The organism is Nonomuraea sp. B208, assembly GCF_057536035.1.
Genome location: NZ_BAAJOU010000027.1, coordinates 564,339 through 677,690 on the forward strand (window position 1 = coordinate 564,339; position 113,352 = coordinate 677,690).

General features: G+C 72.4%; 104 protein-coding genes (1 of these 104 cut by a window edge). 57 read left to right on the forward strand and 47 right to left on the reverse strand.

The window, feature by feature from the left end; all coding sequences use genetic code 11:
- Positions 1–31: 31 nt before the first annotated feature.
- Positions 32–790 carry an ABC transporter permease gene (locus tag AC27IY_RS34295; RefSeq protein ID WP_487180503.1) on the reverse strand — a complete coding sequence of 253 codons (759 nt, stop codon included), beginning with the start codon at positions 788–790 and terminating at the stop codon, positions 32–34.
- Positions 787–1,749, reverse strand: coding sequence for an ATP-binding cassette domain-containing protein (locus AC27IY_RS34300; protein ID WP_487180504.1), 963 nt, complete (start codon positions 1,747–1,749; stop codon positions 787–789). The genes AC27IY_RS34295 and AC27IY_RS34300 overlap by 4 nt, the downstream gene beginning before the upstream one ends.
- Positions 1,750–1,911: 162 nt before the next feature.
- Here AC27IY_RS34300 and AC27IY_RS34305 point away from each other — a divergent pair, with 162 nt between their 5' ends.
- Complete coding sequence (locus tag AC27IY_RS34305) at positions 1,912–2,580, forward strand: GbsR/MarR family transcriptional regulator (protein ID WP_423476204.1); 669 nt, start codon at positions 1,912–1,914, stop codon at positions 2,578–2,580.
- 32 nt (positions 2,581–2,612) lie between these two features.
- Here AC27IY_RS34305 and AC27IY_RS34310 read toward each other — a convergent pair whose 3' ends face one another.
- Positions 2,613–3,641: a sigma-70 family RNA polymerase sigma factor gene (locus tag AC27IY_RS34310; RefSeq protein ID WP_487180506.1), complete on the reverse strand. Its 1,029-nt coding sequence runs from the start codon at positions 3,639–3,641 to the stop codon at positions 2,613–2,615.
- 75 nt (positions 3,642–3,716) lie between these two features.
- Here AC27IY_RS34310 and AC27IY_RS34315 point away from each other — a divergent pair, with 75 nt between their 5' ends.
- The 3 genes from AC27IY_RS34315 to AC27IY_RS34325 all read left to right on the forward strand — a co-directional run bounded on the left by AC27IY_RS34315 (position 3,717) and on the right by AC27IY_RS34325 (position 5,943).
- A complete protein-coding gene (locus AC27IY_RS34315) occupies positions 3,717–4,058 on the forward strand; it encodes a VOC family protein (RefSeq protein ID WP_487180507.1) in 342 nt (113 codons plus the stop codon).
- A gap of 74 nt (positions 4,059–4,132) precedes the next feature.
- Positions 4,133–4,672, forward strand: a complete 540-nt coding sequence (locus AC27IY_RS34320) for an ArsR/SmtB family transcription factor (RefSeq protein ID WP_371248117.1) — start codon at positions 4,133–4,135, stop codon at positions 4,670–4,672.
- The gene (locus AC27IY_RS34325; protein ID WP_487180508.1) at positions 4,669–5,943 is read left to right on the forward strand and encodes an MFS transporter; all 1,275 of its coding nucleotides are present in this window, start codon (positions 4,669–4,671) and stop codon (positions 5,941–5,943) included. The genes AC27IY_RS34320 and AC27IY_RS34325 overlap by 4 nt, the downstream gene beginning before the upstream one ends.
- Here AC27IY_RS34325 and AC27IY_RS34330 read toward each other — a convergent pair.
- Positions 5,898–6,509: a carboxymuconolactone decarboxylase family protein gene (locus AC27IY_RS34330; RefSeq protein WP_487180509.1), complete on the reverse strand. Its 612-nt coding sequence runs from the start codon at positions 6,507–6,509 to the stop codon at positions 5,898–5,900. The genes AC27IY_RS34325 and AC27IY_RS34330 overlap by 46 nt on opposite strands.
- Positions 6,506–7,108, reverse strand: coding sequence for a TetR/AcrR family transcriptional regulator (locus AC27IY_RS34335; protein WP_487180510.1), 603 nt, complete (start codon positions 7,106–7,108; stop codon positions 6,506–6,508). The genes AC27IY_RS34330 and AC27IY_RS34335 overlap by 4 nt, the downstream gene beginning before the upstream one ends.
- An 89-nt stretch (positions 7,109–7,197) precedes the next feature.
- Here AC27IY_RS34335 and AC27IY_RS34340 point away from each other — a divergent pair, with 89 nt between their 5' ends.
- The gene (locus AC27IY_RS34340; protein ID WP_487180511.1) at positions 7,198–7,929 is read left to right on the forward strand and encodes a nucleotidyltransferase domain-containing protein; all 732 of its coding nucleotides are present in this window, start codon (positions 7,198–7,200) and stop codon (positions 7,927–7,929) included.
- 12 nt (positions 7,930–7,941) lie between these two features.
- Here the strand turns inward: AC27IY_RS34340 and AC27IY_RS34345 are convergent, their stop codons facing one another.
- Positions 7,942–8,685, reverse strand: a complete 744-nt coding sequence (locus tag AC27IY_RS34345) for a TetR/AcrR family transcriptional regulator (protein ID WP_487180512.1) — start codon at positions 8,683–8,685, stop codon at positions 7,942–7,944.
- Between the two features lie 89 nt (positions 8,686–8,774).
- On the opposite strand from AC27IY_RS34345, the gene AC27IY_RS34350 reads away from it, so the two are divergent.
- The gene (locus tag AC27IY_RS34350; protein ID WP_487180513.1) at positions 8,775–9,524 is read left to right on the forward strand and encodes an SDR family oxidoreductase; all 750 of its coding nucleotides are present in this window, start codon (positions 8,775–8,777) and stop codon (positions 9,522–9,524) included.
- Between the two features lie 19 nt (positions 9,525–9,543).
- Here AC27IY_RS34350 and AC27IY_RS34355 read toward each other — a convergent pair whose 3' ends face one another.
- Positions 9,544–10,083, reverse strand: coding sequence for a putative immunity protein (locus AC27IY_RS34355; RefSeq protein WP_487180514.1), 540 nt, complete (start codon positions 10,081–10,083; stop codon positions 9,544–9,546).
- A gap of 144 nt (positions 10,084–10,227) precedes the next feature.
- Entirely contained in the window at positions 10,228–10,662 is a 435-nt protein-coding gene (locus AC27IY_RS34360) for a hypothetical protein (RefSeq protein ID WP_487180515.1), read from the reverse strand.
- 150 nt (positions 10,663–10,812) lie between these two features.
- On the opposite strand from AC27IY_RS34360, the gene AC27IY_RS34365 reads away from it, so the two are divergent.
- The 4 genes from AC27IY_RS34365 (at position 10,813) to AC27IY_RS34380 (ending at position 13,685) form a co-directional block, all read left to right on the forward strand.
- Positions 10,813–11,454, forward strand: coding sequence for a DUF998 domain-containing protein (locus AC27IY_RS34365; RefSeq protein WP_364447570.1), 642 nt, complete (start codon positions 10,813–10,815; stop codon positions 11,452–11,454).
- Between the two features lie 44 nt (positions 11,455–11,498).
- Positions 11,499–11,870: a YciI family protein gene (locus tag AC27IY_RS34370; RefSeq protein ID WP_350774344.1), complete on the forward strand. Its 372-nt coding sequence runs from the start codon at positions 11,499–11,501 to the stop codon at positions 11,868–11,870.
- Positions 11,867–13,123: an RNA polymerase sigma factor gene (locus AC27IY_RS34375; RefSeq protein ID WP_487180516.1), complete on the forward strand. Its 1,257-nt coding sequence runs from the start codon at positions 11,867–11,869 to the stop codon at positions 13,121–13,123. Before AC27IY_RS34370 ends, AC27IY_RS34375 begins: the two co-directional genes overlap by 4 nt.
- Positions 13,124–13,256: 133 nt before the next feature.
- A complete protein-coding gene (locus AC27IY_RS34380) occupies positions 13,257–13,685 on the forward strand; it encodes a YkvA family protein (RefSeq protein WP_487180517.1) in 429 nt (142 codons plus the stop codon).
- Positions 13,686–13,694: 9 nt separating this feature from the next.
- On the opposite strand, the gene AC27IY_RS34385 is transcribed toward AC27IY_RS34380, so the two are convergent.
- Positions 13,695–15,512 (reverse strand): sulfatase-like hydrolase/transferase, encoded by a 1,818-nt coding sequence (locus AC27IY_RS34385; RefSeq protein WP_487180518.1) that lies wholly within the window; start codon positions 15,510–15,512, stop codon positions 13,695–13,697.
- 230 nt (positions 15,513–15,742) lie between these two features.
- Between AC27IY_RS34385 and AC27IY_RS34390 the strand changes: the two genes are divergently transcribed.
- The 4 genes from AC27IY_RS34390 to AC27IY_RS34405 are packed head-to-tail and all read left to right on the forward strand — an operon-like array spanning position 15,743 to position 26,374.
- Entirely contained in the window at positions 15,743–16,948 is a 1,206-nt protein-coding gene (locus AC27IY_RS34390; protein WP_487180520.1) for an aminotransferase class I/II-fold pyridoxal phosphate-dependent enzyme, read from the forward strand.
- A gap of 26 nt (positions 16,949–16,974) precedes the next feature.
- A complete protein-coding gene (locus tag AC27IY_RS34395; protein ID WP_487180521.1) occupies positions 16,975–18,078 on the forward strand; it encodes a GNAT family N-acetyltransferase in 1,104 nt (367 codons plus the stop codon).
- A complete protein-coding gene (locus tag AC27IY_RS34400; RefSeq protein WP_487180523.1) occupies positions 18,075–19,040 on the forward strand; it encodes an NAD-dependent epimerase/dehydratase family protein in 966 nt (321 codons plus the stop codon). The genes AC27IY_RS34395 and AC27IY_RS34400 overlap by 4 nt, the downstream gene beginning before the upstream one ends.
- Positions 19,037–26,374, forward strand: a complete 7,338-nt coding sequence (locus tag AC27IY_RS34405) for an SDR family NAD(P)-dependent oxidoreductase (protein ID WP_487180525.1) — start codon at positions 19,037–19,039, stop codon at positions 26,372–26,374. The genes AC27IY_RS34400 and AC27IY_RS34405 overlap by 4 nt, the downstream gene beginning before the upstream one ends.
- On the opposite strand, the gene AC27IY_RS34410 is transcribed toward AC27IY_RS34405, so the two are convergent.
- Entirely contained in the window at positions 26,371–26,892 is a 522-nt protein-coding gene (locus AC27IY_RS34410; protein ID WP_423476187.1) for a winged helix-turn-helix transcriptional regulator, read from the reverse strand. The two genes, AC27IY_RS34405 and AC27IY_RS34410, sit on opposite strands and share 4 nt — an antisense overlap.
- Positions 26,893–26,986: 94 nt before the next feature.
- Here AC27IY_RS34410 and AC27IY_RS34415 point away from each other — a divergent pair, with 94 nt between their 5' ends.
- Positions 26,987–27,562, forward strand: coding sequence for a dihydrofolate reductase family protein (locus AC27IY_RS34415; protein WP_487180526.1), 576 nt, complete (start codon positions 26,987–26,989; stop codon positions 27,560–27,562).
- Positions 27,556–28,365, forward strand: a complete 810-nt coding sequence (locus tag AC27IY_RS34420; protein ID WP_487180528.1) for an MBL fold metallo-hydrolase — start codon at positions 27,556–27,558, stop codon at positions 28,363–28,365. Before AC27IY_RS34415 ends, AC27IY_RS34420 begins: the two co-directional genes overlap by 7 nt.
- Here AC27IY_RS34420 and AC27IY_RS34425 read toward each other — a convergent pair.
- The 7 genes from AC27IY_RS34425 to AC27IY_RS34455 form a co-directional block, all read right to left on the reverse strand.
- Positions 28,341–29,993, reverse strand: a complete 1,653-nt coding sequence (locus tag AC27IY_RS34425) for an amylo-alpha-1,6-glucosidase (protein ID WP_487180529.1) — start codon at positions 29,991–29,993, stop codon at positions 28,341–28,343. The genes AC27IY_RS34420 and AC27IY_RS34425 overlap by 25 nt on opposite strands.
- A 20-nt stretch (positions 29,994–30,013) precedes the next feature.
- On the reverse strand, positions 30,014–31,708 hold the full coding sequence (locus AC27IY_RS34430) for a hypothetical protein (RefSeq protein ID WP_423449286.1): 1,695 nt from the start codon (positions 31,706–31,708) through the stop codon (positions 30,014–30,016).
- A gap of 5 nt (positions 31,709–31,713) precedes the next feature.
- Entirely contained in the window at positions 31,714–33,624 is a 1,911-nt protein-coding gene (locus AC27IY_RS34435) for a glycoside hydrolase family 127 protein (protein ID WP_487180530.1), read from the reverse strand.
- A gap of 19 nt (positions 33,625–33,643) precedes the next feature.
- Positions 33,644–34,450 (reverse strand): carbohydrate ABC transporter permease, encoded by an 807-nt coding sequence (locus AC27IY_RS34440; RefSeq protein WP_364447610.1) that lies wholly within the window; start codon positions 34,448–34,450, stop codon positions 33,644–33,646.
- Positions 34,447–35,385: a carbohydrate ABC transporter permease gene (locus AC27IY_RS34445; protein WP_344207488.1), complete on the reverse strand. Its 939-nt coding sequence runs from the start codon at positions 35,383–35,385 to the stop codon at positions 34,447–34,449. The genes AC27IY_RS34440 and AC27IY_RS34445 overlap by 4 nt, the downstream gene beginning before the upstream one ends.
- Positions 35,386–35,389: 4 nt before the next feature.
- Positions 35,390–36,658 (reverse strand): sugar ABC transporter substrate-binding protein, encoded by a 1,269-nt coding sequence (locus AC27IY_RS34450; protein WP_344207489.1) that lies wholly within the window; start codon positions 36,656–36,658, stop codon positions 35,390–35,392.
- Positions 36,659–36,724: 66 nt separating this feature from the next.
- The gene (locus AC27IY_RS34455) at positions 36,725–37,753 is read right to left on the reverse strand and encodes a LacI family DNA-binding transcriptional regulator (RefSeq protein ID WP_344207490.1); all 1,029 of its coding nucleotides are present in this window, start codon (positions 37,751–37,753) and stop codon (positions 36,725–36,727) included.
- Between the two features lie 353 nt (positions 37,754–38,106).
- On the opposite strand from AC27IY_RS34455, the gene AC27IY_RS34460 reads away from it, so the two are divergent.
- The gene (locus AC27IY_RS34460) at positions 38,107–41,718 is read left to right on the forward strand and encodes a LamG-like jellyroll fold domain-containing protein (protein ID WP_487180531.1); all 3,612 of its coding nucleotides are present in this window, start codon (positions 38,107–38,109) and stop codon (positions 41,716–41,718) included.
- Positions 41,719–41,774: 56 nt separating this feature from the next.
- On the opposite strand, the gene AC27IY_RS34465 is transcribed toward AC27IY_RS34460, so the two are convergent.
- The 4 genes from AC27IY_RS34465 to AC27IY_RS34480 form a co-directional block, all read right to left on the reverse strand.
- A complete protein-coding gene (locus AC27IY_RS34465) occupies positions 41,775–43,184 on the reverse strand; it encodes an alpha/beta hydrolase domain-containing protein (RefSeq protein ID WP_487180533.1) in 1,410 nt (469 codons plus the stop codon).
- Positions 43,185–43,939: 755 nt separating this feature from the next.
- Complete coding sequence (locus AC27IY_RS34470) at positions 43,940–44,974, reverse strand: zinc-dependent alcohol dehydrogenase (RefSeq protein WP_487180534.1); 1,035 nt, start codon at positions 44,972–44,974, stop codon at positions 43,940–43,942.
- The gene (locus tag AC27IY_RS34475; RefSeq protein ID WP_487180535.1) at positions 44,975–45,115 is read right to left on the reverse strand and encodes a hypothetical protein; all 141 of its coding nucleotides are present in this window, start codon (positions 45,113–45,115) and stop codon (positions 44,975–44,977) included.
- Positions 45,116–45,251: 136 nt separating this feature from the next.
- Positions 45,252–46,022, reverse strand: a complete 771-nt coding sequence (locus tag AC27IY_RS34480; RefSeq protein ID WP_487180536.1) for an IclR family transcriptional regulator — start codon at positions 46,020–46,022, stop codon at positions 45,252–45,254.
- Positions 46,023–46,186: 164 nt separating this feature from the next.
- On the opposite strand from AC27IY_RS34480, the gene AC27IY_RS34485 reads away from it, so the two are divergent.
- Positions 46,187–47,896, forward strand: coding sequence for an IlvD/Edd family dehydratase (locus tag AC27IY_RS34485; protein WP_487180537.1), 1,710 nt, complete (start codon positions 46,187–46,189; stop codon positions 47,894–47,896).
- A gap of 9 nt (positions 47,897–47,905) precedes the next feature.
- The gene (locus AC27IY_RS34490; protein WP_371248074.1) at positions 47,906–48,583 is read left to right on the forward strand and encodes an SDR family NAD(P)-dependent oxidoreductase; all 678 of its coding nucleotides are present in this window, start codon (positions 47,906–47,908) and stop codon (positions 48,581–48,583) included.
- Between the two features lie 42 nt (positions 48,584–48,625).
- Here the strand turns inward: AC27IY_RS34490 and AC27IY_RS34495 are convergent, their stop codons facing one another.
- Positions 48,626–49,426: an SGNH/GDSL hydrolase family protein gene (locus AC27IY_RS34495; protein ID WP_435408672.1), complete on the reverse strand. Its 801-nt coding sequence runs from the start codon at positions 49,424–49,426 to the stop codon at positions 48,626–48,628.
- Positions 49,427–49,576: 150 nt separating this feature from the next.
- Between AC27IY_RS34495 and AC27IY_RS34500 the strand changes: the two genes are divergently transcribed.
- The 5 genes from AC27IY_RS34500 to AC27IY_RS34520 all read left to right on the forward strand — a co-directional run bounded on the left by AC27IY_RS34500 (position 49,577) and on the right by AC27IY_RS34520 (position 55,318).
- A complete protein-coding gene (locus tag AC27IY_RS34500; protein ID WP_487180538.1) occupies positions 49,577–50,203 on the forward strand; it encodes a TetR/AcrR family transcriptional regulator in 627 nt (208 codons plus the stop codon).
- A gap of 208 nt (positions 50,204–50,411) precedes the next feature.
- Entirely contained in the window at positions 50,412–51,533 is a 1,122-nt protein-coding gene (locus tag AC27IY_RS34505) for a serine hydrolase domain-containing protein (protein ID WP_487180539.1), read from the forward strand.
- A gap of 42 nt (positions 51,534–51,575) precedes the next feature.
- Positions 51,576–53,006, forward strand: a complete 1,431-nt coding sequence (locus AC27IY_RS34510) for an MFS transporter (RefSeq protein WP_487180540.1) — start codon at positions 51,576–51,578, stop codon at positions 53,004–53,006.
- A gap of 14 nt (positions 53,007–53,020) precedes the next feature.
- Entirely contained in the window at positions 53,021–54,292 is a 1,272-nt protein-coding gene (locus tag AC27IY_RS34515; protein ID WP_487180541.1) for a glycoside hydrolase family 1 protein, read from the forward strand.
- 39 nt (positions 54,293–54,331) lie between these two features.
- Positions 54,332–55,318, forward strand: a complete 987-nt coding sequence (locus AC27IY_RS34520; protein WP_487180542.1) for a LacI family DNA-binding transcriptional regulator — start codon at positions 54,332–54,334, stop codon at positions 55,316–55,318.
- 19 nt (positions 55,319–55,337) lie between these two features.
- Here AC27IY_RS34520 and AC27IY_RS34525 read toward each other — a convergent pair whose 3' ends face one another.
- On the reverse strand, positions 55,338–56,891 hold the full coding sequence (locus AC27IY_RS34525; RefSeq protein ID WP_487180543.1) for an AMP-binding protein: 1,554 nt from the start codon (positions 56,889–56,891) through the stop codon (positions 55,338–55,340).
- A 55-nt stretch (positions 56,892–56,946) separates the two neighbouring features.
- On the opposite strand from AC27IY_RS34525, the gene AC27IY_RS34530 reads away from it, so the two are divergent.
- From AC27IY_RS34530 to AC27IY_RS34560, 7 genes are all read left to right on the forward strand, one after another.
- A complete protein-coding gene (locus tag AC27IY_RS34530) occupies positions 56,947–57,768 on the forward strand; it encodes a helix-turn-helix transcriptional regulator (protein ID WP_487180544.1) in 822 nt (273 codons plus the stop codon).
- A 159-nt stretch (positions 57,769–57,927) separates the two neighbouring features.
- Positions 57,928–59,073, forward strand: coding sequence for a serine hydrolase domain-containing protein (locus tag AC27IY_RS34535; RefSeq protein ID WP_487180545.1), 1,146 nt, complete (start codon positions 57,928–57,930; stop codon positions 59,071–59,073).
- Entirely contained in the window at positions 59,070–61,268 is a 2,199-nt protein-coding gene (locus tag AC27IY_RS34540; RefSeq protein WP_487180546.1) for a glycoside hydrolase family 3 C-terminal domain-containing protein, read from the forward strand. The genes AC27IY_RS34535 and AC27IY_RS34540 overlap by 4 nt, the downstream gene beginning before the upstream one ends.
- Positions 61,265–62,176: an alpha/beta hydrolase gene (locus AC27IY_RS34545; protein ID WP_487180547.1), complete on the forward strand. Its 912-nt coding sequence runs from the start codon at positions 61,265–61,267 to the stop codon at positions 62,174–62,176. Before AC27IY_RS34540 ends, AC27IY_RS34545 begins: the two co-directional genes overlap by 4 nt.
- A complete protein-coding gene (locus AC27IY_RS34550; RefSeq protein WP_487180548.1) occupies positions 62,173–63,321 on the forward strand; it encodes a serine hydrolase domain-containing protein in 1,149 nt (382 codons plus the stop codon). Before AC27IY_RS34545 ends, AC27IY_RS34550 begins: the two co-directional genes overlap by 4 nt.
- The gene (locus AC27IY_RS34555; RefSeq protein ID WP_487180550.1) at positions 63,318–65,552 is read left to right on the forward strand and encodes a family 78 glycoside hydrolase catalytic domain; all 2,235 of its coding nucleotides are present in this window, start codon (positions 63,318–63,320) and stop codon (positions 65,550–65,552) included. Before AC27IY_RS34550 ends, AC27IY_RS34555 begins: the two co-directional genes overlap by 4 nt.
- Before the next feature lie 30 nt (positions 65,553–65,582).
- Complete coding sequence (locus AC27IY_RS34560) at positions 65,583–67,010, forward strand: MFS transporter (RefSeq protein WP_487180551.1); 1,428 nt, start codon at positions 65,583–65,585, stop codon at positions 67,008–67,010.
- 350 nt (positions 67,011–67,360) lie between these two features.
- On the opposite strand, the gene AC27IY_RS34565 is transcribed toward AC27IY_RS34560, so the two are convergent.
- Positions 67,361–68,062 (reverse strand): DUF998 domain-containing protein, encoded by a 702-nt coding sequence (locus AC27IY_RS34565; protein ID WP_487180552.1) that lies wholly within the window; start codon positions 68,060–68,062, stop codon positions 67,361–67,363.
- Between the two features lie 123 nt (positions 68,063–68,185).
- On the opposite strand from AC27IY_RS34565, the gene AC27IY_RS34570 reads away from it, so the two are divergent.
- Positions 68,186–68,791, forward strand: coding sequence for a TetR/AcrR family transcriptional regulator (locus AC27IY_RS34570; protein ID WP_487180553.1), 606 nt, complete (start codon positions 68,186–68,188; stop codon positions 68,789–68,791).
- A gap of 78 nt (positions 68,792–68,869) precedes the next feature.
- Here the strand turns inward: AC27IY_RS34570 and AC27IY_RS34575 are convergent, their stop codons facing one another.
- From AC27IY_RS34575 to AC27IY_RS34585, 3 genes are all read right to left on the reverse strand, one after another.
- Positions 68,870–69,547 carry a DUF998 domain-containing protein gene (locus AC27IY_RS34575; RefSeq protein WP_487180554.1) on the reverse strand — a complete coding sequence of 226 codons (678 nt, stop codon included), beginning with the start codon at positions 69,545–69,547 and terminating at the stop codon, positions 68,870–68,872.
- A gap of 1,057 nt (positions 69,548–70,604) precedes the next feature.
- Positions 70,605–71,372, reverse strand: a complete 768-nt coding sequence (locus AC27IY_RS34580; RefSeq protein ID WP_435408686.1) for a class I SAM-dependent methyltransferase — start codon at positions 71,370–71,372, stop codon at positions 70,605–70,607.
- A gap of 174 nt (positions 71,373–71,546) precedes the next feature.
- On the reverse strand, positions 71,547–72,722 hold the full coding sequence (locus tag AC27IY_RS34585; RefSeq protein ID WP_487180555.1) for a cytochrome P450: 1,176 nt from the start codon (positions 72,720–72,722) through the stop codon (positions 71,547–71,549).
- Positions 72,723–73,282: 560 nt separating this feature from the next.
- Between AC27IY_RS34585 and AC27IY_RS34590 the strand changes: the two genes are divergently transcribed.
- The 4 genes from AC27IY_RS34590 (at position 73,283) to AC27IY_RS34605 (ending at position 76,459) form a co-directional block, all read left to right on the forward strand.
- A complete protein-coding gene (locus AC27IY_RS34590) occupies positions 73,283–73,804 on the forward strand; it encodes an RNA polymerase sigma factor (RefSeq protein WP_344207508.1) in 522 nt (173 codons plus the stop codon).
- Positions 73,801–74,298, forward strand: coding sequence for a hypothetical protein (locus AC27IY_RS34595; RefSeq protein WP_487180556.1), 498 nt, complete (start codon positions 73,801–73,803; stop codon positions 74,296–74,298). Before AC27IY_RS34590 ends, AC27IY_RS34595 begins: the two co-directional genes overlap by 4 nt.
- A gap of 88 nt (positions 74,299–74,386) precedes the next feature.
- Positions 74,387–74,788 carry a four-helix bundle copper-binding protein gene (locus AC27IY_RS34600; protein ID WP_487180557.1) on the forward strand — a complete coding sequence of 134 codons (402 nt, stop codon included), beginning with the start codon at positions 74,387–74,389 and terminating at the stop codon, positions 74,786–74,788.
- A 99-nt stretch (positions 74,789–74,887) separates the two neighbouring features.
- Positions 74,888–76,459, forward strand: coding sequence for a BCCT family transporter (locus AC27IY_RS34605; RefSeq protein WP_487180558.1), 1,572 nt, complete (start codon positions 74,888–74,890; stop codon positions 76,457–76,459).
- Between the two features lie 9 nt (positions 76,460–76,468).
- Here the strand turns inward: AC27IY_RS34605 and AC27IY_RS34610 are convergent, their stop codons facing one another.
- Positions 76,469–77,050, reverse strand: a complete 582-nt coding sequence (locus tag AC27IY_RS34610) for a TetR/AcrR family transcriptional regulator (RefSeq protein WP_423449251.1) — start codon at positions 77,048–77,050, stop codon at positions 76,469–76,471.
- A gap of 37 nt (positions 77,051–77,087) precedes the next feature.
- Between AC27IY_RS34610 and AC27IY_RS34615 the strand changes: the two genes are divergently transcribed.
- The gene (locus tag AC27IY_RS34615) at positions 77,088–77,960 is read left to right on the forward strand and encodes an ABC transporter ATP-binding protein (RefSeq protein WP_487180788.1); all 873 of its coding nucleotides are present in this window, start codon (positions 77,088–77,090) and stop codon (positions 77,958–77,960) included.
- Positions 77,957–79,375: a hypothetical protein gene (locus AC27IY_RS34620; RefSeq protein ID WP_487180559.1), complete on the forward strand. Its 1,419-nt coding sequence runs from the start codon at positions 77,957–77,959 to the stop codon at positions 79,373–79,375. The genes AC27IY_RS34615 and AC27IY_RS34620 overlap by 4 nt, the downstream gene beginning before the upstream one ends.
- Positions 79,376–79,406: 31 nt before the next feature.
- Here the strand turns inward: AC27IY_RS34620 and AC27IY_RS34625 are convergent, their stop codons facing one another.
- The 4 genes from AC27IY_RS34625 to AC27IY_RS34640 all read right to left on the reverse strand — a co-directional run bounded on the left by AC27IY_RS34625 (position 79,407) and on the right by AC27IY_RS34640 (position 81,024).
- The gene (locus AC27IY_RS34625; protein ID WP_487180560.1) at positions 79,407–79,733 is read right to left on the reverse strand and encodes a DUF1048 domain-containing protein; all 327 of its coding nucleotides are present in this window, start codon (positions 79,731–79,733) and stop codon (positions 79,407–79,409) included.
- A 1-nt stretch (position 79,734) separates the two neighbouring features.
- Positions 79,735–80,091 (reverse strand): DUF1048 domain-containing protein, encoded by a 357-nt coding sequence (locus AC27IY_RS34630; RefSeq protein ID WP_423449246.1) that lies wholly within the window; start codon positions 80,089–80,091, stop codon positions 79,735–79,737.
- Positions 80,088–80,414, reverse strand: a complete 327-nt coding sequence (locus tag AC27IY_RS34635; RefSeq protein ID WP_329593557.1) for a PadR family transcriptional regulator — start codon at positions 80,412–80,414, stop codon at positions 80,088–80,090. The genes AC27IY_RS34630 and AC27IY_RS34635 overlap by 4 nt, the downstream gene beginning before the upstream one ends.
- 82 nt (positions 80,415–80,496) lie before the next feature.
- Entirely contained in the window at positions 80,497–81,024 is a 528-nt protein-coding gene (locus AC27IY_RS34640) for a TetR/AcrR family transcriptional regulator (protein WP_344207513.1), read from the reverse strand.
- 78 nt (positions 81,025–81,102) lie between these two features.
- Here AC27IY_RS34640 and AC27IY_RS34645 point away from each other — a divergent pair, with 78 nt between their 5' ends.
- The 3 genes from AC27IY_RS34645 (at position 81,103) to AC27IY_RS34655 (ending at position 83,641) form a co-directional block, all read left to right on the forward strand.
- The gene (locus AC27IY_RS34645) at positions 81,103–81,891 is read left to right on the forward strand and encodes an ABC transporter ATP-binding protein (protein ID WP_449955459.1); all 789 of its coding nucleotides are present in this window, start codon (positions 81,103–81,105) and stop codon (positions 81,889–81,891) included.
- A complete protein-coding gene (locus tag AC27IY_RS34650) occupies positions 81,891–83,222 on the forward strand; it encodes an FtsX-like permease family protein (RefSeq protein WP_487180561.1) in 1,332 nt (443 codons plus the stop codon). The genes AC27IY_RS34645 and AC27IY_RS34650 overlap by 1 nt, the downstream gene beginning before the upstream one ends.
- 98 nt (positions 83,223–83,320) lie before the next feature.
- A complete protein-coding gene (locus AC27IY_RS34655; protein WP_423476160.1) occupies positions 83,321–83,641 on the forward strand; it encodes a hypothetical protein in 321 nt (106 codons plus the stop codon).
- A gap of 58 nt (positions 83,642–83,699) precedes the next feature.
- Here the strand turns inward: AC27IY_RS34655 and AC27IY_RS34660 are convergent, their stop codons facing one another.
- Entirely contained in the window at positions 83,700–85,160 is a 1,461-nt protein-coding gene (locus AC27IY_RS34660; RefSeq protein ID WP_423449242.1) for a sialidase family protein, read from the reverse strand.
- A gap of 297 nt (positions 85,161–85,457) precedes the next feature.
- Between AC27IY_RS34660 and AC27IY_RS34665 the strand changes: the two genes are divergently transcribed.
- A complete protein-coding gene (locus AC27IY_RS34665) occupies positions 85,458–86,189 on the forward strand; it encodes an alpha/beta fold hydrolase (protein ID WP_487180562.1) in 732 nt (243 codons plus the stop codon).
- Positions 86,190–86,250: 61 nt separating this feature from the next.
- On the opposite strand, the gene AC27IY_RS34670 is transcribed toward AC27IY_RS34665, so the two are convergent.
- From AC27IY_RS34670 to AC27IY_RS34685, 4 genes are all read right to left on the reverse strand, one after another.
- Positions 86,251–86,793, reverse strand: coding sequence for a hypothetical protein (locus AC27IY_RS34670; RefSeq protein WP_449955447.1), 543 nt, complete (start codon positions 86,791–86,793; stop codon positions 86,251–86,253).
- Positions 86,790–87,101: a hypothetical protein gene (locus AC27IY_RS34675; RefSeq protein ID WP_487180563.1), complete on the reverse strand. Its 312-nt coding sequence runs from the start codon at positions 87,099–87,101 to the stop codon at positions 86,790–86,792. The genes AC27IY_RS34670 and AC27IY_RS34675 overlap by 4 nt, the downstream gene beginning before the upstream one ends.
- A gap of 364 nt (positions 87,102–87,465) precedes the next feature.
- Positions 87,466–87,822 (reverse strand): hypothetical protein, encoded by a 357-nt coding sequence (locus tag AC27IY_RS34680; RefSeq protein WP_435408704.1) that lies wholly within the window; start codon positions 87,820–87,822, stop codon positions 87,466–87,468.
- Positions 87,823–87,847: 25 nt separating this feature from the next.
- On the reverse strand, positions 87,848–88,393 hold the full coding sequence (locus AC27IY_RS34685) for a TetR/AcrR family transcriptional regulator (protein WP_435408705.1): 546 nt from the start codon (positions 88,391–88,393) through the stop codon (positions 87,848–87,850).
- A 142-nt stretch (positions 88,394–88,535) separates the two neighbouring features.
- Here AC27IY_RS34685 and AC27IY_RS34690 point away from each other — a divergent pair, with 142 nt between their 5' ends.
- Entirely contained in the window at positions 88,536–89,339 is an 804-nt protein-coding gene (locus AC27IY_RS34690; protein WP_487180564.1) for a transcriptional regulator, read from the forward strand.
- Here the strand turns inward: AC27IY_RS34690 and add are convergent.
- Both add and AC27IY_RS34700 read right to left on the reverse strand, forming a co-directional pair.
- Positions 89,297–90,244 carry an adenosine deaminase gene (gene add, locus AC27IY_RS34695; protein ID WP_487180565.1) on the reverse strand — a complete coding sequence of 316 codons (948 nt, stop codon included), beginning with the start codon at positions 90,242–90,244 and terminating at the stop codon, positions 89,297–89,299. The genes AC27IY_RS34690 and add overlap by 43 nt on opposite strands.
- Positions 90,241–91,197, reverse strand: a complete 957-nt coding sequence (locus AC27IY_RS34700) for a nucleoside hydrolase (protein WP_487180566.1) — start codon at positions 91,195–91,197, stop codon at positions 90,241–90,243. Before AC27IY_RS34700 ends, add begins: the two co-directional genes overlap by 4 nt.
- A gap of 76 nt (positions 91,198–91,273) precedes the next feature.
- On the opposite strand from AC27IY_RS34700, the gene AC27IY_RS34705 reads away from it, so the two are divergent.
- On the forward strand, positions 91,274–92,266 hold the full coding sequence (locus tag AC27IY_RS34705; RefSeq protein WP_487180567.1) for a LacI family DNA-binding transcriptional regulator: 993 nt from the start codon (positions 91,274–91,276) through the stop codon (positions 92,264–92,266).
- Here the strand turns inward: AC27IY_RS34705 and AC27IY_RS34710 are convergent.
- Entirely contained in the window at positions 92,244–93,032 is a 789-nt protein-coding gene (locus AC27IY_RS34710; protein WP_487180568.1) for a CPBP family intramembrane glutamic endopeptidase, read from the reverse strand. The two genes, AC27IY_RS34705 and AC27IY_RS34710, sit on opposite strands and share 23 nt — an antisense overlap.
- Before the next feature lie 123 nt (positions 93,033–93,155).
- On the opposite strand from AC27IY_RS34710, the gene AC27IY_RS34715 reads away from it, so the two are divergent.
- Both AC27IY_RS34715 and AC27IY_RS34720 read left to right on the forward strand, forming a co-directional pair.
- Positions 93,156–94,241, forward strand: a complete 1,086-nt coding sequence (locus AC27IY_RS34715) for a sensor histidine kinase (protein ID WP_487180569.1) — start codon at positions 93,156–93,158, stop codon at positions 94,239–94,241.
- A complete protein-coding gene (locus AC27IY_RS34720; protein WP_487180570.1) occupies positions 94,238–94,879 on the forward strand; it encodes a response regulator in 642 nt (213 codons plus the stop codon). Before AC27IY_RS34715 ends, AC27IY_RS34720 begins: the two co-directional genes overlap by 4 nt.
- A gap of 182 nt (positions 94,880–95,061) precedes the next feature.
- Here the strand turns inward: AC27IY_RS34720 and AC27IY_RS34725 are convergent, their stop codons facing one another.
- From AC27IY_RS34725 to AC27IY_RS34745, 5 genes are read right to left on the reverse strand one after another with little or no spacing between them, the layout of a single operon-like run.
- Positions 95,062–95,880 carry a GNAT family N-acetyltransferase gene (locus AC27IY_RS34725; RefSeq protein ID WP_487180571.1) on the reverse strand — a complete coding sequence of 273 codons (819 nt, stop codon included), beginning with the start codon at positions 95,878–95,880 and terminating at the stop codon, positions 95,062–95,064.
- Between the two features lie 56 nt (positions 95,881–95,936).
- On the reverse strand, positions 95,937–96,653 hold the full coding sequence (locus tag AC27IY_RS34730; protein WP_487180572.1) for a TSUP family transporter: 717 nt from the start codon (positions 96,651–96,653) through the stop codon (positions 95,937–95,939).
- Positions 96,650–98,011, reverse strand: coding sequence for an MFS transporter (locus AC27IY_RS34735; protein ID WP_487180789.1), 1,362 nt, complete (start codon positions 98,009–98,011; stop codon positions 96,650–96,652). The genes AC27IY_RS34730 and AC27IY_RS34735 overlap by 4 nt, the downstream gene beginning before the upstream one ends.
- A gap of 5 nt (positions 98,012–98,016) precedes the next feature.
- A complete protein-coding gene (locus AC27IY_RS34740) occupies positions 98,017–98,880 on the reverse strand; it encodes an SDR family NAD(P)-dependent oxidoreductase (protein ID WP_487180573.1) in 864 nt (287 codons plus the stop codon).
- Positions 98,877–100,238: a flavin-containing monooxygenase gene (locus tag AC27IY_RS34745; RefSeq protein ID WP_487180574.1), complete on the reverse strand. Its 1,362-nt coding sequence runs from the start codon at positions 100,236–100,238 to the stop codon at positions 98,877–98,879. The genes AC27IY_RS34740 and AC27IY_RS34745 overlap by 4 nt, the downstream gene beginning before the upstream one ends.
- 183 nt (positions 100,239–100,421) lie before the next feature.
- On the opposite strand from AC27IY_RS34745, the gene AC27IY_RS34750 reads away from it, so the two are divergent.
- Positions 100,422–101,549, forward strand: coding sequence for an RsbRD N-terminal domain-containing protein (locus AC27IY_RS34750; protein WP_449955419.1), 1,128 nt, complete (start codon positions 100,422–100,424; stop codon positions 101,547–101,549).
- Positions 101,550–101,581: 32 nt separating this feature from the next.
- Here the strand turns inward: AC27IY_RS34750 and AC27IY_RS34755 are convergent, their stop codons facing one another.
- A complete protein-coding gene (locus AC27IY_RS34755) occupies positions 101,582–102,493 on the reverse strand; it encodes a dioxygenase family protein (protein WP_423476144.1) in 912 nt (303 codons plus the stop codon).
- A 103-nt stretch (positions 102,494–102,596) separates the two neighbouring features.
- On the opposite strand from AC27IY_RS34755, the gene AC27IY_RS34760 reads away from it, so the two are divergent.
- Positions 102,597–103,127 (forward strand): MarR family winged helix-turn-helix transcriptional regulator, encoded by a 531-nt coding sequence (locus tag AC27IY_RS34760; protein ID WP_371248040.1) that lies wholly within the window; start codon positions 102,597–102,599, stop codon positions 103,125–103,127.
- Here the strand turns inward: AC27IY_RS34760 and AC27IY_RS34765 are convergent.
- The gene (locus AC27IY_RS34765; protein WP_487180575.1) at positions 103,090–104,571 is read right to left on the reverse strand and encodes an aldehyde dehydrogenase family protein; all 1,482 of its coding nucleotides are present in this window, start codon (positions 104,569–104,571) and stop codon (positions 103,090–103,092) included. The two genes, AC27IY_RS34760 and AC27IY_RS34765, sit on opposite strands and share 38 nt — an antisense overlap.
- An 80-nt stretch (positions 104,572–104,651) precedes the next feature.
- On the opposite strand from AC27IY_RS34765, the gene AC27IY_RS34770 reads away from it, so the two are divergent.
- The 9 genes from AC27IY_RS34770 to AC27IY_RS34810 all read left to right on the forward strand — a co-directional run.
- Complete coding sequence (locus AC27IY_RS34770; protein WP_344207543.1) at positions 104,652–105,470, forward strand: IclR family transcriptional regulator; 819 nt, start codon at positions 104,652–104,654, stop codon at positions 105,468–105,470.
- A 219-nt stretch (positions 105,471–105,689) separates the two neighbouring features.
- Positions 105,690–106,994, forward strand: a complete 1,305-nt coding sequence (locus AC27IY_RS34775; RefSeq protein WP_371248038.1) for an ABC transporter substrate-binding protein — start codon at positions 105,690–105,692, stop codon at positions 106,992–106,994.
- Positions 106,991–107,734, forward strand: coding sequence for an ABC transporter ATP-binding protein (locus AC27IY_RS34780; protein WP_371248037.1), 744 nt, complete (start codon positions 106,991–106,993; stop codon positions 107,732–107,734). The genes AC27IY_RS34775 and AC27IY_RS34780 overlap by 4 nt, the downstream gene beginning before the upstream one ends.
- Entirely contained in the window at positions 107,731–108,456 is a 726-nt protein-coding gene (locus AC27IY_RS34785) for an ABC transporter ATP-binding protein (RefSeq protein WP_364447749.1), read from the forward strand. The genes AC27IY_RS34780 and AC27IY_RS34785 overlap by 4 nt, the downstream gene beginning before the upstream one ends.
- Position 108,457: 1 nt before the next feature.
- Positions 108,458–109,324: a branched-chain amino acid ABC transporter permease gene (locus tag AC27IY_RS34790; protein ID WP_091094198.1), complete on the forward strand. Its 867-nt coding sequence runs from the start codon at positions 108,458–108,460 to the stop codon at positions 109,322–109,324.
- Positions 109,321–110,349 (forward strand): branched-chain amino acid ABC transporter permease, encoded by a 1,029-nt coding sequence (locus tag AC27IY_RS34795; protein WP_344207547.1) that lies wholly within the window; start codon positions 109,321–109,323, stop codon positions 110,347–110,349. The genes AC27IY_RS34790 and AC27IY_RS34795 overlap by 4 nt, the downstream gene beginning before the upstream one ends.
- Positions 110,339–111,688, forward strand: a complete 1,350-nt coding sequence (locus AC27IY_RS34800; protein WP_487180790.1) for an amidase — start codon at positions 110,339–110,341, stop codon at positions 111,686–111,688. Before AC27IY_RS34795 ends, AC27IY_RS34800 begins: the two co-directional genes overlap by 11 nt.
- A complete protein-coding gene (locus AC27IY_RS34805) occupies positions 111,685–112,800 on the forward strand; it encodes an NAD(P)-dependent alcohol dehydrogenase (protein WP_487180576.1) in 1,116 nt (371 codons plus the stop codon). Before AC27IY_RS34800 ends, AC27IY_RS34805 begins: the two co-directional genes overlap by 4 nt.
- A gap of 2 nt (positions 112,801–112,802) precedes the next feature.
- Positions 112,803–113,352: the 5' end (the start) of an aldehyde dehydrogenase family protein gene (locus AC27IY_RS34810; protein ID WP_423476137.1), read on the forward strand. It continues 911 nt past the right edge of the window; 550 of the gene's 1,461 nt are visible here — the first part of the coding sequence; its start codon is at positions 112,803–112,805; its stop codon lies beyond the right edge, outside the window.

A 113,352-nucleotide genomic window follows, 5' to 3' on the forward strand; every position in this document is an offset into this window, starting at 1 on the left:
CATGGCACTACTGTTCCGTATCCCGTCGGCCTCACCGGTTGTAGAGCCTGCGGGCCCACAGATATCCGCCCAGCGCGATGACCGCGCTCCACAGGGCCGCCGCCGCGAAGCTGGATCCCGCGGGCTGCCCGGCCAGGAGCGCGCGCAGGGCTTCGATGACCGGTGTGAACGGCTGGTGTTCGGCGAACCAGCGCAGCGGGCCCGGCATTGACTCCGGCGGGACCACGCCGCTGCCCAGGAACGGCAGCAGCATCAGCGGCATCGGCAGGTTGCTGGCCGTGGCCACGTTCTTGGTGACCATGCCCAGCGCGGCTGACAGCCAGGTGATGGCGAAGGTGAACATCGCCAGCAAGGCGATGACCCCGAGCCAGTCCAGCGCGGAGGCGGCGGGGCGGAAGCCGATCAGCAGGGCCGCCAGCGTCACCGCCGTGATCGCGATGAAGTTCTGGACCAGCGCGCCGAGCACGTGCCCGGTGAGGACGGAGACGCGGGCGATGGCCATGGTCTTGAACCTGGCGACGATGCCCTCGGTCATGTCCAGGGCCACCGAGATCGCCGTCCCCTGCGCGGCGCTCGCGATAGTCATGATCATGATGCCGGGGGTGATGTACGCGGCGTAGGCGGCGCGGTCGCCGCCGATCCCGGCGCCCATGATGCCGCCGAGAACGTAGACGAACAGCAGCAGGAGCACGACCGGGACCCCCGCGTAGGTGAGGATCAACGTGGGGTAACGCCACATGTGCCTGATCTGACGGCGCAGCATCGTCGCCGAGTCGGTGATCGCTCTCATCGGGAGGACTCCTCGGTCAGGGCGAGGAAGACGTCGTCCAGGTCGGGCGTGTGCACCGACAACTCGGCGACGTCGATGGCCTGCGCGTCCAGCCACTCCAGGAGTTTCCGCAGCGCCCGGACGCCGGTGTCCGGGATCTGCACCGTGAGGGTCTCGTCGTCGCGCGAGGTGGCTCCCACGTGGGAGGCCGCCCTGAGGTAACCGTCGGCATCGGCGAAGCGCACGACCAGATGCCCTCCGGGGACCAGCCGCTTGAGCTCGCCCGGCGTGCCCTCGGCCACCAGGCGGCCCTGGCTGAGCAGCGCGACGCGGTCGGCGAGTTCGTCGGCTTCCTCCAGGTATTGGGTGGTCAGGAAGATGGTCACGCCGTCCTGCTGGACGAGCTCCCTGACGATCTGCCACATGGTGCGGCGGCTGCGCGGGTCCAGGCCCGTGGTCGGTTCGTCGAGGAAGATGAGTCTGGGCGTGCCGACCATGGTCATGGCGAGGTCGAGGCGGCGGCGCATGCCGCCCGAGTAGGCGGCCGCGGGCTTGCGCGCGGCGTCGGTGAGGTCGAAGCGCTCCAGCAGGTCGCCGACTCGCCTGCGGCCCTCGGCGCGGCCGAGGTGGAGCAGGTCGGCCATGAGCCGCAGGTTCTCCTCGCCGGTGAGGAAGCTGTCGACCGCGGAGAACTGGCCGGTGACGCCGATCGCGGCGCGTACCTTGTCGGGTTCCTCGGCCAGGTCGTGCCCGGCCACCCGGATCTCGCCCGCGTCGGCCTTGATGAGGGTGGACAGGATCTGCACGGTGGTGGTCTTGCCCGCGCCGTTGGGGCCGAGCAGCGAGAAGACGGTGCCCTGGGGGATGGTGAGGTCGATGCCGTCCAGGACGCGGTGGTCGCCGTAGGACTTACGCAGCCCCGTCACCGAGACGCCGAGGGGCGGAGGGACCGGCAGGTCGCGACAGTACGTGTTCGTCACGAATTGAAAGCTACGTTGCTTTCAGAAATTCCGTCAATCTATCACTCCACATAAACGCAGGTCAGACGGGGTAAATTGCTGCGTTGACGGTGGAGCTGAATGCAATGAAACATTGCCTTGTGTGGCGCCGAACGCAATAGTGACGTCATGCCAGAAGGAAGGTTGACCCTGCAGGACCGCCGCCGGATCGCGGCCGGTCTCGCCGAAGGCCGCTCCTACGCCGAGATCGCCAGGCGGCTGGACCGGCCGACCTCGACGATCAGCCGGGAGATCGGCCGCAACGGCGGCCCCGCCGGCTACCGCCCCGAGCGGGCGCACCAGGCGGCGGCGCGGCGGGCGCGGCGCGGCGCCCCCGCACGTTCGCCCGAGGCCGAACCCCGGGACCGCAAGGTCGTCGAGGTGGAAGAGGGAGCCGTCGAGCTGGCGGTCGGGATGGGCCTGCCGAGGATGGTGGCGCGCGTGCTCATCGGCCTGTGGCTGAGCGAGGACGGCAGGCTCACCGCGGCCGAGCTGTCACGCGGGCTGAAGGTCAGCCCCGCCTCGATCTCGATGGCGGTGGGCTACCTGACCCAGCAGGGGCTGATCAGGCGCGAACGTGATCCGCAGCGGCGCCGCGACGTCTACGTGGTCGACAACGACGCCTGGTACCACTCGACGGTGATCGGCGCGCGGCAGACGCTCGCGGCGGCGGAGCTCACGAAGGCGGCGGGGCAGACGCTCGGGCTCGACACCCCCGTGGGACGCCGCCTGGCCAGGGGCGGTGCGTTCCTGGAGCGGATCAGCCTGGACGCTCTGGCATCGGCCGAACGCTGGCGCGACCTCTTGCCGTGATGTCCCCCGGCCGGCGCCGTCGGTTCTCGCGGTCAGGACAGCGAGGCGGGCAGGGCGAAGGACGGGAAGTGGTCGCGACCGAGGAACGAGACGATACGGCAGATGCGCGCGTCGCGGAACGCGAGCACGGTGATCGACCAGGCGGCGTGCGGTCCGGCGACGTCGTCGCCGCCGATGTAGAACGCCACGGCGGGCTGGCCGTTGGCGCTGGTCGGGAGGGTACGCCAGCCCGGGCAGCCGGCCATGGGGACCCGCATGGCGAAGTCGGTGACGGCCGCCAGCCCTTCGTACCAGGTCGGCAGAGGCGGCATGGACCAGGTGACGTCCTCGGTCAGCAGGGGGACGAGGGCGTCGATGTCGCCGCGTTCCAGCGCCGCCGCGAACGCGGCCACGAGGGTCCGGACCTTGGCGTCGCCGACCTTCCGCAGTGCCTGCTGCTGGCTCGGGGAGGGGATCTTCTCCGCCACCAGCCTGCGGGCCCGCGCCAGGGCCGAGTTCACCGACGTGGTCGAGGTGTCCATCATGGTGGCGATCTCGGCGGCGGAGAACCCGAGAACCTCGAACAGCAGCAGCGCGGCCCGCTGGTTGCCCGGCAGGTGCTGCAGGGCGGCGACGAAGGCGAGTTCGACGGACTCCCGCTGCTCGTACCGCGCCTCAGGGACGGCCCGGCCGTCGGCGAGGCCCTGGTCGGGGTAGGGGCCCAGCCAGGCGACGTCGGTCAGCGGGGCGGCGTCCGGCACGGCTCGTTCGCTGGAGGAGCCGAGGTCGGCGGGCAGGGCCCGCCTGGCGCGGCCGTCAGCCAGGTCCAGGCAGGTGCGGGTGGCCACGGTGTAGAGCCACGAACGCAACGAGCTGCGGCCCTCGAACCGCGCGAGCCCGCGCCACGCACGCAGCAGGGCGTCCTGCAGGGCGTCGTCGGCGTCGTGACTTGAGCCCAGCATGCGGTAGCAGTGGGCGTGCAACTCCTGGCGCAGCGGTCCCACGAGCCGGGCGAAGGCGGCGTCGTCCCCTGCGCGAGCCCGGTCCAGGTCAGCCTGGAGCCCAGAAGAAATTTCCCCCATGAGCGACGATTGTGCCCTAAAGCAGCAGTCCTACCAGGTGATGGGCCACACGGGCCCTTGTTGAGGAGGACTGCCATGACGTCGATCGGATGGTTCGACATCTCCACCCCTGACGCTCCGCGAGCGCGGCGTTTCTACCAGGAGCTGTTCGGCTGGACGGTGAACGCCATCGACGAGACCTACGCGCTCGTCGGCGGTGACGGCGACCGCCCGGCGGGCGGCATCGGCCAGGCCGGGCCGGGCAGCCCGTACACCGGGGTCGTGGTCTACTTCGCGGTGGACGACGTCGAGGCCGCGCTGGAGCGTGCGGAGAGCCTCGGCGGCAGCCGCGTCATGGAGCCGGCGCCGACGCCCATGGGGCGGATCGCGGTGTTCGCCGATCTCGACGGCAACCGTGTCGGCCTGGTGAGCCACTGATCGTTTCGGCCGGGGCCACGCCGATTGGCCTCGGCCCCTTGCGCAATGGTCAAGAATCCTTGACCATTGTCCGCGTGCCTACCGATGATCTCCCCGAGACGTTTCACGTCACCACCGACGAGCAGCTACGCGCCGTCTCCAACCTCACGCGCCACCGGATCATGGCCATGCTCCGCTTCGAACCGGCGACGATCACGCAGATCGCCCAGCGGATGGGCCTGGCGAAGGGGAGTTCGAGCTATCACGTACGGCTGCTCGAACGGGCCGGCCTGGTGAAGGTGGTGCGGACCCGGAAGGTGAGAGGCGTCACCGAGCGGTACTACGCGATGGCCGCGCGCTCGATCGAGCTGCCGGATCCGGGGCCGGGGCAGCCGGACGTGCTGCTGCGGAACGCGGTGGCGGACCTGGAGGCGTCGCCGGCGGACGGCGAGCGGCACGTGAAGATGACCCATCTGCGACTCACCGAGGAGCAGTTCGCGGAGCTGGGGGCGCGCCTGGAGGCGCTGGCGGACGAGTACCGGGCGCTGTCCGATCCGTCGCTTCCGGACGTGTCGCTGGTCTTCGCGCTGTTCCGGCCGGCCTCGCGCCGGCAGGCCGGGGAGGACGCCGAATGACGACGAAGCTGCCGACCGGCTTCGGGCGGTTGTGGACCGCGCAGACGGTGTCCTCGCTCGGTGACGGCGTGACGCATGCCGCGCTGCCGCTGCTGGCGGTGACGCTGACCCGGGATCCGATGGCGCTGGCCGTCGTCACGGCCGCGGGGACGCTGCCCTGGCTGCTGTTCGGAGTGCTCGGCGGTGCGCTGGTGGACCGCTGGGACCGCCGCCGCACCATGTGGGTCACGGACGCCGCGCGTGCGGTGCTGCTCGCCGTGCCCGCCGCGGCGGCGGCGCTCGACGTGCTGAGCATCCCGCTGCTGGCGGCCTCCGCGTTCCTGCTGGCCCTCGGCGGGCTGTTCTTCGACACGGCCGCCACGGCGTACCTGCCGGATCTGCTCCGCCGCGACCCCGCGCTCCTGCAGCGCGCCAATGCCCGCCTGCGCGGCGCCCAGACCGCGGCGTCCGGCTTCGCCGGGCCGCCCGCGGGCAGCGCGCTGCTCGCGCTCGGACGTTCGGTGCCGCTGCTCGCCGACGCGGTGTCGTTCGCGCTGTCCGCGCTGCTCGTCCGGTCGCTGCCCGCCGTGCCGCGCCCGGCCGCGGGCGCCCGAGAGTCGCTGCTGCGGCAGGCGCGGGCCGGAGCCGCCTACGTCTTCAAGGACCGGCTGCTGCTCGGGCTCGCGCTCCGCCCGGCGGTCGGGAACGTCGCCTTCCTCGCCGTGGAGACCATTCTGGCCCTGTTCGCGCACGAACGTCTCGGCGTCGGCGCCCTCGGCTTCGGTCTGCTCCTCACCGCCGAGGCCGCCGGCGGCCTGCTCGGCGCGGGCATCGCCGCCTTCCTCGGCCGGCGTCTCGGCACCGGCACCGCGCTGACCTGCACCGCCACGATCGAGGGCCTCGCGATCCTGGGGCTCGCCTCCGCCCCGGACGCGTACGTGGCGGGGCTCGCGCTCGCCGTCTGCGGGGCGGGCATGGGCGCCACGATGGTGCTCGGCCCCTCCCTCCGGCAGGCCATCGTCCCGGCCCACCTGATGGGCCGGGTCGCCTCCACCTCCCGCATGCTCGCCATGTGCGCGGCCCCCTTCGGCGCCTTCCTCGGCGGCTGGCTGGCCACCACCTACGACCTGCGCACCCCGCTCTACGCCGCCGCCGGCCTCCTGCTGGCCATGACCGCCGTCACCGCGACCATGACCAGCAACCGCCGCGTCGAGGCCGCGCTGCGCGCCGCGCGCCCGCCGGCCGGTCAGGACCCCGCCGGAGAGCTCGCTGTGCAGACCGCGTCCGGGTGACGGTCATCGGTCGCCTGCTCCCGGCTCCACGCCTGGTCGGCCCAGGCCGGGTCGAGCGGAGTGGAGGCGATGTGGTTGGTGTAGTTGGACAGGGTCTTCATGCCCACCCCGAGCACGATGTCCAGCACGTGGCGGCGCGTGTGCCCCGCGGCCAGGAACGCCTCGATCTCGGCCTCGGCCACCCATCCGCGCTGCGCCACCACCGCCTGGGTGAGGCGGCGTACCGCCTCCAGCGCCTCGTCGGCCAGCGGCCGGCCGGCGCGCAGGGCCTCGACCACCTCGGCCGGCACCCGGGCGCGCAGCGCGAGCGTGGAGTGCGCGGCCACGCAGTACTCGCAGCCGTTGGCCACGCTGGCCGTGATGAGCACCACCTGCTTGGCCGCCGCCGGCAGCGACGACCTGCCGAACTGCTCGGCCAGCGCGTTGTAGCCGGCCAGCAGCTCCGGCGACTCCGCCATCACCCCGTTCAGCGTGGTCACGAAGCCCATCCGCTTCTTGGCCGCCGCCAGCATGGTGCGCGCCGCCTCGGGGGCGTCGCTCTCGTCGTACGTACGGAACTCGCTCATCGCTTCTCCTCGGGAGTGGTGAAACCATCGAGTACGGCGCGCACGCCCGCCAGCAGCACGGCCGCATCGGCGCCGGCCCGCGAGCGCAGGTTGACCGCGTAGGCCTGCAGGGTGAGCGCTTCGGCGGCCCCCTCCAGGTCCAGGCCGGGCCGGAGCTGGCCGGCGGCGCGGGCCGCCTCCAGCGCGGCGCGCATCGCCGCCCGCAGCGTGTCGTGGTGGCGGTCCAGGATGTTCCGGATCTCCGGCAGGCCGCCGCTCGCCGTCGCGTGCGTGTTGGTGACCAGGCAGCCCCAGCGGGCGTGCTCGCCCGAACAGCGCGCCGCCACCAGCCGCTCGAAGAACGCGGCGATGGCCGGCACGCCGCGCTCGTCGGCGGCCAGGGCGTCGAACACCGGCCGCGACTGCCGCTCCAGGTAGCGGCCCAGCGCGGCGGCCTGCAGCTGTGCTTTGCCGCCGAAGGTCGCGTACAGGCTGGAGCGGCTGAGCCCCGTCGCCTGGACGACGTCGGCGATGCCGGTGGTGTCGGCCCCGCGCTGCCAGAACAGGGCTACCACCTGGTCCAACGTCCGCTCGGGATCGAAGTGTTTGACGTCGGGCATCTGGCCCCTCCTATCTCGGAATGGTCGTTCCAAGATAGGAGGCGAGGGCACTCCTGCGCAACCTCGCCGATTGCGATGAAATGTCCCCCATGAACGCGGAGGACAGCACGGTGCCACCGGCTCCCCGTCTCGCCGACCTCCGGTCCCGCTGGCTCGGCGCCGCGACCGCCGGGCTCCACGACGACCCTGGAGTGGCCGGGGCCGCTCTGGTCGGGTCGCTTGGCGCGGGGCGGGCTGACGACTGGAGCGACCTCGACCTGCTGGTGTTCGTGGACGACACCCGCCTCGACGAATACGCGATGCCCGGCCGGCTGCCCTCCGGGCCGGGAGTGCTGACGGCGGCGTTCGACGCTCGCCACAACGGTCCTCGCGGCACCAGGGCGCTGGGTCTGACCTACCTTGTCGACGGGCTTCCGCTCCAGGTCGACTGGTACATCCATCCGATCTCGCGGGGCGGATGGCCCGCCGACAGCGTGCTCGTCCTCGACCGGCGGGGCTTCGACCAGCTCCCCGCCACTTTCGCCGAGCTGCTCAGCGCCGGCGAACGAGAGCCGCCGACCCCCAAGGAACCCGTCGAGCACCAGCTGGGGCGGCTGGCGATGGTGCCCATCGCGGGCAAACGGATCGCCCGTCGCTCCCCGGACACCGCCCGCATGTTCGCGATCCTGGGGTGCCCCTACGCGCCCGGCGCCTCCTGGCGGCACCACCTCGCCGCGCTGCGCGGACTGCTGGACGGCTTCGCGGCGCTCGGCCGGCCGGACGACGTCGCCGCCGCCGCCGGACACGCCTACCTCGACCTCGTCGAGCAGACCCTCGACTGACGTCGCCCCCGCTCAACGAGGACGGAGCGACGGGATGAGCGCGGCGATGGCGTCGAGGACGCGGTCGAGTCCGTGGCGGAAGCGTTCCTCGGGGGCGAGGTGGGCGATGCGGGAGTCGAGGACCGATCGGTTGAACCGGGGGAAGGCGCCGGATTCGACGACCTGGCGGACGTACGGTCCCATGTAGTCCCGTTTCCAGCGCTCGGGGTCCAGGCCGGTGCGGCGGGCCTCCTCCAGCCAGCCGATCTCGCGGCGGATCGCGCTGTGGACGTAGTCGTTCAGCATGCCGACGAAACCGGTGACGTCGTCGATGTCGAGCCCGGTCCCGTCGAAGGCGCCGAGCGCGAACTCGTGCACGCGCAGCAGGTGGGGACCCAGCGTGGGCCGGCCGGTGAGCAGCGCGATCAGCCAGGGATGGCGCAGGCCGGCGGCGCGGACCTGCCGGGCCAGCAGCGTCAGGTCGCCGCGCCAGTCACCGGACGGGCCGTCGGGGAGCTCGATCTCGCCCATCGCAAGGTCGATCATGAGGTCGAAGAGGTCGTCGCGCCGGGGCACGTAGCGGTAGAGCGACATGGCGCCGGTGCCCAGCTCACCCGCGATCCGCCGCATGGTCGCGGCCTCGACGCCCTCGGCGTCGGCGATCCGGACGGCCGCGCGGGTGATCTGCTCGCGGCTGTAGCCGGGGCGTCGCCCCGGGCCGGAGCGCTCGCGCTCCTCCGGCTGCATCCAGATGCTGGTCGCCGCCTCGTCGATCATGCGCGCCCCCTTCGCCGCTATTTGCGTACATGGTACCTGAATAGCTATGGTCCATTTCTCGTACGCAGTACGCGAATTGGAGCGTGATCATGACGACATTGACCGGTAAGACGGCCCTGGTGACCGGCGCGAGCCGGGGCATCGGCCGCGCGATCGCCGTCCGGCTGGCCCGCGAGGGCGCCCGGGTCGCGGTCCACTACGGCGGCAACCATGCCGCCGCCAAGGACGCCGTCGCCGCCATCGAAGCCTCCGGCGGGCGGGCCTTCGCCGTCCAGGCCGAGCTGGGCGCGCCCGGCGACGCCGAAGCCCTGTGGGCCGCCTTCGACGCGCACGCCGACGGGCTGGACGTCCTGGTCAACAACGCGGGCGTCCTCGGCGGCCAGAGCGAGATCGACGGCGTCACCCGGGAGGGCTTCGAGCGCCTGTTCGCGGTCAACACCACCGCGCCGTTCTTCGTCACCCAGCAGGCCCTGCCGCGGCTGCGCGACGGCGGGCGGATCATCACCGTGGGCACCATGCTGACCCGCGGGGCGGCCATGCCCCGCGCGATCGACTACGCCATGTCCAAGGCCGCGCTCGACGTCATGACCGTCGCCCTGGCCAAGCAGCTCGGGCCGCGCGGCATCACCGTCAACCTCGTGGCCCCAGGCGTCATCGACACCGACATGCACGAAGGACGCCTGGTCGGCGAGGCCCTGGCCTGGCTGTCGTCACAGACGCCCCTCGGCCGGCTGGGCACGCCGCAGGACGTGGCCGACGCCGTCGCCTTCCTGGCCTCCGGCGACAGCCGCTACGTCACCGGGCACCGGCTCGACGTCTCAGGCGGGACGACGATGTAGACCCACGGCCACGAAAACCTCAGCGGAGCGACGCGTCCAGCTGACGGAGCAGCTCTCCGACCCGCCCGCCGCCGGGCGGGGCGAGCGGGTAGCGCCTCAGGACGTCCACCACGACGGGACCGGCGAGGGCTCGCGCCTGCGCGAGGTGATCGGCTCCGACGGAGGGATCGTCTCCGGCGGACAGCTCGAACGCTCGCGCGGCATGGGCGGCCGGTCCGAGGATGTGCTTGACCTGGGTGGCCTTGGCCAGGGGATGCAGGTACCCCGCACTGGCCGCGGCCAGGGCCGCCCGCGCGGCGTCGCACGCCGCGGCGAGTCCCGCGTCGCGCGCCTCCTGGGCCGCGCGCATCGCCCCCCACGCGCTGTCACGGAGCGCCTTGGTCCGCTTGGCTCCGTCCGCGAACGTCCGCGCGGCCTCGATCGCGGCACGGGGGCGCGGATCGTCGGGGCGTTCCCGTTCGAAGATCGTCAAGGCGGGCCGCGCGCACGCCACGGCGTAGGCGGCGACCTGGCGGAGTTCGGACAGGCTGAGTTCGATCGTGGTGGAGACATCTGCCATGACGTCAACCGTAACGTTGAACCCTCGGTTGAAACTTCGGCGCGGCCTCCCCGCGGCTGAGATGGCGGTGCCCTCAAGCGCGGTTGCGGGAGTTCCGCGAGAGCCGGTCCGGCGCTGCTCGCGGAACTCCCGCGGAGCCCGGTGTCAGATCCGGGTCATGGTCGAGGCGTATCCGCCTCCGCCGGGGTAGACCCATGCGCCGGTGACCGTGGCGCCGTCGGCGCTGAACGTGCCCTCGTAGTACGCCGGGCCGCCCTTCGCGCCGCCCCAGATGGTCAGCTTGTCACCGGTCAGCTCGTACACGTAGTCGAGCGTGTCGCCGGCCGAGTCGTAGAAGCGCGACACCACGTCCGCGCCGACCGGCTCGCCGAACGGGCGCAGGTTGCCGATCACCTCCAGACCCGTGATCCGCCGGCCGTCGTGGGTGAGCTCGACGTGCTGGAACAGGAAGAAGCCGCCGGGCATCCACTCGTAGCGCACCGTTCCCTCGGCGCCGCCGGTGACCGCCCAGGTGCCGACCAGGCGGTCCAGGGCCTTCAGCTCGGCGCTCGGCCGGCTGGTGACGGGCGTCGTGTCCATCTCGTCCTCCTTGGTGAGTGCTTGCCGGTACCTCGGAGGCGGACCCCGGCCCTCGACATCGATTGAATGTGACTTAGCTCACACGGGACACCATGTCGAAGTCCCGGTCCCGGTGACGAGGTAGCGGCAGGAACTCTCAAGGAGGACGTCATGGCCACCGCCATCCCCGCTGTCCGCATCACTCCCACCGCGTCCGGCCGCCTGCTGCTCGCCGGGGCCCTCGCCGGGCCGGTCTTCTTCGCCTCGGCCGTCGCTCAGATGCTCACCCGCGAAGGCTTCGACCTCACCCGGCACCCGATCAGCCAGCTCGCCACCGGCGACCTCGGCTGGATCCAGATCGCCACGTTCGTGCTCGCGGGTCTCGGCGGGCTGGCGCTGGCCGCGGGCGTCAGGCGCACCCTCACCGAGGGGATCGGACGCCGGGCGCTGCCGATCCTCGTCGGGATCTTCGGCGCCGGGATGGTCTGCGCGGGGCTGTTCACCATGGATCCGGAGAACGGCTTCCCCGCCGGCACCCCCGACGGGCCGGCCGCCCAGCTGTCCTGGCACGGCGTGGCGCACTCGGTCGCGGCCGCCGTCTCCTTCACCGCGCTGGCCGTCGCCGCCCTCGTGCTGACCGTCCGGTACGCCCGCCGCCGCGCCGTGCTGCCTGCCGTGCTGAGCGGCGCCGCCGGGCTCGTCCTGCTGCTGCCCATGTCGCCCGATCACATGAGCATCCAGATCGCCGTCAACGGCCTGGTCGCCTTCACCTGGACGACCGTCGTCGCACTGTCCCTGCGCCGCTCCGCCTGACCCGGCATACCCTTTCCCTCAGCACTCTCCAGTAGAGGATCATCGTGAAGTACCTGTTGCTCAGCTACACCCCGGCCGCCGCCTGGGACGCGGCGACCGCCGACACCCCCTCCGAGGAGGCACTGGCCGCGTTCGCCGCGTACCAGAAGTTCGAGCAGGAGCTGATCGCCACCGGCGAGTTCGTCAGCAGCGAGGGCCTCGGCCACCCGGTGGTCAGCACCACCGTGCGCAAGGGCCCGGACGGCGTGGTGGCGACCGACGGGCCGTTCGCCGAGCTGAAGGAGGTTCTGGCCAGCTTCGCCGTGATCGACGTGGCCAGCAGGGAACGCGCCGTCGAGATCGTCTCGCGGGTCGTCGAGGTGCTGGGCGAGCCGATCGAGATCCGTCCGATCATGGGCGGCGACTTCGCGGCATGACCGGCCGTCCCGGCGAGGTGGAGCACCTGCTGCGTACGGAGGCGCCGCAGGTGCTCGGCGCGCTCGTGCGTCGCTTCGGTCACTTCGACGTCGCCGAGGACGCGGTGCAGGAGGCGCTGCTGGCCGCGAGCCGGACCTGGGCGGCCGATGGCGTGCCGGACAACCCGCGCAGCTGGCTGATCCGGATCGGCTACCGGCGGATGGTCGATCTGCTCCGGTCCGAGCAGGCCCGGCGCCGCCGCGAGCACGAGGCCGGCGCCGCCGAGCTGGCCATGCGGGAGCCGGCCCGGCAGGCGTACCCGCCGCAGGAGACCGACGACAGCCTCGCCCTGCTGCTGCTCTGCTGCCACCCCGCGCTGAGCGCCACCTCCCAGGTGGCGCTCACGCTGCGGGCGGTCGGCGGCCTGACCACCGCCGAGATCGCGCACGCCTTCGGCACGACCGAGCCCACCATGGGCACGCGGATCAGCCGCGCCAAGCAGCAGCTGGCCCGCGCCGGCGCCCGTTTCACCCCGCCGACCGGCGCCGACCGGGACAGCCGGCTGGCCGCCGTGACGCAGGTGCTCTACCTGATCTTCAACGAGGGCTACACGGCCTCCGCCGGCGACGAGCTCGCCCGCGTCGACCTCACCCGCGAGGCGATCCGGCTGACCCGCATGCTCCGCGACTCCCTGCCGGACGACCCCGAGGTGACCGGTCTGCTCGCGCTGATGCTGCTGACGGAGTCACGGCGCCGCGCCCGTACGGGCGGCGATGACGAGCTGGTGCCGCTGGAGGAGCAGGACCGGACGCAATGGGATCCCGGCCTGATCCGGGAAGGCACCGAGCTGCTCGACAGCGTCTGGAGCCGGCGCGAGGTGGGCCCGTACCAGTTGCAGGCCGCCATCGCGGCCGTGCACGCCGCGGCCCCGACGCCGGACCGGACGGACTGGCCGCAGATCGCCGCGCTGTACGTGTGGCTGGAACGGCTCACCCCGACCGCGCCGGTGCGGCTGAGCCGGGTGGTGGCGGTGGCGCAGGCGTACGGGCCGGGCCGGGGGCTGGCGCTGCTCGACGACCTCAACCGCCGCCACCGGCTGGACCAGGAACCGCTGACCCGGCAACGCGAACGCGCGGTCCGCGCCCACCTGCTCCAGCTGACCGGCGACGCGGCCGGCGCGGCGCGACTGTACCGCGAGGCGGCCGAGCTGACCGGCAACCAGGTCGAACGGCGATACCTGCTCGACCGGGCCCACCGCCTCGGCAGTCCTTAGCCGCCGAGCGCCCCGACACTGACCAGCAGGTCCGGGTTCGCTAACGTCTGTTCAGCTCAAGCAAGGATTTTCGGGGCGGATTTCCAGCTCCCTTGGAGCGATCCGTCCTCGCGGCGCAGGGAAGCGGGCAGACATGACCGGGTCATGGGGATGGGATCTGCTGATCGGGGTCGCGGCCGCGTTGCTGGTCGCCTGGATGGCGCTGATCGGCGTGCTGGCGGTCGTGCGGCCGCGCGGCGGGTTGTTGCGGGAGGCGCTGCGGCTGTTGCCCGATGTGCTGCGGCTGGTGCGCCGGTTGGCGGCCGATCCCGAGCTGCCGCGCGGGGTGCGGGTGCGGCTCGCGTTGTTGCTGGCTTACCTGGCCTTTCCGATCGATCTGGTGCCCGACTTCATCCCGGTGCTCGGTTATGCCGACGATGCCGTCATCGTCATCGCGGTGCTGCGGTCCGTGGTTCGCCGCGCAGGGGTGCAGGCGGTGCGGCGGCACTGGCCGGGCAGCGATGACGGCTTCGCGGCCCTGGCCAGGCTGACCGGTCTCGACAAGCCCACCACCACGACCTGAGGGCCCAGGTCAGTCGAGGCCCAGCCGGCGCAGTGCCGTCGTCGCCGACTGGGCCGCGTGGCGTCGTTCCGGGCCGTGCAGGGGGCGGGGGGAGCGGTCCTCCCAGTCCGATGCGAAGCATCGCTCGGTGACCAGGTCGATCATCAGCTTGCGCTCGCCGTCGATCAGGCCGTAGCAGGAGGTGCTGCGCCTCATGGGGTGGCCGACCCAGAGGGCCAGGCGCTGCGGGCGGTCGTGGTGGAAGAGGGACTCGCCGTGGGACGGCGCGGCGGCGACGCCGATGAGGTCGAGGATGGTCGGCAGTACGTCAAGGTGGGACGACCAGGAGATCTGCGCGGCCGGCAGGGCGGGGTGGGCGACGGCCAGGGGGACGAGGGTCTGTTCGGCGGTCACGGCGGTGGCGTGGAAGTGGTAGCCGAGGTGGCCGAAGGATTCGCCGTGGTCGGCGGTGACGACGATCAGCGGGTCGCGCAGCACGCCTCGGTCCATCAGGGTCTCGTGCAGGCGGCGGAGATTGTCGTCGGCCTCCTCCAGCGCGTCGAGGAACCGGTCGCGCCGGCCGTCGCCCCTGCGGCGGAAGCGGGGGTCGCGGACCCGGTAGGGGACGTGGGTGTCGGTGGTGTGCACGTGCAGGAAGAGCGGCGCCCGGCCGGCGGGCAGGTCGGCGAGGAGGGCGTCGGCGCCTGCCTCGGGGAGTTCTCTGTCGGTGATGTGACCGCCCAGCCGGGAGCGGTCGACGAGGGTCTGGTAGCCGGCGCCGGCGAGGATGTCGCTCAGCCCGTAGTAGCTGGTGCGGGCCGAGGTCAGGTACGCGGTGCGGTAGCCGGCCGCGTTCAGCCGGTGGACCTGCGACTCCCCGTCGGCGCGGTAGCGGCCGTGGGCGAGGAGCACGTGCGCGTTCGTGGTCAGCGGCGAGGGCGCGACGTGGCGGGGCGAGACCACGGCGTGGGCGTACAGGGCGTCCAGGAAGGGGGTGCGGGCGCCGTCCGGCGTGAATCGGGCCAGGTGGTCGCGGCCGACGGACTCCAGGGTGATCAGCAGCACGTCGTGGCCTCGCAGGGCTCCGGCGTACGGCGATCGGCGGGGCGGTCGTGCCTGCCAGGCGGTGACGGCAGGAGAGCGGGTGCGGGGCGGGGCGGGCCAGGGGCGCGGGAGCAGGCAGTCGCCGGCGATCGAGCCGCGCAGCAGCCCGCGCCGGCGCAGCAGGCGGCCGACCGGCAGGAGGGCGAGCACGGTGGCCAGGTGCCACCATTGCGGCGGGGGAGTGGGGGCGGCGGGGGCGAGCGCGGCGGCCAGCGCGCAGCCGAGCCAGCAGCTCGCGCGGGTACGGGCGGACGTCATGGCCAGCCAGGCCACCAGTACGGCCACGACGGCGATCCGGGCCGCTCCCTGCACGTGGAGCGGCAGGTACGGCACCGCGAGCCAGCCGATCGCGAGCAGCGGCAGCAGGGCGAAGCCGGGGTGGTCGCGGTAGAAGGCGATCGTCCAGTTGCGTACCCAGTCCACCTCGGCGGGCTCGCGGAAGGCCCGCGACTGGGCCATGCCGTCGAAGGCGAGCCGGCCGACCTCGACGGTGAACACCCGCCAGATCGCGGCCCCGATCCATACGGTGACCACCACGGCCAGCACGGGGGCGGAGGCCACGGCGCGGCCGGCAGGGCCGCCCGCCAGCTCCGCGAGCGCCGCCCCCGCCGCCAGCGCCGCGGCCCACAGCCCGTCGCCGAGTGCGGGCCGCGCCGTGGCCTGCCCGGCGAATTTCACCGCGCGTGAGGCCGCGAGGATGACGAAGGCGACGGCCGCGTCATGGACAATCGCGAGCGTGCCCATGCGCCTCCGTAAAGGGAATTGGCGTCGACGCGGATAAAGATAGTCAGGCCGGGCCGGGGGCGATGACTTCCGCGATGGTCACACCTGCGTGGCCGTCCGACCTGCTATATGGGGATATTTCGGGAATGTGGCGCGGTGAGTGGGGCGACCTGCCCGCAGGAGCACCGGGAAACTCTTGTCTCACTGGCACGACATGTTCAGCCGAGCCGGTGACCGTCATAGTGCGAGTCATGGCGGACGTCTTCGACAAATGTCGCAGCTGGGAAACCCACCGCATTTTCAAATCCGCCGGGCTCTACCCGTTCGCGCCGCCTGTCGAGACGATGCTCTCACCCGGTGAGGCGCGCATTCACGGACGGCCGGTCATCATGGCGGCGTCCAACGACTACCTGGGGCTCTCCGCCGATCCACGCGTACGGGAGGCGGCCCGCAAGGCGATCGCCGAACACGGCACCTCCTGCTCGGGATCCCGCCTCGCGAACGGCACCTACGCGCTGCACCTCGAACTGGAGGAACGCCTGGCGGCCTTCCTGCACCGCGAGGCCGCGGTCGCCCTGTCCACCGGGTTCCAGACCAACCTCGCGGTGTCGGCACTCCTCGGCGAGGACGACGTCGTCCTGACCGACCAGGACAACCACGCCTCCCTGCGCGACGCCGTACGCCTGGGCGGAGCCGTCGAGCGCGTGTTCCGGCACAACGACACCAAGCATCTGGAGTGGCTCCTGGCCGACACCCCCGCCGGCAGCGGCGTGCTCATCGTCACCGAAGGGGTCTTCTCCATGGCCGGCGACATGTGCGACCTGCCCAGGATCGCCGAGCTGGCCGGGCGGCACGGCGCCCGCCTGATGCTCGACTGCGCGCACGACCTGGGCGTGCTCGGCGCGGACGGCCGCGGCGTACCCGAGCTGCTGGGGCTGGAGAGCAGCGTCGACCTGGTCATGACCACCTTCTCCAAGAGCCTGGCCTCGCTCGGCGGGGCGCTGGCCGGCGAGGCGGATGTCATCGACTACATCCGCCACTGGGCCTCCCCGGCGGTGTTCTCCGCGTCCATGACGCCGGCCTCGGTCGCGGCGGCGCTCAAAGCGCTCGAACTCGTCGAGGCCGAGCCGGAACGCCGCCGGCGCGTGATGGACAACGCGGCCCGGCTGCGCGACGGTCTCCGGGGTCTCGGCTACGAGGTCGGGTCAGCGCCCACGCCCGTGGTGCCGGTGCACGTCGGCGACTTCATGACGTGCCTGCGGCTGTGGCGGGCGCTGTTCGACGCGGGGGTCTTCACCGGCGCGGTGATCCACCCCGCGGTGCAGCACGGCCGGGAGCTGATCCGCATCAGCGCGACCGCGGCGCACACCGACGCGCAGCTCGACCGGATCATCGGGGCCTTCGCCGAGGCCGGCACGGCCGTGGGGGTCATCGGGCCGCAGGGCGCCGGACGGTGACGGCGACGGCGGTGACCGTCGAGCCGGTGAGGCGACGTTCCGACCTGACCGCCTTCATCCGGTTCCCGCACCTGATCCACCGGCCGGAGGACCCGTGGATCCCGCCTCTGGACCGGGAGCGCCGCGCGTTCCTCGATCCCCGGCGCAACCCGTTCTTCGACTACGCCGAGGCCGCGCTCTTCCTGGCCAGGCGCGGCGGGCGGGTGGCCGGCCGCATCGCGGCCATCCGCAATCCCCGGCACAACGAGCTGCACGGCGCGGACGAGGGGTTCTTCGGCATGTTCGAGTGCGTGGACGACCCCGGGGTCGCGCACGCGCTGTTCGAGGCCGCGGCCGGCTGGCTGGCCGAGCGCGGCCTGCGCACCATGCTCGGCCCGGTGAGCCTGTCGACGAACCACGAGTGCGGCCTGCTCGTGGACTCCTTCGACCGGGCTCCGGCGGTGCTCATGCCGTACAACCCCGCCTATTACCCCCGGCTGCTGGAGGCGTGCGGCTGCGTCAAGGCCAAGGACCTGTGGGCGTGGGAGCTCACCTGGGACCAGGTGCCCGACGAGTTCCTGCCCCTGGCCGACGCCCTCGCCGAAGGCTCCCCGTACACGGTCCGGCCGCTCCGGCTGGCCGACCTCGACAGCGCGGCCTCGCAGATCTGGGCGGTCTTCAACCAGGTGTGGGCGGGCAACTGGGGCTTCGTGCCCGCCACGGAGAAGGAGTTCCGTCACCTGGTCCGTACGTTGAAGCCGATCCTGCGGCCCGAGCTGACGCTCATCGCGGAGCGCGACGGCGAGACGGTGGGCGCGCTGATCGGCGTCCCCGACGCCGGCCCGGCGTTCAGGGCCGCGCGAGGCCGGCTCACGCCCCTCGGCCTGCTGCGGTTCGCGCGCGCCCTGCGCCACCTGGACGCGGCCAGGCTGGTCCTGCTCGGCGTACGGGCGGAGAACCGCGACGACCGGGTGGTGCTCGAACTCGGGGCGCGCGCCATGCGGGCCGCCCGCGAGCTCGGCATCCGCCGCGTCGAGTTCTCCTGGATCCTGGAGGACAACGACGCCGCCAACGGCGTGGCCCGCTACATCGGCGCCCGCCGCTCCAAGACCTACCGGATCTACCGGCGCGGCTGCGAGCCGCCGCGGTGAGACGTTTCCTGGTCACGGGGGCGACCGGCTTCATCGGCAGGAGTCTGGTGCGGCGGCTGCGGGCCGACGGTCACGCGGTCACGGCCCTCGTACGCGTCTCGTCCGCGCCACGGTGGCGGCACGAGCTCGACCGGCTGGGCGCCGACTGCGTCGAGGGCGACCTGGAGACCGGTGCGGGGCTGCCCGAGGCGGTCGCCGCCGCCGACCGGGTGATCCATCTGGCCGCCCTGGTCAAGGCGCGCGCCCCGGCGGACTACTTCCGCGTCAACGCGGAGGGGACCGGGCGGCTGCTGTCGGCGCTGACCGCGCGCCCGGACCCGCCCCGCCTGGTGCTGTGCTCCTCACTGGCCGTGAGCCCGCCTGTCTCGTACTACGGCTTGAGCAAGCTGGCGGCCGAGACGGCCGCCCGTCGCGTGGCCGGGCGGCTGCCGGTGGTGATCGTCCGTCCGCCCGTCGTGTACGGGCCCGGCGACACCGAGTTCCTGCCGTCGCTGCTGCCCATGGCGCGGCGCGGGGTGATGCTCAAGGGCGGCCTCGGGCCGAAACGGTTCTGCCTCATCCACGTCGGCGACCTGTGCACGGCGCTGCTGGCCGCGGCCGAACGGGGCCGGACCGTACGGCGGGACGATCCCACGGCCGGCGTCTACACCGTGTGCGACGGCGTCGAGCACAGCGCCGAGGACATCTGCCTGGCGCTCGCCCGGGCGCTGGGCCGCCGCCCGCCGCTCGTCATCCCGATGCCCGGCCCGCTGGTCGACCTGGCGGCGGCCGGCGCGGAGGTCGTCGGCAGGGTCCGCGGGACCGTACCGATACTCAACAGGGACAAGGCCCGGGAGCTGCGCTGCCCCTCCTGGACGTGCACCACCGGCCGGGCCGCGGCCGAGCTCGGCTTCCGGGCCCGGATCACCCTTCAGCACGGACTCGCGGCGCTCGTGCGCGACGAGATCGGAGGCTCTCCATGACCCCTGTCGCCATCGTCGGGATCGGCTGCCGGCTGCCCGGCGGCATCAGCGACCTCGACGGCCTGTGGGCGGCGCTCTCGGCGGGCCGGGACCTGGTCACGCAGGTGCCGCCGGACCGTTTCGAGCCCGGGCGGTTCGTCGCCGCCGACCCGGCCAGCCCGGGCAAGACCTACACGGCCGCGGGCGGGTTCCTGGACGACGTCGCGGGTTTCGACACCGGCTATTTCGGGATCTCGCCTCGCGAGGCCGCCGCCATGGACCCGCAGCAGCGGCTGATGCTGGAGCTGGCCGTGGAGGCGTTCGACGACGCCGGGTTGGACCCGGCCGTCCTGGCCGGCTCCGCCACCGGCGTGTACGTGGGAGCCTCCACCCACGACTACGAGATCATGCAGGTGAGCGACCCCACCGGCATCAACGCCTACACCAACGCCGGCACCTCGGCGGGCAACATCGCCAACCGCGTCTCGCACGCCCTGGACCTGCACGGCCCGAGCATGACCGTCGACACCGCCTGCTCCTCCGCGCTCATGGCCCTCCACCAGGCCGTCCAGTACGTCGCCGGCGGAGGGCGGCGGATCGCGCTCGCCGGCGGCGTCAACATCCTCATCAGCCCCTACCCGTTCGTCGGTTTCGCCAAGGCGTCGATGCTGTCGCCCCGGGGCCGCTGCCACGCCTTCTCGGCGGAGGCCGACGGCTACGTCCGCTCCGAGGGCGGCGGCTTCCTGGTGCTGAAGTCCCTGGCCGACGCCCAGGCCGACGGCGACCGGGTGCACGCGGTGGTGCTGGGCACCGGCGCCAACGCCGACGGCCGCACTCCGGGTCTGAGCCTGCCCAGCCCGTACGCCCAGGAGCGGCTGCTGCGCGAGGTCTACCGTGAGGCCGGGGTCGCGGCCGACGAGCTGGTCTACTTCGAGGCGCACGGCACCGGCACCCCGGCGGGCGACCCCGTCGAGTGCGAGGCGATCGGCAGGGCCTTGGGACGCCGTCGCAGCCGGCCGCTGCCGATCGGCTCGATCAAGACCAACGTCGGCCATCTGGAGGCGGCCGCGGGCGTCGCCGGCCTCCTGAAGGCCGTGCTCGTGCTCCGCCACGGGCGGATCCCGGCCTCGCTGCACGGCGACCCGCCCAACCCGCGCATCGACTTCGCCGGGTTACGGCTGCTTCCCGTCACCGAGCCGCGGCCGGTGGAGCAGCCGGGCGGGCGCAGGGTCGCCGGGGTGAACTCCTTCGGCTTCGGCGGCGCCAACGCGCACGCCGTGCTCGCCGCCCCGCCCGCCGTCCCGCCGGGGCCCGCCGCGCGGCCGCGCCGCCGGCTGCCCGTGATGGTGTCGGCGCGGAACGAGGCCGCGCTGGCCGAGTCGGCGCGCCGGCTCGCGGCCCGGCTGTCGACGGCCTCCGGCGAGGAGTTCTACGACCTCAGCTACACCTCGTGCCGGCGGCGCGGCCACCGGGAGCTCAGGGCGGCGGTCGTCGCGGGCTCGGCCGCCGAGGCCGCCGACCGGCTCACGCGGCTCGCCGCGGGCGACGCCGCCGGTGGCGCGATCGGCGGGGCCTCGGGACGGGTGGCGTTCGTCTTCTCCGGCAACGGCTCGCAGTGGACCGGCATGGGCGCCGACCTGCTGCGGAGCGAGCCCGTCTTCCGGGCCGCGGTGCACGCCGCCGACGCCGCCCTTGCGCCGTGGCTCGGCTGGTCGGTGGCCGAGGAGCTGGCCGCGCCCGCGCGGCGGTCGCGGCTCGCGCTCACCGAGGTGGCCCAGCCGGCGTTGTTCGCCGTCCAGGTCGGCCTGCTGGAGCTGATGCGGGACTGGGGCGTGCGCCCGCACGCGGTGGCCGGGCACAGTGTCGGGGAGATCGCGGCGGCGTACGCGGCCGGGATCCTGGATCTGGGGCAGGCCGCGCGCGTGGTCGCCGTACGCAGCCGCGCCCAGGCCCCCACCGCCGGGCTCGGCCGGATGGCGGCGGCGGGCCTCGCCCCGGACGAGGCCGCGGACGTGCTGGCCCGCTACGCGGGGCGTCTTGAGCTGGCCGCGGTCAACAGCGGCCGTGACGTGACCGTCGCCGGGGATCCCGAGGCGCTGGCCGCCCTGGGCGACGAGCTCGCCTCCCGCGGCGTGTTCTTCCGGCCGCTGGACCTCGACCACGCCTTCCACAGCGCGGCCATGGACGGGGCCGAGAAGGCCGTCCGCGTGGGGCTCGACGGGCTGCGCGCCGGGGCCGCCGACGTGCCGTTCGTGTCCACGGTGACGGGGCGGGAGCCGCGGGAAGGGCTCGACGCCGATTACTGGTGGCACAACGTACGCCGTCCCGTGCTGTTCGCCCAGGCGGTCGAGCGGCTGAAGGAGCGTGGTTGTGAGCTGTTCGTCGAGATCGGGCCGCATCCGGTCCTGGCCACGTACCTGACCAGGATGGGTGTCACGGCGCTGGCCACCCTGCGGCGGGACGGCGACGGGGCTGCCCTGGTGGAGGGCGCCGTGGCCGCGCTGGCCGCCGGTGACGCGCTGGACTGGGCGCGGATCTTCCCCTGCCCTGGCCGCGTCGCCGAGTTGCCCGCCTACCCCTGGCAACGGGAGCGCCAGTGGCACGGCGGCCCGCAGGTGTGGGCGCGCCCCCTGGACCATCCGCTGCTCGGCGAGCGGGCGCCGCTCATGGAACCGGCCTGGCAGGGGCGGCTCGAACCCGAACGCCTCCCGTGGCTGCCCGACCACGAGATCGACGGCACGGTGATCATGCCGGGGGCGGCGTACATCGAGATGGCCCTGGCCGCCGGTCGCCGGGCGCTGGGCGGCCCCGTCGAGGTGCTGGCCCTGCGGTTCCCCTCCGCGATGACCCTGTCGGCCGCCGACCCCGTCAGGCAGACGCAGGTCACGCTGTCCGACGAGGACGGCCTGTTCCGGATCGCGAGCCGGTCCGGGCAGGAGGGCGAGTGGCGGATGCACGCGCGCGGCAGGGTGCGGCGGCTGCACGGCGAGGCCCCCGGGCGGGTGGACCTCAAGGGCGCGAGGGCCAGGGCCACGCGGCATCGCGACCACGACACCTGCTACGCGGAGCTGACCGGCGTGGGCTTCACGTACGGTCCGAGCTTCAAGGTGCTGCGTGAGCTGTGGACGAGTGCGCGAGAGGCGCTCGCGTCCTACGTGCTCAACGTGTCGCAGAGCGGCTACGAGGCCCATCCCACGCTGCTCGACGGGGCGTTGCACACGGTGATCCCGCTGCTCATCGGCAGCGGTCACGGATATCTGCCGGTGTCGGTGCGTGCGGTGCGGTGCTGGCGCAATCCGCCGCCGTGGGGGTTCGCCCACACCGAGCTCACGTACGTGTCCGAGCACGAGGCCGAGTTCGACGTCAGGATCTGCGACGACACCGGCGAGGTGGCCGTGCTCATCGAGGGCTGCCGGGTGCGGCGGCTGCCGACGACGGCCAGGACGCCGGTGGTCGAGCACCTGACGGAGCTGCGGCCGGCGTCCCGCTCCGGCGCAGGGCCCGTCGCGTGGCCCGCGTCCTGCCGCCCGGACGGCGGCGACACCGCCCGCGCCGGCGGCGGCGACAACGCCCGCGCCGGCGATGGCGACGACGCCGGGACGCAGTTCGCCCACCTCACCGCGCACTTCGTCGCGCGGGCCTTCGCCCGCCTGCTGCCCGGCGCCGACGTCTTCGACGTGCCCGCGCTGCTCGGCGCGGGGGTGCTGCCGCGGCACGCGCGGCTCGTGGCGGCGCTCGCCTCGATCGCCGAAGCGCGCGGCCTGCTCATCCGCGATCACGAGCCGGCCGGCCACGACCGCCCTGACGCCCGGTGGCGGCCGGCCGCCGAGCCGGCGCCCGAGGCGCTGTTCCAGAAGCTCCTGCGCGCCTGCCCCGGCCACTCGGCGGAGCTGATCCTGCGCGGGCGCTGCGGCCATCACCTCGATCAGGTGCTGACCGGCCGGCTCGACCCGGAGGAGCTGATCTTCCCGGAGGGCGGCGGGCACACCGTGGAGCATCTGCTCGACGCGTCGCCGGGCCGGCGCTGCGACTCGCGGCTCGCCCGGGCCGCGCTGGAGGAGATCGTGCGCGCCTGGCCCGAGGACCGTCCGCTGCGCGTTCTGGAGCTCGGCGGCGGCACGGCGGGGATGACGGCCGCGCTCCTGCCCGTCCTGCCCCGCCAGCTGACCGAGTACGTGTTCACCGACCCCTCCGAGCCGTTCCTCCGGCGGGCCGCGGCACGTCTCGCGCCGTACGACTTCGTTCAGTACCGCCTGCTCGACCTGGCGCGAGAGCCCGCCGAGCAGGGGTTCGGCGGCGAGTTCTACGACGTGGTGGTGGCGGACGGCGCCCTGCACGCGGCGCCGGACGTGCGCGCCGCCGTCCGCAGGGCCCGCGACCTGCTGGTGCCCGGCGGCCGGCTTCTCGTGGTGGAGCAGCATGACAGCGACCGGCTGGTCGCCGTGTTCGGGCTGCTCGAACGCTGGTGGTCCTTCACCGACGTCGACCTCAGAGCGGAGAGCCCGTTGCTCCCGGCCGCGCGGTGGGCGGCGGTGCTGGGGGAGTGCGGTTTCGGCGACGTGGCCCGGCTCGGCTCCGGGGCCGAGGCGTCCGTCCTGCTCGGCCGCGCCGAGACACCGGCCCTGCCCGAGGCGAACACGGAGCCGGTCCCGGGCACCGGCACCGCGTGGATCGTGGTGCCCGAGCGGGGCGCCGACGACGAGCTCGCCCGCGAGATCGCGTCGTCGCTGCGCGCCACCGTGCTGGACGCGACCGTGGCCGGTGTGTCCGGCTGGCCGGCGGCTGTCGGCGACGGCGACAGCGCCGCCGACCTCGTGCTGCTGCTGGACGACGAACCCGCAGGCGAGCCGGGGGCGGTCGCCGGGCTCACCGGGCGGCGCGCGCAGGTCCTGCGGGCCCTGGCCGCCGCTCGCGACCGCCTGCCGGCGAGGCTCACCGTCCGCCTCTGGGTCGTCACGCCGCCGACCGGCCTGCACCCGGCTCCGGAAAAGCCCTGTACGCCACCCGCCGCCGCCGTGTGGGGCCTGACGCGCTCGCTCGCCAACGAACGACCGGACCTGGAGATCAGGCGCATCTCCCTGGAACGGGGCGCATCACCCCGTACGGACGCGCACCGCCTGATCCTGGAACTGCTCGAACCGTCCGCCGAGGACGAGATCGTGCTGACCAGGGGCGGCCGGTTCGTGCCGCGGGTCCGTACGGCCCGGCCCGTCACCCGTCCCCATGACGTCGTCGCGGGGGAGCCGTTCCGGCTGCGGCTGGACGACCAGGGGCCCGGCTACCGGCTCGCCTGGGAGCAGACCGGCCCGCCGCCCGAGCCGGGCCCCCACGAGATCGTCGTGGCGGTGCGCGCCGCGGCCCTGAACTACCGCGACGTGCTCTGGGCCCGCGGGCTGCTGCCGGAGGAGGCGGTGCAGGACACCTACCTGGGCCCGCACCTCGGCATCGAATGCGCCGGGGTGGTGACCGCGACGGGCCCGCGCGTCACGAAGTTCGGGATCGGCGACGGCGTGTTCGTCGCCACCGGCGGGTCGCTCGCCTCGCACGTCGTGGCCCGCGAAGGGCTGGCCGGGCTCATGCCGGCCGGCATGAGCTTCACCGACGCGGCCACCCTGTCCATCGCCTGCCTGAGCGTGCACTACGCGCTCGACCATCTGGCCCGCCTCCGGCCGGGGGAGACGCTGCTGGTCCACGGCGCCGCCGGCGGGGTGGGGCTGGCCGCCCTCCAGCACGCCGCCCACATCGGGGCGCGGGCCGTCGCCACGGCGGGCAGCCCCGAGAAACGCGACCTGCTGCGTCTGCTCGGCGTCACGCATGTGGTGGACTCGCGCAACCCCGGGTTCGCCGACCACGTCCGCGCCCTGACCGGCGGCGGCGTGGACGTCGTGCTCAACTCGCTGGCCGGCGAGGCCATCCCGCGCGGGCTGGAGCTGCTGCGCAGAGGCGGGCGTTTCGTCGAGCTGGGCAAGCTCGACCTGTACGGCGACCGGTCGGTGTCGCTGCACCCGTTCCGCGACAGTCTGAGCCTGTACGCGCTCAACCTGGACCTCGGCCCCCTCCTCGAACCGGAGCTGTGGGCCGACCAGGTGACCAGGGTGACCCGTCTCGTGCACCGGGGCGACTACCGCCCCATCGCCAACCGGGTCTACCCGGCCGCGCGGGTGAGCGAGGCGTTCCGGCTTCTGCAGCACTCCCGCCACATCGGCAAGGTGGTGATCTCCTTCGACCAGCCGTTCCCCGTCGAGCAGCGGCGGCGGCCCGTGACGCTCGATCCCGAGGGGACCTACCTCGTCACCGGCGGGCTCGGCGGGCTCGGCGCGGCCGCCGCCGTACGCCTGGCCGAGCGCGGCGCGCGCCACCTCGCCCTGGTCAGCCGCGCCGGCCCGGACGCGCCGGAAGCGGCGACGACCATACGCGCCGTCCAGGACAAGGGCGCGACCGCCACCCCGTACGCCGCGGACGTGACCGATCCGGCCGCGCTGCGTGCCGTGCTCGGCAGCATCGATCGCACGGACCGCCCGCTGCGCGGCGTCATCCACGCGGCGATGGTCCTGGACGACGCCCCGCTCAGCGAGCTGACCCCCGAACGCTTCCACACGGCGCTGGACGCCAAGATGACCGGCGCGTACGTGCTCGACCAGCTCACCCGTGACCGCGAGCTGGGCTTCTTCGTCCTGCTGTCCTCACTCGCCACCGTCATCGGCAACGCCGCCCAGAGCAACTACGTGGCCGCCAACGCCTGCCTGGAGGCCCTGGCCCGGTCCCGCCGCCGGGACGGGCTCCCGGCGCTCGCCCTGGGGCTGGGCGCCGTCGGCGGGACCGGCTACCTGGCACGGCACCCGGAGCTGATGGGCTTCCTGTCGCGGCTGCTGCCGCCGCTCACCCCGGACGAGGCGCTCGACGCCCTCGAAGCCGCGCTGGCGCGGGGCGCGGAGGTGACCACGGCCGCCCGCGTGACGCCGGAGGCGATCGCCGACCGCCTGCCGGCCGTGCGCGTGCCGCGACTGGCCGAGGTGCTGCCCGCGCTCGCCCGCGACCAGGACGGGCCGAACGCCCCCCTCCACGACCTCATCGCCCTGGAGAGCCCGCAGGAGAGGCGGGGGCTCGTGTCGGCGGCCATCGCCGAGCTGGTCGCCGGCATCCTGCACACCACGCCGGACCGGCTTCAGCTCGACCGCCCGCTGGCCCAGCTCGGCCTCGACTCCCTGATGGCCACGGAGGTGGCGGCCACGATCCGGCGCCGGTTCGGCTGCGCCATCCCGGCCCTGGAGGTCATCGGCGCCCAGGGCATCGACCATCTGGCGCAGCTCGTACACGCCCAGCTCGTTCAGCAGCCGGCTCCGGCGGACGGCTAGCCGGGAGGGTCAGGTCGTCGCCGATCGGGGTGTTCCTGCTCGGCGGCGGCGGCGTGGGCGGCGGCGAGGCGGTCGAACGGGCCCGGGCCGTCGTGCGGTTTCGGCGGGGCGTCGAGGTGGCGGACGCGGAGCTCGTCCATCAGCTCCTCGATGAAGGCCGGGCCCTCCTCGCGCATGAGCCGCTGCCGGCTGCGGAGCTCCTCGCTGCCCGGCCGCCAGTCGAGGCCCCAGTTGCCGAGGGCGTAGATGATCGGGAGGGTCTGGATGCCGGCCTCGGTGAGGCTGTAGCGGGCGCGCTGCCCCCGAGCGGCGGTGCCGCGGGTGAGGAGTCCCGCCTCGACGAGCCGTACGAGCCGGTCGGCCAGGATGTTCGAGGCGATGCCCTCGACCGACCCGGTGAGCAGCGCCCGGAAGTGGCGGCGGTCGCCGAAGATGACATCGCGCAGCACGAGCATCGACCAGCGATCACCCAGCACCTCGACGGCGGCGTTGATCGGACACCCGGACCGTGGTTCCACGATTCCCTCCTTGACAGCCATTTCACTCCACCTATAGTACTTGCAAAGTGCAATCACTTGGGAAGAGGAGATGATGGGCCGCTTCGTCTATTCGATGAACGTGTCCCTCGACCTGCGGATCGAGCAGGTGCCCGGGGACAACGGCGCGGGCGAGTGGCTGCGCCTCGGCGAGGAGATGCACCGCGAGGCCAACGCGCGGACGCGGGAGCTCGCCCTCATGGTCCACGGCCGGGTCTACTACGAGACGATGGAGGAATACTGGCCGCGGGCGCCCGAGGACGCGTCGCTGCCGGACTACATGCGTGAGTACGGCGAGCTCTGGACCGCCAAGCCCAAGATCCTCGTCTCCCGCACCCGCCGCAGCGCCGCCCACGGCACCCGGATCATCGGCGGCGACGACGCGATCGACCAGCTGGCCGCCCTGCGGGCCGGGACCGACGGCACCATCAGCGTCGGCGGCGCGACGCTCGCCACACAGCTGCTCCGGGCGGGGCTGCTCGACGAGCTGCTGCTCTGGACCCACCCGTCGATCCTCGGCTTCGGCAGGCCGCTGTTCGACGACTACGACATCCCGATCGAGCTCGACCTGATCGAGCACCGATCGTTCGAGCGCGGCGTCACGATGCGTCGTTACGCCGTCCAGGACACGAAGGAGGCAGGCACGTGCTGAAGCAGGTCGCGGAGGGTGTGCTGGTCCACCAGAGCCCGTTGCTCCAGAACAACGCCGTCGTCGTGCAGGGCCCGGCCGGCGTGCTGCTCATCGACCCCGGGATCACCGGCGACGAGATGGCCGCCCTCGCGGGCGAGCTTCGCCGGCGGGGCCTGCCCGTCGTGGCGGGGTTCGCGACGCACCCCGACTGGGATCACGCGCTCTGGCACGCCGAGCTCGGCGACGCGCCCCGCTACGGCACCGCCCGCTGCGCGGCCGAGCTGCGCGAGCTGCGGGCGGACGCGGACTGGCGGGACCGCCTCGCCGAGGCGCTACCGCCGGAGATCGCCGGGGAGACGCCGCTGGAGCTGTTCGGCCTCCTCACCGCTCTGCCCGCCGGAGCCACGCGGGTTCCCTGGGACGGCCCCGAGGTCCGGATCATCGAGCACCAGGCGCACGCCAAGGGGCACGCGGCGCTGCTCGTCGAGGAACGCGGGGTTCTCGTCGCCGGTGACATGCTCTCCGACGTCCTGGTCCCGATGCTGGACCTGGACGCCGCCGACCCGATCGGGGACTACCTCGACGCGCTGCGGCTGTTCGACGGGGTGGCGGGCGACGTCGAGGTCTTCGTCCCGGGTCACGGCTCCGCCGGCGACGCCGGACGGCTGCGCGCGCAGATCGACCTGGATCGGGCGTACGTGGAGGCCCTGCGCGACGGCAAGCCCGTGAGCGACCCGCGGATCGGCCCGTCGGCCAGGCCCGGCTGGGAGTGGGTGAGCGACGTGCACGACGGGCAGGTTCAGGGCCTCGTCCGCCGCTCGTGAGCGGCGGCCAGGTGGAGGTAGGCGGCGGCCGTCCAGGTGTAGGCGCGGTCGCGCAGGCCCTGGCCGGTGCGGGCGTCGAAGTTCTCGGCGAACCCCGACCGCTCGCACAGCGCGCGGAAGCGGGCGCTGATCTCGTCGGCCAGGTCCGGATAGCCGGCGCGGCGCAGCCCGTCCTCGATCAGCACGGTCGAGGGCGCCCAGATGGGGCCGCGCCAGTAGCCGTCGTCCAGGTAGTGCGGTGAGTCCGGCAGCTCGGTCGCGAGCCCGTACGCGGTCAGGTGCCGCTCGATCCCGGCGGCCAGCGCCGCGCGGACGGGACGCGGCAGCTCCTCTCCCAGCACGATCGGCATGAGGTCGAGCAGGCTGGAGCTGGACCAGGTACGTCCCGACAGCACGCCACGGGCGACGAACCGTTCGCCGTCCCACAGCTCGGCGAGCAGCGCGTCGCGTACCCGGTCGGCCTGCGCGCTCCACCGGGCGGCGGCGTCGGGGCCGGGGGCCAGGCGGGCCAGCTCGCGCAGCTGGAGGATGAGGAAGGCGGCCAGGTCGGCGCTCTGCACGACGCGTTCGGGGTCGAAGGTGGTGGCGTTGTCCCAGCCGCTGTCGTTGCCGTGCTGGTAGTGCGGCAGCTCGTGACCGGGGACGCGGCGGGCGGTGAGCCAGAAGGTGGTCCAGCGTTCCAGCAGCGGGTAGACGTCCGGCGCCGCATCGGGGAGGTGCCGCAGGGCCCAGCCGTGGATGGGCGGTTTGACGAAGTTGTAGAGGATCTCGGAGTGGGTGACGGAGTCGGGGAGCGCGCCGGAGGCGTCCTGGTGGTCGAAGGGGAGGCGGTACTGGTCCCAGGCCAGGCCGGGCAGGCCCCCGGCGACGGCGATGGCGTTGAAGCAGTGGTCCCAGCTCCACACCTTGTCCATCCAGTGCTTCGACATCAGCACCGCCGGGCGGGTGACGAACCCGGCCGGGCGCACGGTGGCCGACCACAGCACGTAGGCGGCCAGTTCGGCGGCGGGCGTCCGCTCGCCGCGCCACGGCGCGACCGCCTGCGCGAACGCCTCGAACTCCGCCCGTGCCGCCTTGACCACCTGGTCGAAGGGGTCCTTGGCGGTGTAGGGGGCGCGGGCGGTCTCGTACTCCTCGATGGCGATCTCCCACTCGCCGCTCAGGCGGATGCCCCGCTCGGCGGCGCCGAGCACCTGCGCGCCCAGGGGCTCGGCCCGCCCGCCGAGCAGGGTGATCCGGTAGCGGCGGCCGGTCTGGTAGAGGGTGAAGACGTACGAGCCGTCCACGGGGTCCTGGTAGAAGTACGGGCCGCTGAACGGCGTCAGGACCGGGTCCGCGGCCAGCACGCGCAGCCCGGCGCCGCGGCCGCGCACCCGCACCGTGTCCACGCTCTCGTAGGCGAGGTCGATCAGGCCGTCGTGCCAGGTGAGCCGGTGGGGGGCGGCCGTGATCGTGGCGGCGGTCTCGGGGACCAGCTTCATGACCGCGTGCATGCCGGTCTGGTGCGAGACCAGATGCACCTCCTCCGCATAGGTCCCTTCCGCCACCACGGGCGAGAAGCCGAACCACGATCCGTGGTAGCTGAACGGGATCTCCCACAGGGAGAACTCCGGGCCTGAGGCGGTCATGAAGCCGGGGTCCCTTCGAATCAGGTGAGGTGGATGTAGTCCAGTTCGGCGTAGCCGGTGCCGCCCGCGAAGTGCGGCGACCCCTTCGCCAGCCGGATCACGTTGTAGCCCGCCCGCAGGTTCACCGTGGTGCTGACCGTGGCGCCGAACTGGCCCCACGCGGCGGTCGGCGGGTAGCTGACGGTGGTCCAGGCGCCGCCGTTGTAGGCGAGGCCCTGGGTGGCGGTGGCGCCGGTGGCGTTGGCGTAGCCGATGGTCATCGTGTACGCGCGGGCGGCCGGCACGTTGACGACGAAGTCGACGTAGCTGTCGGTGCGCGGGGTGCCGGAGTTGTCGATGCGGCCGACGTAGCCGCCGCCCGACGCGCTGGAGGAGGTCAGCCGCTGGGCGCGGAAGACCGAGGCGTTCTCGGCCTCGTAGCGCTGCTGGTAGGCCGGCACGCCGGTGGCGGGCTCGACGACGAGCTGGTAGGCGCTGGTGGCGACCATGTTCGGCACGGAGACGCTGAGCTGGCCGTTGCTGACCGTACGGGTGGTGGTGGAGACGGTCGTGGGGGCGGTCACGGCGGTGAAGCGGCCGCTGGACGGGGTGGACAGGAGCGTGACGCGGACGCTGGAGCCCAGCGCGCCGAGGCCGGTCAGGTTGACCGTGTTGGTGCCCGCCTCGTCACCGAACACCACGTTGACGATCTTGCGGGTGGGGTCGTAGGCGGCGAAGCCGTCCAGGGAGGTCGAGCTGGTGGTCGTGGTGACCATGGAGCCTGCCATGTCGCCGTACCACTTGTAGAGCCACCACGTGCCGGTCGGCTGGTTGTTGTTCACGACCAGGCCGTTCATGGTGCCGTACTCGTACCAGAAGGCGCGGTGCGCGGACTCGACGCCGCCGCGTTCGAGTTTGGCCACGTAGCTGGCGATCCGGCCGGGGACGTCCACCTCTGCGGGGGCGGCGTACTCGTTGATGGAGATGCGGCGCGGGCTGATGCCGAGCGAGGCTTCCAGGTTGCGGTAGTCGGCGATGTCGGCGGCGATCCTGCCGGGGTTGCTCAGCTCGTGCCAGCAGATGATGTCGGGCAGCGTGCCGGTGTCGCGGGCGCGGGTCAGGAACGCCTGCATCCACGACCGGCTGTACGTCGCCGTGCTGGGGCCGACGATCGGCGTGAGCGGGTCGAGGGCCCGGACCGCCCGGTGCGTACGGACCCAGCCGTCGTTGAAGTTGCCGGCGGCGGCGGTGTTCCAGGTGTAGTCGGGCTCGTTCCAGAGCTCCCAGGCCAGGACGTTCGTGACGGTGGTGGCCGCGAGCCGGGCCCTGACCATGGTGTCGACCTTGGCCAGCCAGTCGTCCCAGCTCACCCACCGGTAGGGGAAGTCGGGGTAGATGTCGGGCATGCGGATGTACTGGCCGGCGCCGACGCGGTCGGCCTGCGGGGCGATCAGCAGCGAGTCGCCGCCCGGCGGCTGGCCGTTGGGCCGCTGGCCGACGCCGGGGGCGGGCTGGGTGAGCGAGTTGACCTTGATCGGCAGCAGGGTGGAGTCGGCGGGGCGGGAGTTCTCCGCCAGGCCGTACAGGCCGCCGGAGGCGGCGTGGGTGACCGGGCGGAAGGGCTGGGCGACGTTGACGGTCAGCGTCGCCCCGGCCGCCGCGGCCGGGGGTGCTCCGGTCACCACGGTGGCGGCCGTGGTGACCAGGGCTAAGGCGAGCACTCGGATGCGGGACATGAACGTCACTCTCCTTGTGTTGGGGGCTGAGCAGAGGAGACGGGCAGGAAGAGACGCATGCTCGACGGCCCGCGCCGCGCCCACCCGTGGTAGGGCGCGAGCCGCACGTCGAACCACTCGCCGGGTGCGGCCCCGGCCGGATCCGGGGGATAGGGCCAGGCCCCGCCGACGAGGTCGAGCATCCGGCCACGGACCACCGCGCCACCGGGAACGGCCCGGGGGACGGCGCGGGGATCGACGACCAGGGAGTCGAGCCCGCCGGGATCGGGCAGGTCGCGGGACTCCAGGCACAGCACCTCGGGCCCGCGTTCGACCGCCACGCACCCCCGTACGGCGTCGATGCGCGGGTCGGGCCAGCTGAAGCGGGGCTCCATGGGCAGGTCGAGGACGATCTCGTCGCCGGCGCGGAAGGCCCGCCGCACGCTCACCAGGCCGGGCTCGGCAGGGCGGGTCCGGCCGCCCTCGGTCAGCGTGGCCCCCGCGGCCCAGGCGGGGACGCGCAGGGTGAGCGTCCAGGGCGCGCCGGCGTCGGCCGCGATCCTGACGCGGACGGTCCCGCTGTCGGGGTAGGCGGTCTCGACGTCCACGGACACCGGCCGCCCGTCCGGCAGCTCGGCGCGGATCCGGCAGGGCGCGTACTGGTGGATCCGCAGGCCGTCGTCGTCGCTGGTGGCCAGGTAGGCGTGCAGGCTGGCCAGGGTGCGGGCGACGTTCGTCGGGCAGCAGGAGACGTCGAACCAGGCGGCCCGCGCACCCCCCTCCGCGCGCGGGCTCACCTCGTCGGGATCGGCCGGCCTGCCGGGGACCCGCTGGTGGAGGGGGTTGGCGTAGAAGAAGGCCCGGCCGTCGTCGCTCGGGGAGGCCGCGATGACGTTGTAGAGGGTGCGCTCGATGAGGTCGGTGTAGCGCACGTCGCCGGTGGCGAGGTGCAGCCGCCAGGAGACCATGACGGAGGCGACCCCGGCGCAGGTCTCGCAGTAGGCCCGGTCGGGAGGCAGCTCCCAGTCCTCGCCGAAGCCCTCGTCCTGGTGGCGCGAGCCCATGCCGCCGGTGATGTAGGTGCGGCGGGCGACCGAGCGTTCCCACTGGCGTTCCACGGCGCGCAGCAGCTCGTCGTCGCCGCGCTCGACCGCGACGTCGACCGCCGCGGCGGCGAGGTAGAGCGCGCGGACGGCGTGGCCGCGCCACACGTCGGCCTGCCTGATCGGGACGTCGTCCTGGAAGTACGCCCGCCCCAGCGGGATGTCCCGCAGCCTGCCGTGACCGCGCCGGTCGAGGAACAGGCGGGCCTGCTCGACGTAGCGCTCCTCTCCCAGGGCGCGGCCGAACTCGGCCAGGCCGACCTCGATCTCCGGATGGCCGCAGATCCCGTCGATGCCGCCGGGGCCGAAGGCGCGGCACACGTGGTCGGCGGCCCGCCGCGCGACCCGTACCAGGTCGTCCTCGCCGTGGGTGCGCAGCCGGGCGACGGCGGCCTGGAGCAGGTGCCCGGTGTTGTACAGCTCGTGGCCCATCTCCAGGTCGCTGTAGCGCGGCGGCTGGTCGCCGTGGCCGAAGCAGGTGTTGAGGTACCCGTCCGGGTCCTGGGCGCGGGCGACGCGGGCGGTGAGCCGCTTGATCGCCGCCTCCGTCCCCGGGTCGCCGGTCCTCGCGCTCTCCCAGGACAGGGCCTCCAGCAGCTTGTAGACCTCGGAGTCGGAGAACGACCAGCCGGGACGGTCGGGCCCGGTGGTCCCGTCGGCGACCCGGTCGAAGTTGGCCAGCCAGCCGAGGCGCTCCATCCACGCTTCGCAGTGGGCGAGCGTCGCCGTGGCGTTCACGGCCTGCCGGTCGCCCCAGAACCCGCCGGTGAGCGTGACCTGCGCGAGCCCGAGGGGGCGTGCCCGGCCGTGTGACGGCAGCACGGGGCTGGTCATATGGTGAAAACCCTTTCTTTCAGTCCTTCACGGCGCCCGCGGTGACCCCGGCGGCGATGTAGCGCTGCGCGAGGACGAGCAGGAAGGCCGCGGGAAGCGACGCGATCACGGCGGTCGCCATGATCGAGTTCCATTGCGTGGTGTTGTTGCCGATGTAGCGGAAGATGCCGAGCGTGATCGGGATGACGTCGCTGTTGCGGTTGAGCGTCGAGGCGAAGATGAAGTCCGACCACGCCCACAGGAAGGCGAACAGCGACACGGTGATCACGGAGTTGCGGCTGAGCGGCAGCACGATCGACACGAACGTCCGCCAGGTGCTCGCCCCGTCGATCTGCGCCGCCGCCATGACCTCGGCGGGGATGCCCGCCATGAACGCCCTGAACAGCAGCACCGCGAACGGCACGGCCAGCGTCGAGTCCGCCACGATCAGGCCGGGAACGGTGTTGAGCAGCCCCAGCCTGATGTAGATCGCGTAGAAGCCCATGGCCATGACGACGCCGGGGATCATCTGCGCGACCAGCAGCAGGAAGTCGATCGTCCGCCCGCCGCGCGGGCGCAGCTTGGCCAGGGCGAACCCGGCGGGCAGGGACACCGCGAGCGTGAGCGCGACCGTGCCGAGGCCGATGAACAGGCTGGTGGCCAGGGCGGGCAGCTGCTGGGAGAACGCGGCGGCGTACCCCTCGAACGTGGGGTCCCACGGGAACCAGTGGGGCGGGTCGGCCCGCATGTCGCTGGTCTTGGTGAGCGAGACGTTGAACATCCAGTAGACGGGAAAGAGCATCACGCCCACCAGGACGACGCCCACGACGGTTCTCCACGCTCTCATGCCGTCTCCTTCTGCAGGCGCACGTGGGCGAGCCCGGCGGCGAAGGCGATGAGGATGAGCAGGTTGCCGACGGCCGCCGCCGGGGAGAAGTCGGGCTGGCCGGTGCCGAACGCCTCGCGGTACGACCAGATGGCCAGCGTCGTGGAGGCGTCCGCGGGGCCGCCCCTCGTCATGATCCAGATGATGTCCACGACCTTGAGCGTGTAGATCAGCCCGAGCAGCAGCGTGATCATCGACACCGGCCGCAGCAGCGGGAACGTGATGCGGCGGAACCGCTGCCACGCCCCGGCCCCGTCCAGGCCGGCCGCCTCGTACAGGTCGGCGGGGATGTTCTGCAGCCCGGCGTACAGGATCACCAGGTTGAACGGGACGCCGAGCCAGATGTTGGCGATGGTCACCGCGAGCAGCGAGGTGTCCGGGGAGGTCAGCCAGTTGATCTGCCCGATGCCGAAGGCCCGCAGCGCCGCGTTGACGATGCCGTTCTCGCTGTTGAGCATCCACGACCAGGTGGACGCCGACACGATCAGCGGCAGCAGCCACGGCACGAGGAACATCGCGCGCAGCGCCGCCGAGAGGCGGAAGTTGCGGTGGAAGAAGACCGCGAGCGCCAGCCCGATGGCGTACTGGACGGCGATGGAGCCCAGCGTGAACAGCGCCGTGTTGCCGAGCGCGCTCAGGAACGCGTCGTCGGAGAGGATCCGGAGATAGTTCTCCAGGCCGGTGAACTCCGGGTTCCCCTGGATGAAGGCGCGCGGCGTGTAGTCGTGCACGCTCAGCTCGATGTTGCGGTAGAGCGGATAGGCGTAGAACAGGAGCAGGTAGACGACGAGCGGGGCGAGGAAGGCGGCGGCCGTCCACCGCCGCGCCCGCCCGCGCGAGGGGGCTGCCCGCACGGCTCCCCCCGCCGCGACCGTCCCGGTGCGAAGTGACGTCATGGGATCAGTTGCCGGTGGCCTGCTTCGCCTGGGCCTGCGCCTCCTTGAGCGCGTCGGCGGGGCTCGCCGAGCCGCTCAGCGCCTTCTGCACCCCGGTCCACAGCGCCTCGGAGATCTTCGGGTAGTCGGTGCCGAGGTTGTCACTGGTCCGGCCCTTGGCGCTGCGCACGGCCTCCACCCACGGCTTGAGCGAGGCCTCCTTGGCGAGGATGGCCTCCTGGCCGGCGGCCGTCGAGGGGATGTAGTACGCGAACGTGGTCCCGGTCTCCACCAGGCCCTCGGGCGTCGTCATGCATTCGAGGATCTTCTTGGTGACGGCGTACCTGGCGGTGTCCTTCTGCACGGGGACGGTGATGAACTCGCCGCCCGTGGGCGTGGGGGCGGCGCCGCCGTCCTTGCCGGGGATCTGCACGACGCCGGTCGGGAAGTCCGCCTTCGCGGCGCTGTTGATCTGCCAGGTGCCGTTCTCGGCGAAGGCGAACTCGCCGGTCAGGAACTCCTCCCAGGTGGTGTTCTGCGAGTTGCTGATGACCGAGTTGGGGGCGATGCCGTCCTTGACCCACGAGGTCCACAACGTCAGCGCCTCGACGGCCTGGGGCGAGTCGAGCTGGGTGAGCTGCGCGCCGGCGCCCCAGAACCACGGCAGGAACTGGAAGGAGCCCTCCTCCGTGCCGATGCCCGCGAAGGTGATCGGCTTCTTGCCCGCCGCCTTGACCTTCTTCAGCGCTTCGCCGAACGAGGCCCAGTCCTTGATCGAGGCCGGGTCGACGCCCGCCTCGTCCAGGATCTTCTTGTTGTAGTAGAGGGCGAGGGTGTTCGCGCCGATGGGGATGCCGTACGTCTTGCCGTCCAGCTCGCCGGCGGCGATGAGGTTCTTGTCGAACCTGGAGGTGTCGAGGCCGAAGTCGGCCATCGCGGTGAGCATCCCGGCGTCGGCCAGCGTCGAGACGGCCGGGTTGTCCAGGAGGATGACGTCGGGCGCGTTGCCTTCCTGACCGGCCAGGAGCGCCTGGTTGGTGAGGGCGGTCGTGTCGTAGGCGGTGCGCTGGATGGTGACGCCCGCCTGCCCGGCGCAGGTGTCGACCCGCTTGGCCCAGGCGGAGTTCGCGTCGTGCTGCGGGTACGGGTCCCACCAGGTGTACGCGCCGCTCGTGGCGCCGGCGCCGGCGGAGGAGGAGGCGCCGCTCTGCGGCGGCGTGGAGGCGCAGGCGGCCAGGGCCAGGACGGCGGTTCCGAAGACCGCCGCCCTCGTGGACATCGACGGACGGTTCATCGATTCCTCCAATGTTAACGCTCCCATTGCGAGCGTGCTGTACGTGTGGGGGGTAGGGGGCCGGTGCTAGCGGGAGTGCGGCCTCGGGGGAGCGGTGCTGCCCCGATCGGCCAGTTCGGGCGAGATGAAGCGCACCACGAACGGCTCTTTCCTGGCCGCCGTGGACTCCACGCGGCGCACGAGCTGCCGCACGGCCATGGAGCCGAGGCGGTCGGGCGCGCTCTCGATGAACGAATAGGGCAGGGAGAAGGTCGCGGCGAAGTCGGCGGAGTAACGGCCGATGACCGACAGGTCCTCGGGCACCCGCTGCCCCCGCTGGTAGGTGACCGACGGCAGCGCCGCCGCGGCCGCCTCGTTGTTGATCAGCAGGCCGGTCGCCGCCGGGTAGGCGTCGAGCAGGCCGTTGAGCAGGCGTCCCACGGCGGGTTGCCGGGACTCGCCGTACACGGCGTGCAGGGTGACGCCGAGCTGACGGGCGCGGTCGAGCGCGGCGTCGCGCAGGCGCCACACGTACGCGCCGCCGCGCTCGACCACGTGCTCCGGATGGGAGATCAGGATGAGCTCGCGGTGGCCGAGCCGGTGGAGGTGGTCCACCATCACCCGCCCGGCCTCCTCGAAGTCCAGGTCGAACACGTCGAGCCCCGAGCAGTCGCCGGGCAGCCCGACCAGCGCGCCCGGCTGCGGCGCGGCGCGCAGGATGGGCAGCCTGGCGTCGTCCTGGGCGATGTTCATGAGCACGACGCCGTCGACCATCCGGGAGTCGGTGATGCGCCGCAGCGCCCGCACCCCGTCGGCCTCGGTGACCAGCAGCGTGTCGTAGCCCAGGTCGCGGGCGGTGTTCGTGACGCCCAGGATGTACTGCAACATCGCGGGCGCGAACTCGTCTTCGTGGAACTGGGCGAGCAGACCGAGGACCTTGGTCTGGGCGGTGGCGAGCGCGCGGGCGCCGGCGTTCGGCGTGTACGCGAGCGCCTCGGCGGCGGCCAGCACGCGCCGGCGCACCTCCTCCGAGATGGGCCGCTTGCCCGACAGCGCGTACGACGCCGTGCTGCGGCTCACCCCGGCCTCCCGGGCCACGTCTCCGATCGTCGCCACTCTCACCTCCTGGTGTTGAACCGGTTCGACGATTGCGTTGCACTGCTCCCATGCATCATCGTCCCGAAGTCGCCTTCTTCCTGGAGATGGGCAGGCTCACGTCACACCGACGCCATCCTGCGATCACCGGAGCGAGCGAACCGGTTCAACGATGTGGCTCGACTGTCGCTCCCGTGCGGGCGGGCCGTCAAGACCGCCCACAACCGGCGATACCGAATCGTGACATGTCGGAAACGCCAGAGGATCACCCCATTGACGGGCGCGACGGAGCTACGTAACCTACGCGAAACCCTCGGTTGCGTCGCGCTCTGCTCCCACCGCCTTGTTAGCGCTCACATCTCAGGGACATCGCAATGGCATTCCCGAGCATCACCAGGGCCTTGTGCGCAGGACTCCTCCCGGCGGCACTCACCCTCTCGCTGACCACGGGGATCGCGGCCGCCGCCGCCGCTCCGGCCCCCGTGCTCGTCTACGACTTCGACACCGACGACGTCACCACCGCCTCCATCACCGACTCCTCCGGCAACGGCCTGCACGGCGAGCTGGTCAACGCGGCCACCGCGACACTCGTGGACGGCGCGGCGGGCGGGCACGCGCTGAGCCTGCCCGGCGGCGCCCCGACCTCCGGCGGCGCCTACGTCAAGCTGCCGCTGGCCGCGATCAAGGACAGGACCGACCTGACCGTCTCCGCGCGGGTCAAGTGGGACGGCACCACGTCCCCCTGGCAGTGGATCTACGCGCTGGGCAAGGACAACACCCGCTACCTGTTCAGCACCCCGTACAACGGCGACGGGAAGCTGCGCACGGCGCTCACCACGTCGGGCGGCGGCGCGGAGGCGCAGGTCACCGGCTACGCCCCGCTTCCCGCGAACGCCTGGAAGACGCTCACCGTCACCCTCGACACGGCCGCCGGGCGGATCACGACCTACCTCGACGGGGCCGCCGTCGCCTCCGCCCCCACGACCATCACCGCCAAGCAGCTGATCGACGCCTCGACCACGTCCGCCGGGTTCATCGGGCGCTCGTTCTACGCCGACCCGCTGTTCGACGGCGCGATCGACGACTTCCGCGTCTACGGCGCGGCGCTCACGGCCGAGCAGGTGGCCGAGGTGGCGGGCGGCACCCCGCCGACGCCCACCGGCCTCAGCCAGAACGCCTTCGACGTGCGGACCTCCATCGGCGCCGCGCCCGCCCTGCCGCCCGCCGTCCGGGCCGCCTTCTCCGACGGCTACGACCGCGACCTGCCCATCACCTGGCCGGCCGTGGACCCGGCCAAGTACGCCACCGCCGGGACCTTCACCGTCACGGGCACGGCCGGCGGCCGGCCCGTCACCGCCCAGGTCACGGTGATCCGCGAAGGCCAGCTCGTCATCGACCTGGCCAAGGACACCGGCGCCTTCCACGGCGGCGCGTCCGGCACGCTCTACGGCCTGTACGGGCCCGGCGTGCCGACGAACAACCTCATCGAGGGCATGAAGCTGCGCACGGTCTCGACCAAGGCCCAGGACGGCCCGCAGCATCCGGGCGCGGACGCCCTGGAGGTGGTCAAGCCGCTGGCCGACAGCACCGACGGCGACGTGTACATCTACATGACCGACATCCACCGCGGCTTCCCGTACCAGTGGCCGGGCAGCACGCCGGAGGAGAAGCTCGACCTGTTCAAGCAGAAGATCGCCAAGCAGGTGGACCAGGTCCTGCAGCTCGACCCGAAATATCGCGACAACATCGTGTTCGTCCCGTTCAACGAGCCCGAAGGCAACATGTTCGGCACGGGGGAGTGGAGCTACAACCGGGTGAGCTGGCTCACCGACCCCCGGCACTACTTCAAGGCATGGGACGAGGTCCACGCGCTCATCAAGGGCAAGATGCCCGACGCCCGCATCGCCGGACCCAACACCAGCGTGCTGTACTCCCAGGTCAAGGGCTACCTCCAGCACACCGTCGAGGCCGGCACGGTCCCCGAGGTGATGACCTGGCACGAGCTCAGCCACCCCGAGCAGGTGCGCACCAGCGTCAAGCGCTACCGCGAGATGGAGGCCGAGGTCTTCGCCGGCACCCCCTACGCCGGCAAGAAACTCCCCATCAACATCAACGAGTACGCCTTCAACTACCACACCTCCGTGCCCGGCCAGATGATCCAGTGGGTGTCGGCCATCGAGGAGTCCAAGGTGGACGCCGACATCGCCTACTGGAACATCGACGGCAACCTGTCCGACTCCGCCGTCCAGGCCAACCGGGGCAACGGCCAATGGTGGCTGCTGCACGCCTACGGCCAGATGAGCGGCCACACCGTCCAGGTCACGCCGCCCTACCCCGGCAAGAACTACAGCCTCCAGGGCCTCGCCACGCTCGACCCCGCCAAGAAGCAGGCCCGCACCATCTTCGGCGGCGCGAGCGGCCCCGGCCACATCCGCTTCGAGAACGTCCCCTCGAACGTCCTCGGCCGCAAGGTCCACGCCTGGATCAGGGAGATCCCGTGGACCGGGCAGATCGGCGACTCCCCGCAGCCCGAGCACGTCGCCGAACGTGACATCACCGTCGAGAACGGAGCCGTCGCCATCGACCTGCCCGCGCTGGAGGAGTCGTCGGCGTACGAGATCGTCCTGACCCCCGCCGGGACCGGCACCGAGACAGCCTCGGCACCGCACCTGTGGGAGCGGTCGTACGAGGCCGAGGACGCCAAGTACACCGGCAGCGGCTACACCCGCAACGGACCCGAAGGCTCACCGTCGGACGTGTCGAAGTTCTACACCTCCGGCCGCTACGACGTCGGCGGCCTGCGCACCGGCTCCGACGGCGTCCTCGACTTCACCGTCGAAGTGCCGCAGACCGGCCGCTACGACCTGAGCGTCTTCGCCAACTCCCTCAACACCTACGACCTGGTACGCGAACAGGGACCGACCAACGTCTTCGTCCGCGTGGACGGGGGAGCGGAGCAGGAGCTCCACCTGCCCCTCGGCTACAAGTGGGTCGTGTGGGACCACGCCGACACCGCCGTGCAACTGACGGCGGGCACCCACGTCATCTCCCTGGCCGCGCGCAGCCTCGACGGCTCCAAGACCACCAAGGGCGACGCGATCGTCGACCGCATCCACCTGTCACTGCCGAACCCGGCCGCGGCCACCTCACGCTACGAGGCCGAACTGGCCGAACTCCGCGGAGCACGAGCCGCCTACGACGTCAAGGGCGCCGGAATCTCCGGCTCCGGCGCCGCGACGGCCGCCAAAGGCCAGTCGGTGACCTTCTGGGTCTACTCCGCCGAGGACACCGCGGCCGTCCTCGACCTCAAACTGTTCGGATCCGGCAAGGCGAAAATGACCGTCAACGGCCTGGAGGTGCTGGACGACGCCCGGCGCGGCGACTCCACCGCGACCGTGTCACTGTCCGGCGGCGTCAACAAGGTCACCGTCACCGGCCGCTCGGCCACCACGATCATCGACCGCCTGGACGTCCGCCCCGCCCCCGACGCGCTCCCGGCCACCGTCTACGAGGCGGAGTCGGCCCAGCTCGCCGGCACGGCCACCGCCAAGCCCCTCACCCTGGCCGGCGGCAAGTCCGCCGTCACCGGAATCGGCGGCCCCCCGGGCAACGCCAACACCCTGACCTTCACCGTCCGGGCCGACACCCCCGGCACGTACGCCATGCGCGTGCGCTACTCCAACCCCGAGCAGTCACCCGCCACGCACTACAACCCCGACCCGCTGGCCCGGCACGCCGACATCACCGTGAACGGCGCCGCCCCGCAGCGCGTCCTGTTCCCCCACACCTTCCACGAGAACAACTTCTGGGAGCTCACCGTGCCGGTGACCCTGAAGAAGGGAGACAACACGGTCCGGTTCTCCAGCCAGGAGCTGCCGAACTTCGACGGCACGACGTACGCGTCGCAGACGTTCCCCGGAGTGCTCCTGCGCTCCCAGTACGCACCGGTGATCGACAGGATCACGGTGGCGCGCTACAACCGCTGACCCACGCACCCGCCCGTGCCTGCGACCAGGCACGGGCGGGTCCAGGGAGCAGAGGGTCAGGGGATCGGAGTGGCGCCGGCCCGCGCGACGGCCTCGGCGTGATCGGCGGGCAGGAGGTGACCGGCGGCGAGGGCCCGGTCGGCGGCCCGGGTGAAGGCGGTGACGTAGTCCTGCCGCGTGGGATAGAGCTGGAGCAACCGGGCACCGCTCAACGGAGTGGTGGAGCCGAGCAGCAGGCACGCGCCCGCGATCTCGCCGCCGCTGTTGGACGGCCCGTAGACGGCCAGCGGCGCGTCCAGGTCGGGCAGCCGCACACCGCCCAACGCGTTGCCGTCACCGTCGCGCCGGATGGTGCCCGGCAGCAGGCTGATCTGCGGCCCCGCGGGCGGCGCGCCCAGCCCGCGCACCCACCGGTCGAGGTGGTGGTAGGCGGAGTTGGACGCGTACCGCCAGGTCATGGCGTTGACCGGCCGGTCACAGGAGATGGGACGCCCGTCGTTGATGGCGCGGTCGCGCGCGTTCTGGGCGTTGTACTGGACCAGCCCGTACGCGTCGGCATGCGCGGTCCCGGCGACCTCCCACGTCCGGACACGGGCCCCGTCGGGCTGACGGGCGTCGGCGAACGCCCTGACGTCGGTCTCGGACTCCACCTGGAAGACGGGGACGGCGGTGTCGGCGCGGATCCGGGCGGTGAGAGGCAGGGCGATGACCCCGTCCCCGATGGGCGCGGCGCCCGCGCCCCGCCCGTGGATGAGGAACCCGTCATAGGCGGGGATGATCGGCTGGATCGCGTTCGCGAAGGTGGCCAGGCGTCCGGCGGACTGCGAATGGCCCGCGGCCAGGACCTTCACCGGCGCGCCCGTCCCCAGCAGCGTCTGCCCGTGCGCCCGCACCGCCTCGGCGGCCTGCGCGAAGATCGAGTACGACAACGCGTCCGACGCCAGCGAGACCTGCCCGTAGCGGACGGGGTCGAGACTCCTGAGCTTGTCGGCGCCGACCTTCTGCGCGGTGACGCCGACGTAGGCGTACCCGGCGCGGGTGAACAGCTCGTGCGACTGCGACCACTCCACACCGATGTCCACCCCGAAGCTGACGTTCAGCCACTCCACGACCACGGTGCCGTTGAACCTGGCCGGGTCGGCCGGCCGCTCGACCAGCAGCCGGGTGGTGTACGCCTGGACGGCGCCGCTGCGGCGGGCACCCCACTGGCCGTTGGTGTACCAGGTGCCGGTCTTCAGGAAGGTGTCGGCGCTGCCGCTCATCAGGAACTCGCGCTCCTCGTACCCGCGGGCGGCGAGGTCGGCCACGGTGGCCCCGACGATCCTGCCCTGGCCCGCGCCGGCCGGGATCTCGGCGACGCCGGCCGCCGCCGCGTCCGCCCGCGCCGGGGCGGCGGGCAGCAGGACGACCACCGCCCCCAAGATGGCCACGGCCCGCGAGAGGCCGTGGCGAAATCGCTCGAACATGCTGGATCTCCTCCTTGGAGGGCGGCGGCGGGGAACAGACGCCAGTTTCCACTGGAGGCCGCCCCCGGGCATCGGGGAAATCACCAGTCACAGCGGGGTGCCGAAGCGTTGCTCGTGGCCTGCCGCCTCGAACTGGAGGTGCAGACCCGGCCGTCGATTGTGCCCGCGTGCGGCTCGCGTGCCCAGGTCATGAGGCGCAGTTGGCCGGCGCGCCGGGCATTTGGAGGTATGACAAGATTGATCTCACACCAGACAGAATTCGCCTTCTGTCTGATATGACTAGCTTTGCACTTTCCCTTGCGAGAGTGGTCTCATCATCCCTGGCCCGCTTCGCGGCTCGTGCCACCTTTCGGCGACTCATGAACGGGTTTTCCATTCCGCGCCGGCCGTCCCACCATCGTGCGAGCCGCCCTTGATGCCGTGAAGTTGTCCCTCCAATTCTTCTCTGGCACGTCGTCCCATTCGACCGGTTGCAGCTTCTATCGGCGTGCTCGATAACGGCTCTTATGTCAAGTAGAGAGACTCCCCTGGGCCGCCCCCCAGCAGACGCGGCTGCCACTGGAGCGCTCGTCTCTGCCCGGTCAAAGCGCCCGGGCATTGGGGAACATGGCGCACCCGGGGTTCCCTGAGCTGCACTGCGTGCTCTCGGCGGAGGCGACCGCCGAAGATCATCCCGCGCACGCGTACCGAGCGGCGGTGGGTGGCGGGATCCGGTCCGCTCCCCCGCCCAGGCAGCAGGCTCCGGCCGGAGCCTGCTACGGCGTCACGTCCGGCCGCTCCCGTCGCGGAGCCACCAGGAACTTCGGACCTGGCCCCACGCGGTCCGGGAGGTGTCCGCCCAGCACGGCGGCCACCTCCTCTAGGGCGATCGTCGCTGCGACCAGCGGGCGCGGATCGACCGAGCCGTCCGCGTACGCGGCGATGGCGCCTGGCAGGCCCGCGGACGCGCCGAGGATGCCGACCGCAGTGACGTCTTTCAGGACGATGTCGCGGGTGTCGACCGTGCTGGGCGTTCCGGCCAGTCCGATGTAGACGACGCGTCCGGCCGGTTCGACCAGGTCCAGGGCGAGGGCGGGCAGTGCCGGGGAGTTGGAGGCGTCGATGACCGCGTCCCACGGCAGGGCCGGCAGCGTGTCACGGGTCCAGACTCCGTCGAAGCCGAAGGTGACGGCCAGGTGCAATTGTGCGGGGTCGTGGCCCATGAGGTGTACCCGGGCTCCGGCGGCGCGGGCGAAGAGGGCGGCCAGCATCCCGATGGCGCCGGTGCCGAGGATCAGCAGCCGCTCGCCGGGGGCCGGTGCGGCGGCGTTGACGCTGCGCAGCGCGTTCCCGCCGGGTTCGACGAGGGCGCCGAGGGTGGCGTCCATCGTGTCCGGCAGGGCGTGCAGGGACGTGACCGGGACGGCGAGCTGTTCGGCCAGCGCTCCGGGCAGCCCGTCGCGGATGCCGAGCTCGTGCCGGTCGGGGCACACGTGATGCCGGCCGCTCAGGCAGCGGCGGCACCGGCCGCAGCCGATCATCGTGTCGCCGGTCACCCGCCGCCCGATCCAGGCCGCGTCCACGCCCTCGCCGGTGGAGGAGACGACGCCGGCCCACTCGTGACCTGGCCGGAGCGGGTAGGAGGAGGCACCTGTGTGCAGGTAGCTCATCTCCCCGGTGAACAGTTCGACGTCCGTGCCGCACACGCCGACCCGTTCCACGTCCACGATGACCTGTCCGGCGGCGGCGACCGGCGCGGGAACGTCCTGGACCTCGGCCTTGCCGGGGCCGGTCAGCACGAGGGCGCGCATCTACCGGGCTCCGGCGACGTGCTGACGCTGCGTGCGCTCGCCGAGGTCGCGGGTGAGGTCGGGGACGTCGATGGAGGGGGTGTCGTCCACGCGGACGACCGGCTTCTCGGCGCCGGGCGCGCCCATGGGCATCATGTGCAAGGGGGGTTCTCCGTAGATCAGTGAGAATTCGCGGTGAGCAGGCGACCGTCGAGAGGGCTTGGCCGGGCCAGATCCTGGGTGGGTGGAAGGGGCGGTGACGAGGACCTCCTGGCGTGACGGTCGTCCGGGGTGACCTTCACGAGGGGTCCGCTCCGTTGACGATCGCGCGGATGCCGGGCAGGTCGTCGATGAGTGTCCGCAGCGGGGTGCGGTAGGCCAGGCCGGTGACGCTGACCGCGCCGCTCGGCACGCTGGGAGAGGTGAGGAACGCGGCGACCGCGACGCAGTGGACCCCCGGCTCGTTCTCCTGATCGTCGACGGCGTAGCCCTGCTCGCGAACGCGTACCAGTTCGGCGTGCAGTTGCTCCGCCGTGGCGATGGAGCGCTCCGTCGGGCGTTCCAGCTCACGGTCGCCCACCCAGGCGCGGACGGCGTCCAGGTCGGGCAGGGCATGGGCCAGCAGCGCCTTGCCCACCCCGGTGCAGTGCGCCGGATTGCGGCCTCCGACCACGGAGGTCAGCCGGATGGCTCCGGACGGCGGGTCGAGCTTGGAGCGGTAGACGACCGAGGGGCCGTCCAGCACCGCGTAGTGCACCGTTTCGCCGTGGCGCTCGCAGAGCGCCCGCAGGATCGGGGTGACCCGGACGTGATCGGGCCGTGCCTCGTGGTGGGCGAAGGCCACCCGCAGGAACTCCTCTCCCAGCAGGTAGCGGCCGTGGCCGTGCTGGGTGGCGAAACCGGCGCGGCGAAGCGCCGCCAGCGCTCGATGCACGGTCGCTTTGGGGCTTGCCACGGAGCGCGCCATCTCCTCCAGCCCGATCCCGTCGGGGTGCCGGGCCAGTTCGGCCAGCACCGCGAGGACGCGGTCGGAGCCCACGAGTTTGTGCTCGTCTTCCGTGTCGCTCATTTTCCGGATAGTAGACCATCATTCCGAAGAGTTGAAGTTTCTCCTAGGATGGACTTCCCGCCGTTGCGGAGTTCCACTAGCCTCACAAACGGCTGCCCGACTTATACGTATGTGCAGCGCGACTGCCCTCCCCGCCCTCGTCACCGGAAAGCGTGGTTGTCTTCATGGCCTGGAGCCGCAGCGGTCAGTGGTACGCAGGCGGCGACCGCAACGCCTACATCCATCGGGCGTGGATGCGGCGCGGGCTGCCGTCCGGCGCGTTCGACGGCCGGCCGCACATCGCGATCGCGAACACCGCCTCCGACCTCACCCCCTGCAACATGCACCTGAACGAGGTCGCCGAGCACGTCAAGCACGGCGTGTGGGAGGCGGGCGGCGTGCCGCTGAACCTGCCGGTGGTCTCGCTCGGCGAGACGAACGTCCGCCCCACCGCGATGCTCTGGCGCAACATGGCGGCGATGGCGATCGAGGAGATGCTGCGCGCCAACCCGATCGACGGCGTGGTGCTGCTCGGCGGCTGCGACAAGACGATCCCCGCGCTGCTCATGGCGGCCTCTTCGGTGGATCTGCCCGCCGTGGTGGTGCCCGGCGGGCCGATGCTCACCGGCACCTTCCGCGGCGTCCCGCTCGGGTGCGGCACCGACGTGTGGCGGCTCAGCGAGGAGGTACGCGCCGGGACGCTGTCGGAGGCCGACTTCCTCCGCTCGGAGTCGTCGATGATCCGCAGCAAGGGTCACTGCAACACGATGGGCACCGCCTCCACCATGGGCCTGCTGGCCGAGGTGCTCGGCATGACGCTGCCCGGCCTGGCGGGGACTCCCGCCCCCGACAGCCGCCTGCTCGAAGGCGCCCACGAGACCGGCCGCCTCGTCGTCGAGATGATCGCCGACGGGCGCCGCCCCTCGCACGTCATGACGCGCGGCTCGTTCCTCAACGCCATCGTCGCGCTGGCCGCCCTCGGCGGCTCCACCAACGCCGTCGTCCACCTGCTCGCCATCGCGGGACGGCTCGGCGTCGACCTGACCCAGGACGACTTCGACCGCACCGGCTCCGGCGTCCCCCTCCTCGCCGACCTGCAGCCCGCCGGCCGGCACCTCATGGACGACCTCTACCGGGCCGGCGGCCTGCACGCGGTCCTGAACGAGGTGCGTGACCTGCTCGACCCGGCCGCGATCACCGTCACCGGCCGCCCCCTGGTCGAGGCGCTCGGCGACGCGAAGGTGCACGACCGCGAGGTGATCCGCTCCCGGCGGCAGCCGCTGCAACAGGATGCCGGAATCGCCGTCCTGTACGGCAACCTGGCCCCTGACGGCGCGGTCATCAAGCCCGCCGCCGCCTCACCTCACCTGCTCCAGCACCGCGGTCCGGCCGTCGTGTTCGACTCCGTCGAGGATCTGCACGCCCGCATCGACGACCTCGACGTCACGCCCGACGCGGTGCTCGTCCTGCGCGGCTGCGGCCCCAAGGGCTATCCCGGCATGCCCGAGGTGTCCAACCTGCCGCTGCCACCCAAGCTGCTCGCCCAGGGCGTACGCGACATGGTCCGCATCTGCGACGGCCGCATGAGCGGCACCGCCTACGGCACCGTCATCCTGCACGTCGCTCCCGAAGCCGCCGCCGGCGGGCCGCTCGGCCTCGTCCGCACCGGTGACATGATCATCCTCGACGTCGAGAACCGGCGCCTCGACATCGACCTCCCGGCCGGCGAACTCGCCGCCCGGCAGCCTTCCCCGGAGATGACCAGGGCGTTCGCCCGCCCGGAGCGGGGCTGGCAGCGCCTCTACGTCGAGACCGTCCAGCAGGCCAACACCGGCGCGGACCTCGACTTCCTCATCGGCTCCAGCGGCGACGCCGTACCCCGCGAATCCCACTGAAAGGACCCCATGTCCCGCACCGCCCTCATCACCGGCGGCGTCAGCGGCCTGGGCAAGGCCGCCGCCATCCGCCTCGAAGCCGACGGTGTCGACGTCATCACCCTCGACGTCGCCGACGGCGCCGACCTCGTCGTGGACGTCGCCGATCCGGCAGCCGTCCAGGCCGCCGCCGACGAGATCGGCCCCGTCGACATCCTCGTCAACTCCGCCGGCATCGTCGGCCCCAACGCGCCCCTGTGGGAGATCCCTCTCGACGGCTGGCAGCGCACCTTCGGTGTCAACGTCAACGGCACCTTCCACACCTGCCGCGCCTTCGTCCCCGGCATGCGCGAGCGCGGCTGGGGCCGCATCGTCAACCTCGCCAGCATGGCGGGCAAGGACGGCAACCCCAACATGGCCCCCTACTCCGCCAGCAAGGCCGCCGTCATCGCCCTGACGAAGTCGCTCGGCAAGGAGCTGGCCACCAGCGGCGTCCTGGTCAACGCCATCGCCCCCGCCGTGATCGAGACTCCGATGAACGCCGACACCGCCCCCGAGGCTCTGGCCCATATCACCAGCCTCATTCCCATGCGCCGCGTCGGCAGGCCCGAAGAGGTCGCCGAGCTCATCGCCTGGCTGGCTTCCGACAAGGTCAGCTTCTCCACCGGCGCCGTCTACGACATCAGCGGCGGCCGGGCCACCTACTGACAGGCGGCGGAGCCCGGGACCCCGCCGCGCGTCGATGCCGGATCAGCCGGTGGCCGAGTTGAGCGCGGCCAGGTAGCCGAGCCGGTAGCCGTTGGCGTTGGGGTGCAGCGGGGTGGGGTTGAGCACGGGGTGGATCCACGACTGGCTGGAGCAGACGGCGTGGCCGGCGAAGAACGCCTGGGCGTCGACGAACTGGAAGCCGGACTTCGCCGCGCTCTGGGCAAGGGTCTGGTTGAGCGCCCGGCCGAACCGGTTGAGCTCCTTGCGCTGGTACTGGTTGGGGACGATCCAGGCGCTGCAGCCCGAGCTCTCCTCGAACAGGAGCGGGTAGCCGAGCACGTAGACCTTCGCGGACGGCGCGGCCCGGCGGATCGCGGCGTAGGTCGTGTCGACCTTGGCCGCGATGGCGGGCAGCCCGGCCACGACCTGGTTGACCGCGCCGGTGCAGGCGGCGTCGCCGGACTGCATGCAGGTCAGCACCTGCGCTCCCCAGCCGGCGTCGTTCCCGCCGATGGTGATGGTCACCACGTCGGTGTCCGCCGTCAGGCCCGAGATCTGCTCGGCGAGCACGTCGTCGGTCACCGCGCCGCCGCAGGTGACGTCGGTGAACGTGGTGATGCCGTGGGCCTGGGCCCACAGCGTGGGGTACCCCTGTGAGCTGCGGCCGCAGTCGAGGGTGGCTCCCGGGGCGCCGAGACCGGAGGAGAAGGAGTCCCCCATGGCGACGTACCGGGTGGTCGAGTCGTAGGCGGAAGTGGCCGCGTGGGCCGGTGCGGCCAGCAGGCTGACGGCGGCCACCAGAGGAAGAGGGACGGTGAGGAGACGGGCTGAGTTCCTTCGCATGGTTCCTCCAGGGGGGTGTGAGGGCGTGCCGCGATCGCGGCGACGGAGGTTGACGCGAAGTAAAGCTAGACCGACCTTTACTTGAGGTCAAGGTATGGGCCGACGCGGTGGTCCTCGGACCGGACCGGCGGTCATCCGTAGACTTGCCCGGTGTCCGCACGCACCCATGCCGGCCTCAGCGGCCGCCGCTTCGTGGAAGACGACCTCCTCGACGCGGCGCGAGCCGTCTTCCACGCCGAGGGATACGCCGCCGCACAGGTCGCGGACATCGCCAGGCGCGCCGGGACGACCAAGCCGACCCTGTACGCGCGGCTGGGCAACAAGGAGCAGATCTACCTGCATGTCGTACGACGTGAGGCGGAGGTCTTCCGGGGGTGGGTCGCCGAGGCCTACGAGCGAGGCACCCGCCTGCCTCTCGCGGAACTGTCCCGGGCCGGCATGGAGCCACTCTTCCGCTTCGCGGCCGAGCGGGCCGAAGGCTTCAACCTGCTCTTCCGGGGTGAGAGGACCGGCGACATGCCGGCGACCCTGCGGCGCGAGGTCGTCGACAACGTGACCGAGCAGCTGACCGGTCTCATCCGGCGCCGCCAGGAGACGTTCGGGCCCGACCTCGGTTCCACGGCGGACACCCTTGCCGCGGCCTGCGTCGGCGTCGCACTCCAAGTCTGCGAGCACACCCTCGACCACGGCGGCGACCTGAACGCCGCCCAGCACCTCGCGGCCCGCTTCGTCGAGAACGCCTTCCACAACCTGGACCTCACCTCCCTGAACCGCTGACGAGCATCACGCTCCCCCGACTCGTCTAAAAACGTTTCAACAACCTCTTGCCGCCCGGCTTGTCACCGGTTAGGTTGCTCATCCAGAAGCACTGAGACGTATAAGTAACGCTCAGCCGGGGCTTCCATCGTCCAACGCTGCCCTCGCAGTGACCCTTCCAGGAGACGTGAGCCACGTGCCCATGACCAGCAGCCGACCTTTGACGATCATGCGCGACCACATCCGGAAAGCGGTAGACGACGGCGTCTGGCCGGCCGCGCAGTTCGCGGTCGCGCGGCGCGGCGAGATCCTGGCGTTCGAGTCGTTCGGCGACGCCCGTGACGGCGACCGGTTCTGCCTGTTCTCGGCCACCAAGCCGATCGTGGCCTCGCTCGTGTGGCAGTTGCTCGGTGAGGGACTGATCGCCCTGGAGACCCGGGTGGCCGAGGTGTGGCCCGAGTTCGGCGCGTACGGCAAGGACGTGGTCACCCTGGAGCAGGTGCTCCTGCACACCTGCGGCTTCCCGTCCGCGGCCATCTCCCGCGAGGCCATCGCCTCCCGCGACAAGCGGGCCGCCGAGATGGCGTCGTGGCGGCTGGAGTGGCAGCCGGGCAGCCGGTTCTTCTACCATGGCATGTCGGCCCACTGGGTGCTGACGGAGGTGATCCATCGGCTGACCGGCCAGGACTTCCGGCAGGCGCTGCGCGCCCGGGTCCTCGACCCGCTGGGCCTGGACCGGCTGGAGCTGGGCGTGCCGGTGGAGCGGCAGGGGAACCTCAAGCGGGTCACCGCGACCGGGACCCGCTCTATCGACGTGTTCGAGGCGCTGTTCGGGCAGCCGGTCGACGAGGCCGCCGCGGAGGCCGAACTGGCGGACGTGCTCGCCATCGTCAACGACCCGGAGCTGCGCGCCGTGGGCGTGCCGGGCGCGGGCGCCTTCTCCGACGCGGCGAGCGTGGCCCTGTTCTACCAGCAGCTGCTGCACAACACGGCGGGACTGTGGCGGCCGGACATCCTGGCCACGGCCACCGGCGAGATCCGCACCACCCTCCCCGATCCCATCCGGATGGGCGCCCCCGCCAACCGCAGCATCGGTCTGATCATCGCCGGGCCCGACGACGGCGCCGCCCTGAAGATCCCGTCACACGACATCGAGGTGCCCCTGCAGCCGTTCGGGTCGCGAGTGTCGCCCGGCGCGTTCGGCCACGGCGGAGGAGGCGGGCAGTCCGCCTGGGCGGACCCGGCGACCGGTCTGTCGTTCTGCCTGGTCACCAGCGGGATGGACCGCGACGTGGTCGCCGATCTCCGACGCCACCTCGCCATCGAGTCCCAGGTGCCGGAACTGGTGTGACGGCGGGCCACCAGGCCACGTTCTCCCCGAGGAGCCACTGCGATGACCACAGCACGACCCGCTCCGCCCCACTTCGCCGAACCCTCTGTCCCGGGCACGTCGACGACCTACCTCGGCGGCCCGCCCTTCCGCCGCTACCTGCTCGTGTACATCCTCGCGATGGCGGGCATCACCGCGGCCTACGGGGGCATCGGGGCCATCATCCTGCCGCTGCACATCCAGGGCATCGAGTTCGCCCACTGGTTCACCGGGCCGGACGCCACCGCCGACCTGCAGCAACTGACCAACCTCAAGGCGCGGATCGAGGCGGGCGCCGCCACCGCGACCGCTCAGGAGCAGCATCAGCTCGGCCTGCTGGCCTCCTACGAGGCGGCCCGGGCGGGCAGCCTGTCGATGGTCACCGCCGTCGGCTCCATCGCCACCATGCTCGTCCAGCCGGTCGCCGGGCTGCTGTCGGACCGCACCCGCTCCCGCTGGGGGCGGCGCGCTCCCTACGTCGCCGGCGGCGCGGTGCTCGGCGCCGCCCTGCTGATCGGGGTGCGGTACTCGGCCGGCATCGGCCTGATGATCGCGCTGTGGGCCCTCGTCCAGGTGGCGATCAACCTGGCGCAGGGGCCGCTGAACACGACCGTGCCCGACCGGATCCCGGAGAACAGGCTCGCCACCGTCTCTGCGCTGTCCGGGATCGGCACCTCGGTCGGGGCGCTGCTCGGCTCGGTCGCCGCCGGCCTGGTCTTCGGGGTCCTGGGTCTGGACAGCTACTTCCCCTTCGCCCTGGCTCTGGCCGTCACGGGCCTGCTGTTCGTGCTGGTCGCCCGCGACCGGTCCTCGCTCGCGCTCCAGGTGCCTGACGCGAACTGGGCGGGCCTGCTGAGGTCGTTCCTGGTCCCGCTGCGCTCGGCCGACTTCCGCTGGGTCTGGATCGCGTCGCTGACGATGGCGATCAGCTACGCCGTGTCGAACGCCTTCGGCCTCTACATGATGCAGAGCTACATCCAGCCGGCGCTCAGCGCCGCCGAAGCCACCCGCGTCGTCCCCGTCCTGTCCATCGTCACCCTTCCGGGCATGCTCGTCTCGATGCTCGTCACCGGCAGGTGGTCCGACCGCATCGGCCGCCGCAAGCCCTTCGTCATCGGCGCCTCGATCCTGTTCGCCGCGTCCATGCTGGTGCCGCTGCTGTGGCCGGCGTTGCCGGCCCTGTTCGGCCAGGCCGTTGTCGGCGGCCTGGCCATCGGCTGCTACCTGGCGGTGGACCGGGCCCTGCTGATCGACGTGTTGCCCGACCGGACCGGCGCCGCCGGTCGCGACCTCGGCCTGGGCGGCATGGGCTTCAGCCTGGGCGGGGCGATCGGTCCCGTCCTGGCCGGCCAGGTCGTCGGCCTGACGGGCGGTTACCGCATGGTCTGGGTGATGGCGATCCTGGTCGCGCTGGTGGCGACCGTGGCGATCGTCCCGGTCAAGAAGATCACGTAGGAATGGAGAACCGCATGCCCGCCTTTCCCGACTCCTTCCTGTGGGGAGCCGCGACCTCCGGACACCAGATCGAAGGCAACAACACCGCCAGCGATGTCTGGGCCATGGAACACGTGCCGAACAGCATCTTCCACGAACCGTCCGGTGACGCCTGCGACAGCTACCACCGCTATCCCGACGACATCGACCTGCTGGCCGACGCCAGTCTCAACGCCTACCGCTTCAGCGTCGAATGGTCACGCGTCGAACCCGAGAAGGGCCGCTTCTCGCGCGCCGAGCTCGACCACTACCTGCGCATGGCCGCGACCTGCCACGCCCGCGGGCTCACCCCGATCGTCACCCTCAGCCACTTCACCGTGCCCGCCTGGTTCGCCCGCGACGGAGCCTGGAACCAGCCCGACGCGCCCGAACTGTTCGAACGTTACTGCCGCCAGGTCGTCGCCCACTTCGCCGGCGAGGTGACGTGGTGGGTGACGTTGAACGAGCCGAATGTCGGCGTTCTGCTGGCCTCGACCGGGTTGCTCGCCTACGGCGGACCGGCCGAGGCCGCGCAGGAGGGCCCTGCGGAGGCGTTCGCCCGCCGCGTCGGCGGCGAGCCCGGCACCGCCACCGTCGCTCTGCCCGTCACCACTCCCGAAGGCATCGTCAACCTCTGCCGGGCACACCGCCGCGCCCGCACCGCCGTCAAGGAACTCCAGCCGAAGGCCCGCGTCGGCTGGTCCCTCACCATCCAGGACTTCCAGGCAGCGGAGGGCGGCGAGCAGAGAACCGCCGAGATGCTGCGGCAGATCGTGGAGCCGTTCCTGGAACTGTCGAAGGACGACGACTTCGTCGGCGTGCAGACCTACACCCGCATGGTCTTCGGCCCGGACGGACCCCTCAAGGCCGCCCGCACCGGGCGTACCTTCCAGACCGGCTGGGAGTACTACCCCCAAGCCCTGGGCAACACCGTCCGCCTCGCCGCGAGCTTCACCGGCGTGCCCGTCCTGGTCACCGAGCACGGCATCGCCACCGCCGACGACGACCTGCGCATCACCTACACCCGCGAAGCCCTCACCGGCCTGGGCGAGGCCATCGCCGACGGCACCGACGTGCTGGGCTACCTGCACTGGACCCTGCTGGACAACTGGGAATGGCACGCCGGCCACGCCATGACGTTCGGCCTGGCCGGCGTGGACCGCGAGACCTTCGAACGCGTCCCCAAGCCGAGCCTGCGATGGCTGGGAGAGGTGGCGGCCACCGACGGAGCCCGCCTGGACATCGATGAAGGGGTCCGAGGCCGCTGATACGATTCAGTCCTGCGCAGGTGAGACGAGGGGGCTCGGGTGGCCAGAGCACGGCGGGTCACGTCGGTCGACGTGGCCAGGGAGGCCGGAGTCTCGCAGGCCACGGTCAGTTACGTGCTCAACGACGTGTCGCATCAGAAGATCGCCGAGGAGACCCGGCAACGGATCCACGCGGCCGTCGAGAAGCTCGGCTACACCCCCTCGGCCGCGGCCAGGACCCTGCGGCTGGGCCGCAGCGACATCGTGCTGCTGCTCATCGCGAACATCCCGCTGGGCTCCACGGCCATCGAGCTGATCGAGCACCTCACCGCCGACCTGGAACGGCACGGTCTCAGCGTCATCACCCGCATCGAGAGCGGACGCACCGTCGCCTCGCTGTGGAAGGACCTGGCGCCGGCCGCCGTGGTCACCTTCGCTCCCGTGACCAAGGAGAACCGCGCGGACATGCGCGCCTCGGGCACCTACGTGGTCAACGTCTGGGGCGACAGCGAGGGCGAGCCGAACGTGATGACCCGCGGGCAGATCCGGATCGGGCGGATGCAGGCCGACCATCTGATCTCGCAGGGGCACGTCCGGATCGGGTACGCCGCTCCGGCCGATCCCCGCGTGCGTGCCTTCTTCGATCCGCGGCTGGCGGGCGTCCGGCAGGGCTGCGCCGATCACGGCCTGCCGCCGCCGTCGGTGCGGGAGGTCGCGCTGGACGCGGAAGCCGCGAGTGCGGCGGCGCGGGCCTGGCGGGCGGAAGGCGTCACCGCCGTGTGCGCCTTCAACGACGAGGTCGCCATCGCCCTGCTGGCGGGCGTGCGGGCCGCCGGCCTGTCGGCCCCTGCGGACCTGGCCGTCATCGGGGTGGACGACATCCCCATGGCCCGCTTCGCCGAGCCGGCCTTGACCACGATCGACCAGCGCATGGAAGCCGTCGCCGCCGAACTCGCCGACGCCGTGCTCAAGGGGTTGGAAAGACCGGACGCCCGCCGCTCCGCGCCGCCGGACAACGCGACCTTGGTGGTCCGCCGGTCCGCCTGAACGAGCTGAACCGCCTCGGTCAGGGCACGCTGGGCGTGTCGGGCCGGCGGAGGAGGTAGCGCTGGATCTTGCCGCTGGGGGTCTTGGGCAGGGCGTCCACGAAGTGCACCTGGCGCGGGTAGGCATGGGCCGAGTAGCCGGTACGGACGACGCCCTGCAGCTCGGCGGCCAGTTCTGGCGAACCCGCGACCCCGTGGGCCAGGACCACGAACGCCTCGACGACCTCGCCGCGCAGCTCGTCGGGCCGCCCGGCCACGGCCACCTCGGCGACGGCCGGGTGGGTGGCCAGCACGCTTTCGACGTCGAAGGGCGCGATCCGGTAGCCGGCCATCAGGATGAGGTCGTCGTCACGGGCGGAGAAGAAGAAATAGCCGTCGTCGTCCATGGATCCGGCATCGCCGGTCAGATACCAGCGCCCGTCCTGCGTGAAGCGGCCCGGGGCATCGGCGTAGCCGGTGAACCACATCAGCGGGCTGGCGGTGACATCGAGCGCCACCTTGCCGTCCACGATGCCGGCGGCGAAGCCGGGCAGCGGCTTGCCCATCGAGCCGGGCCGGACGGGTTCGGCGAGGTCGGGGTGCCAGGCGTTCACGATCACCATGCCGTGCTCGGTCTGCCCGTAGTGGTCGCGCACCTCGGCACCGAGTGCGCCTGGCGCCCAGGTCGTGATGTCGGGTGTGAGCGGCTCACCCGCCGACGAGGCGCGGCGCAGGGAGAGCCCGTCCACCACGCCGCCGCGTCGCAGGCCGCGGTACACGGTCGGCGCGGCGGCGAAGTTGGTGACGCCGAACGCCTTGAAGACGGCGAGCGTGGATTCGGCGGTGAACCCGGCGTTCAGCAGCAGGTTGCGCCGGCCGAGGGCCAGCGGCCCGAGGATGCCGTAGTACAGGCCATAGGCCCAGCCGGGGTCGGCGGCGTTCCAGAACACGTCCTCGGCGGTGACGTCCAGCCCGTAGTGCATGTAGCAGGCGAACGACGCCAGCGCCTCGACCGGGACGGGAACCGCCTTCGGCGCTCCGGTGGTGCCGCTGGTGAACAGGCGGATCAGCGTCCCCTTCCCCCCGACGGCCACCGCGTCTTCCAGGGGTTCGCAGCCGGCGATCAGCGCGTCCAGCTCGGGGCCGGCCACCAGCGTTGTGAGGTCCTGGAGGGATGCGAGCTTGCCCTGCTGGCCGGGCTCGGTGACGATCAGCCGGGCGCCGCTCGCCCGGACGCGCATCTCGATCGCGGGCGTGGCGAACGCGGTGAACAGGGGCACGTGAACGGCGCCGAGCCGCCAGATCGCCAGCAGGGTCACCACGAGTTCTCGGCGCTTGCCCATCAGCACGGCGACGCTGTCCCCGGCGGCGACACCGGACCGTGCCAGCGCCGTCGCCAGCCGTCTCGACGCGTCCGCCAGTTCCCCGTAGGTCAGGTCACGCGCGCTGAGATCGGGCTCGACGAAGGTGAAGGCGACCGCCGCCGGGTCGTGCCGGTCGCACAACAACTCCGCCGCACACGCCCCGGCCGTGGCGAAGGCGGCCTGCCAGGATTCGAGCTGCGCGGAAACGTCCCTGTGATTCGCATGTGGCATGGGACATACTCTGCGCCGTGATGTTCCACACGCGTACCCTCCGAAGAGGGTGTTCATGAAGCCTCAGGCCGAGCGGGTGCAGACCACGTTGGCCAGGATCCGGTCTCTGACCGGGGTTTCGCTCGCGTTCGCCGGTCCTGTCGACCGTGGCGGCGTGCTCCTCGAACGCTTCGACGGCCCGGTCGTGGGTCCTCTGTCCGGGGTGAAGCTCTCCTTCGGACACGGCCTCGGCGGGAAGGCCGCTTCCATCCAGCGGCCCGTCGTCGTCGACGACTACGTTCGCGCGCCGCACATCACGCACCAGTACGACCGCATCATCCGGGCCGAAGGGTTGCGGGCGATGGTGGCGGTCCCGGTGGTGGTCGCCAGGCGAACGGTCGCCGTCGTCTACGCCGCGTTCCGCGACACGCAGATCATCGGCGGCCGCGTCTACGACGTCGTCGCGGGCGAGACCAGAACACTTGAGCACGATCTCGTCGTCGCACACGCGGTGGAGAGCTTCCGTCCGGAGCAGGGCGGCGAGGCAGCCGTCGTCGAGGAGAACCACCGGCTGTGGGCAGCCCTGCGCGACACCTACACCCAGCTGCGCCTGCTCGCCGCCCGGACCGCCGATCCGGCGATCCGCGAGGAGCTCCTGCGTGAGGCCGATCGCTTCACCGACCAGGAGCCCGGGCCGGCCGGCCTCATGCTGACGGCCCGGGAGAACGACGTGCTCGCCCTGGTGGCGGGCGGCCTGACGAACGCGCAGATCGCTTCGGCGCTCGGCCTCACGACCTTCACGGTCAAGAGCTACATGAAGGCCCTCATGGGCAAGCTCGGCGCCGGGTCCCGGCATGAGGCCGTGGTCGTCGCCCGGCGGCTGGGCCGGCTGCCCTGAGCTCGCAGGTGTCGGCGCTGTTTCCGGAATGTGGCTAAAAACGTTTCAACAACCTCTTGTCCTCCGGTTCGCCCGGGGTTAGGTTGCTCTCCCAGGAAGACTGAGACGTATAAGTAGCAGTCCGTGCAGACATGTTCGCCCTCTGTGCGAGGAGACGCGATGAACCCCAACGGCCGCGCTTCGCTGCGCGACCACATCCAGCAGGCGGTCGACGACGGCGTCTGGCCGGCCGCGCAGTTCGCGGTCGCGCGGCGCGGCGAGATCCTGGCGTTCGAGTCGTTCGGCGACGCCCGTGACGGCGACCGGTTCTGCCTGTTCTCGGCCACCAAGCCGATCGTGGCCTCGCTCGTGTGGCAGTTGCTCGGTGAGGGACTGATCGCCCTGGAGACCCGGGTGGCCGAGGTGTGGCCCGAGTTCGGCGCGTACGGCAAGGACGTGGTCACCCTGGAGCAGGTGCTCCTGCACACCTGCGGCTTCCCCAACGCCGGCATCACGCGCGAGGCCAACGTCTCCAGGGAGAAGCGGGCCGCCGAGATGGCGTCGTGGCGGCTGGAATGGCCGCCAGGGAGCCGCTACGCGTACCACGCCACCTCGGCGCACTGGGTGCTGGCCGAGGTCGTCCACCGCGTGACCGGCCAGGACCACCGGCAGGCGCTGCGCGCCCGGGTCCTCGACCCGCTGGGCCTGGACCGGCTGGAGCTGGGCGTGCCAGTGGACCGGCAGGCGGACCTCAAGCGGGTCACCGCGACCGGGACCCGCAGGACGGAGGTGCTGGAGGCGCTGTTCGGGCAGCCGGTGGACGAGGCCGTCATGGACGCCGACTCGGCGCGGACCCTGTCGGTCGCCAACGACCCCGAGCTGGTGGCCGTGGGCGTGCCGGGCGCGGGCGCCTTCTCCGACGCGGCGAGCGTGGCCCTGTTCTACCAGCAGCTGCTGCACAACACGGCGGGACTGTGGCGACCGGACATCCTGACCACGGCCACCGGCGAGATCCGCACCACCCTCCCCGATCCCATCCGGATGGGCGCCCCCGCCAACCGCAGCATCGGTCTGATCATCGCCGGGCCCGACGACGGCGCCGCCCTGAAGATCCCCTCGCTCGGCATCGAGGTGCCGCTGCGGCCGTTCGGCGGCGCCGTCTCGCCGCGAGCGTTCGGCCACGGCGGGGCGGGCGGCCAGTCGGCCTGGGCCGACCCGGCCACCGGCCTGTCGTTCTGCCTGCTCGTCAACGGGATGGACCGCGACCTGCTGAGTGACGTCGAGCGGCACGCCGCCATCGAGGGGCAGGCGGCACAGTGGGCATGACCTCCGACCGGCTCGCGAAGCTCTCCCTCTCCGAGCAGGCGTCCCTCACCTCGGGCGGCACGGCGTGGACCACGAAGGCCGTCGGCGACGTGGTCCGGGCGCTGCGCCTGTCGGACGGCCCGCACGGGCTGCGGCGACCGCAGGACGGATCGCTGCTGTCCGCCAGCGTGCCCGCCACCTGCTTCCCGCCCGCCGTCACGTCGGGCTCGACGTGGGACCCCTCGCTGATCCGCCGCGTCGGAGCGGCCCTGGCGCGGGAGGCGTCCGCCCTCGGCGTGGACGTGGTCCTCGGCCCCGGGGTCAACATCAAGCGCAGCCCGCTGTGCGGACGCAACTTCGAGTACTTCTCCGAGGACCCGCACGTCAGCGGCGTCATGGGCGCCGCGCTCGTGGACGGCATCCAGTCCCTGGGCATCGGCGCCTGCGTCAAGCACTTCGCCGTCAACAACCAGGAGACCGACCGGATGCGCGTCAGCGCGGACGTCGACGAGCGCACGCTGCGCGAGCTGTACCTGCACGCCTTCGAGCACATCGTGCGCGAGGCCCGGCCGTACACCGTGATGGCCGCCTACAACCGGATCAACGGCGTGCACGCGTGCGAGAACGAGTGGCTGCTGACGCGGGTGCTGCGCGAGGAGTGGGGCTTCGACGGCCTGGTGATGTCCGACTGGGGCGCGGTCAACGACCGGGTCGCCTCCCTCGCCGCCGGTCTCGACCTGCAGATGCCACCGGACGGCACCGACCGTCAGGTCACGGCGGCGGTCGAGGAGGGCCGCCTGAGTCAGGACACCGTCGCCACAGCCGCCGGGCGCGTCCTGCGGCTGCGGGAACGCGTGGACCAGGCACGCCGTTTCGACGACTGGGACGCGGACGCCCATCACGAGCTGGCCCGCGAGGTGGCCCGGGCGGGCGCCGTGCTGCTGAAGAACGACGACGATCTGCTGCCCATCGACCCGATGGCGCGGCTCAAGGTGGCCGTCATCGGCGAGTTCGCCCGCACCCCGCGCTACCAGGGCCACGGCAGCTCCCGCGTGACCCCCACCCGTCTCGACAACGCCTGGGACGCGCTGCGCCAGGCGGCCGGCCCGGACCTGGAGCTGACGTTCTCCCCCGGCACGCCGCCGGAGGAGGCCGTGGCCCAGGCTGCCCAGGCCGACGTCGTCCTGCTCTTCCTGGGTCTTCCTGAGGAGTCGGAGACCGAGGGGCAGGACCGCGCCGACCTCTCCCTGCCCCGCTGCCAGGTGGACCTGCTGCGCGAGGTGGCCGCCATCTGCCCCCGGGTCGCGGTCGTGCTGGCGAACGGAGGGGTGGTGTCGGTGAGCACCTGGCGGGACGACGCACAGGCGATCCTGGAGACCTGGCTCGGCGGCCAGGCGAGCGGCGCCGCGCTGGCCGACCTGATCTTCGGCGCGCACAGCCCGTCGGGCAAGCTGACCGAGTCGATCCCGCTCCAGCTCCAGGACGTGCCCTCCTACCTGCACTTCCCCGGCCAGGACGGCCACACCGTGCACGGTGAGGGCCGCTATGTCGGCTACCGCCACTACGACACCCTCGACGTGCCGGTGGCGTACCCGTTCGGGCACGGACTGAGCTACACCACCTTCTCCTACGCGGACCTGGAGGTGGAGGAGACCGGCGAGAACGCCTGGACGGTCCGCGTCACCGTCACCAACACCGGCTCCCGGCACGGCGCGGAGGTCGTGCAGCTCTATGTCGCCTTCGACGAGCCGCACCCCACGCGGCCCCGGCACGAGCTGCGCGGCTTCGCCAAGCTGCCGCTGGAGCCCGGGGCCTCGGCGCGGGCGGAGTTCCGGCTCACCGGCCGTGACCTCGCCTGGTACTCCACCAAGAGGGGCGGCTGGCGCATCGACCCGGGCGCGTTCACGGTCGAGGTGGGCGCCTCCTCCCGCGACATCCGGCTGCGCGCCGAGCTGCGCACGCCGGGCGACGGCATCGCCGACGAGCTGACCGGCGCGTCCTCGCTGGGCGAATGGCTCGACCATCCGGTCGGCGGGAAGCTCCTGCGCGAGCGGCTCACCGCGCATCCCGGCGCCGTCGACCTCGACGACGTCGATCCTCTGGTGCTGTCCGCCGTGGCCCAGATCCCCCTCGGCAAGTTCACCGGGCCCATCCTCGGGCTCACCACGGAAGCCGTCACCGCACTCGCCGCCGCCGCGCGGAAGGAAACCACATGAACGACCACGGGTTCCACCCGGACCTCGCCGCCCGCATGGAGCGCTCAACGGGACCCGAGCTGCTGAGCGAGCCGTTCGGCCCGCCCGAGACATGGGAGCTCAGGATCGAGGACCGCGCGATCGAGGGGCCCGGTGGCGCGCTCCGGCTGCGGATCTACCGCCCGGTGAGGGACGCGGCCGACCGGCCGTGCCTGGTGTGGCTGCACGGCGGCGCCTGGGTCGGCGGCGACCTGGACATGCCCGAGGCCCATGAGACCTCCCGGGGCGTGGCCGGCCGGGCGGACGCGGTCGTCGTCTCCGTCGAGTACCGGCTGTGCGACGAGAACGTGCACTTCCCCGCACCGGTGGACGACGTGGTCACCGCCTACCGCTGGGTACGGGAGCACGCCGCGGAGCTCGGCGTCGATCCGGCCCGCGTGGCGCTGGGAGGGGCCAGCGCCGGCGGCAACCTGGCCGCGGGGGCGTCCCTGCGGCTGCGCGACGAGGGTGAGACGCCCTGGCAGGCGCTGCTGCTGTACCCGCTGGTGCACGCCCCGCTGCCCGAGCCGTCGGACGAGCTGGCCGCGGCCCTGACCAAGGTGCCCGCCGCGCTGAGCTTCCCGGCCCATCTCATCGACCAGGTGTTCGCCATCTACCTGGACGGCGCCCCGGTCGGGACGGCCTCGCCGTACGCGTTCCCCGGCCACGCCGAGGACCTGCGCGGCTTCCCGCCCACCTACCTCGACAACGACGAGTTCGACCAGCTGCGCGGCAGCGGCGAACGCTTCGCCAACCAGCTCCGCGCCGCCGGCGTGGAGGTCGAGCAGGTCACCTCGCCGGGCGTCCTGCACGGCCATCTCAACCTGGTCGGTCTCGACGTCGCGCACGCCACCCTCGACCGCATGGCCGCCCGCCTGGGGCTCCGGTGAGTGAGATCGGCGGAACCTTCGAGCCGCCGTTCGAGCCGGTGGTGGCGGCCTTCGCCGAGACCGTGACCGAGCCGGAGTCGGGTGGTGCGGCGCTGTCGATCTGGCAGGACGGCGCCGAGGTGGTGAACGTGTGGCGCGGCACCGCCGACGCCCGCACCGGTCGCCCGTGGGACGAGCGGACGATGGCCGTGCTGTTCTCCTCGACGAAGGGGCTGGCGGCCCTCGTCGTCGCCCGCCTCGCCGAGCAGGGCCGGATCGACCTGGACGGGCCCGTCGCGCGGTACTGGCCGGAGTTCGGCATCCACGGCAAGGACGAACTCACGGTCGGGGACCTGCTGGCGCACCGGGCCGGCCTGATCTCACCCGACGCGGATCTCCCGCTGAACGAGGTGCTGGACAGCCATGCTTTCGCGGCCCGGCTCGCCGCACAGCGGCCCCGGTGGACGCCCGGTGAAAGCCACATGTACCACGCGATCACCTGGGGACCGCTGATCCGTGAGGTGGTGGTCCGGGCGACCGGGCGGGAGCTTCCCGAGCTGTTCCGCGAGCTCTCGCCGGCAGAGGTGACGCTGCAGGCGACGGACGCCGAGGTCGCCCGGGTCGCGCACCTGTCGGTCTCGCCGGCGTACGAGGCGCAGGGCCGCATGCTGGAGCGGCTGCTGACCGACGCGGAGAGCAGGCGGTTCCTCACCACCGGCGGCGCCTTCCCGCTGGGTTTCGTCACGGAGGACGGCGGCTTCAACGACCCGCGGGTGCAGCAGGCCGGCCTGGTCAGCGGCGGCGGCCTCGGGACGGCGTCCGGACTCGCGCGGGTCTGGTCCTCGGTGGTGACGCCCACCGGCGGGCGGCGCGTGCTGTCCGATCGCGGTGTCGCCCTGCTCACCCGCGAGCGCAGCAGCGGCCCCGGTCTCATGGACGCGGGCAGCCCCGGCCCGTTCCACCGCTGGGGCGTCGGCGTGCAGCTGTCGTCCGAGGCTCTTCCGCTGCTCAGCGACGCGTCGTTCGGCCACGACGGGGCGGGCGGACAGGCCGGCTTCGCCGATCCGGCTCACCGCGTCGGTTTCGGCTACCTCACCAACCGCATGCAGGCCACGAGCAACGTGCCGCGGGTCGTCGCCGCGCTCAAAGCAGTGCTCGACACGTGACGAAAGGAACCATCAGCGTGCTCGACCACGCCTTCATGATCACGGCGGATGCGGAACGCGGCGCCGCCCTCCTGCTCAGCACCCGGCTCGCGCTCGCCCAGCCGGCCTCCCAGGTGGTGCGGGCGACCCTCAGGGCGACCGCCCACGGCGCGTACGAAGCGCGCATCGGCGGGCGTCCCGTGAGCGACGCCGTCCTCTCCCCCGGCTGGAGCTCCTACGAGTGGCGGCTGCAGGTGCAGGAGTACGACGTCACCCGACTGATGGCCGACCTCGTCGATGTCGAGGTGCTGGTGGGCAACGGCTGGTGGCGCGGCGGCCTCGGCTTCACCGGCCTGAACCTGGACTACGGCCCGTCGATCGGCTTCATCGCCGAGCTGGAGGTGACCTACCGCGACCGCGCCACCCAGGTGGCGGTGACCGGGCCGCACTGGACCGCGCGCCGCTCTCAGATCACCGAGAACAGCCTGTACGACGGGGTACGGATGGACGCCCGCCCGCCGTCCGGCGAGCAGTTGCCCGTCCGCGTGCTCGACTTCGACCGCTCCACGCCGGTGCCGCAGACCAAGCCGGCCATCACCCGGCACGAGACGCTGCGGCCGGTCCGTACCTGGACCTCGCCCAGCGGCAGGACGCTCGTCGACTTCGGGCAGAACCTCGTCGGCTGGATCCGGCTGCGCGCCTCCGGCCCGGCCGGGACGGAGATCACCGTCCGGCACGCCGAGGTCCTGGAGCACGGGGAACTGGCCACCCGTCCGCTGCGCGGCGCCCGCGCCACCGACACCTTCGTGCTGTCCGGCGGCCCCGAGGACGTCTTCGAGCCCACGCTCACCTTCCACGGCTTCCGCTACGCCGAGATCACCGGGCAACCCGGTGACCTGGAAGCCGTGGTGGTGCACTCCGACATGCGCCGCACCGGCACGTTCGAGTGCTCGAACCCGCTGGTCAACCGGCTGGTCGAGAACTCCGTCTGGGGCCAGAAGGGCAACTTCCTCGACCTGCCCACCGACTGCCCGCAACGCGACGAACGCCTCGGCTGGACCGGCGACATCGCCGTCTACGCGCCGGCCGCCTGTTACCAGTTCGACTGCGCCGACGTGCTGCACGGCTGGTTGCTCGACCTCGCCGTGGAGACCGAGCATTCCGGCCATGTCCCGTTCGTGGTGCCCAACGTGCTCAAGTTCGCGCCCGCCGAGGTCCGCGCGAAGAGCGAACCCATGCTCGGGCCCACCGCGATCTGGGGCGACGCCGCCGTCTGGGTGCCCGAGACCCTGTGGCACGCGTACGGCGACCGCGACCGGCTGGCCGAGCACTACCCCGCCATGGTCCGGCACCTGGAGGGAGCCGAAGCCCGGCTGTCCCCATCGGGACTGTGGGACACCGGCTTCCAGTTCGGCGACTGGCTCGACCCGGCCGCGCCGCCCGACCGGCCCCACCAGGCGAAGGCCGACCCGGGAGTCGTCGCGACGGCCTGCCTGTACCGCAGCGCCCGCTTCGCCGCCGACACGGCCGCCATCCTGGGCGAGGATCAGGACGCCCGTCGCTGGAGAGACCTGGCCGGGCGCACCCGCGACGCCTTCATGAAGCACTACGTGCACCACGACGGCACCATCCGCTCCGACGCGCAGACGGTCTACGCGCTGGCCATCCACTTCGGGCTGCTGGACGGCGAGCTGCGCCAGGCCGCAGGCGACCGGCTCGCCGCCCTGGTCCAAGAGGACGACCACCGCGTCGCCACCGGCTTCGCCGGCACCCCCTACGTCACCTGGGCGCTCACCGAGACCGGCCACGTCGAGGACGCCTACCGGCTCCTGCTCCAGGAGCGGTGCCCGTCCTGGCTCTACGCCGTCACCATGGACGCCACCACGATCTGGGAACGCTGGGACTCCCTGCTGCCCGACGGCACCGTCAACCCAGGCGAGATGACCAGCTTCAACCACTACGCCCTCGGCGCCGTCGTCGACTGGCTCTACAAGAGCGTCGCCGGCATCCGCCCCGCCGAACCCGGCTACGCCCGAGTCCTCCTGCGGCCCACCCCCGGCCCGGGCCTCGACTGGGCCCGGGGCACCCTGGACACCCCCCACGGCCGCGTCGCGTGCGGCTGGCGCCGCCAGGACATGGGCTTCGACGTCGAGATCCACGTCCCGAAGGGGATCGAGGCGGACGTCGTCCTGCCCGACGGCGCCCGCCACACGGTGACCGGCGGCGCTCACGCCTTCACCAGCGCTCTTTGACCTTCCACACCCCCCATGGGAGACGCTGCCATGACCACTGCCGCACCCGTCCAGCCGCACATCGCCGAACCCTCGGTGCCCGGCACCTCGATGACCTACCTCGGCGGGCCGCCCTTCCGCCGCTACCTGCTCCTCTACATCCTGGCGATGGCGGGCATCACGGCCGTCTACGGCGGCGTCGGCGCCGTCATCCTGCCCCTGCAGGTCCAGGACATCGAGTTCGCCCACTACTTCACCGGCCCGGACGCCACCGCGAACCTGCAACAGCTGACCAATCTCAAGGCCCAGATCGACGCCGGCGCCGCCACCGCCACGGCGCAGCAGCAACACCAGCTCGACCTGCTCGCCTCCTACGAGGCGGCCCGCGCGAGCAGCCTGTCGATCGTCACCGCCGTCGGCTCCATCGCCACGATGTTCGTCCAGTCCATCGCCGGGCTGCTGTCGGACCGTACCCGCTCGCGCTGGGGCCGGCGTGCCCCGTGGATCGCCGGCGGGGCCGTCCTCGGCGCCGCCCTGGTGATCGGAGCCCGGTACTCGGCCGGCATCGGCCTGCTCATCGCCACGTGGGCCCTCGCCCAGCTCGCCATCAACGCCGCCCAAGGAGCGCTGGGCACCACCGTGCCCGACCGCATCCCGCACAACAAGCTCGGCACCGTCTCCGCCCTGTCCGGCATCGGCACCCTGTTCGGCGCGCTGCTCGGCTCCGTCGCCGCGGGCACCCTGTTCGGCGTGATGGGTCTGGACGCCTACTTCCCCTTCGCCCTGGCCCTGGCCGTCACCGGCCTGCTGTTCGTGCTGATCGCCCGCGACCGCTCCTCCACCGGGCTGCAGCTCCCTCCGGCCAACTGGCTGGCCCTGCTCAAGTCGTACGTCATCCCGCTGCGTTCGGCCGACTTCCGGTGGGTCTGCGTCGCGTCGGTGACGATGATGTTCAGCTACGGCGCGTCCAACGCCTTCAGCCTCTACATGATGCAGAGCTACATCCAGCCCGCCCTCAGCGCCGCCGAGGCCACCCGGTTCATCCCGCTGATGTCCCTGACCGTCCTGCCGGGCACCCTCGTCGCGATGCTGGTCACCGGCCGGCTGTCCGACCGCATCGGGCGCCGCAAGCCCTTCGTGATCGGAGCCTCGGCACTGTTCGCCGTCTCCATGCTGGTGCCGCTGCTGTGGCCGACCCTGGCGTCGCTGTTCGTCCAGAACGTCATCGCCGGCCTGGCCGCCGGCTGCTACCTGGCCGTGGACCGGGCCCTGCTGATCGACGTACTGCCCGACAAGCAGGCCGCCGGCCGCGACCTGGGGCTGGGCAGCATGAGCTTCAGCTTCGGCCAGGCCATCGGCCCCGTCGTCGCCGGCCAGCTCGTCGCCCTGACCGGCGGCTACGGCGTGGTCTGGGTGCTCTCCCTGCTGACCGCGGTCGCGGCCGCCGCGGCCATCATGCCCGTCAAGAAGGTCAGGTGAACGGCTCGGCAAGGCGAAGGCGCAGCTCGCGCGGCCGTCCGGGCCGAAGTCGACGAGGTTGACCGCGAAGACGACGTCCGCGGTGCGCTGGTTCTCCTCGGATCACAGTTGTGCGGGGGGGTTGACGGAGGGCCACCGCGGTCAGGACGCTCCGGCAGTGCGGGAAGGAGGGCGTCGAGGTCCGCGGCGGTGGTCACCCAATCGGGCGGACGGCGGAGGCGGGGGGTGTGCGTGCTGGGCTGACGTCGAACAGGTAGGGGGTTTTGGCCATCAGCAGGGCCATACGGTGCCGGTCCCCGGTGAGGATTGCGCCGGGCGCGCTCGGGCTCAACCAGCTGCTACCGGCCGGCTCAGTCAGTCGCCGAGGGGCGGCACCACGCACACCGGAGCGAAACTCCCGCGCAGGTGAGGCCGATCAGGAACGGATGGACGGCGCCGCGTTCGATGAGGCCGACGAGGACGTTGGCCCCGGAGATGATGTCGGCGAAGTACGCCACCATCGAGACCAGGCCGATCACGCCGACCGTGACCAGCGTTCGCCCGAGTTTCGGGGAAAGTCCGATGCGCCGGTGCATGCTCCCGAGCACGATGGCCAGGACGTTGCCGCCGATGAACCCTGCCAGGGCGCCCAGGGAGTGGAAGTCGCCGGTGCCGTCGTTCATCGCCTCGCCGGATCCGGGGAACAAGCCCAGCAGGACGCCGCCGGCGGCCAGCAGCGTCGCGGGCGCGAGCGCCGCCCAGCGGTGCCGGCCGCGCAGTCCGCGCAGCGCGGCCACACCGGCCAGGATGGTGAGCCCGAACAGGAAGAAGCCGGTGTTCATCACCCATGCCAGCGGTGAGTACATGTACTGCCCGAACAGCGTCGAGGGCCCGTGGACTCCGAGATTGCTGATGAAGTGGTACGTGTAGCTGTAGGGCGGATCCGTCCAGGCCGCCGCGGCGATGAACTCGGCGAGCAGGAAGATCATCGGCCCGGCGAGGAGTAATGCTCCCGCGGTGCGGCGCTGCGCAGGCCGGTACGCGTTGACGTCGCTGGTCATGGTCATGGTCATGGTCCTTCCTGGTCTCGGCGCTGGGTGCGTCAGCCGCCGATATAACTTCACTCACCCACTTACTACACCGAGACTACTTTTATCGTCAATGTAGTTGGAGTCCGGAACTAGTAGGATCTGGCCATGGTTGACGGAACGGCCGTGGGACGGCGTGAACGCAAGAAGGCGGCGACACGGGCGGCGATCCTGGACGCGGCGACAGCGCTCTTCCTCGAACGCGGCTTCGACGGGGTCAGCGTCCGCGAGATCGCCGACAAGGCGGACGTCTCCCCCAAGACGGTCTTCACGCACTTCCCGCAGAAGGAGGCCCTGGTCTTCAGCGACGAGGACGAACGGCACGAGCGCCTAGTGGCCGCGGTGAGCGGCCGCGCGCCGGGAACCACGATCTCCGACGCGCTGAAGGCGCACTACCTCTCCGAGATCGCCGCGATGAGGTCCGGCCCCCAACGCCAGATCCTCACCCTCATGGAGGAGACCCCGGCCCTCCTCGACTACGCGGAGAAGATGTGGTTCCGCCACGAGGGCGCCCTGGTCGCCGCGATCACCGAGGAGTTCGGACTCACGGAGCCGAACGACGAGATCCGCTTCTACGTCCGTTTCGCCCTGCAGATCCAGCTCAGCGCCACCCACGAGGCGGATCCGGCATCAACCATCGATGCGGGGTTCCGCGTCCTCGACGAAGGCTGGGCGCGCTACCAGGAGGCCCGGGACGGGAGCGCGTCCGGGTGAAAGGCTCGCGATCGGCAGCCTCGCCGAGGCGGACGAAGGCCGCGCTGTAGCGTGCGCCCGGCGAGAGCATGCTGAGGGTCAGGCCTGTGCCGCCGCAGAGAGCCGAGTCAGCCGGTACGCCGCCAGGAGCGACGCCCATGCCAGGGCGAGCGCGATGGCGAGCGCGAAGGCGACATTGGCCACCCGGGAACCCTGGATTGTGAAGATCGAGATCCAGGCGGCCAGGAAGAGCGCGCCGGTCGCCATGCTGAAGGCAGCCCAGCCGCGGTGTCCGGCCGTCGCGAACCGTCGGCCGAACGCGAAACTCGCGCCGACCAGCGAGAGAAAGGCGACCCCGGAGACGAGGAAATGCACCATCGCGTGTGTGCTCATGTCCGTGGGCGGGCCGAGGGGCGTCCCAGGCGGGAAGCCGTCGGCGGGATCGGCGGAGAAGAATGCGGCGGCGACCATCCCGGCGCCGCAGACGCCGACCAATTGCGGCCCCCAGGTGCCGGCCCAGCCTGCCGGATCACGTTCCCGGTGCAGACCGATCGCTCCCGCTACGAACAGCAGGCCGCTGACCACGAAGTTGGCGATCTGGATCCATCCCTGGTCACCGTTGCTCAGCATGCTGGCCGGGTGCCGGCTGATGTCGAACCCGTCCCTGGTCAGCATCTGCAGCAGGACCACCACGATGTAGAGCGGGCCTGCGACGGCGCCGCACATCAGCAGCGTTCGGGTCGTCCTGCCGGTCGTTGTGGCGAGGTTCTCGGTCATCGGTCCGCTCCTGATGATCGTCGGTGAGTCGCCGTCCGGCTGACTCGGTGTGCGGTAGGGAATGGCAGGTGGGCACAACGCCGGCGTTGTTCTCGAGCTGGAACACGCCCCTGAGCTGGGGTGAGCGATCTGCTGATCCGGTCGGGGTCGGCGCGGGCGCCGCACACTCTTCGATCCAGGCGTCGTACGTGTGCCGCAGCAGCAGCGAGCATCCCTCACCGCTGACAATCGGCTGGTGGCCGATCTACCGGTGAGGGCGTCGGCCTGGTTGACGATGTCGATCAACCGGTCTTCTTCTTCCTCCTTGTCGTCGTTCGAACCTGGTCGTCCCTCCTTGGACGGTGCCTCGTCAGGCGGGTTCCGGCGCTCGCGCCGGGCGCGTGCGAGTTCGGTCCCCAGCATGTCCAGGCGCTGACGCCAGAACCGGCGGAAGCGTTCATGCACGGACCGAACGTTTCACGCAATACTTATATAAGTCAAGCCTGATATATCCGTGGGAGTCGGCGACGAACCGTGTGGGCGATGATCAAGCCGCTTCTCCCCCGGCGTCAGCGGCGCTTCCGGCATCCTGGGACGCAAGCGGCTGATGTTGCAGGGCATGGCGGATCGGAGCATGGAGATAAGGGTTACCAAGCGGGGGCAGCCGCCCCGGCTATTCCGTGTTCCTTCGGGCGACGCCGAGGAGTTCTCACAACGCGCCGCCGACATCGTGACTTCCTACGACGTCGGCCCCTACCGGAACGCCCCGCACCTGAGCGAGGCCGCAGCGCTGGAAGATCCGGAGGAGCTGGACGTATGGGATGGGATGGGCTGGAGTTGGGGGAGGACCACTCCTTCAATGAGATCCCTTACGCAGAGATCGTGGTGACCGTCAGCGACCCGGGCTACCTGGAACGCATGGTCGCCGGCATGCGCTGGGACACGACCATGACGGGAGAACTCGTAACACGATCGTTCAGAGTGACTGCCCACGCTCCGCGATCATGGGTTCTGCTGCCCGTGCGGGAGGACAGGCATCCGCTGGGCGCCGCCTGACATGTCCTCATCGCCCTCGGGATCACCGTGCGCCGACGACGTACAGGATGCGGTCGTGGGCGTCCTCGTCGGGCGGGTTGCGCAGTGAGGTGCCCACCAGCCCGTGTGCGGCCAGCACGCGCAGGCCCGCTGCCTCCGCCGTCCGGCGGAGCGTGCGGTCGGAGTGGTGGTGCTGTACGTGTCGCATCGACAGCCGGTTCCAGGTCGTGCCGTCGCGTTCGAAGAGGTCGAACTGGGTGACCACCGTCGCGTCCGGCTCGATCGGTGCGGAGAGCGCGAACCAGGTCACGTACCGGTCCCCGCGGTCGGCCACCATCGGGGCGGCGAACGTGCGCCGGTAGTAGCCGATGGTGTTGAGGTCGAACAGGAGCAGTCCGCCGTCGGCGAGCTGGCCGCGCGCGGCAGCCAGTGCCCGGTGCAGGTCGTCGGTGCTGGTCAGGTACGTCATCGGGACGTCCACGCAGGCCACCACGTCGAAGCCGGTGAGGCCGGGCGGGGGTTGCTGCAGGCTGCCCACCAGGAACCGTGTCCCGTTCGCGCCGGGCCGGTGCCGCGCCTGCTCCACCATGGCCGGGGACAGATCGTAGCCGGTCACGTCGAAGCCGCGCTCGCGGAAGGCGAGGCTGCTGCGGCCGGTGCCGCAGCCGGCGTCCAGGAGGCGCCGCCCGCCGGAGCCGTAGCGCTCCGCGGCCTCCACGAAGCGGTCCACCAGGGCCGCGGTGTCCAGGCGGGCGTTGAGCTCGTCGTACCGGTGGGCGACGCCCTCGTACGCCGCCAGCGTCTCGTCCACGAGCGCCTCCCCACGGTCGCGTCGGAGGCCGCGCCGGGCGAGCGAGCGCCCGGCGCGGCCGGCGAACAGGACTTACCAGATGAACCACGCCTGCCGGTTGATCCGGCGGCCGGTGACGCGACGCAGCAGCTTCTTCACAGAGTTCACCTCCTTCCGACGAGCGTGCGCTGGTGGTCAGGTCCGGTACGGGGTCCGTCGCAGCTCGAAGCCGGGAGGGGTGATGATGCCGGCGACGTGGGGACGGCCGAGGCCGCCGCGTACCTGGAGCCGGGCGCCGGCGGTGAGGGCGGCGAGCAGGCCGGCGGCCAGCGAGTGGGCCACGGCGGCTCCGGCGCAGGTGAACGCGCCGCCGCCGAAGGGCAGGTACGGGCCCCGGGGTTCGTGGCCGTCCCACCGGCCGGGCCGGTAGCCGGCCGCGTCCGGCCAGTGCCGTTCGTCCCGGTGCAGCAGGTACGGGCAGACGGACACGCTCTCCCCCGGCTCCAGCGGCACGCCGCCGATCTCGTGGGCGCGCAGCACGGGACGGCCCAGCAGCCACGCCACCGGCCACAGCCGCAGCGACTCCCTTACGGCCGACTCCGGCGACACGGACGCCAGGTCGACGCCCTGGGCGGCGGACTCCAGCAGCGCCCAGGCGACCACGTGCGCCACGGGCGCGACCGAGGTCCGGAACAGCAGCAGGTACACCTGGGCGATCTGGCCGGGCGGAGTGCCGGGCGGCGCGGCCCCCAGTACGGCGTCCAGCAGATCACCCGGCTGGCCAGGGGTGGCGCGGCGGGCGGTGGCCTCGGCGGCCAGGGCTCGCACGACGCGCGTCCATAACGCCGCCCGCCGGAGCCGGGGCAGTCGCCCGGCCGGGCGGATCAGCACGTCGCGGCGTACCACCAGCGCCATGAGGCGACGCAGGTCGGGCGGGCTGTCCGGGCGCAGCAGCGCTTCCGACAGGACCCGGTGCACGGCGGCGTGGCCGGCGGCGGGCCAGGCGCTGGTCTCCCCCAGCTCGGCCACCACGGCGGTCAGCCGCTCGGGGTGTGCGGCGAGGTGGGCGCGGAGGGTGGCGCGGGCGGCTCGGCCGATGACGACCTGCGCGGCACGCGGTTCCAGCCGTCCGCCGCGTACGTGGAAGAAGTCGGAGATCTCGTCGTAGTTGCCGTCCTGGTCGTGGAGGACCCGCAGGGCCTCCGCCGGGTCGGCCACGCACAGCGACCCGTCGTCAGGCAGCCGGAACACCGGCCCGCGGGTGGCGAAGGCGTGCTCGACGTACCCCAAGGGGTCGCGGCGGTACCAGCCCGCCGGTGGACGCCCGTCTTCGGGCGCGGACCGGCCTTGCGTGTTCCCGATCGCCGTCATTCGACCTGCCCTGTGCCATCCGTGACCTCAGGGCGCGCGCGGGAAGCGCGTGCCCACCATGAGCAGAGCTGCGTCGGCCTGTCACGTACGTACGTGGATCAGTGGATCAGTGGATCAGTGGCGAGGACGACGTCTAACCAGGAGTGGCCGCAGCTTATAGCGGCGGCCCGCTCCTCCTGATCAACGAGGTGCGGATGGGGCGTACGGTGCGAATTTTCACATGATTGTTTACAGGTTGTCAGAAGAGCGGCGATCAGTTCCTGCGCAGTGTCTGGGACATCCAACGGCCGGGGACCCTCGGCACGCACATCGGCAACGTGACCGGGGTGGCGTTCCAGACCGGGGGCGGGTGCTCGCGACCGCGAGCGACGACGGCACGGCCCGGCTCTGGTAGACCGACGCGGACCGGGCCGCCCGGGACGTCTGCGCGCTGGCGTTCCCCGCGATCACCCCGGCCGAATGGCGGCACTACCTGCCGGGCCCGGCGTACCGGCCGCCTTGCTGACGTGAACCTGGCGGCCGGGTTTCCCGACTGTACCGGTGAACGACAGGAGGACGGGATGACCGACGAGCTGTTGATCGTGCGTTGCCAGCTCGGCGAGCACGACGCGCTCACCGAGCTGGTGCGCTCCTGGCACGAGCCGGTGCGGACGTACGTGCGCGGGATGCTGGGCGCGGAACGCGCCGACGACGTGACCCAGGAGGTCTGGCTGGCGGTGATCCGCGGGCTGCCGCGGCTGAGGGAGCCGGGGCGGTTCGCGCCCTGGTTGTTCACGATCGCCAGGCGGGCCGTGACCGACCGGCTGCGCCAGGAGTACAGCGTGGCCGAGGCCGGCGCGCAGCAGGAGCCGGTCACCGAGGACGCCGCCGGCGTCGTGGTGGAGCGCGCCGCGCTGATCGCCGCCCTGTCCCGCCTGCCCGTACGGGAGCGGGAGGTCCTGGTGCTGTTCTACCTGGAGGACCTGTCGCTGGAGGACTGCGCCGAGATCTGCGCCGTGCCGGTCGGAACGGTCAAGTCACGGCTCAACCGCGCCCGCCGCCTGCTGCGCGACCACCTGACGGAGAAGGGATCGAAGCGATGAACGACGAGCCGAACCTGTCCGCCGACGAGATGATCGGCCGGCTGTCGCCGGTGCTGTCGCCGTGGCGGCGGCTGCGCGGTGTCGTGGCCCTGGTGAGCGGGCTGGCCGGAGCAGTGTGCGCGGGGTCGCTGTGGGCGACCGAGCCGGCCGCGCTGCCGGGCCGTACCCGTCTGGCCTTCGCCGTGTTCACTCTGGTGTGCCTGGCCTGGGCCGGGTACGGCGGCTGGCTGGTCACCCGGCGCACGCCGCTGCTGGCGCTGGACCGGGTGGTCGCGGGGTGGTTCGCCCTGGCCGCGTCGGTCGCCACCACCGTGATCCTCGTGGTGGCGGCCGTGCAGCGGGGCGCGGGCCTCGCTCCCGCCCTGGCGACCGGCGCGGTCGTCACCGCCGTGTCAGCCGTCCTCGTCGTACGGGCTCACGTCCGGCGGGCCGCGCTGCTGCGCCGCAAGCGGGAGCTGTCCGGACGGGACGCGCCCCCCGGTGGACCCGCTTGACGGAACCGATCCGCCCCGCAGACGGTAATGCGAGAACTCGGCGGGTAGCGCTCCTTCAGCACGACAGCCACCTTCAGAAGGGACGCACATGCCGGTCCGCGAAATGCTCGACACCTACCCCGCCGACATCAACCTGGACCGCGGCCTGATCGCCGACGCCGTCCAGGCGCTGATCGACTGCGCGCAGGCCTGCACCGCCTGCGCCGACGCCTGCCTGAGCGAGCAGCACGTCGACCAGCTGCGCAAGTGCATCCGCACCGCCCTGGACTGTGCCGACATCTGCTCCACCACCGCCCGCGTCCTGTCACGGCACACCGGCTACGACGCCAACATCACCCGCGCCCAGCTGCAGGCGTGCATCCAGGCATGCCGCAGCTGCGCCGACGAGTGCGCCCAGCACGCCGACATGCACGCCCACTGCCGGGCCTGCGCCGACGCCTGCCGCCGCTGCGAGCAGGTCTGCCGGAGCCTGCTGGACAGCATCAGCTGAGCCGCGGGGCCGCGCTCCCGCTCGGGAGCCGGTCGTCGCGGTTCACCGGCATTCACTCAGGGGAGTATTGATCCCACTGACAGTAGTGATGCCGGAGGCATGATGCGCCCGACCAGACCCGACCTCCCCCTGCTGGCCGTCGCCGTGGGGCTGCTGGTGGCGGTGATGCTGTGGGGCGCGATCTTCACCGAGTCGCTGGCCACGGCCGGCAGCGCCGCGCTCGGGTGGGTGCTGGGCAACCTCGGCTGGCTGTTCGTCGTGGCCGCCGACTTCTTCCTGGTGCTGGCCGTCGTGCTCGCGCTCAGCCGGTACGGCAGGATCCGGCTCGGCGCGGACGACGACGAGCCGGAGTTCACCAATCTCGCCTGGACCGCGATGATGTTCAGCTCCGGGATGGGCATCGGGCTGATGTTCTACGGCGTCGCCGAACCCCTGACCCACCTGCTCAGCCCCCCGCCCGACCTCGGTCTCGCGGCGGGCTCGCCCCAGGCCGCGCGCACCGCGATGGAGTACTCCCTGTTCCACTGGACCCTGCACCCGTGGGCGATCTACGCGATCACCGGCATGGCCCTGGCCTACTCCACCTTCCGCAAGGGGCGGGGCAACCGGTTCAGCGAGGCGTTCACCCCGCTGTTCGGGGGCCGGCCCAGGCCGGTGGTGGGGCGGATGCTGGATCTGCTGGCCGTCCTGGCCACGGTCTTCGGCACCGCGACCAGCCTGGGCCTGGGGACGCTCCAGGTGAGGTACGGCGTCAACGAGCTGTTCGGGCTCGGCGGTCGGCGGCTGGAGGTGATCGTCATCATCGTCCTGACGGCCGGGTTCGTCGTCTCGGCGGCCAGCGGGGTGCACCGCGGCGTGCGCGTCCTCAGCACGCTCAACGTCTATCTGGCCGCCCTGCTGGCCCTGTTCATCTTCGTCTTCGGGCCGACCGTGGCGGTGCTCGACCTGATCCCCGCCTCGCTCGGCGGCTACCTGAACGACCTGCTCTCGATGGCCTCGCGGACGGGAGCGTTCGTCGACAAGAACTGGCTCGGCACGTGGACGATCTTCTACTGGGCGTGGTGGATGTCCTGGGCGCCGTTCGTGGGCGCCTTCATCGCCCGGGTGTCCCGGGGCCGGACGATCCGCGAGTTCGTCGTCGGCGTGCTGCTCATCCCCTCCGGAGCCAGCGTGCTCTGGTTCTCCATCAGCGGCGGGAGCGCCGTCCGGATGCAGCTGTCGGGCGCGGCCGACTTCACCGGGAAGATCGCGGAAGGGGCGGAGGCGGCGATGTTCGCGCTGCTCGGCCAGCTGCCGCTCGCCACGCTCGCCACCGCGATCACCGCGCTCCTGATCGCGCTCTACTTCGTCACCAGCGCGGACTCGGCCTCCCTGGTGCTCGGCTCGCTCTCCAGCCGGGGCTCGCTCCACCCGCCTCGGCCCCTGGTGGTGATGTGGGGGGTGCTGGTCGGGGCGATCGCGCTGGTGCTGCTGCTGGCCGGTGGGCTGGAGGCGCTGCAGCAGGCCACGATCCTGGTCGCGCTGCCGTTCGTGGTCGTCATGCTCCTGCTCTGCGCGGCGTTGGTGAAGGAGCTGCGCGAGGATCCGGGCGCGGGACCGCTGCGCCATCCGCACCCGCACGGGCTGCCGGACGCCCTGCGCCGGGTCAGCGGGGAGGACGACGGGAAGTGAGGAGCTCGCTCATTCGAGGGTGCGCAGCCCGTCCTCCAGCAGGTGAAGGGCGCGGCGCATCCGCTCCCGCAGCTCCTGCGGCGGCTCGCCCTGCTCGATGCCTCCCATGACCGCGCCGACCAGCGCGCCCACCAGGGCGCCGGCCGTCGCGCGGGCCAGCGTGTCGTCCAGCCGGTCGGGGTAGGCGCGCCGCAGCCGCTCGGCGATCAGGCGCTCCGCCGCGATCAGCCGTTGCAGCGCCTGGGCCTGCAGCTCGGGTTTGGCGAGCATGACGGCGAGCCGGTCAGGGCTGGACAGGTCGTCCGACGCCGCCATGACGCGCTCGAGAATCTGGCGCACCGCCTCCAGCGGGGTGTCGGCCTGTACGGCGTCGAACGCCGCCCCGATCGCCCTCAGCCGCTGATCGGTGCCGGCGAACAGCACCTCCTCCTTGGCGCGGAAGTAGCCGAAGAACGTGCGCGTCGAGACGTTCGCGGCGGCGGCGATGTCGGCGACCGTGGTCCCGTCGTACCCCTTCTCGGCGAACAGCCGTTCCGCGGCCTCGACCAGCGCGGCCCGGGTCTGTTCCTTCTTCCGCTCTCGCAACCCCATGGCGCTACCCTACACGCTCATGTAAATTTGCATTGTGATGCAAAAAGAGACCATCCGGGTCGAGGCACTCCGGGTGCGCTACCGGGCCGCCGCACGGGATGCGGTGGCCGGCGTCGACTTCACGGTGGACGCCGGCGAGGTGTTCGGCCTGCTCGGCCCGAACGGCGCCGGCAAGTCCACGACCCAGCGCGTGCTCACCGGCCAGCACCGCCGCTACACCGGCCGCGTCCAGGTGCTCGGCCGGCCCGTCGCCGGCTGGGGCCGGGACCTGTACGAGCGGATCGGCGTCGGCTTCGAGCTGCCGGCGTACTTCCCCAAGCTCACCGCCCGGGAGAACCTGGCCGCCTTCGCCGCCCTCCACCGCCGACCGGTGGACCGGCCGGACCAGGTGCTGGCCGCCGTCGGCCTCGCCGGCGCCGCCGACCAGCGCGCCGCGACGTTCTCCAAGGGCATGAAGATGCGGCTGAACCTGGCCCGTGCGATCCTGCACCGCCCGGACGTGCTCTTCCTCGACGAGCCGACGTCCGGGCTGGACCCGACCCACGCCGCCGACGTCCGCGCGATCATCCGCGCGCAGGCGGACGCGGGGCGCACCGTCTTCCTCACCACTCACGACATGCCGGCCGTCGAGGAACTGTGCACCAGGGTGGCGTTCATGCGCGAGGGCGCCTTCGTGGCCGTCGACACCCCGCGCAACCTCCGGCTCGCCTACGGCCGCCGCTCGGTGGTCGTGGAGTTCGCCGAAGCCGGTGAGCTGCGGCAAACCGAGTTCCCGGCCGCCGACGATCCCGGGCTGCTGGACCTGCTCGCCACCGGCCGGGTGCGGACCGTGCACACCCGCGAGGCCGCGCTCGCCGACGTCTTCATCGCGGTCACCCGGACCACCTCTGCCGTGAGCGGGGCGTCATGACGCGGCCGGCCGCCCTGCTCGCGCTCGAACTGCGCGCGCAGTGGCGCCAGGGCGTCCCGGCGGCGGTGCTCGGGCTCGCCGGGTTCTGGTCCGTTCTGCTCGTCCTGCTGCCGGTACGGGCCGCGCGGGTCGCGACGCCGTACCTGCTGTTCGTGGAGGTCGTGACGGTGGGCACCCTGTTCGCGGGGGCTCTGACCGTCACCGACCGCTCCACCGGCGCCGCCGCCGCGCTCGCCGTGAGCCCGGCGCGGCCATGGGAACGGATCGCGGCGAGATCGGCCCCGCTCGCCGCGTTCACCACCCTCGGCGCGGTACCGGTCCTGCTCGCCGGAGGGCGCACGGGCCAGATCGGTGCGGGACTGCCCGCGATCGCTTTGACCGGCCTGCTCCTGCTCGCCGTCGCGGCCGGCGTCGCCGCCCGCAAGGACGAGCTCGTCGGGTTCATGGTGGCGCTGGCGGGCCCGATGGCGCTGCTGCTCGCGGTGCCGCTGGCGGTGTCCGCCGGGCTGCTGACCGGGGTGCTGTGGTACGCCACGCCCACGACCGGCGCTCTCATGCTGCTGCGCGGTGACGCGCCGTATCCGGCCGGCCCGCTGCTCGGCTATCTGGCGTTGTGGGCGGCGGCGGCCGTGGGGTACGCCACGTGGCGGCTGCGCGCCGGTCAGGACGCGGCGCCCGGCCGGACCGTCGTCCACGTGCGGGCGATCCCCAGCCGGCCCCGCTGGTTGGTGTTCCCCCGCGCGGACCTGCGCAACATCACCCGGGACACGATGCTGGCCGCGGTGGCGTTCAGCCCGCTGCTGCTCGCGCTCGCGCTCCGCTTCGGCTACCCGCCGCTGGCTGGATGGCTGCAGCGGACCGGCGGCCCGGACCTGACCTCCTATGAACCGGTGCTGGCGATGCTCGCCATCGCCGTGCACGTACCGGTCGCCTTCGGCATGACGGGCGCGCTGATCGTGCTGGACGACCTGGAGGACGGCACACTCGCCGTCGTGCGCACCTCGCCGCTCGGGGTGCCGCGCTACCTCGCCTACCGGCTGACGGCCGTCACGCTGCTCAGCGCCGCCGGGCTCGCGGTCGCGGCGCCGCTGTCCGGTCTGGTGCCCGCCTCGGCGACCGGCGCGCTCGTGCTCGCCGTACCGCTCGGGCCGCTGATGACCCTTGCGACGCTCGCGGTCGCCCGCAGCCGGGTGCAGGGCGCCACGGCGGACAAGGTGCTGGCGCTGCCCGCGTACCTGCCGGTCGCGGCGTGGTGGCTGAGCGGGCCGGCGGGCTGGTCGCTCGCGCCGTTGCCGACGTACTGGATCGTGCGATCCTGGCCGGAAGCCGGCCCGTTTCATCTGCTCGGCGGGCTGGTCTGTCTCACCGCCTGGCTGGTCCCGCTCGCCCGCCGGGTGACACGCAGGCTCAGGTAGAAGGGCGCCGGGCCAGGGTTGCCGCCACGCGTCACTTCCCGGCCGGGCCGGCCTTCCCGCTGATGGACTCCTGATAGATGTCCGCGTACGTGCGTGAGTCCTTGATCAGGTCGTCGGCGAAGGCGGCGACGTCGTCGCCGACGAGCTCCAGGACTCCCTTGCCGTCCGCGACGCCCTCCTCGAAGAAGTCGACGATCCCCGAGAGCAGGGACCCGCCGACCAGATCGACCGGTCCGACCTTGAAGTAGTACCGCTGCATCTCCTTGTAGACGACCTGGTAGTCCGGCGGGAGCGCCTTGACGCGCGCCATGTGCGCCCGCCACTGTTTCTTGCCCTCGATGATGTCCCGGATGCTCACGTCAGCCTCCCAGCCGGCCCAGTTTCCTCGCCACGTTCCTGTTCAACTGCTCGCGCCACCGGTCGCGATAGTTCCGGGCGCCTTTTCCGCCGGCCAGAGCCGCGCAGAAGCCCGCGATGTCGTCACCCAGCACCTCGTGAATGCTCTGCCCGTCGGCCGCCGTCTCTTCGAGCAGCCCCAGAGCACCGTCGAGAATCGGCATCAGGTTGCGGCCGGTGAAGTCCGAGTAGAGGGAGACATGTCCCTTGATCTCTTCCCACGCCGCCCGGTGGTCGGCCGGCAACGCCGCGGCCCGGACTTCGAGCGCCTTCCAGTCCCTGGTGATGTCGTTGCCGGTGATCGTGTCCCAGAAGTTCATCTCCCGCCCTCCTTGAGCTTGTCGAGCCGTGACGTGATGTACTCCCATTTCGCCCAGAAGGTCGCGAGTTCCGCGCGTCCCGCGTCGTTGAGCGCGTAGAACTTGCGCGGCGGGCCCACCCCGGACGGTCGTTTCGTCACCTGGACGAGCCCGTTCTTCTCCAGCCGCAGCAGGATGGTGTAGACGGTCCCCTCGACGACGTCGGCGAAGCCGAGTTCGTTCAGCCGGCGCGTGATGGCGTAGCCGTAGGTCTCCTCGCTGCCGATGATCTCGAGCACGCAGCCTTCGAGCGTGCCTTTCAGCATCTCCGTCAGGCCGTCCATCGCACACCCTCTTCGATCTCCAGGTACTCAGTAGTACCGAGTACCACTATACAGTGCCACAGAGTAGTGTGCCAGCGGCTCTCTAGCTTCGGGAGACGAACTGCGCCGCCGACGGCGCACGCTCGGGATCGGTGATCCACTGCGCGGCGAGCCCCACCAGCAGGGCATAGTAGTGCGACCCGACCGCCTGGACCCGCGCCGGATCGCTCTCCGGCCCGAGCCCCGCGAACGCCCGCGCCAGCGACGCCCGGGCCAGCTCCTGGCCGCCGGCGATCATGGCGCGGATCTCCTCGTCCTGCCGCGCCGACGCGACGGACTCGAAGTTCACGAACCAGAGCGACCGGTTGGCCTGGATCGACTCGATGATCCGGCCCCACAGGGCCTCCTCGCCCCCGGGCTCCGCGAGCACCGCGAACAGCAGCTCACCCCACTCCGCGTTGAGATCGCGCAGGGCCCGGGTGAGCAACTGCTCCTTGGACCCGAAGTGGTAGTTGATCGACGCCTGGTTCGCCCCCGACGCCGCGACCAGGTCGCGCACGGTCGTGTGCGCGTACCCCTTCGTCAGCAGGCAGTCGCGGGCCGCCGTCAGCAGCTTGTCCTTCGCACTCACATCCCCTACCGTATCAAATAAACGTTCGTTTGAAACGATCATTTAAGCCGATCGTTCACATCCTCGGGAGAGAACCGCATGACCCCGTACTCCACCCCGGCCACCCTCGCCCCGCCCGTGCTCCGCATCCGCGCCCTGCGCTGCGAATATCCGGGCGAGGCCGGGCCCGTGCACGCGCTGCGCGGCATCGACCTGGACGTCCCCAGGTCGTCCTTCATCGCGATCATGGGGCCCTCGGGCTCCGGCAAGACCACCCTCCTGCACTGCGCCGCCGGGCTGCAGCGGCCGACCTCGGGCGCCGTCGAGCTCGACGGGCAGGACCTGAGCGGGCTCGACCAGACCCAGCTCGCCCGGTTGCGCCGGCGCCGCGTCGGGTTCGTCTTCCAGTCGTTCAACCTGCTGCCCGCGCTGTCGGCCGTCGACAACGTCGAGCTCCCGCTACGCCTCGACGCCCGCAGGACCGATCCGGCCCGCACGAACGGGCTGCTCACCCGCGTCGGGCTCGGCAACCGGGGCGGTCACCGTCCCCATCAGCTCTCCGGCGGCCAGAAGCAGCGCGTCGCGGTCGCCCGGGCGCTGATCACCGAGCCGGACATCGTCTTCGCCGACGAGCCGACCGGCGCCCTCGACATCCGCAGCGCCAGGGAGGTGCTCCGCCTCATGCGCGAGCTGGCGGACAACGGCCAGACGATCATCATGGTCACGCACGACCCGGTCGCCGCCTCCTACTCCGACGTCGTCCTCTTCCTCGCCGACGGGCGGATCGTCGACCACCTCCCGCGTCCCCGCGCCCAGCAGGTCGCCGGCCGGATGGCCGTCCTGGTCGAGTCGGCGGAGCAGGCCGCGAACGAGGCGGCGGTGAACTGATGCTCAAGCTCGCCATCCGCTCCTTCGCGTATCACCGCGCCGGCGCGGTCGCCACCGGTCTCGTGGCGCTCGTCGGCATGATCCTGGTCACGGCCATGACGAGCCTGCTGGGCACAGGGCTGGCCGCCGGCACGGCCGCCGCCGACCGTGCCTTCCTGGTGCAGTTCCCGCTCATCATGGGGGGCTGGGTCATCGCGATCGTCCTGTTCGCGATGGTTTCGACGATCAGCGTGGCGCTCAGCGGGCGGGCCGGGGAGATCGCCGGCCTCCGTCTCATCGGCGCGAGCCCGCACCAGGTCCAGCGCCTGCTCGTCATCGAGACGGCGGCCGTCTCGGCCGTCGCGGCCCTGCCCGGCCTGGCCGGCGGCCACCTCGTCGGCTGGGCGGTCATGCGCGGCATCCGCTCGGCCGGGCTCACCGACCCGGCCTCGGTCTACGCGCCCGGGGTGCTCCTGCCCGTACTCGGCGTGCTCGTCGTGCTGGCCGCGAGCGTGCTCGCCGCCTGGATCGGCAGCCGCGCCCTCGCCCGCCGCAGCCCCGTCGCCGACGCGGCCCCGCCCCCGCGCCGCCGTACGGGACGGCGCCCCGGTGGCCGCCGCCGCCTCGCCGCCGTCATCACGATCGCCGCCGGTCTCGGCTCCTCGGCCGCGGTGCTCGGCATGGACCCGGCCGACGTCCGTACGACGGCGATGACCGGGCCTGGCTGCGTGCTCGTCGCCGTCGGCCTGTGCGTCCTCGCCCCCGAGCTGGTCGCCGCGGCGAACGCCACGCTCAGAGCCTTCCGCGGGGCGGACGGCGCCGCCTCCTCCCACCTGGCCGCGATCAACCTCTCCGCCGCCCCCGACCGGGTACGCCCGGCCGTCACCTTCCTCACCCTCTTCGTCGGCGTCGCCGCGGGCACGCTCAGCATGCAGGGCATCGAGAACTCGGCCGGTACGACGGACGGCACGGGCCAGGTCCTCGCCTCGATCAACTACTTCGTCGTCGCCCTGATCGCGGCGTTCATGGGCATCGCCCTCACCAACAACCTCGTCGCGTCCATCACCCGGCGGCGTACCGAGTTCGCGGTCATGTCCCTCATCGGCTCGACCCGCGCCCAGACCCACCGCATGCTGGTCGGGGAGATGGCCGCGGCCACCGCCGTCAGCGTCGCCGCCGGCAGCGGGGGCGCCTTTCTCAGCGTCCTCCCCTTCGCCCTCGTCAAGACGGGCAACCCGCTGCCGGCGGCCGCGCCCCTCCCGTACGCGCTCACGATCCTGATCGGGGCAGGCGTCACCCTCGGCGTCTCGTCCCTCGTCGGGAGCCGCGTCATCCGCACGGCGTCACCCTGAAACGCCCGGCAGATGTCCTCCCCGCGCCCTGGGCCGAGACCCGCGGCCGCTGAAGGATGAAGCGCGTCAGCCCTGGAGAAAGACGCGAAGGAGACGCGATGCGAAGGTTCGCACAGATCCTGGCCGCGGCGGCGGGCGGCGCGGTGGTCCTCGCCGGACTCGCCGCCCCCGCGCACGCCGAAGTCTGGAACTGCTTCAGCTCCGTGAACACGACGACGAACGTGGCGGGGGCGTTCTGCGCCAGCGGCTTCGGCAGCTACCGGGTGGCCGCCACGTGCAACTCGGCGCACTACCCGTACACGAGGACGGTGGTCGGCCCCTGGGTCACCAAGGTCTCCGGCCAGTCGGGACCTGCCTCCACGGTCTCCGGCGACTCCCAGGGCTGTCACGTCGTCAAGGCCTGGACGCAGTTCCCGTAGGCCGGGCGCGGGGTTCCGGTGGGTGACCGGAACCCCGTCGCCGGGCGGGCGGCGTCGCTCAGCGGGAGAAGACCGCGCTGTGCAGGTCCACCGGGTTGGCGGCGTCGCCGGTGGTCACGCCGTACACGGCGGTGAAGCCGTCACCGGTCGAGACCAGGCCCGTGTAGTCGCCGAGCAGGCGTCCCACGCTGGTCAGCGGGACCTTGCGCGCGTCGAACGGGCCCTCGAGGTGCTGCTCACGCCACGAGCCGCCCCGCGTGCAGTTGCTCGCGCAGGTCACGGCCCACACGTCGGTGGGCAGGCCGGCGTCGGGGGTGTTGTTGCGGAAGTCGTAGTACGTGACCGCCACGGTGCCCGTCCTGGACACGGCGACAGCCGGTACGGCGGCCGAACCCGTGGGCGTCTTGTCCACGCGCACCGGGCTGGACCACGTCTGCCCGCCGTCCGCCGATCGCGCGTAGGCCACGTGGAAGGTGCCGTCGGCGTCCTGGCTCGGCCAGACGAGGTGGACCGTCCGGGTGCCCGGCTGGGCCGCCAGCAGCGGCAGGGCCGCGTTACGAAGCGGGTCGCCCGAGTTGTCCGGGTCGGGGATGCGGGGGCCGACCGCCATCGGGGCCGGGACGTTCAGGGTCGGCGCCGACCAGGTCCGGCCGCCGTCGGTGGAGCGGATGACCTGGGTGAAGCCCTCGTCGGTGGTCTCGTGGTGCATGCCGATCAGCAGGGTGCCGTCCGGGAGCGCGACCAGCTGGGTGCCGATGACGCCGCTGTTGGCCGGCACGTCGAACACCTTGCTCGTGGTCCACGTACGCCCGTCGTCGGTGGACTTGGCCAGGTAGACCGGCTGGACCCAGTTCGGCGCCGTGTCGGTCGACTGGTCGTCGATGCGGTCCCACACGGCGTACACGACGCCGGGCCGGTAGGGGTCGGCGGTCACCGACGGGCGGTCGTTGAAGAAGCGCACGTTGTCGTCGCGCTGCAGGGTGACCGGCGCGCCCCAGGTGCGGCCGCCGTCTGCGGACCGCGACACCAGGATGGCCGTCACGTCGCCGGCGCGTGACATCGACAACGACGCGGCGATCGCCGCGCCGGACGGGGTGACCGTGACCCAGTGGTCCGTCGTGACGTCGTAGTCGCCGCCGTTGGCCGGCGTGCCGCCGTTGCAGCGGGAGAAGGCGGGCAGGTTCGTGGAGGTCTTCCAGGTCAGGCCGCGGTCCTCTGACACCGCGGCGAGCGCGCCGTTGCTGCCGTAGCGGTTCCAGCGGTCCTGCTGGAACACCGTGACCAGGCGCTGCGGTCGCTTCGGGTCCACCGCGAGCGACGGCAGGACCTCGGTGTTCGGGTTGAGGACGTAGCCGTCGGCCGGGGGCCCGCCGCAGTCGGCGGGCAGCGGGCTGACGCCGGAAACCGGCCGCACGACGGCCGCCTGGCTGCTCGCGTCATCGGCGGCGGCGGGCTGCGCGGTGACGGTGGTGAGGAGGACGGCCGTTGCGGTCAACCATGCCTTGGGGCGTCGGATCACGTGCTTGTTCCTCGATTTCGTCGGCGGTCGCGGGAAATGCCGCAGAGGACATTACAACGACAAGATCACCTATGTCTGGACATTGACCGTAAAGGCCTGCCGAAGCCCTGTGACCTGCGCGTTCCGGCCATCGCGCCATCGACAACGTTCTCAACTGGCGAGCCCGGAGCGTGGTCAGACCGTGCGTCTCCGTGACCGCGCCGTTCTTCCGCAGCGCCACTCCCCCGGCTCGATCGCTCCAGTCGCTGAGACGAGCGGCACCCGTCCGGCTTCGTCGGCAATGGGAGGATGAGGGGTATGTATGTCCGTGAAGCCGGCAACGCACACGCTCCTCCCCTCCTGCTGCTGCACGGTGGCGGCGTCGCGGGATGGATGTGGCGTCCGGCGCTGGAACGGCTCGGAACGAAAGCCCGCGCGATCATCCCCGATCTCCCCGGCCACGGCAGCAGCGCGGCGGAGCCGTATCGATCACATGAGGTGACCGTCCAAGCCCTGGCGAGGGTCCTGGAGGAACGCGCGCCGCACGGCGCGACGGTCGCCGGGTTCTCGTTGGGCGCGCAGCTCACGATCCTCCTCGCCGCGACCCGGCCCGATCTCGTCACCAGCGCCGTCGTCGTGAGCGCGCAGGCGCAGCCTCTCCGGTTCCCGCAGGCGACCCTCGGGCTCCTCGCCGCGACCGCACCGCTCGCACGACAGCGGTGGTTCGCGAAGCTCCAGGCGAAGCAATTGTTCATCCCGGACGAGCTCCTGGCCGACTACGTCCGCGACAGCGCTCGTACGAGCCGTGAGACTCTTCTCGCGGGCGTCGGCGAGAACATCCGCTTCACCCTCCCCGCGGGCTGGGCCGACTTCAAGAACCCGGCACTGGTGATGGTGGGCGAGCGTGAGCGGAAGCTGATGCACGCCTCCGCACGCACCATCCACGACTCCCTCCCGGGCAGCGAGATGATCTCCGTACCGCGATGCGGCCACGGCATACCCCTGCAGCGCCCGGACCTGTTCGCCCAGCTCCTGGCCGACAGAATGTGAACGTCCCGCGCGAGGGCCCGCACCCCTAGGGGATGTCCCACCACGGGTCCGCAGCCGCCACCTAGGGCTGCTTGTCGGGCAGGGCCGCGTACCACGTGCCGTCATGTTCCGGTCCGGGCAGCCATGCCGGAGGGTCGGCCAAGCCGAGCGCCTCCTCAGCCCACGTCAGCATGTACGCGTCCGTGGCCGCAGGCGGCCGGGGCGCCCGGACGACCCCGCCCAGCAGGATCCAGCCACGGTCGGGGAAGAGAGCGTACTGGTGGATGAGCAGGTCGCTGGTGGTGTGCCAGCCGTCTTCTTCGATCTCCTTCCACGGCAGCAGCCGTGTCTGCAGCAGGCTGGTGGCCCAGGCTCTCGCGTGCTGAGAGCTCAGCGTGCGCGGAGCACGGCCGAGGAGGATGCCCGCGATCATGGTCTCTCGGCCGAACCGCACGGCCTGGCGACCCGTGCCTGCCGGCGCGGTCTGCCTGCTCATAGGCGGGAAACCGGAGATCTGGGTATCGGCGTGCCGGATGTCAGCCACGGCGGCCAGGCCCTGCGCGCCGGCTGTCGAGACGGTGGAGACTTGGGTGTCGGCCGTGTGAAGATCATTACCTGAGATCACGCCCCCAGGCTAGCGACGCGCTGTTGTCGGGGCTGAGGAACCGGCAGACAGTCGCTGTCGAGCGATGGCGTCGTCGCTGCGCAGAACTCGTCGATCCGGGTGAGTGGCCGAAGCAGGTCGGTGGGCGCGTCGTGGTCCAGCTGGAGAACCAGCCGGGCTGACGTGCTGCGCGCCGTGTTCTGGCTCGCCAGCGCGGCACCGTCCAACACCAACACCCAGCCGTGGAGCATCGAGGTCATGAGCGGCGCCGCCCGCGACGCGCTCAGCGAGGCGCTGCTGGCGGCCCACGCCCGCGGCGCGCTGTCCACCGACTTCCCCTACAGCGCCGACCTCTACACCGGCGTGCACGCGGACCGGCGCCGCGCCTTCGGCGCGACGATGTACAGCGCCCTCGGCATCGCACGCGGCGACGACCACGCGGCCCGTGACGCCTACCAGACCGACAGCCTCCGCTTCTCGCGAGATCCGTTCGCTGGTCGTCACAGACGTAGCGCCCCTCGGTCTTCATACGAGGGTCACCGGTGCCGCAGGTCAGCAGGACGCGGGTGCCGGGACGCAGCCGGCGCGCGACGTCCGGCGGGTGGACGGCGTCATCGCTGTCGACGAGCTGCCGGTTGCCAGGAACATGGTGAGCACGGCTCGGCGTACGCTCATGAGGTCTCCACGGAAAAGTCAGCTCGTGGTGATGGCGTCTTCGATGAGCGTGACGGCGGCGCGCGGATCGTCGACCTGGACGACCAGACGGGTGTAACGCTCGTCGGCCAGTTGGATGACGATCGCCTTGGCGGGGTTGCGGACGTCCCAGAAGACCTGTTCGCCGTCGAGGTGGAACGTCCCGGCGACGATCACTCCGGGCAGGTGCACACCGGGCGCGCGGATGCCCTTGCGCTCGGCGATCATGCCGGGGTCGTAGGTGACGCCGCGGACGTTGCCCAGCGGGATGGTCAGGCGGCTCTTGAGCGTCCAGAGCTTGTCCAGCCCCGTCATCTCCACCACCAGGGTGCCGTCGTCGATGTGGACGTGTGCCATGTCGTGCTCCTCAAGGGGCGAAGGGTCAGGGTGACGGAGGGCCGAGCCTGCGGGCCAGGGCGGCCCCCACCTGCTCGGCTCCGCCGGTGGAGGAGTCCGCCCGGGCGCGCAGCCGCAGCCCGAGCAGGGCGGCGGTCAACGCGGCGGCCGGCTCCGGCGCGGGGTCGCCGGTCAGGTGGACGGCCAGGGCGTCGTCCAGGGCGTTCAGCACCGCGGTGACCTCGGCGGCGACCTCCGCGTCCACCGGGGCGCGTTCGGTCGCGGCCATCAGCAGCAGGTCCAGTCCGGACACTCCCCCGTCGGCGGCCAGCGCCAGGCGTACCGCGTCGGCGAGGTCGGCGGCGCCGCCGATCGCGGCGACGAGCGGACGGACCTCGTGCTCCACGTGCCAGCGCAGCGCCGCCGTGTAGAGGCCCCGCTTGCTGCCGAAGGTCTTGTACAGGCTGTTGCGGTGCACGCCGAGGTGGGCGACGAGGTCGTCGATCGAGACGCCGTCGTAGGCCCGCTCGGCGAACAGCGCCGCGGCGGCCCGGATCACCTCGGTCTCGTCGAATCCTCGCGGTCGGCCCATGGAAGGACCGTATCGGTTTAGGAATGATCGGTCAAGAACGATCGTTCCTAAACCACTCTCGGAGCATTACGGAACGAATGCTCTATAATGACGAAGCCGTGGGACGCCCGCCGTCCCTCGTCTCACTCCGCGAGGACCGGTCATGAGCCCCGATGACGCCCGATCCGCACTCCACGACATCCGCCGGCTGCAGGGCGCGATCGTCGACGGCCATCTCCGCCACAGCTTCACCCCTCGTCACCTTCTCCCCGGGATGGCGGCGGCCCTCCTGCTGTTCACGTCGTTCGATCTTCAGGGCGGCTGGGGCATCGCCGCCCGAACGGCCGCGTGCGTGGTGTTCGCGGTGACGCCGGCCCTCGTGGTCACGCCGCCCGTCCAGCGGGACGTCACCCGCGCCGACCTCGCGCTCGCCCTGAGCTGGGTGGCGGGGATCCTCGGGGGCTTCGTCGCCTTCCGGGTCATCACCGTGGCGCTCGGCCTGCCGTTCCCCGCCACCGTCGCCGCCCTGGCGACCATCGTCGCCGGCCTCGCGGCCTACCCCGCGATCCGCCGGGCCCGCCGGCGGCGCTGTCACCGGGAACTGCGGGCGCGGCCGGCGAACGCGTTCTTCGACGAGATCCTGCACGCCCCGGCCCGGCTGCCGATCCTGGCGTCGCTGACGGCCGCCACCGGCGTGGAGGCCGGCTTCCTGCGGGACCTGGTGGGCGTCGACGACGCGGGGCTGCGGCGGGAGCTCTCCTTCCTGGTCCAGGCCGGGTACGTCCGCGTGCACGAGCGTCAAGGGCTGCACCACAGCCATACCTACGTCCAGCTGACGCCATGGGGGCGGCACAGCTTCGCCTGCCACGTGGCCGCTCTGGAGGACCTCGTCACCGTCGCCGCGCCGCACGGCGGCGGATCGCGTCAGGGACCGCCCGCGTCGTCGAAGGCCGCGCCGGCCGCGTGAGCCTGGGCGAGCTCGTCCTGTTCGCTCCTCCAGCCGGCCGCCTCGCGCAGGCGCTCGAACTCCTGACGCAGCGTGGTCGCCGAGGTGGTGCGCGCGTCGGTGCTGATGGTGACCTTCAGGCCCTGGTCCATGAGCCGGGCGGCGGGGTGCTCCGCCCAGGTGGCGACCGCGCCCGTCTGGACGTTGCTGGTCGGGCACATCTCCAGGGCGATGCCGTCGCGCCGTAGCCGTTCGAGCAGCGCCTGGTCGTCCGCGGACCGGACGCCGTGGCCGATCCTGCGGGCGCCGAGCACGTCGATCGCCTCCCACACGCTGCCGGGGCCGGCCGCCTCGCCCGCGTGGACGGTGACCGGAAGCCCGGCCTGGTGGGCGAGGTCGAAGGCGGGACGGTGCGCCGCCGCGCCGTACAGGCGCTCGTCGCCGGCGAGGTCGAGCCCGGCCACCTCGTCACGGTGCCGCAACGCCGTCTCGGCGACGGCAAGGCTCTCCTCGGGCGTCTGGTGCCGCAGGCAGCACAGCAGCAGCCCGGTACGGACGCCCGTGGCTTGCCGTCCGGCCGCCAGCCCTGCCGCGACCGCCTGGACGGCCTCGTCCCGGCTCATGTCGCGGCGGGTGTGCAACTGCGGGGCGAAACGGACCTCGCCGTAGACGACGCCGTCGGCGTGCCAGTCCTCGACCAGTTCCCGTGCCGCGCGGTGCAGCGCGTCGGGGGTCTGCAGCACCTGGAGCGGCAGGTCGATGTAGGGCAGGTAGCGGGTCAGGCTGCCGCAGTCGGCGGGGGCGGTGACCAGGGGTTCGACGGGGCCGTCGAGGGGGACTCCCTGGTCGCGGGCCAGGTCGGCGACCGTGCCCGGCCGTACCGACCCGTCGAGGTGGCAGTGCAGTTCGTAGCGCGCGGGGCTCATCGGCAGCCCTCCTGGTGGGTCGGGGCAAGGGTGTGGAAGAGCAGGTGCTTGAAGCCGGCCTCGTCGACGCGGCGTACGAGCGTCACGTTGGGCGCGGGGGCGGTGCGGCGGCGGTCGATGATCAGCTGGCCGCGCGTCTCGTCGCCGAGCGCGATGTCGGCGTACACCTGCTCCTGCTCGACGACCAGGTCGGGCCGCAGGGCCACCGCCATCGCGACGGGGTCGGGCAGGTCGTAGCCGGGCAGGCCGGTGACGTCGCGGGCCCAGGCCGCTACGGTCCGGTTGACCTGGTGCGCGAAGGTCGCCGCGGGGGTGCCGAGCCGTCGCAGGTGCTGCTGGTCCTCGGGGGTCATGACCGCGTCGGTACGTGACACGTCCCAGCCGATCCAGGTCACCCTGTCCGGCGTGGCCGCCTGCAGCACCACCCGCGCGGCCTCCGGATCGGCCCAGACGTTGTACTCGGCGGTGGCGGAGATGTTGCCGCGCACGTCGGCGGCTCCGGCCATGCAGTACACGTGGCGGTAGCGGGTGAACAGGTCGCGGTCGCGCAGCAGCGCCGCGGCGACATTGGTGAGCGGGCCCAGGGTGACCAGGGCGAGCTCGCCGGGGTGCCGGAGCGGGCAGGACAGCAGGACGTCGACCGCGTGCCCCGCCTCGGGCGCCCGGGACGGCTCGGGCAGGCCGAGATCGCCCATCCCGTCCTGTCCGTGCACCTGCTGGGCGGAGGAGTACGGGCGGGTCATCGGGCGCTCGCAGCCGGGATGGACGGGAATGTCGGGGCGCCCGGCCACCTCCAGCGAGATGAGCGCGTTGCGGGTGCCCACCTCGACGGGGACGTTGCCCGCGACCGTGGTCACGGCGCGCAGGTCGCCCAGCTCGCCGGCGGCCAGCAGCAGGGCCACGGCGTCGTCTGAGGCGGTGTCGGTGTCGACGACCAGGGGAAGAGCCGGCACTATCAACCTCATCTAATCGTTTAGAACGGTGTGCAGTGCCCTATCTAAGCGATTAGATGCGAGAATGTAAACCGTTATGGCACCACGCGCAGACAAGCCGACGATCACCATGGCCGACGTGGCCCGCAGGGCGGGCACCTCGACCGCGGTGGTGAGCTACGTGATGAACGACGGCCCGCGAGCCGTCGCCGCCGCGACGCGTGAGCGCGTCCTGGCCGCGGCGGCCGAGCTCGGCTACCGCCCCAACCGCATCGCCAGGGCGCTGCGCTCCCGTACGACCGGGGTGGTCGGCCTGATCCTGGCCGACTCGCCCAACCCCTACTTCGGCGACCTCGCCCGGCACGTCGAGCGGGCGCTGGACGAGCGCGACCGGCTCGTGCTGATCGGCAACGCCGGCTACTCCGCCGAGCGCCAGCGGCGGCTCGTGGACCGGTTCCTGGCCGCCCAGGCCGACGCGCTCGTGATCGTCTCCGCTGACGGCGGCGAGGACGTCACCCCCCAGGCCGAGGCGGCGGGCGTCCCCATCGTGTACGTGCACCACGGCCCCGACGGCGGCCGCGCCCCCCTGGTGGAGGCCGACAACCGGCACGCCGCGCAGGAGGCGGTCACGCACCTGCGCGGGCACGGCCACGCACGCGTCGCCTTCCTGTCCGGCCCGCACGACGGGGGCCCCGTCGGCCGGCGCCGGGCCGCGTGGCAGACCCTCGCCGGCGACGATCCAGACGCCCTGCTCCTGCGCTGCGCCTACACCCGTGCCGACGCCGACGCGCTGATCCGCCGCCTCGTCGCCGACGACGCCGTGCCGCGCGCGCTGGTCACCGCCACCGACGAGCAGGCCATCGGCATCCTGTCCGGGGCCTGGGCCTGCGGGCTCGCCGTTCCGGACGAGCTCGCCCTCATCAGCCTCGACGGCACCCCGGAAAGCGCCCACACGGCCCCGGCGCTGACGGTCACCCGGCAGCCGCTGCGCGCGATGGCCGAGCACGCCGTCGAGCTCGTGTTCGACCCCGCCTTCCAGCCGCCCGCCGCGCACGCCCCGCTCGTCGTCAGACGCAGCTGCGGCTGCTGAGATCCGCTTGCCGGCGGTCCGGCCGCAAGACGCCCTGCCCCCTGAGCAGGGCGGCTCCCGCCAGCGTCAACCCGGCGGCCATCAGCACGAGCAGGATGCCGAAGCTCTCCGGCTGCACGGGCGCGCTGCGCAGGGCCAGGTGGAAGCCCCAGTGCACGCCGGCCGCCATCCACAGCCCGCCGCCGCGCACCCGCGCCGCCCCGGCCGCGAAGCCGAGCGTCGTGGCCATGAGCGCGTAGAGCAGCTTGTCCCCGACAGTGCTCCCCGAGCCGTTGGAGACGAGGTGCAGGGAACCGAACGCGACCGAGGTGATGACCAGGACCGCCCGTGGCGACAACCGCGGCGACAGGCTGTCGAAGACGTGACCGCGCCACAGCAGCTCCTCCGGGAACGCCTGCCCGAGCAGGAGCACGACGGCGGCGAGCGGCAGCGCCGTCAGCAGGAGTGAGGCGTCCATCGGCACCCAGGTCCCGGCGCCCACGACCACGGCCGTCGCGAAAGCGGCGAGCACCGGCAGCGCGCCCGCGGCCACGCCGATCAGGATGTGCCACGGCCTCCGCCAGCCCAGCGCCGACCACGGCCGCCGGTACACGAACCGCCGCACCGCCCACACCAGCGCCAACGCGGCGAGCGTGACACCGAGCGCGCCGAGGGGCTGCAGCAGCGGGTCCGTACGGTCCAGGAACAGCGACGGCAGAGTGGAGCCGATGATCACCTGGGCGAACATGAGGACCACGGCGAGCAGGACGGTCCAGAGAGTTCTCATGCGAGGAACGCTAGGCAGGCACGGACCTGCGGCACATCGAGCCTGAGATAGAACCCGCCATGACCATCGTCATGGTGCCTTCCGATGGATCACAGGGGCGCGGCACGACCGTAGGTTGGTCGCATGGCGTGGTTACGCGATCCCGACAGGCCGGCGCTCCTGAGCGTGGTGTTCTGGCTGGTGCTCGGCGCCACGGTCGTGATCAACCTGATGCTGCCCGCCACCGTACGGGACCGGGTCCTGTTCCTGGCCGACGTCGTGCTGCTGTGCGGGCTGTGGGTGGTCATGCCGTGGCGGCCGGGACGCGGGCGTGTCCTGGCGGCCCCCGCCTTCCTGGCGGGCACTCTGGCGCTGGGGCTGGTCGGCTCCGCCGGCACCCACGCGCCCCTGGTGCTCATGGGCGTGGCCAACCTCGCCCTGGTGTACGGCATGCGGATCGCCACCCTCATCCTCGCCGCCCTGGCCGCCGTCATGGTCGTCATTCCCCCCGTGCTCTACGGCAGGACGCTCGTGCAGACGCTGGCCGACCTGGCGGTGGTCGCGCTGCTCGGGGCCTTCGCCATGGGCATGGCCTCGGCGGTGCTGCGGGCCAGGCGGCTCGCCGAGCGCGTACGGGAGCTGACCGTCGCCGAGGAGCGCGCCAGGATCGCGGCGGAGATGCACGACTCGATCGGCCACCACCTGACCGTGATCAAACTGGGCTTGGTGAACGCCGAACGGTTCCGCGAACGCCGGCCCGAGGCGGCCTGGGAGGAGGTGCGCCAGGCCAAGGACCTCACCCAGGAGGCGCTGACCGACGCCCGCCGCTGGGTGCGGGCGCTGCGCCCGCTGGCGCTCGACGGCGAGCTGGGCAGCGCCGCGCTCCAGCGCCTGGCCGACTCCTTCTCCGGGACGGGCGTCACGGTGACCTTCGCGGTGGAGGGGACGGAACGCCCGCTGGACCCCGACACCGAGCTGGTGCTCTACCGGGTGCTGCAGGAAGGGCTCACCAACGCCGTACGGCACGCGGAGGCTCGGTCCGTACGCGGCACGCTGACGTTCGAGAAGAGGAGGATCGTGCTCGCGATCACCGACGACGGCAAGGGCGCGGGCCAGGGCCACGGGTTCGGCCTGAGCTCGCTGAGCGACCGGGTCAGGGCGCTCGGGGGCAGCCTCGCCAGCGGCAACCGTACCGTGGGCTTCGAGCTGCGCGCGGAGCTGCCGTCGTGAGGGCGGTCCGGGTGCTGCTGGTGGACGACCAGGAACTGATGCGGCAGGGGCTGCGCAAACTGCTGGAGATCGAGGAGGGCATCGAGATCGTCGGCGAGGCCGCCGACGGGCTGGCCGCCCTGGCGGCGATCGCCGAGACCCGCCCCGACGTGGCGCTCGTGGACGCCCGGATGCCGCGCATGGACGGCGTGGAGCTGATCGGCCGGTTGGCCGCCGAGCACCCGCACGTGGTGGCGATCGTGCTCAGCACCTTCGACGAGGACCACTACATCTTCGGGGCGCTGCGCGCCGGCGCCGTCGGCTACCTGCTCAAGGACTCCTCACCCGAGGACCTGGTCGCCGCCATCGTACGCGCCGGCCGCGGCGAGACCGTGCTGAGCAGCCCGATCGCCGCCCGGCTGGTCGCCGACCTGCGCAGGACACCGGCGCACGGCGCGTTCCCCGGCGAGGAACTGCTGTCGGCCAGGGAGCTCGACGTGGCGCGGATGGTGGCCGCCGGGGCCGCCAACAGGGAGATCGCCGCCCGCCTGCACATCACGGAGGGCACGGTGAAGAACCATGTGTCGAGCGTGCTGCGCAAACTGGGACTGCGCGACCGCACCCAACTCGCTCTGCGGCTGACCGGGCGGCGCACCTGACCCTACGGTGGGCGGGGGCCATGCATGGCTCTCGGGTCGACCGAGGTCAGTCGTCGTCTTCCGACCGGGCGCGCTCGGCGGCCGTCTCCCGCAGCACTGCCGCCGCCACGACCCTGTGCGACCCTGCCTGATCCGCGCGTGCAGCTCCGATTCGCGCGGGCGGCGGGCGGTCCGAAGGCCGGTCAGCCCATCGAGATGAGGATGGGCGCGACGTATCGTCCGCGGTCGCCCGGGTGGCGGCGGGCGCCGTGGACCATCGTCGGCAGGGCCGCGGGTCCCTCCGTGAGCCCCAGCTTGATGAGCCACGGGCGCAGCCCCGGGTAGGCGTCCAGCACGTCGATCCGTACGTGGCGGTCGGAGCCGTGAGCGGCGGCCAGGATCAGCTCGCGGGCCGCCTCCTCCGAGGGTGAGACGACGGGGCCGATGACGCGGTGAGGGCCGGCGTTCCAGGCCACGGCGAAGCCGCCGTCGGTGACGACCGTGCGCTCGGCCCTGGCCAGCAGCGCGGTCAGTGCCTTGCTCCGGTCGGCGCCGGTGACCTCGGCGTCCAGGTCGAGGAGCGCGGCGTGGTCCTCCGGTGTCGCCATGCGAACGCCGGACGAGCACGCCGCTCCCTCCATCGGGCCCATGGTGATCGTCAGGCTGCCCGCGGGCCGGAAGCCCAGCCGCTCGTACACGGGGCGCCCGAACCGGGTCGCGGTCAGCTCCACGACGCGGTCCCCGGCGACTTGCAGGGCGTGCTCCATCAACCGCGTACCGAGCCCCTGCCTGCCGTACCTGCCGGCGACCAGCATCATGCCGACGCCGGCCAGCGAGTCACCGTAGCGGGTCACCACCACGCACCCGGCCAGGCCGTCGCCGTCGGCCGCGTCGACGGCGTAGACCTCGCCCACCTCGAACATCAGCCGCCATTTGGCCTCGTCGGTGGACCACTCGCGATCGCTTTCGAGGCGCTGGCACAGGGGCAGTTCCGCTGGACCGAGAAGTCGGATGTCCGTCACGGGCTAGAACCTACTCCGTCGGCCACTCCGGCCCCACCCCTGTCGCGTGCAGGAGGTCAGAGTGCTCCGACCGTCAGGGCGATGCCGCCCAGCAGTGACGCGCCCAGGACGGCGCTCCGTAGCGCCGCGACCGGCAGCCGGGGCGCCAGCAGCATCCCGCAGGCCGTGCCGGCGGCCAGTGCCGCGAGCTCAGGCGCTCCGGGCAGCACGATGCCGAGCGTCAGGGCCGTCGCGGTGTTGTGCAGAATGAAGAAGGCGTGCAGATTGCCCCGCGTGGTCGCCGGTTCCCAGCCCGCATGGGCCGCGTACAGGCCGATCGGCGGGCCGCCGACCCCGCCGACCACGTTGAGCAGCGCACTGGCGGCGCCGGCGGCCACGGCGCCCTCGGGACGGCGCAGCCGGCTCCAGCGCACCCCACTGGCCAGGACGCACACAGCGATGATCACGCCGGCGCCCGCGGCCAGCGCCAGCCAGCGGGTGTCCACCCCGCGCAGCGCCAGCGCGGCCAGTGGAGTGCACACCAGCGCGGGCGCCAGCAGCCGGGCCACCTCGCCCGGCCGGGCGTGGCGGCCGTCGCGCAGCAGCGGCACGACAGAGGAGAGCACGGCGAGCACCACGGTCGCGGCCACCCCGTCGCGCGGGCCCAGGTGGAGCACCATCACCGGCGCCGCCAGCAGCGAGAAGCCCATGCCGGTGGCAGCCTGCGCGAGCGCACCGAGCAGCACACCGGCGAGCGCCAGCAAGTGCTCGGCGGCGAGGAGATCCGAGGTCATGGGCCTGCCGGCCGGTCGAGGGCGTAACGGCGCTGGAACCACACAGCCGTCGCCATCAGTACGGCGGGCACCACGGTGAAGCCCGCGAGCAGCGCGGCGAGGGCGGAGTCCGGCTGCGCCACCCCGTGCCCATCGGCCGTGGACACGAACCCGCCGACGGCCAGGACGGCGGAGTACAGGTAGGGGCCGACGGCGGTGCCCGTCGCCTCGGTCGCGGTCCACACTCCGGTGTAGGCGCCGGCGCGGGCGGTGCCGCGCGCCTCGGCGGCGGCGACAGCGTCCGGGACCATCGAGAAGGCGAACAGCTGCAGCCCGGCGAAGGCGATGCCGAGCGCCACGACCACGGCGACGGTCGCCGCGACTCCGAGCAGTTCGCCCAGCAGCAGCACGAGGGATCCGACGATGAACACGCCCTGCGACAGCAGCAGCCCGCGCTGCTTGCCGATGCGCCGTGACACCCGCAGCCACAGGGGACCGGCGACCACGGCCGGGCCGAGGAAGGCGCCCATGAACACGGCGGTGAGCCCGCCGTCCGCGAAGACGTACTCGGTGTAGAAGGGCAGCGCGGCGAGGAAGAGGTGGGTGGTGGTGCCGGTGAACAGGTAGGACAGCACCAGGGCTCGGAAGTCGTGGTCACGCCACGCGATCCGGATGTCGCCGAGGGCGGTACGGGTGCGCCCGTCGGGGAGGCGGAAGCCGCAGTTGCCGACGAGCCGCCGTACGCCCGCGAGGGCGACGAGGCACGACACGACCATGGCGCCGGCGAGCAGCAGGGCCATCCGGGAGTAGTCGCCGCGACCACCGGAAGCCACCAGGGCGGGTGCCGCGACGCCGGCGCCGAGCAGCCCCGACGTCAGGAAGAGCATCCGGAACATGAAGACGCGGGTGCGCTCGTGGTAGCCGACCCGCAGGTCTGACGGTGTCGTCAGGTACGGCACCTGGAAGCAGGCGAAGAGCAGGTTGCCGGCGATGAACCAGCCGCCGACCCACAGCGCGGCGCCCGGCCCGGACAGCCCGGCCGGGACCGAGAACATCGCGGCCATGGCCACACCCAGCAGCAGACCCCATCGGAGCAGGCCGCGCCGGTGCCCGCTGTGGCGCGCCTGCCGGTCGGACAGCGTGCCGAGCAGCGGATGCACGACCACGTCGACGATCTTCGGCAGGAGCAGGGTGAGGCCGGCCAGGAACGGCGAGACGCCGAGCGTGTGGGTGAGGAAGTAGAGCAGGAGCAGCCCCGGGACGGTGACCCACACGCCCATCCCGATCGAGCCGGTCGAGTAGGTCACGAGATCGACGGCCCGCGCGCGAGGCGTCAGCGCCGGATCCGCGGTGGGCCGGGGAGTCGGCGTGCCCGGCATCGTGCTCACGGCTTTCGCGCGTGGCGCGCGACGACGCCGGCGGCCAGCTCGGCCCCGTCGAACGCGCCGGAACGGACGCGGCCGGACAGGGTACGGGCGATGATCCGGTCGGTGACCGAGGGCAGATGCCGCGCCAGGAACAGCTCGACGGCGCCACGGCGGGTGGTCGCCACGTCGCGCCGCGCGCGGCGGCCCAGCGCGGCGCGCAGCACCGCGTCGACCACGCCCTCCAGCGGCTCGTACCTGCTCATGCCCTCCAGGGACAGGCCCGCGACGGCGGTCGAGTCGTGGATGGGACTGCGTACCGCCGACGGGTAGACGCAGGTGACGGTGACGTGGGTGCCGATCTCCAGCCGCAGCGCGTCGGCGTACGCGACGAGCGCTCGTTTGGAGGCGCCGTACGCGGCCGCGAGGGGGAGCTGCATGACGGCCATCCGCGAGGAGAGCATGACGACCCTGCCGCGGGACTGGACGAGGGCGTCCACGCAGGCGGCGGTGACGCGCCAGGCGCCGAGCAGGTTGATGTCGAGCTGGCGGCGCACCTCGGCGCCGGGCGGCAGCTCGGCCGGGGCCGGCCCGCCGATGCCGGCATTGTTGATCAGCAGGTCGAGGCCGCCGAGTTTCGCGATGGCGACGGCCACGGCGTCGGGCACGGCGGCGTCGTCGGTGATGTCGCAGGCCAGGACCTCGACCGGGTCATCGGCGCGCGGGGCCAGGTCCAGGCCGATGACGTGGGCGCCGAGCCCGGCCAGGCGGGCACTGATCGCCCGGCCGAACGTACCGGACGCGCCGGTGATGAGGACACGCAGGCCGCGAGCGTCACGGTGGCGGCCGGGCAGGTGGCCGGGGGAGGTTCGGGACGTGCTCACGCGGGGGTCTCCTCACGGCGGGCAGGGGTGAACGGCCGGGCTCCCCGCAGCAGCCGGACGCGGCCGGCCTTCATCTCGCGGGGCAGATCGGCGACATAGCGGTCGAAGTCGATCCGCATGATGGGACGCCGGTCGCCGCCCCACCGCTCAGTGGCGGCGCGCAGGGCGCGGGCGACGGCGCGCCGCTGCTCCAGGGGGGTGGGCAGGGCGTAGCGGCCGGACAGGTGGGCGGCGACCAGCTTGGCCTGGGCCTCGACGACGGGCAGGGCGGCGCCTGTGGACTGCATGAGCCCCACGAAGGCCAGGCTCGGGTCCTGCAGGTGGAAGACCCGCTGGTACAGCGGCAGCCGCTCCGCGTCGTCGCCGACCCAGCGGGAGGACAGGAAGGGGATGGTCACGCGGTAGCCGGTGGCCCAGACGATCACGTCGACCGGGTCGGACGTGCCGCCGGTGAAGACGACGCGGTCGCCGTCGAGGCGGTCGATGCCGGGCCGTGCGGTCACCTCGCCGTGGGTGAGGCGGTGCAGGATGGTGTCGCTGATCGTGGGATGGTTCTGGAAGAGGCCGCCGGAGGGGGCCGGCAGGCCGTAGCTCTGCGGGGTGCCGACGGCCAGCCGGAGGAGCGTCTCGGCGATGCGCTGGCGCACCCGCCACGGCAGCGCCGACATGGCGGCGCCGGTCGCGTCCGCGGGCCGGCCGAACAGGTACTTCGGCACGATGTGCACGCCATGGCGGGCCGAGAGCAGAACCGGGCCGCGGGCGACGTTCGAGGCGTCGACGGCGATGTCCATGGCGGAGTTGCCCATGCCCACCACCAGCACCCGGCGGTCCCGGAAGATCTCGGGGGTGCGGTAGTCGTGGGCATGCAGCTGGGTGCCGTCGAACGTGCCGGGGTAGTCGGGCTCGGGCATCCGGGGATCCCAGTTGTGGCCGTTGGCGACCACGACCGCGTCGTAACGGCCGGCCTCTCCGGACTCGGTCGTCACGACCCAAGGGAGCGGTCCTGTGCCCTCGCGCTTCACGGACCTCACCGTGCTGCCGAACCGCAGGTGCGGGGTCAGGCCGAAGGTCCTCGCGTAGTCGGCGAGGTAGCCGGCCACGTGGTCGGCCGACGGGTAGTCCGGCCACTCGGCGGGCATCGGGAAGTCGGCGAACTCGGTGCGGCCCTTGCTGGTGTTGAGGTGCAGGGAGGCATAGGCGGGTGACAGGCCGCTGCTGTTGTCGCGGGCCCACAGCCCGCCGGGCCGATCGCCCTTCTCGTACGTGACGACGTCGAGGCCGACGTCGAGCAGGGCCTTGGTGGTGGCGAGTCCGGCCGCTCCGGCGCCGATCACGGCGACCCGGCACGAGGGGGTCATGGGTGGGGTTCTCCCGTCAGCCATGAAGGCGCCTGGTCGAGGACACGTGGTGCTGCCTTCTCGCGGAGGGTCGTTGTGGTGGTCTCCAAGGCTAGGGCTTGATCGGAGGCCGGACCATGGTGTTTCGTACGGTTTTGCCGCTCCGGGTTGTGGCGGATCACAATCTCGGGGCAGGATCGCGGGGTGGACGCTCGCGACGACTGGACCCCTGTGGTCGACCTCATCGAACGGGTCGTCGGCGACGCCGACCTGATGTCGTCGGTCGTGGCCGGCGTACGCACGATGGTGCGAGAGGTCGCCGCCCTGCCGTCGGCCGACATCGCCGGGCACACCCGCGCGCTGCTCGTCGCGGCGACCCGGGCGCTGGCGGCCAGGCGCGGCCCGACGGAGGCGGAGCTGTCGTTCGTGGAGGAGCTCGCCGTGACGCGGGCCCGGCAGGGCGTGCCCGTCGAGGCGGTGCTGGGGGCCATCCACGTGGCCGAGCGAGCCATCTGGTCACGGGCCCGGGAGGTGGCGGGCGCGGCCGGGGTCGGCGCCGAACGCCTGCTGGACGCGCGTGAGCTGTACGACGACTGGGCGGAGGCCGTACGGGCCAGGCTGATCGCTGCTCACCGTGCCACGAAGGCCGGGCAGGGCCCGCGAACGCGGGATCGGGAGGCAGCCATCCTGCGGCGGCTGCTCGACGGGGGTTCCGCGGGCGCGCTGGCCGCCGCCGAGGCGGGACTGCCCGTCGCGGGCGGGCTGTGGGTGCTGGCCGGCCGGCCGGGAGAGGCTGCCGCGGGGCTGGAGCGTTCGCTGCGGGATCAGCCGCCGGTCCTGTGCGCGGTCGTGGACGGGCTGCTGGTCGGGGTGCTCGGCCGGGCGCCGTCGAGTCGTGTCGCCAGGGCCGGGGTGGTGGCCGGCCTCGCCGGCCCCGCCGAGCCCGAGGAACTGGCCGCCGTACGACATCTCGCGGTCGCCGCGCTGAGCGCGGCCGAGTCGGCGGGCCGGACCGGGGTCGTCCATGTCGCCCGTGTGCCGGCGCTGGCCGCGGTCGTCGACCGGGCCGACCTGGCCGCGGTGCTGCTCGACCACCACCGGCCGGCGTGGACGGCACTCGGCGCGCGGGCCGAGCCTGTGGCCCGTGCGGTGTGCGCCTGGCTGGAGGCCGATCGGGACGTGGACGTGGCGGCCGAGAGGCTGTTCGTGCATCCCAACACCGTGCGCAACCGGCTGCAGCGCTTCGCCGAGGTCACCGGGATCGACCCGTCCGCCACGTTCGGCGGGGTGGACGCCTGGTGGCTGTGCCACTCCTGGCTCGCCCAGGCCTGACTCTCGCGGCAGATGCCGGTTTTCGTCGGTCGTCAGGCTGCCTCGAAGGAGCGGCGGGACAGGCCCACGCCGTAGCCGTCGAGTCTGGTCACCACCGGCGCCGTGGGGTCGCCGGCCGCGCCGAGGGTGACGAACAGCGGGGTGAAGTGCTCCACGGTCGGGTGGGCGTACGGCATGCCGGGGGCGGCGGTGCGGAAGCGGGCGAGTTCGGCGACGTCGCCGCGGGCCAGCGCGTCGGCGGCCCAGGCGTCGAAGTCGGACGACCAGCCCGGCACCACGTTCCCCTGGAACATCTCCCTGGTCAGGAACGGCAGGCCGTGGGTCATGTGGCCCGAGCCGATCACCAGGACGCCCTGGTCGCGCAGCGGGCGCAGCCGCTCGCCGATGGCCAGCAGCCGGTCGGGGTCCTCGGTGGGCAGGCTGAGCTGGAGCACCGGGATGTCGGCTGCCGGGTACATGATCTTCAGGGGCACCCAGGCGCCGTGGTCGAGGCCGCGGCGGCCGTGCCGGTGGACGTGCTCGGTGTCCGGCATGAGGCCGGTCACCTGCCTGGACAGCTCGCCGGCGTCCGGGGTGTCGTAGCGGAAGGTGTAGTAGAGGGCGTCGAAGCCGCCGAAGTCGTACACGAGCTCGTCGGGCCGGTCGGCGCTCACCGACAGCGGCGCGGACTCCCAGTGCGCGGAGACGACCAGGATCGCCTTCGGTTTGGGCAGGGAGCGGGCCCAGTCGTGCAGCGGGGTGAGCCACTCGGGGCTCTGGAAGGGCAGGGGCCCGCCGCCGTGGGACAGGTAGAGGCTGGGCAGCGGCCCGTCCTGCGGCGTCCACGCCCGGTGCGGGTCGGCGGCCTCCAGGGCGGCGGCGCGCCGCAGGTGGGCGGCGAAGGGGTGCGCGGCCGGGATGCGGGCGTCGGCGGCGGCGGTCGGGGAGAGGGCGGGCGTGGACATGGAGGCTCCTCAAGGCCGGGGGGCTGCGATGTGCTTCATGGGGCAGGATCATCATGGGTAGCAAACTTGTCGCGACAACCATTCCCGGACAGGACGGATTCTTTTGGACACTCCCTGGCTCGACCGGCCGCAGCTGCGCGCCTGGGTCCGGCTGCGCGCGGTGCTCGAACTGCTCCCCGGCGTGCTCGACGCCCAGCTGCGCCGCGACGCCGGCCTGACGGAGTTCGAGTACTACGTGCTGGCGACCCTGTCGGAGACGCCCGGACGGACCTCGCGCATGACCGAGCTGTCCTGGGGCACCAACGCCACACTCCCCCGGCTCTCCCACGTGGTGACCCGCCTGGAGGGGCGGGGCCTGGTGGAGCGCCTCTCCCGCCCGGAGGACCGCCGCACGACGCACGTCCGGCTCACCGACGAGGGGTGGGAGAAGGTACGGCAGGCGGCCCCCGGCCACGTGGAAACCGTCCACCACCACGTCGTCGACGCCCTCACCCCGGAGCAGCTCGACCAGCTCGCCGCCATCGCCGACGCCGTCCTCGCCAGGCTGGACCCTTCGGGGACGACGGCGGCGATCTACACCCGCTACGACGAACAGCTCAAAAAGGAAAAGCGCGATCCTGGTCCCGGACGGTGACCCACTGCAGCTCGCTGAACTCCTCGGCGGCGAACCCGAGCCCGAACCGCCCCCAGCCGCTGTCCTTGACCCCGCCGAACGGCATCTGCGGCTCGTCGTTGACCGGCTGGTCGTTGACGTGCACGATGCCGACGTCCAGCCGGGCGGCCAGCTTCAGCCCGTGACGGGGGTCGCCGGTGATGACGGACGCGGCCAGGCCCAGGTCGGAGGCGTTGGCGCGGGTCACCGCCTCCTCGGCCGAGTCGACGGCCTCCAGCACCACGACCGGGCCGAACGTCTCGCCCTGCGCGATCTCGGCCTCGTCCGGCACGTCGGTCAGCACGGTCGCGGGGTAGCACGGGGGCTGCGGCACGCCGCCCGCCAGGACGCGGGAGCCGAGCTCGACGGCCTCCTTGACCCGCCGGTCCAGCAGCGCCAGCGCCCATTCGTTGATCACGGGGCCGACCACGGTGGCCGGGTCGTGCGGGTCGCCGGTCGGCAGCGCCGCCACCTTGGCCGCGAACCGCTCGGCGAACTCGGCCGCCAGCGGCCGTTCCACGTAGATGCGCCGGGCGCACATGCACACCTGGCCCTGGTGGATGAAGGCGCCGTAGGTGGCGGCGTTCACCGCGTAGGCGAGGTCGGCGTCGCGGGTGACGATGAGCGGGTTCTGGCCGCTGAGCTGGAGCACGACCCGCTTGAGGTGGCGGCCCGCCTTCTCGGCCAGGCGCCGGCCGGTCGGGGTGGAGCCGGTGAAGTTGACGCGCTTGACCATCGGGCTGGTCAGCATCGCGTCGGCCACGCCGCCGGCCTCGCCCGGGGCGTGCGTGACCACGTTGAGCGCGCCGGCCGGCAGCCCGGCCTCGTGCAGCACCTCGGCCCACAGGGCGCCGCCGGTGTACGGGGCCTCCTCCGACGGCTTGACCACGACGGTGTTGCCGAGGGCGAGCGGCCCGACGACGGCCCGTCCCGACAGGGTGAGCGAGGCGTTCCACGGTGCGATGGCGCCGACGACGCCGACCGGGCGGCGGACCGCCATCGCCTGCATGCCCTCGACGTCGGACGGCAGCAGGCTGCCGGTCGGCTGGTAGGCGAGCTGGGCGGCCTGGCGCAGCAGCTTGAGCGCGAAGTCGACCTGGACCTCGCCGAAGTAGCGGCCGCACCCGGTCTCGGCGGCCAGGGCGTCGAGGATCTCGCGGCGCCTGCCGTCCAGGATGTCGGCCGCGCGCAGGAAGACGTGCTGACGCCGCCCGGGCGGCAGCGCCGACCAGCCGGGGAACGCCGCGTGCGCGGCGGCGATGGCCGCCTGCGCGTCCTCGGCGTCGCCGGCGGCCACCTCGGCGAGCACCTCGCCGGACCACGGCGAGTGGTCGGGATAGGTACGGCCGGAGCCGGCGGCCACCCACTCGCCGCCGATGAAGTGCCCGAATCGCGACTTGCGCCAGTCGCTCCCCGCTCGGGCCATGTGCCGTGGTCCTCTCGTTCGACGTGTTCGCATCAGAAGCATTCGGATGACTGGAACGCTGGAATCATATGCTGACCCCTGTGACCGATGAAGAGCTGGCCCGGACCTCCGCGGCGTCCCACTCGGTGTCGCTGGAGCGCGGGCTGAGCATCCTGGACGCGTTCACCGGCGACCGCTCGGTGCTGGGGATCGCCGACCTGGCCAGGGCCGTGGGGCTGAACAAGAGCACCACGCACCGCTACGTGGCCACGCTGACCTCGCTGCAGTACCTTCAGCAGGACCCGGAGACGAAGAAGTACTTCCTCGGCCCGCGCGCCGTCGACCTGGGCTTCGCCGCGATCGACTCGATGGAGCTGACCCGCGTCACCGGGCCGCTGCTGCAGGCGCTGGCCGACGAGACCGGGTTCACCACCAGCGTGGCCGTCGCCGACGGGCCCGACGTCGTCTACGTGGACCGGCGGCGCAGCACCAGGCGCACGTCCCTGGCCATGGACCTCAACCTGCACGTCGGCTCGCGGCTGCCGGCCTACTGCACCTCGATGGGCAAGGTGCTGCTGGCCTACCGGGACCCGGCGGCGCTCCGGCAGATCCTGGACCGCACCGACATGGCCCGCCGCGGGCCCAAGACCATCACCAACCGGGAGCAGCTGCTGGCTGCGCTGGCCAAGGTGCGCCAGAACGGGATCGCGGTCAACGACGAGGAGCTGGCCCCGGGCCTGCGCTCGTTCTCCGCGCCGTTGCGCGACCGCTCGGGCGACGTGGTGGCCGCGATCAACATCGCGGTCTACCTGACGATGGCCCCGACCACCGTCGAGGCGCTGGCCGGGCGGCTGGAGGCGCCGCTGCGGCGCACCGCCGCGGAGATCTCCCGGCGGCTCGGCTACCGGCCGTCGGCGTAGCCGCGTTCCACTGAGTGAATTCGCGTTCCATTCCTTCGGACGTCCTGTTGCACGGGTGTTAACGGACCCGTACGGTCGGGGTCACCTTCACGGCATTCCGCAGGTCGGAGCCGCGCCATGGCCACGAGCCGGGCCGGCAGCCGACCCTCCCCTTCCTCGAATGTCCCCGCGGCGCGCGTCGCCATGGACGGGACATCGTCCGGCATAAGGAGTCCTCGCGTGAGCGACGCTTCCCCCGGCGGCATGAACCGCCGATCCTTCCTCAGCGCGGTCGGCCTCGGCGCCGCCGCGATCGGCGGGGCGCCGCTGCTGAGCGCCTGCGGAGGCCTCAAGGGCACCGGCGCCTCGTCCTCCGACGTCCTCAAGATCGGGTACGTGAGCCCGCAGACCGGCGCGCTGGCCGGCTTCGCCACCGCCGACAACTTCGTGGTCAAGCAGGTCACCGAGGCGCTGCGGGGCGGCTTCACCGCCGGCGGGAAGAAGCGCACCGTCGAGATCATCGTCAAGGACACCCAGTCCAACCCCAACCGGGCCACCGAGGTCACCCGCCAGCTCATCAACAGCGACAAGGTGGACCTCATCGTCGGCTCCTCGACGCCGGACACCACCAACCCGGTGGCCGACCAGTGCGAGGCCAACGGCATCCCGAACGTCACCACCATCGCCCCCTGGGAGGCGTGGTGGAACGGCCGGGGCGGCAAGGACGGCGAGGGCTTCAAGTACACGACGCTGTTCTTCTTCGGGATGCAGGAGTTCGCCGACTGCTTCTTCCCCATGTGGGAGCGCATGGAGGTGGGCAACAAGAACGTCGCGGCCCTGTGGCCCAACGACACCGACGCCAACGCCTTCCGCCAGGGCCTCGGCCCGATGATCACCAAGGCCGGCTACGAGGTCGTGGACGGCGGCGCGTACCAGAACGGCGTCACCGACTTCAGCTCGCAGATCGCGAAGTTCAAGTCGTCGGAGGCCGAGCTGTTCACCTGCACCCCGATCCCGCCCGACTTCCAGACGTTCTGGAAGCAGGCCCGCCAGCAGGGCTTCAAGCCGAAGCTGGCCACGGTCGCCAAGGTCATGCTCTTCCCCTCCGAGGCCGAGGCCCTCGGGCAGCTCGCCAGCAACATCGCCACCGACTTCTGGTGGAGCCCGGCGCACCCCTACAAGTCCACCCTGGACGGCAAGACCGCCCAGCAGCTCGCCGAGGACTTCGCCGCCACCGGCAAGCAGTGGACCCAGGCGCTCGGCTCGGTCTACTCGCTGTTCGAGATCGCCGTCCAGGCGTTCAAGAACGCCGGCGACCCCAAGGACCGCGACGACGTGGCCGACAAGCTGCGCACCATGAAGATCAACTGCATGAGCGGCGACCTGGACTTCACCGCCGGCCCCAAGCCCGGCATCGCCCTGCAGCACCCGGTCGGCGGCCAGTGGCGCAAGGGCACCAAGTTCCCCTGGGACGTGGCCATCGTCGACAACACCCCCAACAAGGCCGTCCCCATCGGGGGCGACCTGCTGCCGACCGGCGCATGATGACCGCACCGCTGCTGCGGCTGGAGAGCCTGTCCAAGAGCTTCGGCCAGGTGACCGTCGCCCGGGACCTGGCCCTGTCGCTGGGACCGGGCGAGGCGCTGGGCATCGTCGGGCCGAACGGGGCGGGCAAGTCCAGCCTGTTCGCGATGATCTCCGGCGACCTGCGCCCGGACGCCGGCACGGTCTGGCTGGACGGGCGCGACGTCACCGGCGTCCCGCCGCACGCCCGCACCCGCGCCGGCATCGGCCGCACCTACCAGGTGCCGCGCCCGTTCAGCCACCTCACCGTGTTCGAGAACGTCCTGGTGTGCGCGCACCAGGGCGCCGGGCTGCACGGCAAGCAGGCCTGGTCGCAGGCCATGGACGTGCTGGAGCGCACCGGCCTGGCCGACCTGGCCAACACCGCCGCCGGGCGGCTCACCCTGCTGCAGCGCAAGCGCCTCGAAGTGGCCCGCGCACTCGGCACCGGCCCTCGGCTGCTGCTGCTCGACGAGGTCGCCGGCGGGCTCACCGAGCCCGAGGTGGCCGAGCTGGTCGAGGTGATCAGGCGGCTGCACGCCGACGGGCTCGGCATCGTGTGGATCGAGCACGTGGTGCACGCCCTGGTCAAGACCGTCGCCCGGATGATCTGCCTGGCCGGCGGCGACGTCGTCGCCGACGGCGAGCCGGTCGCGGTGCTCGCCGACGCCAAGGTACGCGAGCTGTACCTGGGCGGCGTCATGGAGGGGGAGGAATCGTGAGCCTGCTGTCGATCCGCGACCTCACCGTGCACCACGGCCTGCTGCGCGCCGTGGACGGCGTCAGCCTGGAGCTGGAACGCGGCGAGGTCCTGGCCGTCATCGGCGCCAACGGCGCCGGCAAGTCCACGCTGCTGCGGGCCCTGGCCGGGCTCAACGCCCCCACGTCGGGGACCGTGCACCTCGCGGGCCGCGACATCACCCGCTCCCCCGCCCACCAGCGGGTCTCGGCCGGGATCGCGCTGGTCCCCGAGGGCCGGCGGCTGTTCCGCTCCCTCACCGTCGAGGAGAACCTGCTCACCGGCACCTACCGCAAGCGCGGCGGCCCCTGGACCCTGGAACGGGTCTACGAGCTGTTCCCGTGGATGACCGAACGGCGACGCCAGAACGCCGCGCAGCTGTCCGGCGGCGAGCAGCAGGCCGTGGCCATCGGCCGGGCCCTGCTGACCAACCCCGACCTGCTGCTCGTCGACGAGCTGTCGCTGGGCCTGGCGCCGGTCATCGTGCGCCGCATCTACGAGACGCTGCCGGAGATCGTCGCCGCCGGCACCACCGCGCTCGTCGTCGAGCAGGACGTCTCACAGGCCCTGCGCGTCGCCGACCGGGTGCACTGCCTGCTGGAGGGCCGCTCGGTGCTGGCCGGCCGGCCCGCCGAGCTCACCGCGGAGCAGGTCGAGCACGCGTACTTCGGCATCGGCGACCTCACGCAGGACGGGAAAGACTGACATGCAATGGTTCAACGCGGTGGTCCAGGGACTGCTGCTCGGCGGCCTGTACGCGCTGTTCGCGACCGGCCTGTCACTGATGTTCGGCGTGATGCGGATCGTCAACCTCGCCCACGGCGACCTGGCCGTCGTCGCCTCGTTCCTGGCCCTCGCCCTCGTCGGCGGCACCGGGCTGCCGCTGTGGGTGGTCATCGTGGTGACCGTGCCGCTGTTCGCGGTGCTCGGCTACCTCACCCAGCGGGTGCTGCTGCAGGGCAGCCTCTCGTCGGGGCCGCTGGCCACCCTGCTGGTCACGTTCGGGCTGTCGATCGTGCTGCAGAACGTGCTGCTGGAGATCTTCTCCGCCGACACGCGCACCCTGGACGGCGGCTCGTTCGCCACCTCCTCCTTCCAGCTCGCGGGCTCCGTCACCGTCGGCTGGCTGCCGCTGGTCACGTTCCTGCTGGCCTGCGCCGTGCTGGCCGGCATCCAGGTGTTCCTGACCCGCACCGGGCTCGGCAGGATGCTGCGCGCCTCCTCCGACGACCGCGAGACCGCGAACCTGGTCGGGGCCGACAGCCGGCACGTGTACGGCGTCGCCACCGCCATCGCCTTCGCCACCGTGGCGCTGGCCGGGCTGATGTTCGCGGTGCGCTCGTCGTTCGACCCGGCCACCGGCCCGTCGCGGCTGATCTTCGCGTTCGAGGCGGTCGTCATCGGCGGCCTCGGCTCGCTGTGGGGGACGCTGCTGGGCGGCATCGTGCTCGGCGTCACCCAGTCGCTCGGCTCCCAGATCGACCCGGCGATGACGCTGCTCGCCGGACACCTCGTCTTCCTCGCCGTGCTGGCCTTCCGGCCGCAGGGCCTGCTCGCCGGACGGACCACATGAGCCTCTCCCATCTGCTGACCGAGCGGGCGGCGGCCGCCGTGGACGTGCGCCGCGCCGCCCGCACCTCCAAGGTGTCGGGCGGGGCGATGCTCGCCGTCGTGGTGCTGCTCGCGGCGCTGCCGTACGTGGTCTTCAGCGACGTCACCGACACGCTCGTCAACTTCTACGTGCTGGTCGCGCTGGCGAGCATGTGGAACCTGCTGGCCGGGTTCGGCGGCCTGGTCTCGGTCGGGCAGCAGGCCTTCGTCGGGATCGGCGCCTACAGCGTGATCGCGCTGGCCGACCTGGGGGTGCAGCCGTACCTGGCGGTGCCGCTGGCCGCGCTCACCTGCGTGGTGTTCGCGGTCCCCACCTCGTGGCTGGCCTTCCGGCTGCGCGGCGACTACTTCGCCGTCGGCACGTGGGTGATCGCCGAGGTGTACCGGCTGCTGGTGGTCCGCGTCGACGCCCTCGGCGGCGCCAGCGGCAAGGGCCTGGCCGGGCTGTCCGGCCTGGACCCCGCGCTGCGCGGCGCGCTGACCTACTGGGTGGCGCTGGCGCTCACCCTCGCCACCGTCGGCGGCTGCTACCTGCTGCTGCGCGGCCGGGTGGGGCTGTCGCTGATGGCGGTGCGCGACGAGGAGACCGCCGCGAGCGCCGCCGGCATCGACGTGACCCGGGCCAAGCGGATCGTCTACCTGGTGTCGGCCGCCGGGACCGGCGCGGCGGGCGGGGTGATCACGGTCGGCTCGCTCAGCGTCAACCCGGACGCGATCTTCAATGTGCAGTGGTCGGCGTACATGATCTTCATCGTGGTCATCGGCGGCATCGGCTTCGTCGAGGGGCCGCTGCTCGGCGCGGTGGTGTTCTTCGCGCTGCAGCAACTGCTGGCCGACTACGGCTCGTGGTACCTGGTGCTCCTGGGGGCCGTCGGCATCGCGGCCGCGCGGTGGCTGCCGGGCGGGCTGTGGGGGCTGGTACGCGACCGGACCGGGCTGAGCCTGTTCCCCGTCGGCTACCACGTGCGGGGTGTCGATGTTTCCTGAGACGCTGAGCGGGGCTTCATCGGCCATCGGGCGCGGCGAGCTGTCGCCGGTCGAGCTCACCGAGCACCTGCTGGAGCGGGTCGCCGCGACCGAGCCGGCGCTGCACGCCTACGCCACCGTCACCGCCGAGGCCGCGCTCGCCCGCGCCCGAGCCCTCGCCGGCGAGCCGCCGCGCGGCCCGCTGCACGGCATCCCGATCGGCGTCAAGGACCTCATCGACACGGCCGGCGTACGCACCAGCTACGGCTCGCCCCGTTTCGCCGGGCACGTGCCGGAACGGGACGCGACAGCGGTCACCCGGCTGCTGGCGGCCGGGACGGTGATCCTCGGCAAGCACACCACGCACGAGCTGGCCTGGGGCGGCCGCACCGACAGCGCCTGCTTCGGTCCCACGCACAACCCGTACCTGCGCGGCCGCATCCCCGGGGGCTCGTCCGGCGGGTCGGCGGCCTCGGTCACCGCCGGCAGTTCCCTGGGCGGGCTGGGCTCCGACACGGCCGGCAGCGTACGCATCCCCGCCGCGCTGAGCGGCTGCGTCGGCTTCAAGCCCACCCGCGGCCGGATCCCGCTGGACGGCGTGCTGCCGCTGGCCCCGTCGCTGGACCACCTCGGCGTCCTGGCCCGTACCGTGGACGACGCGGCGCTGCTCATGGACGCGCTCGCCGACCCCCTCACGGACGAGCCGCCGGCCCGGCCTCGGGTCGGCTGGCTCGGCGGCTGGTTCGCGGCGGTGCTCGCCCCCGAGGTGCGCGCGGCGCTCGACGCCGTACGGGCCCGGCTGGAGGACGCCGGCGTGACCGTCGTGGACGTCGCCGTCCCCGACGAGCCGCTGATGCCGGAGGCGCCGCTGGCCAGGATCGTCCGCGAGGCCGGCGCCTACCACCGGGCCGCCTTCGCCGAGCAGCCGGAGCTGTTCGGGCCGGACGTCGCCGAACTGATGCGGCTGCCCGCGCCGCCCGCCGAACAGGTGGAGCGGCAGGAGGCCGCGCTGGGCCGCGTCGTCGCCGCGCTGCGCTCCGCACTCGACGACGGCTGCGACGTGCTGGCCTGCGCCACCGTACCCGTGACCGCACCGCCCATCGGCGCCCACACCGTCACCGTCGACGGCCACGTATGGCCCGTCGAATTCGTGCTGACCCGGCTCACCGCGCCGTTCAACGCGGCCGGCCTGCCGGCGATCACAGTGCCGGTCGCCCTGGCCGACGGCCTGCCGATCGGGCTGCAGCTCACCGGCGGCCCGCTGCGCGACCCGACGGTGCTGGCCGCGGCCCGTCTCGTCCAGCGGCTCACCCCTCCCCCGCCGCCCCCCGCCATCCGTAGCGAAGGAGATCAACGATGAGAGTGACGGCTGCGGTCGTCGACGAGCTCGGCGGGCGCTTCCACGTCGAGGAGCTCGACCTCGACGAGCCGGGACCGGGCGAAGCCCTCGTACGCGTCGTCGCCTCCGGCATCTGCCACACCGACACCATCACCCGGCACGGCGACCTGCCGATGCCGTTCCCCGCCGTGCTCGGCCACGAAGGGGCCGGCGAGGTCGTGGCCGTGGGCGACGGCGTCACCTCCGTACGGCCCGGCGACCACGTCGTCATCGGCTGGCCCTCGTGCGGGACCTGCCGCAACTGCCGCGACGGCGAACCCCGCTACTGCGCCCGCCTCGGCGAGGCCCTGTGCGGCGGCGGCCGCCTGCTCGGACCACGGGCCGGCCAGAGCGCGTTGCGCAGACCGGACGGCTCGCCCGTGCACAGCCACTTCTTCGGCCAGTCGTCGTTCTCCACCTACGCGCTCACCTGGGCGGACGCCCTCGTCGTCGTGCCTTCGGACGCGCCGCTGGACCTGCTGGGCCCGCTCGCCTGCGGCATCGCCACCGGGGCGGGCGCCGTGCTGAACACCGTCAAACCCGGCCCCGGCTCCAGCCTGGTGATCTACGGAGCCGGCGCGGTCGGCCTGGCCGCGGTGATGGCGGCCAGGCTCTCCCCCGCCACGAAGATCATCGCGGTGGACCGGCACCCCTCCCGGCTGGAGCTGGCCCTGGAGTTCGGCGCCACCCACACCGTCGACGCCTCGCGGACCGACCCCGTCGCCGAAGTCCACCGCATCTGCGACGGCCCCGCCGACCACGCCATGGAGTGCACCGGCGTCATCCCCGTCGTACGCCAGGCCGCCGACAGCGTCGGCATGCTGGGCACCTGCGTCCTCATCGGCGGCGCCCCGGCCGGCGCCGAGTTCTCCCTCGACCACCTGACGACGCTGTGGGGCAAACGCATCGTCGGCACCCTCGGCGGCAGCGGCCGCAGCGAGACGCTCATCCCCACCCTGATCGAGCTGCACCGGCAGGGACGCTTCCCCTTCGACCGGCTGGTCCGCTTCTACGACCTGGCCGACATCGAGACGGCACTGCAGGACAGCCACCGGGGCGAGGTGCTCAAGCCCGTCCTTCGTATTAAGGATTAATCATGACCATCTCCCGCGAACTGCTTATCGGCGGCAAGAGCGTGCCCGCGCGGTCCGGCCGTACCACCGCCGACCTCAACCCCTACACCGGACAGCCGTACGCCACCGTGGCCGCCGCCGGACCCGAGGACGTGACCCTCGCCGTGGACGCGGCGCAGGCCGCCTTCGACGACTGGGCGGCGCTCAGCCCCTTCGCCCGCCGCGCCATCTTCCTCAAGGCCGCCGACCTGCTCCAGGAACGCGGCGAGCAGGCGGCCGCCCTCATGGCCGGCGAGGTCGGCGGCACCCGGCCGTGGGCCCTGTTCAACGTCGGCCTGGCCGCGAACATGCTGCGCGAGGCCGCCGCCGCGATCACCGCCCCGCGCGGCGACGTGCTCACCGCGCAGGAGGAAGGCGCGCTCGGCCTGGCCGTACGCGAGCCCGTCGGCGTGGTCGCCGCCTTCTCCCCCTGGAACGCGCCCCTCATCCTCGGCGTCCGCTCGGTGGCCGCCGCGCTCGCCGCCGGCAACACCGTCGTCATGAAGCCCAGCGAGGACGCGCCGATCGCCTGCG

Coding starts and splice junctions, on each gene's coding strand:
- AC27IY_RS34295 (WP_487180503.1), bottom strand. CDS start 790: ATGAGAGCGATCACCGACTCGGCGACGATGCTGCGCCGTCAGATCAGG.
- AC27IY_RS34310 (WP_487180506.1), bottom strand. CDS start 3,641: ATGGGGGAAATTTCTTCTGGGCTCCAGGCTGACCTGGACCGGGCTCGC.
- AC27IY_RS34315 (WP_487180507.1), top strand. CDS start 3,717: ATGACGTCGATCGGATGGTTCGACATCTCCACCCCTGACGCTCCGCGA.
- AC27IY_RS34325 (WP_487180508.1), top strand. CDS start 4,669: ATGACGACGAAGCTGCCGACCGGCTTCGGGCGGTTGTGGACCGCGCAG.
- AC27IY_RS34330 (WP_487180509.1), bottom strand. CDS start 6,509: ATGAGCGAGTTCCGTACGTACGACGAGAGCGACGCCCCCGAGGCGGCG.
- AC27IY_RS34335 (WP_487180510.1), bottom strand. CDS start 7,108: ATGCCCGACGTCAAACACTTCGATCCCGAGCGGACGTTGGACCAGGTG.
- AC27IY_RS34340 (WP_487180511.1), top strand. CDS start 7,198: ATGAACGCGGAGGACAGCACGGTGCCACCGGCTCCCCGTCTCGCCGAC.
- AC27IY_RS34345 (WP_487180512.1), bottom strand. CDS start 8,685: ATGATCGACGAGGCGGCGACCAGCATCTGGATGCAGCCGGAGGAGCGC.
- AC27IY_RS34350 (WP_487180513.1), top strand. CDS start 8,775: ATGACGACATTGACCGGTAAGACGGCCCTGGTGACCGGCGCGAGCCGG.
- AC27IY_RS34355 (WP_487180514.1), bottom strand. CDS start 10,083: ATGGCAGATGTCTCCACCACGATCGAACTCAGCCTGTCCGAACTCCGC.
- AC27IY_RS34360 (WP_487180515.1), bottom strand. CDS start 10,662: ATGGACACGACGCCCGTCACCAGCCGGCCGAGCGCCGAGCTGAAGGCC.
- AC27IY_RS34365 (WP_364447570.1), top strand. CDS start 10,813: ATGGCCACCGCCATCCCCGCTGTCCGCATCACTCCCACCGCGTCCGGC.
- AC27IY_RS34375 (WP_487180516.1), top strand. CDS start 11,867: ATGACCGGCCGTCCCGGCGAGGTGGAGCACCTGCTGCGTACGGAGGCG.
- AC27IY_RS34380 (WP_487180517.1), top strand. CDS start 13,257: ATGACCGGGTCATGGGGATGGGATCTGCTGATCGGGGTCGCGGCCGCG.
- AC27IY_RS34385 (WP_487180518.1), bottom strand. CDS start 15,512: ATGGGCACGCTCGCGATTGTCCATGACGCGGCCGTCGCCTTCGTCATC.
- AC27IY_RS34390 (WP_487180520.1), top strand. CDS start 15,743: ATGGCGGACGTCTTCGACAAATGTCGCAGCTGGGAAACCCACCGCATT.
- AC27IY_RS34405 (WP_487180525.1), top strand. CDS start 19,037: ATGACCCCTGTCGCCATCGTCGGGATCGGCTGCCGGCTGCCCGGCGGC.
- AC27IY_RS34415 (WP_487180526.1), top strand. CDS start 26,987: ATGAACGTGTCCCTCGACCTGCGGATCGAGCAGGTGCCCGGGGACAAC.
- AC27IY_RS34425 (WP_487180529.1), bottom strand. CDS start 29,993: ATGACCGCCTCAGGCCCGGAGTTCTCCCTGTGGGAGATCCCGTTCAGC.
- AC27IY_RS34430 (WP_423449286.1), bottom strand. CDS start 31,708: ATGTCCCGCATCCGAGTGCTCGCCTTAGCCCTGGTCACCACGGCCGCC.
- AC27IY_RS34435 (WP_487180530.1), bottom strand. CDS start 33,624: ATGACCAGCCCCGTGCTGCCGTCACACGGCCGGGCACGCCCCCTCGGG.
- AC27IY_RS34440 (WP_364447610.1), bottom strand. CDS start 34,450: ATGAGAGCGTGGAGAACCGTCGTGGGCGTCGTCCTGGTGGGCGTGATG.
- AC27IY_RS34445 (WP_344207488.1), bottom strand. CDS start 35,385: ATGACGTCACTTCGCACCGGGACGGTCGCGGCGGGGGGAGCCGTGCGG.
- AC27IY_RS34450 (WP_344207489.1), bottom strand. CDS start 36,658: ATGAACCGTCCGTCGATGTCCACGAGGGCGGCGGTCTTCGGAACCGCC.
- AC27IY_RS34460 (WP_487180531.1), top strand. CDS start 38,107: ATGGCATTCCCGAGCATCACCAGGGCCTTGTGCGCAGGACTCCTCCCG.
- AC27IY_RS34465 (WP_487180533.1), bottom strand. CDS start 43,184: ATGTTCGAGCGATTTCGCCACGGCCTCTCGCGGGCCGTGGCCATCTTG.
- AC27IY_RS34470 (WP_487180534.1), bottom strand. CDS start 44,974: ATGCGCGCCCTCGTGCTGACCGGCCCCGGCAAGGCCGAGGTCCAGGAC.
- AC27IY_RS34480 (WP_487180536.1), bottom strand. CDS start 46,022: ATGAGCGACACGGAAGACGAGCACAAACTCGTGGGCTCCGACCGCGTC.
- AC27IY_RS34485 (WP_487180537.1), top strand. CDS start 46,187: ATGGCCTGGAGCCGCAGCGGTCAGTGGTACGCAGGCGGCGACCGCAAC.
- AC27IY_RS34490 (WP_371248074.1), top strand. CDS start 47,906: ATGTCCCGCACCGCCCTCATCACCGGCGGCGTCAGCGGCCTGGGCAAG.
- AC27IY_RS34495 (WP_435408672.1), bottom strand. CDS start 49,426: ATGCGAAGGAACTCAGCCCGTCTCCTCACCGTCCCTCTTCCTCTGGTG.
- AC27IY_RS34505 (WP_487180539.1), top strand. CDS start 50,412: ATGCGCGACCACATCCGGAAAGCGGTAGACGACGGCGTCTGGCCGGCC.
- AC27IY_RS34510 (WP_487180540.1), top strand. CDS start 51,576: ATGACCACAGCACGACCCGCTCCGCCCCACTTCGCCGAACCCTCTGTC.
- AC27IY_RS34515 (WP_487180541.1), top strand. CDS start 53,021: ATGCCCGCCTTTCCCGACTCCTTCCTGTGGGGAGCCGCGACCTCCGGA.
- AC27IY_RS34525 (WP_487180543.1), bottom strand. CDS start 56,891: ATGCCACATGCGAATCACAGGGACGTTTCCGCGCAGCTCGAATCCTGG.
- AC27IY_RS34530 (WP_487180544.1), top strand. CDS start 56,947: ATGAAGCCTCAGGCCGAGCGGGTGCAGACCACGTTGGCCAGGATCCGG.
- AC27IY_RS34535 (WP_487180545.1), top strand. CDS start 57,928: ATGAACCCCAACGGCCGCGCTTCGCTGCGCGACCACATCCAGCAGGCG.
- AC27IY_RS34540 (WP_487180546.1), top strand. CDS start 59,070: ATGACCTCCGACCGGCTCGCGAAGCTCTCCCTCTCCGAGCAGGCGTCC.
- AC27IY_RS34545 (WP_487180547.1), top strand. CDS start 61,265: ATGAACGACCACGGGTTCCACCCGGACCTCGCCGCCCGCATGGAGCGC.
- AC27IY_RS34560 (WP_487180551.1), top strand. CDS start 65,583: ATGACCACTGCCGCACCCGTCCAGCCGCACATCGCCGAACCCTCGGTG.
- AC27IY_RS34565 (WP_487180552.1), bottom strand. CDS start 68,062: ATGACCATGACCATGACCAGCGACGTCAACGCGTACCGGCCTGCGCAG.
- AC27IY_RS34570 (WP_487180553.1), top strand. CDS start 68,186: ATGGTTGACGGAACGGCCGTGGGACGGCGTGAACGCAAGAAGGCGGCG.
- AC27IY_RS34575 (WP_487180554.1), bottom strand. CDS start 69,547: ATGACCGAGAACCTCGCCACAACGACCGGCAGGACGACCCGAACGCTG.
- AC27IY_RS34585 (WP_487180555.1), bottom strand. CDS start 72,722: ATGACGGCGATCGGGAACACGCAAGGCCGGTCCGCGCCCGAAGACGGG.
- AC27IY_RS34590 (WP_344207508.1), top strand. CDS start 73,283: ATGACCGACGAGCTGTTGATCGTGCGTTGCCAGCTCGGCGAGCACGAC.
- AC27IY_RS34595 (WP_487180556.1), top strand. CDS start 73,801: ATGAACGACGAGCCGAACCTGTCCGCCGACGAGATGATCGGCCGGCTG.
- AC27IY_RS34600 (WP_487180557.1), top strand. CDS start 74,387: ATGCCGGTCCGCGAAATGCTCGACACCTACCCCGCCGACATCAACCTG.
- AC27IY_RS34605 (WP_487180558.1), top strand. CDS start 74,888: ATGATGCGCCCGACCAGACCCGACCTCCCCCTGCTGGCCGTCGCCGTG.
- AC27IY_RS34610 (WP_423449251.1), bottom strand. CDS start 77,050: ATGGGGTTGCGAGAGCGGAAGAAGGAACAGACCCGGGCCGCGCTGGTC.
- AC27IY_RS34615 (WP_487180788.1), top strand. CDS start 77,088: ATGCAAAAAGAGACCATCCGGGTCGAGGCACTCCGGGTGCGCTACCGG.
- AC27IY_RS34620 (WP_487180559.1), top strand. CDS start 77,957: ATGACGCGGCCGGCCGCCCTGCTCGCGCTCGAACTGCGCGCGCAGTGG.
- AC27IY_RS34630 (WP_423449246.1), bottom strand. CDS start 80,091: ATGAACTTCTGGGACACGATCACCGGCAACGACATCACCAGGGACTGG.
- AC27IY_RS34635 (WP_329593557.1), bottom strand. CDS start 80,414: ATGGACGGCCTGACGGAGATGCTGAAAGGCACGCTCGAAGGCTGCGTG.
- AC27IY_RS34645 (WP_449955459.1), top strand. CDS start 81,103: ATGACCCCGTACTCCACCCCGGCCACCCTCGCCCCGCCCGTGCTCCGC.
- AC27IY_RS34650 (WP_487180561.1), top strand. CDS start 81,891: ATGCTCAAGCTCGCCATCCGCTCCTTCGCGTATCACCGCGCCGGCGCG.
- AC27IY_RS34655 (WP_423476160.1), top strand. CDS start 83,321: ATGCGAAGGTTCGCACAGATCCTGGCCGCGGCGGCGGGCGGCGCGGTG.
- AC27IY_RS34665 (WP_487180562.1), top strand. CDS start 85,458: ATGTATGTCCGTGAAGCCGGCAACGCACACGCTCCTCCCCTCCTGCTG.
- AC27IY_RS34680 (WP_435408704.1), bottom strand. CDS start 87,822: ATGGCACACGTCCACATCGACGACGGCACCCTGGTGGTGGAGATGACG.
- AC27IY_RS34685 (WP_435408705.1), bottom strand. CDS start 88,393: ATGGGCCGACCGCGAGGATTCGACGAGACCGAGGTGATCCGGGCCGCC.
- AC27IY_RS34690 (WP_487180564.1), top strand. CDS start 88,536: ATGAGCCCCGATGACGCCCGATCCGCACTCCACGACATCCGCCGGCTG.
- add (WP_487180565.1), bottom strand. CDS start 90,244: ATGAGCCCCGCGCGCTACGAACTGCACTGCCACCTCGACGGGTCGGTA.
- AC27IY_RS34705 (WP_487180567.1), top strand. CDS start 91,274: ATGGCACCACGCGCAGACAAGCCGACGATCACCATGGCCGACGTGGCC.
- AC27IY_RS34710 (WP_487180568.1), bottom strand. CDS start 93,032: ATGAGAACTCTCTGGACCGTCCTGCTCGCCGTGGTCCTCATGTTCGCC.
- AC27IY_RS34715 (WP_487180569.1), top strand. CDS start 93,156: ATGGCGTGGTTACGCGATCCCGACAGGCCGGCGCTCCTGAGCGTGGTG.
- AC27IY_RS34730 (WP_487180572.1), bottom strand. CDS start 96,653: ATGACCTCGGATCTCCTCGCCGCCGAGCACTTGCTGGCGCTCGCCGGT.
- AC27IY_RS34735 (WP_487180789.1), bottom strand. CDS start 98,011: ATGCCGGGCACGCCGACTCCCCGGCCCACCGCGGATCCGGCGCTGACG.
- AC27IY_RS34745 (WP_487180574.1), bottom strand. CDS start 100,238: ATGACCCCCTCGTGCCGGGTCGCCGTGATCGGCGCCGGAGCGGCCGGA.
- AC27IY_RS34755 (WP_423476144.1), bottom strand. CDS start 102,493: ATGTCCACGCCCGCCCTCTCCCCGACCGCCGCCGCCGACGCCCGCATC.
- AC27IY_RS34765 (WP_487180575.1), bottom strand. CDS start 104,571: ATGGCCCGAGCGGGGAGCGACTGGCGCAAGTCGCGATTCGGGCACTTC.
- AC27IY_RS34780 (WP_371248037.1), top strand. CDS start 106,991: ATGATGACCGCACCGCTGCTGCGGCTGGAGAGCCTGTCCAAGAGCTTC.
- AC27IY_RS34790 (WP_091094198.1), top strand. CDS start 108,458: ATGCAATGGTTCAACGCGGTGGTCCAGGGACTGCTGCTCGGCGGCCTG.
- AC27IY_RS34795 (WP_344207547.1), top strand. CDS start 109,321: ATGAGCCTCTCCCATCTGCTGACCGAGCGGGCGGCGGCCGCCGTGGAC.
- AC27IY_RS34800 (WP_487180790.1), top strand. CDS start 110,339: ATGTTTCCTGAGACGCTGAGCGGGGCTTCATCGGCCATCGGGCGCGGC.
- AC27IY_RS34805 (WP_487180576.1), top strand. CDS start 111,685: ATGAGAGTGACGGCTGCGGTCGTCGACGAGCTCGGCGGGCGCTTCCAC.